Source organism: Eubacterium sp. MSJ-33, assembly GCF_022174665.1.
Taxonomy (GTDB): Bacteria; Bacillota; Clostridia; order Lachnospirales; family Lachnospiraceae; genus Coprococcus_C.
In genome coordinates, this window is record NZ_CP076562.1 from 1,740,343 (window position 1) to 1,855,685 (window position 115,343).

Below are 115,343 nucleotides of genomic sequence, written 5' to 3' on the forward strand. Positions count from 1 at the left end.
AGCTTCAATATTCAAATATTTCGTTTCACCCTGCAGCTTAATCCAAATGAATATATTTTCACCCATGTTGGAAATATTTACAGAATATTGCCCTAAGTCAAATCCCGCAGGCGGCTCCAATTTTATAGCTGCCCTGCCGGTTCGAGCGTCTGCAATCAAATCATTTTCTGTCTTATTACAGGTATAATATACTTCACCATTTGCTTTTTTTACTACAACATTTATATTAAATGTCGTTGCATTTTCCAAGAATATCTCCATATAATCCACTCTACATCTCTGGATTACAAACGGATACTCCTTTACTTCATTTGCCTGTATCTCCTCGATTGTCCCATTTGTATCAAACGTATGAATGGACACTCTTTTATTAACACGTCCTATCAGATCAAATGACACTATAATCATAATTAATATTATAATTATTGATGGTATGATTATTTTACTTGGTTTTATATTTTGCTTTTTCTGTTCCGTGTTCAATAGTTTTTTCTCCATTTACTAAAACAACAATGGTGTAGTGACTTCCATCGCTAACATAGATGACCAAACCGCAATACAAAACATAAGTACAACCAAATATGTCACTATCACCTTCACATTATCTTTTTTTATATTTCCCCTAAATTTCTTCCAATCGGTATTAAAACAAATATTAAACAATATATAAAAATATATTCCAAGAGAAAATCTATATTCAACTGCTCCTGGGATTATTAATAAGGACGGAACAAAAACTGGTATCAATAGCCATAAATATTTAGCATTTTTGTAGCTCCTGGAGATTATTAAATATACTCCCAAGAACAGAATTGAAACTCCCAATATTCCAAATGGCCATTTTAATGAATCCAAATTTTGTACATACACTTGTGGCCAACATGGGAAAATAAAATTCACCAAATGTCTGACATATATTGCAATAACATCAAATGGATAATGAATAAATTATTTAATATAATCTCCCCATGTTGAAAATGAACTCAACCCTAATTTATTTAAGAAAAGCAATGCTGCACATACACAAGCCAATGCCATAAAGTCTGATAAAGGAAACGCAATTGTCCCTGCAAACAATATTCCAATCATTACCACCATTACAATGACTTTAATATTGAATTCCTTATCATTTTTATATTCTACATTTAATCCTTTTAACAAAGAGAGCAAAATCACACTCATAATTGCAGGATTGACAATATACCATGCCAATCTTCCACCTATACTATTTAATTTAAATCCTCCATTCGAAAGAGTGCATCCTCTTAACCAATAATCTGCGACATCGTACATCCATGGAATAGATCTAAACATCATCTCTATCAAAACGAAATAGAAATAACAAAACAAAAACAATAAGAACCCGCAAGCTACCGATGAATGTCTCTTTATCTCATCATTCTCCTCTCTTCTGTCTATACGCCCAAAATTTATTCAAACAAAAGTTCATCGGAATCGTAAATATCATATTAATAAATGGCGCAATTGAAACTGCCAGACTCTCTCTGCTCATTGTTAATCCTATATTGGATAGCCAATGAACCGCCGTTCCCAGATACTGCTCTATATGAATTACATTCAACCACAAAATCAACAACAGTTCTGTAACTACTAAGCCTGAAAACATGTATGTCACATATGTTTTTATCAATACTTTCCACCACACACGATGTTCCCCATCCGCAGATTCTTTAAAAACAAATTTACTCTGTAGCAAATAAGCAACAAACACACTTATCACAAATCCCCATACATTCGAAAAATGATAATTCATGTGCAGTACATGATAACATAACGAATATACCGTATAACTGACAATCGTATTACAAAGTCCTACCATAGCAAACTTCACAAACTGCCAAAATGTTTTTTTCTTTTTTGTCTCACTCATTACACAATCCTAAAATCCATTCATTGCTTCTATTACATAATCCTGTTCTTCCAGAGTCATTCCGTTATACAACGGAATTGACAACACTTCGTTTGCATATTGCTCTGTGATCGGGAAATCTCCAGTTTTGAACCCCAGATATGCATATGCCTCTGACAGATGTGGCGGAATCGGATAATGTATAATCGTGCCGATTTCCTTTTCATTCAAATAATCTATCAGCTTCTGTCTTTCCTTACAGTGGATCACAAACTGATGCCAGACTGTAGTTGCTCCTTCCCTTACAACCGGAAGAACAAATTTATCGTTCTTTAATTTATCCAGATACCTGTCACATAACTGTTGACGCTCATCCGTCAACTCCTGCAGATGAGATAATCTCACACGTAAAAGCCCTGCCTGCATCTCATCTAATCTGGAATTTGCGCCGACCACTTTATTATAATACCGTTTCTCGCTACCATAATTCCGATACATCCGCATATCTGCTGCTATCTGCGCATCATCTGTGACGATAGCTCCAGCGTCCCCAAATGCTCCCAGATTCTTAGATGGATAGAACGAAAAGCATCCGATATCGCCAAAGGTACCTGTCATCTTACCATCAAAGCATGCACCATGCGACTGCGCACAATCTTCTACTAATCGAAGATTATACTTCTTTACAATCTCCATAACCTGTACCATATTAGATGCCTGTCCATACAGATGTACAACCAGGATTGCCTTTGTTTTATCCGTGATTTTCTCTTCAATCTTAGATGCATCAATATTGTTATACTCATCCGGTTCTACAAAGACCGGTGTTGCACCATTGATTGTAATACCCATAACGCTGGCAATATATGTATTTCCCTGTACAATAACTTCATCGCCCTTCCCGATTCCAAGCACGCGAAACGCGAGCCACAAAGCATCTAATCCACTGGCTAATCCAACACAGTACTTTGCCCCTGTGTATGCAGCAAACTCTTCTTCGAACGATTTCACTTCATTTCCAAGTACATACCAGCCAGAGCGCAAAACCTCCAGCGCTTTCTGCTCAAATTCCTGCTGATACATAAAAAAACCTTTATCCAACCTATTCGGCATAATCTTCATCACAAGCACCTCTTTTTGCTATAGTTTCACTTCTCTTAGATCTCCATGCATCTGAAAGAACTGTTCCTTACCCATTTCCATTTCTATTTCAAAACCTCCATTTACAAATGGATGTTTTCCCTTCGCCCGGAATCCGACTCTCGAATAACTTATTTTCGCCGAAATATTATCTTCATGAACATCTAATAAATACTTTTCAATACCTAACTTTTCAAATCCAATATACATCGCAAGCAAGAAAGAATGATACCCTATTTTTCTTCCCCTTGCATCCTTATCGCCCACTATGATTCGCCCGATTTCTGCTTGATCCTGTTCAATGTTATAGATTCCAAGCGATCCAACTAACCGGTTTAATTCCCCGATTTCTTCTATCGCGAGCGTAACCGAATCGAGCGATGCACATTCCGTAGCATACCATTTTTTCTGCATATCCGATGTGATTTCCCCGATAGGGCGGAGAAATTTTCCTAATGCCGCATCATTTCTCCATCCACGTAAATATTCCAGATCTTCTTCTTCGATTGGTCTAATCCTTACATTTTTATACTCCGCAACTACATTCAATCTCATTTTTCTTTTTTATTTTCCTCTTCAACTATATATGGTGGACGGTTTCTGGATGCGTCAAATGCACGCCACAGATATTCTCCCAGAATACCTAACGTAAGCATGATAACTCCAAAACTGAACAGATTAAAGATAAATAACATCGTCCATCCGGACACAGTTATTGCACCACACAGCTTGCAGATCAAAACCACAATTGCCCATATCAAAGATCCTATAAAAGATATCACGCCAATTGATTCCACCATCGCCACAGGAACGGTAGAGAAGCTGAACAATGTATCCATCACCAAGCGGATTTTCTTCTTCAAAGTCCATTTGCTCGTGCCAATCTCCCTTGCCAACCGTGTATAATATACCACATCCGTTTTAAATCCACTCCACAGAATCTGTCCGGTAAGCGCGCTGTTTCTCTCATCCAACGCCAGTAACACTTCAATTACCTTCCGATCTAACAAATATACATCAAATCCACCCTTTGGCATCGTCGGCAAGGCAGTTTTTCGAACCATCCAATAATACAGATTTGCAAACGCTGTCTGCTTTTTACTTTCTTCCCGTCCTTCTCGCACAGCCAACACAACATTATTTCCCTGCTTCCAGCGATCCACCATCTGCAGAATCAGCTCGGTTGGCTCCTGCAGATCTGCAGCCTTCACCACCGCACAATCTCCACTACATTTTTCAAGCCCACATAAAATTGCCGCATGCGATCCGAAATTCCGTGACAAACTCACGATCTTAATATTATCATCCTTTTCTGCCAACTGTTTCATAACATCGTAGCTTCCATCTTTGGAACCATCATTTACCATAACAATCTCATAATCATAATCGATCACATCAATTATCTTTTTCCTGATATCCTCGTATAGTGGGATCAGGTTGTCTTCATTATAATAAACTGGTATTACGATTGATACTTTCATGCCCTTCCTCCGGATTTATCCATTAACTTCCTTCACATATTCGTCGTAATTACGAATATATTCCGCCGCATCATAATGTTCACTCGCAAGACAAAGCAGAACGGAATCTTCACTAAAATCATACATTTCCTTCCACACCATACTTGGAAGATAGATACCTGTATGTGGACGATTCAAAGAAAAAACAGCCTCATTTCCCTTTCCATCCAGCACTTTTACTTTACTTTTTCCCGACACATTAATCAATACAAACTGTGTTTTACGATTTGCATGTTGTCCTCGTACTACATCTAAATCAGAACCGTAAATATAGAATATCCGTTTGATTTCAAACGGAACATCCTGCATTCCCTCTACGACTACCAAATGACCTCTTTCATCCCCGCGCTGCGGAAACTCCAGCATTGTAACTTCATCTTTTTTCATTTTTTCGCCACTATCCCTTCCTGTAGCATTCTTCTGCATACTTTTTCAAATCAATAAAACCTTGTACCAACCAGATACATCAAATTCAAAAATGCACATACAATCAATCCATAGAAAATATACTTCTCTGCCTGCACTGCACATTCACTGTTATTCACGGTATGATTCTTCGAATATATATGAACTGCCAATACACACATACTGAAGATTAAACATGTATATGTTCTCTCATTCGATGCATATACCGTCGGAGAAAATCCCATCATGGCTCTCGATGCAACCGCCAGAATTGCCAAAGTAAAATCAACAATCATGCCTTGTACATCATCATTCAGCAGGAACAGCTCCACACAGATACAAACCACGATTGCCAAGAACACAAAAAAGGAAGTCATCCCTTTCCCTAACTGTGCAACATCCGCAGTAAATGATCCATAATAATTCGTATCTTCTGTTATAAAAAACAAATATGGAAATACTGACTTCAACGCACCTGAGAATGGTCCAAACAGCAACACTGCCCCTGTTGGGATAAGCGAAATAAACCTGTAAATCGGCTCTTTATATTTCTTCCATACAAAATATGTCATCATGCCGCAAATCACAATGATGAATATCTTACCACTCGCAAACATCCATTTTAATGTTGTTGTGATGCCAATATCGGCCTTATCTACCATATCCAACATACCATATGTCGGGAACCATCTAGCCTGTTCTTCCACATCTCTCGTCCAATTTCCCGGGCATGTCATAATATAAATCATACTGGCAATCGTTAATCCTGTTAAAATTCCAATCCGCCAGTCATACTTTTTGTTTTTTATAATCATGTATACACTTGCAACCACGTAGCAGCCAAGCAGCACAACACACATCTGCTCTGCGTTTGCTCCGTACAGCAGACACAGACAATATAATATAAACTGCCATGGTTTTATCTGCTCCCCGTCTAAAACCTTCTTAATCGGGAGCAATGCCATAACTCCAAATGCCTGAGGTCCAAAATAAGAAGCTGTTGTTGCAATCCATCCGGCTGTTGGCAACGTATCAAAAGGCATCAGCATCATCATCGCAACCGCGAATAATTCAACACGCTTATTCTTCTCTCCAAAGAGCAGCTTCAATGCCTTCAACATGACGAACATACAAACCGCCATATATACAATCAGCGCAATCCGTCCACATTTAACAACTCCCGCCCAGACAAAATCGACTAACTGTCTCGATGACCATGTATAATACTGATCAACTACCCATTTCACTACTCCTTTTACTCCGGGTTCCAGCCATCCAAACATACGGATATCATCGCTTCCGGTCTTTCCCATTGCAATAATAATTCCAAAAAGAATACTGATTAGTGATATCTGAAAATCCGGGTGTGATGTAATTTTTTTGATTGAATATTTCTTCTTTTCCATATACTAATTCTCCCCTAGTTTAGATATTGATTCGTATTGATAATCACTTCTTCTCCATCAATATCGTATAAGAGAAGTATCTGATATTTTTCACCGTTTCTTTTAATTTTGTGTGCCATGATATGCACCGAGAAGCCAGAATTGTCATAATTATTCCCATCATCCAATACAGATGTCGCTTCCGTCCGTGTAGTCATAGTGGTTGGCAGCTTGTAAACTTTTTGTGATGATGTATCCTTTAATAACACTCTTATCGCTGCAACATCCGTAGGTTTGCCTGAGATTGCACACCATCCATCCATCTGTATCTCAAAATAATTCAGATAGTTCATCTGGCAGGATATATTATCAATCTGATAGCGAACTCCCTGTTCCTCTGTTAATGTTTTGATCCCCTGTATATCAATTTCCTTCACCGAGGTTTCATGTATATATAAAAATCCACAAATCAGAATTATAACTCCCATTGCAATACTTACAAATCGAATTATAAATCGTTTTGAATGAAACAAATTATCATCCTGTGGCTTGTCCTGTACTAATTTTTCGTCTGCCATCCTATACCTCCAAAAGAACATATTATTTTATAATCTTAACATTCTGTAAGTATAATTGCAAGAATTAGAATAACTGAAAATAGGCTGTCGCACTAAGTAATTGGTGCAACAGCCCTCTATAACTTCATCAGGTCAGAATTTTCTTACTTTCCTATTCTTCCTTCTCTCTTACCATAATTCATATAATGCAGATAGTATGACTTCAAATTATCCCCATAAGCTCTGCGCAAGTCCGCATAACGTGCCTTATAATTCTTGACATTAAAGGATTCTATTGCCTGGCGGCCTTCCTTCATTCCAAAGTATATAAAATGACGTAACATTGCGGTATCATCCAATCCAAATGCATTTCTCAGATCTGCGTTATGGCTGCTATAATAAGTTCCATTATACACCGCGCTGTAATCCACGCCATTATACACAGTTGTACATCCCTGCATAGATGTCGTACCGGTTGCAACTCTGCCTTCTCTTGCGCCATAGCTTATATAATGCATATAATATGCCTTTAAGTCATTCTTATATACGCTTCTCAGGTCTCCATACTTATAAGCATAAGAATACACATTGAAAGAGCTCTTCGCCTGACGTCCTTCGTTCATTCCATAGTTTATAAAATGACGTAACATTGCGGTATCGTCAAGTCCAAACGCCTGCTTGATATCCTTATATTTACTACAGTAATAAGCCCCATCATATACAGCACTGTAATTAACACCGTTATACACGGTTGTATAATTCTGCATGCTCATCGTGCCTGTTGCAGCTCTGCCTTCCTTGCTGCCATAATTAATATAATGCAGGTAATACTTTTTCAAGTCATTCCCGTACACATGTCTCAAATCCGCATATTTATAAGCATAAGAATATACATCAAAGGAGCTCTTTGCCTGACGGCCTTCTTTCATTCCATAATTCACAAAATGCCTAAGCACAGCTGCTTTGTCTGAACCAAAAGCTGCCTTAACATCCGGATAACGTGTAACATAGTAATCATAATTATAAACAGCGGCATAGTCCACGCCATTGTATATCGTATCTGACACCGGTGTTGATGGCTTCGCTATCTCTACCGCCTGAGCCCCTCCAAACAACTGAACCCAGTACAACGTACCATTATAGTTATAACAGCCTATACCGATACTCTTATATCCTGCTTGAAGTATATTCTGTCTGTGTCCGGATGAATTCATCCATGCTGTCATAACCGCTGTCGTAGATCTATATCCTGCCGCTATATTCTCTCCATATGCCTTATTCGAAACAGTAAAACATGGCGTTCCATCCGGTCTTGTATGAGAAAATGACACCTGAATCTCTGCCGCACGAATCTTCGCAGCATTGAATAAATCTGCATCCATAGCCAATGCATTCAACCCCTGTTTTGCACGTTCCCGGTTCACCATAGCCAGGACTTCATACGCTTTCGCATCATCATACGCTGCAGTCACTGTCATAAGTTCACCAGTCGAGGACTGTTGTGCATCCGTCACTGCATCTCCTTCTGTTGCAACCTCTTCCTGCTCACTCACACTTTCCTGTGCATGCGATGTAACCGGAACAGAATCAAACATCGAAAACACAATCATACATGCAAGCAGAATACCCAATGTCAACTTTAAGCTTCTTCTCTTCATAATACCTCATCCTTTCTTTTGTGCTTCACCTTACTTTAACTTTATCATATTTAGTAACTTTTCTATCAGAAGACAAATCATGTTCAAAACATCCATACATCCACAAATTCCATACTACATGGCAAAGTGTTACATAACGATCATTCGGTGGCGCACCGTCCCCAAGAGAAAACCATGCGCAAATCAACGCACTCATTGCAATATATGAAACTAGTTTTTTCGCATATAAAACAAATCCCGCATCATGTAACGAACTATTTTTCGAAGTCATTAACTTCAAAATTGATAGCACAATTGTAATTGAAAAAATAACAATCCCAAAAAAGAAAATGTAATAATGGTAATATACATCAGTAAATTTTGCTGTCTTTGTTGCCCAGCAATGCAAATTCCAGCCATTATTTGTCTCTGTTTTACCATGATAAGACAAATATGCATTTGTGTGTGGAAAGAAAAATCCAAAGAAACATTTCGCAGTGTCACGCATAACTTTTCCTGCTTCATTCTTCCACACTGTTGCCGCCATCTCACGATACATCATAGATGCGCGCTCTGTTCCAACACGTTCCTCCAGCATCGGTGCCAGATAATACATCACATTGTTATTATGCTCATCGAACTTCATTGCCTCTTCCATAGAAATTGAGTTCTTTATATCTTCACTAAAATCATCATAATTTGCTACCATATTAGACCAAACAACTCGATCAAGCAACACAAAATCAAAATTGGTAGAAACACGTCCATATAATCCCGGCGTCTGCGTTCCCCGATTTATGCCAATTGCCATACATGCAGTAAGAACTACCGTGACTATCACAATTACAAACCGTCTCCAATTCACTTTTTTAATCAGACAAATCACGCTATATACTAACAAATACAGTGTACACGAATAAATTCGGTCTGCACGTACAAGTGTTTCCAATAAAAATGCTGCTGCAAGCAATCCAATATCCACTGCATGAAGTTTCTCACACTTCCATACTTTTCCAATCTGCACAAGAATTACCAGCATAAAAGAAAGTGCCAGGGAATCTGTAAGAAGCGTTAAGTTCAAAAAATTCACAACGGGTATCGTCATAATTCCCAGAGAATAAAATAAGCATTTTCTCCAATCTGCAGGTTTATCTTCACATGAAAGCAAATTCCAGCACACATAGTAAATACTTCCAACGCTTAAGAGAATCTGCCCCATATACACCAGAACCTGAAAAGGCACATGCATTCGATTCCCTATTGCAATCGCCCCCCGCAAAATAAGCGGATACAAAATTGTACGGTACTCGTCAAGTTGCAGAGATTGACTTAGGTTGATATATTCTGTACTATCTCCAAAACATGGAATTGCAGTTATATTCTGAATTAACCATCCAATCCCCATGCCAATCTGAATTGCAATAAACGCATATATAATATATTGAATTCCTCTTTTAATCTTTTGCATCGTATAAGCCTCCACCCATCCCGCTAATATCCAACCTCTTTATTTATCTTGTGAGCATAAAATAGAGTCAATTATCTCAACCGCATATTCCATCTGGTCTTTCAACCACTTAATATTTAAATAAATGTCTATAATTTCCGCAAGTTTTTGATCTGCCTCATCCAATTGATCAATTTTCAGAGTATTACTTGGATATATATCAGATATACCAATACGAATTTCTTCCCAAAAATCATCCTTGTATTTCTGACGCAACTGATTATAAAAAAGTTCAACATAATAATCCTTACAATTGTATGGAGCATTGATGTACCGAACACTATGAATTGTATTACTCATACACTTCAAATAATCTAACCGAGTATTCAAAATTTCATTCCATACGCAACCATTTATAGAATTAATTTGACTGATCCATTTTTCTATTTTGTTTCTTCCACAATAAATGATTCTTATATATTCTTGCTCATCAACACTTGCTAACTCATCCTCATTACGATTCGAAATAAGTAATTCTAATTTTTCCAATTTGAGTTTTTTTATTTCCGTCTCTATCTCGTCCATTATTTTTTTGTTCTTATCTATTAAATAACTCAAATTTATCCCACGCTCTCTTTCATCTCCGCAAGCTTCTTCTCCGCGTCTGCAAGACTCTTCTCATTTACACCAAAATAATATTTGATCTTTGGCTCTGTTCCAGATGGGCGAACCGCCATCCATGCATTATTCTCAAGCTCATAGTAAAGTACATTTGACTTCGGAAGTCCTGTTCCTGTAACCTCACCTGTTGCAAGCTCTGTCCGTGTATCTACAGAATAATCGCGCACGGCTACAACCGGAATTCCCGCGACCTCTGTTAAAGGATTTGCACGGAGATTATCCATAATTGCCTGAATCTGCTTTGCTCCATCTACGCCCTTTAACGTAACGGACTTCGCATCCTCAAAATAGTATCCATACTTCTGATACATCTCGATCATCGCATCGCACAATGTCTCACCACGATCCCGGTAATACGCTGCCACTTCACAGAGCATAACAACCGCACCACATGCATCTTTATCTCTTGTATAATCGCCAACCAGACATCCGAAACTCTCCTCCATGCCATACACATATTTATAAGTATGTTGCTCTTCGAAGAATTTAATCTGCTCTCCAATATACTTGAAACCTGTTAATGTCTCGATAAACTTCAGGTTATATGCATCCGCAATCGCCTTCGGCAAATTCGACGTTACGATCGTGCTGCAGATCGCACCATTCTCAGGCAATGTACCACACGCCTTTCTCTCCCGGCATACATATTCACCCATCAATGCTCCCGTCATATTCGCATTGAAACGTACATATGGATAATCCAGTGTATCCGCTAACTTCGATCCTGCAAATGCCTTATTCGCATCCTTCACATAGATTCCAAGGCGGTCTGCATCCGGATCTGTCGCAAGCACGATATCCGCATCTACCTTCTTGGCGAGTGCCAGAGCCATCGCAAATCCATCCGGATTCTCCGGATTTGGAGACTTAACAGTTGGGAAATCACCATCCGGCTTTTCCTGTTCCGGAACCACATAAACATGTGTAAATCCAAGTCGTTTTAACACCTCCTGTACCGGTACATTTCCTGTACCATGTAAAGGTGTATAGACAATCTTCATTGCATCCGCAACCTTCGGGATTACATCCGAATGAATTACCTGATTAACAAGTTCTACATAATAATCCTCATCCACAAATGCAGGAACCATGTTATAAAGTCCTGCTACAACAGCCGCATCATAATCCATTGAAAGCACCTGATCATAGCCCTCTACCTTCGCCACATGTGCCAGAATATTCTTGTCATGTGGCGGTGTAATCTGCGCGCCATCCTCCCAATACACCTTATATCCGTTGTATTCCGGTGGATTGTGGCTGGCTGTAATTACAACACCTGCCACGCAGCCAAGCTTTCTTACCGCATAGGAAAGCTCCGGTGTCGGGCGAAGCGAATCAAAGATATAGGTTTTGATTCCATTCGCGTTCAGACAAAGTGCAGTTGCTCTGGAAAATTCCGGTGACATCCGTCTCGAATCAAATGCAATTACCACGCCCTGATTCTTTGCCTTTTCCCCAAGTTCACTGATATAATTCGCAAGACCCTGTGTTGCTTTCGTTACCGTATAGATATTCATACGATTTGTACCTGCACCAATTACGCCACGCAATCCTCCGGTTCCAAACTTCAGATCTCTGTAAAACCGATCCTCGATTTCCTTCTCATCACCAGCAATCGCGCGAAGCTCTTCCTTCGTCTTCTCATCAAAATATGGGGCATCAAGCCAAAACTGATATTTTTCCTGATATGTCATGTTCATCCTCCTTACACCTGCTCTATGCAAACATTGCCTTAATTGTGGCACCTAATGCTTTTGTCTTCTCAATTGAATCCTCTACACTCGTTCCCTTCACACCAAGATAAAACTTGATCTTCGGCTCCGTACCGGATGGACGAACAAGGAACCACGTATCATCCTCTAATTCATAATAGATCATATTCGACTTCGGCAGATCTCCTGCGAGCTGCTCTCCTGTTTCTGTATTCCACACCGTATTCAGCTTATAATCACGAATCGTCTTCACTTTATACCTGCCAATCTCATCCAACGGGTTATCACGCAGACTCTGAATCATCGCCTGAATCTTCTCTGCTCCGGATTTGCCTTCTAATGTCATTGTCTCAATATTCTCACGGTAATATCCATACTTTTCAAACAGAACCTTCATCTGATCCCAAAGTGTCATACCCTTGTTTTTGTAATAAGCTGCCGCTTCCGCAAGCAGCATAACCGTTCCTACCGCATCCTTATCCCGCGCATAGGTTCCAGGCAGACAGCCATAGCTTTCCTCAAGCCCAAATACATAGGTGTGTGCCCCCGTCTGTTCATAATCACGGATTTTCCCCGCGATATACTTAAATCCAATCAGGTTATTATCATCACAGAACACGCCATATTCCTTACAGATATTCCGGATCATTGAAGTTATAACAACCGTCGACGTCACTGCCGCATTCTCCGGCAATGTTCCCTTCTCCTGTAACTGACTGAGTACATACTCACAAAGCAATGCACCAGACATATTTCCTGTGAATTCTTTGTATTCTCCTGACTCCGAATCAAGTGCATAGATTCCCAGACGATCGCCATCCGGATCCGTTGCCATCACAAGTTCCGCGCCAACCTTCTTCGCCAATGCAAGACCAAGTGCAAACGCTTCCTTCGCTTCGGGATTCGGAGCCTTCACTGTTGGAAAATTGCCATCCGCCTTCTCCTGTTCCGGAACCACATAGACATTCTTAAATCCAAGCTCTGACAACACACGCGTCACAGGAACAAGCCCTGTACCATGCAGCGGTGTATATACAATCTTCAGATCACTCGCTTTATCAATCAGATCCTGTCTCATAACAAGCTTATGAAGTTCTGCAATATATGCATCATCAACTTCCTTATCAATCAGATGCAGCAAGCCTTTCGCTATGGCATCCTCTTTCGACATCTTCTTCACTTCTGACAGATCCGCAATCGCATTTACTTTTGCAATGATCTCCTTATCAACCGGAGATACGATCTGCGCGCCATCCTCCCAATACACTTTGTATCCATTATACTTCGCCGGGTTATGACTTGCTGTTATATTAATGCCTGAAATACATTTCAAATACCGAACCGCATACGAAAGCTCCGGTGTCGGTCTAAGAGATGTGAAAAGATACGCCGGAATACCATTTGCACACAGGCACAATGCTGTCGCCATCGCAAATTCCGGAGACATATTTCGGCTATCATAAGAAATAACAACTCCACGATCCGCAAAACCCTTCTCACATATATAATTCGCAAGCCCCTGTGTTACCATTGTAACGGTATAAATATTCATACGGTTTGTGCCTGCGCCAATTACGCCTCGCAAACCACCTGTACCGAACTCTAAGCTTCTATAGAAACGATCCTCAATCTCTGCCTCATCCCCTGCGATTGCATGCAACTCTGCTTTCGTCGCATCATCAATCACCGGCGAATCAAGCCACCGATCATACAAATTCTGAATTGTTTTATCCATTTTCGCGTTCCTCCTGTAATGTGTCTTTTGAAAGTAAACATTATCTATGTGATTTTACCATTTTCCATCCGTTTATGCAATAAATAAGGGATGGATATGTACGAATATCCATCCCATTTTTCTCATATCGGGGTCAACGCTCCAATGATTCCCTGCTCACCATGCAATCCTGCCGGCACTATGTAATTCTCCGGATCTTGGCGCCTAAAAATTCCAAGGTAAATATTCTGCCGTATACACACAGAGACCGTTATCCAATGTCCTCACATATGTATAGGCCGCTTTATATTCTTCCTCCAATTGCTCATACGCTTCCGCATTTGCAATCATTAAATTCGCCTGTACATCATCCGCTTTGCCATATGATATATAAAAATCCCCCAGATCTGCTACATACACATCACCGGACTTATAGATATCAAGGCAATACTTATCCATGTCAAGTGCTCGTATCTGATGTGCTTCATTGATCTGATCGAGCAGATAAATACTTTCATATCCCATCTCATCTGCTACATCCAGAATTTCTTCTGCCGTTGACGTTGTCGCCGGGGTCCGCAAAATCCCTATGGTTCCATCCACATTAAACAACAATAAAAGGGTAGCCAACAACATCATTCCACATCTGCCAAATGGCATATCCCTATATATATCGCATACCTCACCAAGACTCGCAAACAACATGACAATCCATAAAATATGATAGCGATATTCAAAGATTGGCCCCCCCCCCTGTGTATTCATCACACAAAGTGCGCCAAAATTCACCAGAAATACAAGTATCGCAATCCATGTCAATTCCCGTTTTCCCTGTTTCTTTACCAGGCGGTACAGAAGAAACGCAAACATCGCTAACATCAACAAAAACTTACAGACCGTAATCACACCGGTCTTAGAGAAAATCGCAATGGAATCCGAATACTTCAAGCCTCCCATAATCAGAAAAGCTCCGGTTACTGCATTATGCAGATTCTCCGTAAAAGAATACGCAGAAATCAGCATCTTGTTATTATTAAACGACTGCCCGACACACGCATTATGTACGAACCAGCCGGCAGCATTGACTGCAATCACCGTGGCAAGCACGATCAATTCTCTGATGTCAAAACGAAAACCATCCTTTTTTATTCCCTTTGCCGCAAATACTATCACGCACGGCAGACATACCATAAGCAACAGATAATTCCCACACGAAAGTGCTGTCCAGAAATTCACAACCAGAGATACCGCCAAAACCAAGTTTCGCTTCCACGCACGCGCCTCATGCTGTGCATTTTCATAGGCATCCAAAACCAATAACATCGACAACACACGAAATTCATATTGTCCTGCTGCAAAAAACATCATATTCGTCCAATCCAGCTGGCGGAACGTATATGGTGTAAAAATCAAAATCTGCGTCAAAAACGCGCTATTGATTCCGCTTTCCATCGTTCGAAACAAATCAACCAGCACAAATGCAAACGCGAAATACAAAAGTGCATGACAAATCGAAAGCGCAACTCCCATATCTCCAACAAGGAAATATAATGGAATTGCAAAAAATGCCGCACTATCCGTCTCCAGTGTAGAAAAATAATTAAAATCACGCAGGAATATCGTTCTCTGTTTCCACATTTCCACACAGTGACGAATCGCCAGTGAAGAATCATAATCGAGCCATTGATTCACGCGAAGATTCATTGCGATTGTACTTCCCAATTGAAATACCATAATCGCCAGAAAAAGATATCGGATTATGGTATCTAGTTTTGCGTAAGAAATATTAAATTTGATTGTTTTGGTTTCTTTCATTGGTATTTTCTAAAACACAATCTTTGTCCCATTGCTACATTTTCAAGCCGACTTTCTGCACTTAATATCTCATCAATATTCTCCATCAGCTCCATTAAATCTTTTGATACTTTCTCTTGCTTAGCAGATGGTTCACCTGCATAAAATGAATTTTTATTGAAAGCAAAACTATCTAGATGTGGAACAACAATACAATCTTTTAAAAAGAATTCTATACTTTTCCCTAATCCTGGTGCAATTTTTTCCATATCTGTTCCGCTTTCTTCCCGCGAACCAGCCAATAAACGGGACAACTTATTTTCATCTATCCCAGTAACCCTACTTAAATAAGTCTGCTTGATTTTCATCTCAGACAAATATTAGTTTACATTTCTTATAAATTTTGTCATGGTCCCCCTCTCCTTTTCTAAAATATATTTTAATGTGTCGCACTTTTCGTGTCCACTAATTTATACTAACATCATACTGCCTCCACCGCAGATGTATCAAAAAAGTTTCTCTGACTGTCATAATTTGTTGGTGCAGCAATAATTACAAAATCTGCATCCCGATATGCGCTTTCACCATCTAATGTCGCAAAAAGGTGTAATTCCTTTTCAGCCAAATATTTCTCAATATATTCGTCCTGGATTGGTGAAATCCTGTTATTTATCTTTTCCACTTTTTCAGGTATAACATCCACTGCGACAACCTCATGATGTTGTGCAAGCAATGTTGCCAGAGAGAGTCCTACATAACCGGTACCTGCAACTGCTATTTTTATTTCTTTAAATGTTCTCATTGCTCTATATTATCCTCACTGTTTTTCACATTTTTAAACACATGCTTTTTCCCAATCACGTAATTTATCACAATCACAAACACCGTAATAAATATTTTACTTGGTACCTTAGGTAAATTAATAAGATCAACCATTATAATCAATCCAAAATAATCAATTAACATTGTAGCGCCCCTAGCAATAATAAATCTTCCAATCTCTTTTAGAAGCTCTATCATGTTTGCACATTTGCTCTTAAATACAATATTTTTATTGCATATATACGCTGTAATCTTTACTACAATCAATGTAATAAGATTCGCAATCTTATATGAGAGCCTTGTCATTAACAGTAATTTAAACATTACAACATTCAACACAGAAGTTAACACGCCAAAAACTGCATACAATATAGTCTCTCTATTAACAAATTTCTGCCTTATTTTTCTTATGAATTCTTTCATATACGTTATTTTTCCTTCTGATTTTTGTCACCATAATCCAGTTTTCTCACATGGTATTGGACATCTTCCAGAATCCTCCGATTCTTTGCTATAATATCAGCTTGTAATCCAATGATCATCGTCATAAATCCCATCAATATTAATATACTGGCAAGAATCAAAGACTGAACATGCCCACCTGCTGCACCCATACACATATATACAATATATCTAATTCCCAAAGCCGTACCTATCAGAAAAGGAATTAACCCTACTGTTGTAAAGAATTTCAGTGGCTTGTACATAATAAACGCTCTTACAATCGTTACCATAGATTTTTTTACATATCCAAACATGCTGCTAAACAAACGTGAGGGGCGCAACTCAGCATTTGTACGAATCGGAACAGATTCCTGCGCAATCTTTTCTCTTCCTGCCTGTACAATTGTCTCCAACGTATAGGTGTATTCATTTGTAACATTCAAATGCAATGCCGCCTCTCTGCTATATGCGCGAAATCCACTTGGTGCATCTGGAATATCTGAATTAGAAGCTTTTCGAACAACCCAACTTCCAAAATGTTGTAGCTTCTTTTTTAATGGAGAAAAATGAGCTGTTTGGTCTATCGGTCTTTCTCCAATCACAATATCTGTTTTTCCTTCTAATATTGGTCGCACAAGTTTTTCAATATCCTCACCGCAATACTGATTGTCTGCATCAGTATTGACAATAATATCTGCGCCATTTCGAAGACACGCATCCAACCCTGCCATAAATCCTTTTGCCAGACCTTTATTACGACGGAAATTAACAACATAATTTACGCCCCATTTCTTGGCTACTTCAACTGTATTATCTTTGCTTCCATCATTGATAATGAGGTATTCTATCTCATCAATCCCATCAATATGTTTGGGCAAATCATTTAATGCTACTTCCAATGTTTCTGCTTCATTGTAACATGGTATTTGAATGATTAGTTTCATATATTGCGTTTCCCTTTATTTTTATCAAAATATGTTTATTTAATTTCTATATTCTATACTTAATTCTGTTAAAGCTATTCCTAATTGTCTGTCATCTTCTGAAACGCCAAGTTCCTTGGGTGACACCGCATCTGGGATCAATAATGTTATTTCTACATTACCATCCTTATCTGGTTCAAAGTCCACACCTAAGCTCATATCTTCAGAAGTTATTGTCCTTTTACAAGTAAACTGTCCATTTACAAAAACTTGAACAGTCTGTTTTGTATTAAATACATTACTTATTCCAAAATCCATATGTAATTTTTTTCCAATATAACCACTATTAACGCGAAAATGTATTGTCACTTCATTCTCTTTTGTCCATGCATAACTTCCTTCGCTTGCAGACATTCCTGATACTACATATGACTCTATATTTCCATTATCAGAAGAGAAGTTTATACTATCCTCGAATTTATTATACCCTACTTTATATAATATAACATTTTCGTTATTTTGAATCATCTTGATAGGAAATAAGCCATATATATATCTTTTATTCCCTGAAGATGTATTTATATCTTGATATACCGTTTGAATGACATGCTGCTCCCCATATTTTTCACCAGTATATTGATTTTCGCAAAGTATGTATACATTGTCATAATATTGCAACAATAAAGACATTTGCTCATCTATATCTTCAAAATCCGGAAATACAGCTGAACAAGTTATAGATCTAATGTATGATCCATATGTTTTTTGAACTTTCTTTCCACATAATATTAACGCTGAATCGTCTTCAATAACCAAATCTAAATCTTCAACGGTCTCCCATTCCAACACGGTATCATCCTTTCCCTTGATGATAGCTTGATCAAAAAGGAGCATACTGCATAAAGACAAGGAAAATACAGGTATTAATATTTTTTTACTATAATTATTTATATAAGGAACGACCGCTATCAAAATAACAGGAATATAATAAGCCAAATATCTGCTATAATAGAAAAAATATGGAATATCTACTCTTATTACTGCCGATTGCAGTACCACAATATACAAAAACATAACTGTAACCACAAAGGACTTATGATTTTCAACTGCCTTATTTGGATTGAACATCATTCCAATATACAAAATCGGCAAAATAATAAACCCGGTTGCCATAGCACAGGCATATATAGCTAAATGCGAAAATGCAATAAAACCTCTTCCATAATATTGATATATATATGCTCTTGGTGCATCTTCAATTGTTGAAAAATAGCCCACCTTGACCGCATGCCAAACAATATAAATCATGCATAATCCTAAAAACACAGAAATAATCCATCTATATTTTTTTATATATCGGATTATATTCTCAAGTTTGACAGGTCTCATTCGTAATAACAGGATAGAAATTATACAACTAATTATTACTAATATTCCTATCCAACTTAACAAATTTTTTGAAGTTATAATATCTGAGATATATAATCTACTACAATTTACATAAAAGTAATTCATTGCTATATGTGCCATCATATAATCCCCTACAAATAACCCCAAGGAGCTAACTATGTTAACATATATATACTGTTTATTTTTCTCAGTTAAATACAATATCGTATTAACAATCCAAAAGCACGGCCATAAAATCAAAAACGAAATATGTACAAACGAAAAGGCAATCAATGGCATTGCTATGATCCATTTATTTTTACAATTCTCCTCAAGTAAATATAAATAATACGATACCAACATTGTCAAAAACATCTCTGTATATGAAGCTTTTGATAACCATAATAAAAGAGGGGACATTGCAAAAAGTAGCGATAAGAAAAATTGCATTTTATAGGCAACCCGCATTTCTATTAATGTATAACACATAAGAACAATACTGCATAAATAAAAAATTGTTTGTACATGAATCATGTTTCTCATGCCATAAAGCCGTGCCATCAGTGCTAACATGGCCGGAAACGTCTGTACTCCATGATATACGCCTGACACCTCACTTTTAGGAGCTTTTGTTGGTGTATATTCACTTGCACTAGTAATATAATAGCCAGCCCACTCTTTATCCAACATCTCCTTATATGCCTCTTTGTCTTTATCATTTTGCAAAATACTATATTCTTCAAAATCATGCTCGACCTCATAATTTCCCATATATAGTGCTAATGCTTCTGCTTGATAAAGTCCTTGATCTTGTCCCATATTATACAAATCAAATTTTGTATATGATAGCAAAAATGCAACAAAAGCAATCAAAAGGACAAGCCCATCTCTTTTTTTTAAAGATACAAATTGTATAGCTCTTCTGTTCACCTTAACACATAAACAAATTGTAATCCCCCCAACAACAATAAGCTGGTTAACAAGTACAGCAATAAAACTGAATTTGTCAATCAGGAACCATAGACCAGCCAAAATTGCATACTCCATCCAAAACAACACTACCGCCATCGTAAACGTTTTTATAATCTCTATTTTTTCATAATAATAAGTAAGTGCCAGAAAATTCAGACTAATTATAACAATAAATAATATCCATAATAATATATTCGCCATTTTGTTCCAGTTAATGATTAATATTTAAACAATCATCGTTTCCTCTCTATTTTTTTAGTGCACTTTCAACAAAAAACCTTGATTTTGCTTGGTTTGTTAAATGGTTTACGAATTACATATATTCACAAACTAGAGTTCTCTGGATATGAAGTAGCTTCAATGAACTCATTTCTGATGGTTTTGAGAACAACAAATTAATCGTCTTTATTTATCTTTATGAATGCTTTATCGTTTTCCAAAAATCCTCTACAATAACTAACCTCTCATGTCTACCAAAATCGCCAGCCACTACGAGATCCTAAATTCCTTCGTTCTGCTTATCCATAGTTGAGTGCTACTTATGCTCCTACTACGACTTCTTTTTCGTCAGTTGATTTCCAATCCATTGTCATCCATCATCTGGTGCCCTGCTAATTTAAGTACACGCTCTGCAATAAAATCCTTACGTGTACGATTTCCCTCGACAATCGCAGACATCATATTCTCTGAAACATGTTCATAGTTTTCAAGTAGCTACTTTGTATCATTTGGCAAACAATAGCCAACATATCCATCAGAGTTATCTATGTCGCCAGAGGTCCTAACTCCTTTGATCAATTTTTATTTTCCCTACCAACTTCATAACTTTTAGATAAAAAAATCTGATATTTCTTTTGTATAACTTCCTTTATAAAATTATTTCTAACAAAAATATATCCATTTTTTCCCATAATATCACTTATTTCTCTATTATCTAGCATATAATCTAAACATGCCTCAAATAAGTTATACGAATTAAAATACAAGCCACCATTAGACTCCCTACAAAAATTTGCAGTAACCTCACATTGTTCAGATACTAATACCGGTCGTTTTGCGAGCCAGCTTTCCATAATAACTATTGAAAAGCTTTCAAAAAAGGATGGGTTGCATAATACGAAGGCCGCCGCAAATGCGTTATGCTTATCCTCAACACTTACAAATCCCAAATCCAGAACATCATTCTTGTGTTCATTTGGAATATCAATTTTCCCGCCTCCTACAAAAACTAATTTTAAATTTCTATCCGGTTTTTTTTCAATATATTTACAGAAATAATCCAATAATACATCTGTTTTCTTCCCAGGTTCTTTACGACCAGCACATAGGATGAAATCCGTATAAATATTATATTTTTCGCGAAAACTTTCTGGCTGTACACTCGATTCCCATCCAGACTCTACATAAGCACCTAATACTTCCGTTTGAACATTGGATAAATCATATATTTCATGCGCCAAATCACTTTCTGGTTTCGACAAGAATGCCATTTTCTTAAATTTACTCATTCGCGCCTTCATCAAACTCATATATGCATATCCCTCATTATGAAGACAAGGAATAATAATTGCGTTATCCGGGCATTCCATTGATCCATAATATGTTGGTGGATACAGATAAGGAATAAAGATAAACCATTCATAGTTATCTTTATTCTCATTTATATATTCATACATTTTAGGGCTGTTTATGTCTTCTTCCAAGTAAGCACGTTCATCCTCCAACGTAACCACTTCATTTCGAAACAATTTTAAATTTGCAGGATTATACCTCGCTACATTCCTCTCTTTGACAGGAAATCTTCTAACCACAATTCCCGATTCATCACTAATACCTTCTGTAAGTGTGTTTATACCTCTATCATCTGACGCCTCTTTTACACAAGTTGCAAGAACCTCAATTTGCATACCGGCATCTTTTAAGCAATGTGCAAGTTGATTACATTCTGACTCTGCACCACCACGTATAGTGTCCCCATACCAAGGAATAACAAATGCAATAGGTTTCATCATTACCTCCTTTTTTCTACTCTTTAACAATCCACTTATAATACATCCTCGCAATTCTATCCGGAGCCAAAACCTCATCTGCATAATTTTGAGCATTTTCTTCCAAAGCATTCTTAATGCACGGATTTTCAATCAAATATTTAATGTACGCTGTCAAAAGCTTCGTTTCACTTCCTCCCACCGGAAGCTTCCAACATACATCATCCGGATATTCCCTACATTGATTTAAGTCGCTAACTATCGTCGCTTTTCCATATTTTAGTGCTTCACAAAGTGTTCCTGACGATTCTCCCATCGACGGATACCTCAAATTAACTACTATATCTGTCATTTGCAATGCTATCTCATAAGTTTCTTTATCCATATATCCTGCACAATATACATGATCCCCTATGTTATATTTCTTAATGATTTCCTTTAATTTATTAGATTCACATTTTCCCCAAAAACAAAGTTTTACTTTTTTCCCATCTTTCAATATGTCATTTATAGCCTCAAGGATAACCTGAGGTCGTTTATTATCATTAATCCAACCTAAACATCCTATTATAACCTCTCCATCATACTTCATTTTTTTCTTTAAATCTTCTTGCATTCTATCTAAACTCGCTTGATTTATTACCTCCTTATCAAAGCATGCATGTGGTATGACAGCCACATTTTTTTGATCAATCTGTTGCTTTGACCAATGATTATGAAAAATTGCTTTACTTGCTTTACGAACAACAGCTTCACTCATTGGATATTTTTGTTCATTCGGATGATTCTTTATCCTCACCGTTTCTGCATATATATCTTCAGCACCATCACCGTATGCTCTATAAAGCAACCCCTTATACAACTCCTTTTGATTTTTAAAGTAAGCATGAAAGAAAAAAGGTGTTAGCATAAAATCATGTATATCAGCTATACCAGAATACTCCTCAAATACATCATAGATTCTCTTATGAAATTGCACATTGTTACCAATTTCGTATAATGTGTACTCGTAATTATTATTTTTATATTCTTCTAATTGATATATTGATACCGGATTTTGCTCATAATTCATCAAATTTTCCTTGTTGTCAACATATATGTCTATTTCAAAATATTTTTGCAAATATGGAACTAGTTTATATATGTAATTTGCTATTCCAGTTTGCATATTAGGCCATGGTGTCATAATGGCCAGTTTTTTTCTTTCTAATGATATTTTATTTATATTTTCAAATATGTCTAATATCTGCTTTGCTGTCTTTTCCCACGAAAATTGCAAAGCATATTTCTGCCTTTTCTCCGCTTCTTCTTTTGATTCCTCTCTCATCTTTACATATGCTGTATGCAAAGCATCCCCCATCTGCTGCACATCTTCCGCTTTACACAATTCCGCAAACCCTCCACAAACTTCAGGCAAAGAAGAATTATCCGCACTTAATACAAATGTACCACTCAACATAGCTTCAAGAATAGGAAGCCCAAATCCTTCATATTGAGAAGGAAAGAAAAACAAATTAGCTTTCTTATATAACTCGGCGAGCCGATCATCCGACACAAATCCTGTTAAAACCACATTGTCAATAATATCCAATTGTTTTAATTTGTTTTCATATTTTAACTTTGTTTCTTCGTTATACGCACCTACAATTACCAGCTTATATCTTGCAAATTCTTCATCTGTACGATACTTTTTCATGGCATAAGCATACGCCTCTATTGCTCCATCTATATTTTTTCTGTAATCATATCCTCCTGTAAAAAGAATATATGGTTCTCCTTCGTTTTTTTGTATTTCTGAATAAAAAAGGCTTATATCAGCCGCCAATGGCGTCACATACGCTTCGCTCACTTCTTCCAAATGTGTGATAAAATCTTTCCTCGAAGATTCAGATATAAAAATCAGTCCCTTATTTTTCTCCCGCAAAAAGCCTAATCTTCGATTATATTCTGTTTTTATAGATTCTGCCCACGTTTTATCAGGGAAAATAACCGGAATAATATCATACACAGTAAAATACATCTTACACGATAAATCTCTCTGCGGAAATAAAACATTTACCATTAGCGGATTTGGATTCCAATAAATATCAATATCATTTTTTTGGATAATTGATTCTAATTCATTTGTATAATCTTGATTTTTCTCATAATCTGTACAGGGAGTAAACGCTTCATTGCAAATTATATGCAGTTTAGATTGTGCATATGGTATTAATTCATCCAAATTCTTCGAATTACTAATTGCAATATACCATTCGTTCTCATAGTTTATCCTTAACAAATTATTAATTACACTCTTTACATATACACCTATTCCTCTATGAATCTCGGGCGTATTGAATGTTTGACCATCTATTAATATATTCATAATTTTCTCATCCTATATTCATCAATTTTTCTATTTTCTGTTCCAATAATTCTATTTTTTTCTCATTTTGAAGTATCTCGTTTTTCAACCGTTTATTGTCCGTTTCCAACCTTCGAAATTCGTTATTCATTATCTCCATAATACAATCTTCTCGCTTCACTATCGTATCCACGCACACATCTATATTCCGATTCACTATCTTCTGATCATAAATTATAAATTTGTTTAATTTTCTTACAATCTTCCCGACAAATCTCGCTATTCCCTTTGCAAATTTTGGAAGTTTTGATCCAGCAGGAAGACGATCTCCTATATCCATTATCGGGTAATATACCATCCGAGCATTATATATATCATCCTTAAATTCGCCCTCTTTTTTCCACAAATCCACTTTTTGTTCTTCTTCCGGCTGAACACGTGCCTTGATTTCATACATAATTTTTGAAACATCTATTTGCTGATTTATCATCGTATCTCCTCCATTTAATTTTCTATACCTTGTAAAAACATTTTTCGGATGCGCTACAAATAATTTTTATTTTATGGATTCCATTATTCGCAACAACTTCAGAGTTAATTAACAAAATCCCTTCCTGACTCAAATCATATTCCACTTTATCATTATCATCAATTTGAACCTCCAATTGTTTTTTCCCTTCTTGTTCAAAGAAATAAAATAACTTAAGAGGGATGCTGGAGCTATAAATTACTGCTTCTCTGTCAATTTTATAATGTCCAATATATTTTTTCCCGTTTATCAGAACGATTTTTTTCTCTGTCCACCCTTGAACAAATAATACTCCCCCCTCTCTTAAAACTGCATCTTGAATTGCCTCCGTATTCACATCTTCTTCATCTGCAATTGATATATTTTGAATCAACCTTGCTGGAATACCTCCATAAACAGAATTTGGTGGAATAACCGTTCCTGGTATTACAACTGCACCCGATGCAATAACTGCATTATCACCTATTTGAGCCGGTCCCAATATAGTACAATTTGACCCCAGCCAAACACCATGCCCTACAGAAATGTCACAACCTTCTTTCATTTCCACGTCGCGTCGCAATAATCCCTTTAACCTCTTGTCGTGGCTTCCTGCTAATATACTTACTCCAGATCCAGCAAACGTATATGAACCAATCGATATTTCCCCCGAATTTGTATTAAATGTACATGAATCTACAGCTGCAAGCTTGGATATATGAAGCCTATCTTTATTACCCCATATCGTTGGATGTGTACTCAACAGCCGATTCAAGTTTTCCAAATATTCATCGTCCATTTGAAGTTGTTCGAAATCAACTATGCGATTAGCAACATCCCGAATATCATCCATTCGATCCAAATTCCATAATTCCAAATTTGCTATTTTATCTTTCATGTTATCTTGCTGTTGTTCTACTTCTCCCTGAATCCCCCTGATGATTTCAAGCTTGTTTCCTATTTCACCTAGATCTTTATAACGAGTTATCTCCAGTTTCTTTTGCTGCGTTTTAACAATATCTATTTCTTTCTGTTTCAAATCTAATTCGTGCAACAATCGTCCCTGCTCACTATACAAATAATTTAAATGTTTTGGTAATTTTGCTATCCCAACAAACAACCGTATCAAATATCCAATTATAGGAATCTTCTTTAACTTTTCCACTGACACTCACCTTCTACATTATTTCCCATTCATGTGGCAAACTGATAATACCCACCTCATTCTTTACATTCTGTATGTTCACCGTACATGCTTCTCTCCAAAAGTCGTAATTGAACCCATCCGGTCTATGGAACGCCAAATCAATGGTATAGGTTCCCGCATTTACTGGCATTCGATCAATCTTCAAATCTATATATCCTTCGCCTTCTAACACATTAGACGATGAATAATCAATTAATGTATTAGAACCATAGATATATACCTGATCACTTCGATAGATTGCTATACCGAACACAACATCATCCAGCCGTTTTTCTGCTTTATAATTGATTCGTACTACGAACGGTTCATCATTCTGAAAATCTGTACATTCTTCTCCGTCTCTATCCAGAACCGTAACCTTGTCCATGTAGACCTCGCGGCTTCCCCAGCGTTTTTCATCTTCTTGTTTTGTTTCTTCTGCTACAATCTCTTGCTGAGCCGTTTCCTCTTTTACCTCATTTTTTTGTTCTTCCTGCACAGAAGTATCCTGTAGTTTTGCCTTTTCTGAGTCTTCCTGTTTTATCTCATCTTTCGCTTTCTGTTCTTCCGCCTTCTTCGCCTCAAGCTTCTTCTTGCGTTCCGATTCTTTTCGGCTCATATATGCCATATACTTTGGATCAACAATTCTAGGGGCTCCTTCTTCCCGTATCTCTCCATCATGAATCCAGATACTTCTCTCACAGATCTGTTCAATCTGAGACAGAGAATGGGACACAATCACGATCGTGGTTCCTGCTTTTTTGATCTCTCGTAGCCGGTTAAAGCACTTCGCCTGAAATGCCACATCTCCAACCGCCAGAATCTCGTCGATTAACAGAATATCCGCATCCACATTAATAGCAACCGAGAACGCCAATCGCATATACATGCCGGAAGAATATGTTCTTACCGGATTATCGATGTAATCTTCCAGCTCAGAGAATGCTATGATATCATCCAATCTCCGATCTATCTCTTTCTTGGATAGTCCGAAGATAGATGCATTGATATAGATATTCTCACGTCCGCTCATGTCCGGATGGAATCCGGCGCCAAGCTCTATCAGACTGGACACTCGCCCAGCCATCTCAATCGTTCCACTGTCCGGATACATGATCCGTGTAAGCAATTTCAGTGTTGTACTCTTACCACAGCCATTATGTCCGATCAGTCCGATTGCCTCACCCTTTTTCACTTCAAAGCTGATATCTTTTAACACCTGACGTTCTTCATATCGTCTGCGATTCCGGAACAGCACCTTCTCCTTGATTGTACTTCCCTTGTCCAGATAAACTTTGAAGCTTTTGGTGATATGATTAACTTCTATTGCATTTTCCGGTTTCATCTACATTTCCTCCGCGAAGTGTTTCTTCATGTGCCCGAACAGCAACCATCCTACCACGAGCAATACAAGACTAAATATAAATCCATGCAACAATGTGAACAGCTCCGGTGCTCTCTTATAATATAAGATATCCCTGTATGCTACAATGATTGGTGTCATCGGATTCAGATAGAAAATCTTCCGCATATTCTCCGGCACCATATCGATACTATACATAACCGGAGACAGGAACTGCCATGCCATTGTAATAATCGCGATAATATGTTCCAGATCCCGTAGGAACACCGTAAGCGCCGATACAATCATCGTAATACTGATGGCAAGCAGATATTCTGCCAGAATAATAACCGGCAGATATACAAGTGCCCGGAACGATACACCTTTTCCAGATATAATCAGCACAGCAAATACAACGACAAAGCTCAGTAACATATTCACCAGCTGACACGTCACATGTGCAATTGGAAGGATTTCACGCGGGAAATAAATCTTACTGACCAGATCTTTCTGGCTGATAATACACATCGCACCTGCTTGTATTGACGCACTGAAGAATATCCAGGGAATCAAAGCCACAAACAGGAACAGATAATAATCCTCAATTCCTGCCCGCATGATTGTCGAGAATACAACTGTGTACACCGCAAGCTGCAATAACGGATTCAGGAACGTCCATGCAAATCCAAGTACTGACCCCTTATATCTACCTCGTAAATCACGTTTGATCAAGCTGCTGATCATCGTCCGATATTCATATATTTCTTTGATTGTCTTCATCTTATATGCCCTCTAATATTTCTTTTATTGCATTCTTGACGCAAGTCCATGAGTAATTTGTCTCTACATACGTCTGTGCCGCTTTACCCATCTGATTACGAAGCTGACTATCATTTATAAGTACATCTATAGCTTCCGTGCATTGCCTTTCATCTTCATATGCAAAACCGCCATTACTCTTCTTGCAATGTCCCTTCAACACTTCGCATTTGCCATTTACCAGCACTGGTACAGCAAGCGTCATCGCCTCTAATACAGAGATAGACAGACTCTCGAATTGGGACGGCAGCCATAACGCTGTAGCGCCGGCTATCCCATCGAACTTTTCCTGTTCCGAGACAAATCCTAGATACCGTATCACCGGAGATTCTGGAATCTCCATGAATTTCTGCCCCATGATCACGAGTGTGACGTCCGGATGCAACTGACTGTAACGCTCGAAATATTCAATCATCTGCTCACAACCCTTGCTTATATCTACCCTTCCAACATAGATCAGATATTTTCCCGAAATTCCATATTGTTCCCGGAACCTTCTGTTATCTACATCTTCCGGCACATCAACGCCTACACCAGTTACAACGGATGGTATCGCCTCGTTATGGAACAACCGATTGACAAACTTCTTCTCTTCATCTGTCAGATAGACAAACGCCCTGGGACTTTCAAACAATTCTCTGTATGTTCGAAAGTATATATATGGTTCATCATGTGCCGTTGGAATCAGCACTGCCTTATCCTTCACCTCCGGTAATCCCATAACTGCCGGATAATATAAGTATGTTACAAAGACAAATACATCATACCGATCTTCGTGTTCCCGTATATATCGAATTAATTCCGGGGAGTAAGGTCCCTGTGCCTTCACCCACTTATCACCTAACCACTTATAATTCATGTGGAGGGTTCGGATGAGCTTCGAAAGCACTTTCATCCAGAATGTCCTACGCCTACACGCAACCGGAAATCTTCTTACATGGACATGATGGATATCTTCTTCGTCCTTCTCATAGTAGTTGCTCCAATCCTCATAAGAAACCGCCTTAGTCGTCAGCACCTCGACCTCATACTCGTCTGATAACTGTTCCGCAATCAATCGGGTATAATATTCGGAGCCCCCATTTACCTCTAAGCCATATCTCTGATTTATAAATGCAATCTTCTTCATAATCGAGTCTATCGAATTCCCTTTGTATTCTTATTATAACCATATGCCCTAAGCAGATAGTCTGTTGTATTGGCGATTCCAAGTTGACACCTGATCTTTGCCTGTGCTTTCCGTGAAATCACATTTCTGTAATCGATATTATCATGTAGAAGACGTATATATCTTCTTGCATGATCTACATTTGGTTCTGCCCATTCGCTGCCTTTATCATATGGGCCAATCTTCTCAGTAAGCTTAACAAGATCATACTTCACCAGGCAGGCGGAATCGACATCCATAAACTCTGTCGTTGCCGACCAATCTGTCGCAATCACCGGTTTTCCAAGATACATTGCTTCCGCCGCAGGAAGCCCAAAGCCCTCACTCCGATGCAGTGAGATATACACATCCGCACACGATTCTAACGATTCTACCTCACTTCTGTCAAGGTTTTGTGTTATATATTGTATATATTGGTAATTCTGCAGCCGTAACCGTAATTCCTGTAACTGTGTCTCATCAATATGATTGATCTTGATAATCAGACCAATTTTACGCTTATTCGCTTCCTGCGCTGGGAAAGTAACTTCGAACGCACGCAACATGCCCTCCGGATTCTTTCTCGCACTAATACTCTTAAAATCATACATGAACAGATAGTAGAAGACTTCTTCTTCTAGTCCAAAGTATGTTCGATCATACACAACCGGTTCCTGTATATGAATATAGTATGGGATTTTCGCTACCGGTTTTTCCGTGTATTTCCGCATACAGTTACATATGAACTCCGATGGTGCCCATATCGCATCCACTGTATCAATACACGGAAGCCATTGCTTAGGAAGTGTCTGTAATTCCCATAACCAGAACGAAATATTTCTCCGATAATCAAGTACTGTTTTTGCAATCTCACAGTACTTAAGCGGCCATTCGTTCATATTGATATGAATGAGGTTTGTATCATATCGTGGTTCTTCTGTAATATACGAATCCCAGCTGTTCTCATTATGATCCAGTTGACCAGTCTGATTTACCTGAATAATCGTAAAAGGAATTCCACTCTGCTTCAGCATTTCTGCCAGAATTCTCGCACTCTGTCCAAGCCCGGTCTCAGCTTTGATATCGCAGATCAAGTTGATGCCCTGTGGATATTTTCCTTTTTTGTAAGGCAGAACCCGGCGATGTTTCATCAACATCCTCTTCGTATATATTGCATATCGCATATCTATTAATTGCTCTTTCAGCCATGGCGGACAGAGCCTTTTTAATTTACTGATATTCATGGTGTTTACCTACCACATATTTTTTGCCAACTCATAATTTCCACATAAATCTATTAAAATTATATTTTTTTCTTCCAGATAGTGAATACATTCAGCAATATATGCATCTGAAAACTTCTTGGCCTTATATTCTGACCATTCATCAAACGCTTGTATCAAGTCTTCCTGGTTTTTAGGTTCCCCAACTTCAACCAAATACGCAACCGTTGCAATACCTTCCAGTTTTTTATCATCTTCTATCTCATTTACAAATGCAACAGCTTTTTTAACAGCCTGATGAAGCTTATTGTATTTACGATTGGTCTTATCACTGCAAATCACCTGATAGATATGATTAAATGTATCTTCTGCATTTTCCAGGTCGTAATAGTCCTGATATTCTCCAAGATTCTTTGCAACTATATCTACAGAATGGGAGTACGGTCCATATTTATACTTATCAAACTTGAAATAATTCTCATTGTAAAAGTAATTTGTAAAATAACACGCTTTCTGTAACCGAAGTTTACTCAACTTTTTCAGTTGCATACGAATATCCAATATTACAAGCGCAGATACATTTACCTTTGGCGGTTGCTTTGGTTTTACCTGATAATTCTGCGAAGGCTCATATATTATAAATTCATATTGTCCTGACAAGCCCTGCAATTTTTGTTCAATTATTGTTTTTACGCCGTCCCACAATAGCCCTCCATTTCCACAACCAAGCGGTGGAATTGCTATTTTCTTCACATTTAATCGAGGGAGTATTTTTACGAGCGCATCCATGCCATCTTCGATATATTCTATCTTGGAATCTGCGCGCCATTTATCTTTCGTCGGGAAATTAACGATAGTAATACCATCTTCCACATAATAATGAACTGTTCCAACTGTCAACTTATTACTCTTACATGCTTTTTCATATGATTTAAAATTCTCGGGGAATCTCAGTTTGAACTGATATGCTATGCCCTTCCCCATGAATCCTTCACAATTCACAGTATTAACCATGCAATCAGCACCACTATCAAACATATTTCCCTTGGTATATTCAATCATAAATATCCCTCTTTCAAAACCACTTTTCCTGAATTGCGACATACGGAGGTTGTTCTGTTATTCCATAATTTCGAAGTAACATTTCTACATGTTTTTTTACTGCTTCAGTTGGCACATACACACATTGAAATAATTCTGCCGGAATTCCAAATTCCGCAAGGCATTCTGCCATTTTTACGTTCTTACAATACTCATCTTCCGTTCCGAGCGTTTCCATTGCATCCCAGTCAATTACTTCCAACCCCTGCTGATAATCATATAGAACACACTCCTGCAATGACAGAGGATGCTTTGGAAGTATCTTAAAATTGTTATACTCCGCAAACGCCCGCTTTATACAAATATATACAAATCCCTTATTTCCATAAGTTCCCTTTACCGCGTAATCAAACGCCGTATATGGGTGAAAATGAAATGGTATATACCGATCTAAATTCCACTGTTGCCTCTTCGTAATAATTTCCGAATCCGCAACATCTATAACCTTCATTTGATTTGCAATCACATATCGCCTTGATTGCAAGCCATATCGTATAATTGACTCCAAATTATCAAGTTTCGTCAAATGATACAATAGCTTTTTATTTCTTACCCCTTCTAATCCACCCATATTATTCTCCTTCTTCTTTTAGTATTTCAAGCAACTTCCCTGCTTCCTCTCCCCAATCATACTGTCGTATCGTGTCATAGCTCCGTTTGTGTTTGCTCTCGAGCATCTGTTGCAGTTTTTCCATCAGATCCTGCATATTTCCACTTTGAAAATACTCCGCCGCCCCACCAAGCACTTCCGGCATAGATGCTGCATCCGATGAGAGCACCGAAGTTCCACATGTCAGTGCTTCGACCGGTGGCATCCCAAAGCCTTCATAGATTGATGTAAATACAAATATATCCGCATCGTGATATACATACGGAAGTTCATCATCTCCGACAAATCCTGTCAGATGAATATGCTGCTTGACATCATCCGGGATGTCATCTAATAATGTATCTACCATCCAGCCTTTTCTACCAACCAACACTAATTCACGATTAACTTTTTTATTATACCTCATTTTCGCATATGCTTCAATTAGAAACCGCATATTCTTGCGCGGTTCAAGCGTCGACAGACACAGGATGTAATGCTCCGGCAGTTCCAGTCTCTCACGCACTTGAATATCCATAGCTTCCTCATAAGCAAACTTTGTAAAGCACTCCGATACCCCATCATAAATCACTGCCACTCGTTCCGGTTTCACATGCAGACGTTCCACGATTCTTCCCTTGGAAAATTCCGATACCGTTATGATTCGCTTGCCACACATAGCAACCTTCCGGTACAGAATACGAAAATACACAATCATACTCCGCTTATTTGTCTCCGGACAGTCCCAGCATCCCACATCATGGATTGCACTGACTGCTTTCTTTGAGAAGAAAAGGAATGGTGCCGGGAACGCAGGAAATAAATAACAGTCTGCCCTCACCCGCCACAGCTTCCCCGGAAAAGTGAGCTGAGCGAATATCAACTTATTTCTCCCACGAATCACCATCCGCCTTACATTCGGAAGCTTCCTTTGAAATGCCGGATGAATCTCATTCTTGAATGCAAGAATATATGTATGCTCCGCATGCTTCACAAGCTCCTGTGTAATTGAGAGTGCAAACCGCTCGATGCCGGAAAAGTTATCGGCTAACGAGGTTAGATCAACGAATATCTTCATAATGCCCCTTATTCCTATATTTAAAAAGTATTGGCAAGATGCCCACAGCGTCCTTTATATAACGTCCTGCCAGACGTTTCGGTTCCTGCAGTGTCCGATACAGCCATTCCAAACCGTGATTCGACATCCAACGTGGGGCACGCTTACGGTTACCTGCGATGAAGTCAAAACTGGCTCCAAGTCCCAGAGATACCGGTACTCCCATCTGTTTATAATGCCGATACAGGAATTTCTCCTGTTTCGGTGTTCCAAGTCCAACTACTAAAATATCAGGTTTTGCTGTCTTCACCCGATTAATAATTTGTAAGACTGCCTCTCTATCATGTTCAAATCCCATCGGTGGAGCATAACATCCTATCACCATAAGACTGGGATATTTCTTTTTTAACTCTTCTGCCGCCTTTTGAGCGACACCTTCTCCTGCTCCAAGAAAGAACATCGTATATCCCTTGTTCGCCGCATGCTGCGCAATTCGTGGAAATAGATCGGACCCCGATATTTTCTCCCGGATTGGCGTCTTCTTGGCCTTCGCAATCCACAGAAGCGGTTTGCCATCTGCCAGAATCAGATCCGCATGTGCATACGCTTCCCTAAAGTACGCATCTCGCTCGATTGTGACAATATGATCTAAATTCGGTGTTACAACGTAGGATGGTTTTTTTTCCTGCGCCATAGTATCAATCCGATCAAGTGCCTCTTCCATCGATATATTATCTATCTCTGTATTCAGTAATCGAATTCTACCCATAATCTTCCTAATGCTCTACATAATACTGATACATCTCTTTGACAGCATCCCAAATCGTATATTTCGGTTGCCAGCCAAGCTCCGCCTGTATCAAACGGTTATCACAACAGATTCGTGGAGTATCCACCGGACGCACACGCGCTGGATCAACTTCCACTGTCACCTTCTCTGAACATAACGATATAATATAATCAAGCATCTCACGGATGCTGTATGCCTGTCCGGAACCAACATTATAGATACGGTCACACCGGTCACTTTCTACGATCATCCGGTATGCACGTACAATGTCCTTCACATGGCTGAAATCACGGATTGCAGTCAGATTTCCTACCTGGATGCTTCCCTTTTTCCCGCTCTTCTTAATTTCTGCCACCTGTTTGCAAAAACTCGGCAGTACGAATGTATCCTTCTGACCAATCCCGGTGTGATTGAACGGACGTACACAATAGATCTGCATTCCATATCGTTCTCGGTATAGCTTCGCAAAATTCTCCTGTGTCATCTTCGAGATTCCGTATGGATTGTTCGCATTGAGCGGTATACTCTCATCGATATCTGCCTCTGTTGTCTCGTATTCCTCACTGCTGCCCACAAATAAGATACGTGGACTCTGTGGAAGCGTTCTTGCTGCCTCCATGATATTGAGTGCTCCTACAACGTTTACTTCAATCGTCTTCTGCGGCATTCCCCATGACATCCCGACACTGCTGATTGCCGCTAGATTCACAATAACATCCGGACCGATATCCTCGATTACCTGCTTCACATTCCCAGCATCCAACAGATCCGCTCGGCAATAGTCTACCCTAGTATCCAGATTTACACACTCCACGATATCGCCTCCATACACCCGATAATCATGTGCAAGGAACTCCCGTGCAAGATAATTCCCAACAAATCCACCGATGCCAAATATAATTACTTTCTTCATAACCTCTTCCATTCTAATATACGGAAAGAAGGGAGCTAGATTCGTAGCTCCCATCTATACGCTATATTCCTTACTGCAGACCTGCTTCCTTCTTCGCAAGTACAAGGTCATGTTCCGCCATAATCGCACACAACTCTTCGTAACTTGTCTTCTGTGGATTCCAGCCAAGCACAGTCTTTGCCTTTGTCGGATCTCCCCACAGATTTACTACATCTGTCGGACGGAACCACTGCGGATTAACACATACAAGCATCTTACCTGTCTTCTTGTCATAGCCCTTCTCATCCATGCCTTCGCCCTTCCACTCAAGCTCGATGCCATCATGTGCGAATGCAAGTGTCGTGAACTCACGAACTGTATGCTGTACACCGGTTGCAATAACGAAATCATCCGGTATATCCTGTTGCAGAATCAGCCACATACATTCTACATAATCCTTTGCATAACCCCAGTCTCGCAGTGAATCCAGATTACCAAGTTCCAGATGATCCTGTAAACCACATGCGATACGTCCAGCTGCTAGCGTGATTTTTCTCGTTACAAAATTCTCACCACGTCTCTCAGATTCATGGTTGAACAGGATACCATTGCACGCGAACATACCATATGCTTCGCGGTATTCCTTCATCATCCAGAAACCATACTGCTTTGCCACTGCGTATGGGCTGTAAGGATGGAACGGGGTCTTTTCGTTCTGTGGACACTCCTCCACCTTTCCGTATAACTCAGAAGTTGATGCCTGGTAGATACGACAAGTTTTATCGAGCCCCAGCATGTGTACTGCTTCAAGGATACGAAGAACGCCAAGTGCATCTACATCTCCTGTATACTCTGCAGCATCAAAACTGACACCCACATGGCTCTGTGCGGCCAGATTATAGATTTCATCTGGACGAACCTCATTTACAATACGAATAATGCTTGAAGAGTCTGATAGATCTCCATCATGCAAAGTGATTGAATTTGTCGCAATCAGGTGATCGATACGCTCTGTCGTCGATACGGAAGAACGACGTACAATACCATGTACCTCGTAACTCTTCTCAAGCAGAAACTCTGCAAGGTAAGAACCATCCTGTCCTGTAATGCCTGTAATAAGTGCTCTCTTCATCTTCGTTTAATCTCCTTATTTTTTATTCCTATAGTATTTATGCTTGTGAATACTTATATTCTTGTTCGCTTCTCTGGTGTTTCCCTTCTAACAACGAATCTTCAATACTTCCGTATTTCCCTGAATCCTGCATCTTCCACTTCCTGCAAGCAGGAACAGACAATCGCCTTTCACGAAAGACTCCTGATTACCGTTGCTATCGCGTAACGTACCGTGTCCTTCCAGACACAGAATAACCTGAAACGATGCATCGTTTACCTCAAACCCGCAGATTGGCTGCACATGGATGCGTTCCGTCTCAAAATATTTGCACATACACAGAATCTCCCTGGCGCATCCCGGTTCGTACTGTATCATACGGGACGGTTCGTTTTTCTCGGTCAGTGCCTCCATATTCATGACACGAACCGCCTTGTCAAAATGTAGTTCCCGCTTCTTTCCATTCTTATCCACGCGGTTATAATCATATACTCTGTATGTGACATTCGAGCTCTCCTGAATCTCCGCAACCAGAATCCCAGCGCCGATTCCATGTACGGTTCCTGCCGGCACGAACACAACATCGCCTTTCTCCACATACTGCTTATGCAGATGCTTATCAAGTGTTCCTTTTTCCACTGCCTGACGCAGGATCTCTTCTGTTACCGGATGTTCGAATCCGTATATAAGATGTGCTCCCGGTTCTGCATCGAGCACATACCACATCTCTGTCTTGCCATTCTGATGTTCATACTCCCGTGCATAGGCATCATCCGGATGTACTTGCACAGAGAGATCCTTCTTCGCATCAATAAACTTCACCAGAATCGGGAATTCCTGTCCTTGCGGGATCTTCGTTCCCATATATTCCGGATGTTCATCCAGAACATCGGCCAAAGTTTTTCCATCGTACTCGCCACCGACAACAACACTTGGACCGTCCGGATGCACAGAACACTCCCATGTCTCCGCAAGAGGAGATAATGGAATATTCTTCTTATATTCTGTATTCAGCCGGTTTCCTCCCCACAGGTAATCCTTACCGACCGGTCTCAACTTCAGGATTCCCATACTATTCTACCTCGTATTTCTTCTTATCACTGACACTGATCTCTTCACCGAGCTGTACCTCAATCATACTAATATCAGTCTTCGCAGTTACCATATGCTTACAGCCAGCTGCAATCGTCACAACATCTCCAGCCTTAAGATCCTGTTCCATCCCTTCCACATAGGCGGTACCAGTACCTCTAACAACTGTCCATACTTCGTTTCTGTAATCATGGCTATGATAACTCATACTCTCGCCCGCACGAATTGTTACCTTCACTGTCATTGATCCTGTCTGGACATCCATAACCTCATATGTGCCCCATGATTTTTCTTCAAACATTGGTACATTATCCAATTTTTCAACGTATGGTTTCATATGTCCGCTGCGTTCTTTATCAGATACCAGAATTCCATCTCCGCTTGCAGCAATCACCATATTCTTACAGCCCATACATATAATCGGAATTGAAAGCTCATTGACAACCTGTGTATTCTCACAGGTTTCATCCATAATCACATTTCCCTTGGTCGGCTCTGCCATAACCTCTGCCATCATATTCCATGTTCCGACATCTTTCCAATCTCCATTATATCGGAGTACCTGAATACTATTCTCTTTCTCTACGACTGCATAATCAAAGCTGATTTTTGTCAAAGTGTCATATTTTGCATATAAATCTCTATAATCCACAAAGTCAATCATGCTATGTGCTTTATCAAGCAAATACCCCAGTCGAAATGCGAACACGCCTCCATTCCACAAAGCACTTTGGTCTATATACTTCTTCGCAGTCTCTGTATCCGGTTTTTCTTTAAATTCCTTCACACCACTTACATCATCCCCACTTTGAGGAATAATGTAACCGTATTTTTCACTTGGATAAGTGGGCTCTATTCCCATCAATGTCAGATTTGCAGCTCCGGTTTCAACAAGTTCACCCATCTTTTGCACAGCCTCATAATAGCTGTTCTCTACATATGGATCCACCGGACAGACTGCTACGCTCTCCTCTCGTGACACATGCAGTTCATCGTACAAATATGTTGCTGCAAGCGCAATCGCAGGAAATGTATCACGTCTGCAAGGTTCCACACATATTGATGCTTTCTCCCCAAGCTGATTCTTAATAGCACTTGCCTGTGATTTACTTGTTGCGATCGTTACCTTTGCCTTCGCATCCACGGTTGTAATCTGACGATACACACGCTGTACCATTGATTCATAATTCCCATTATCATCTTTAAACAGTTTTACAAACTGTTTGCTTCGCACATCATTGGATAGTGGCCACAAACGTTTTCCACTTCCTCCAGATAATAAAATAATATTCATTTGATCCTCCTTCGTTTAATCTAATATCTTATTTCTTAAACATCTTTACATTTACTGTTGTTGATATATATAATACCCGTGCATAGAGCATACCATACTATACCCATAATTATCAAGCATACCCAAACCACTATCTGTAGGAAGTATAATATAGTTTGCCCCCATCTGCCTAGCCAATTCCGTAAATCTCTGCGGATCTCCAATTCCGGTTCTCGCCATCTGAATAAGTTCCAACATCTCTGCATCCACAATTGGCAATATATATGTATCTGCATCTCTGCCATAAAGCATTTTTATACGTCCATCATATTGCCTGATATAACAATACAATTCTTCTGGTGCAAGAATCGTCGAATCCTCATCGCGTTCTGAAATCCAATGTGTTATATCAACCGCTGCCTGCGGCAGTTTATGCGCATTTTCTGCTTTTACATATACCCCTTCCTGACGATATATATTATCTCCACTAAACATAATCAAGCCTGCACACGCCAAAACAATGGCACATTTTAGCCATTGTTGCTTTACCACGCATGCTAAATCAACAACAGCAACTCCAATTACTAGAATCACCGGTATCATCCAAAGCATTCTCCAGAAAGCATACTTGATCAATTTGAGCCACACATGTCCATACAACCATGGATTGAGAATCACAAGCATCAACAGAACAGATGGATACACAAGCATCTGTCTCAATTTTCCCCCTCTGAAGCACAAATATATTATTCCAACAAAATACATATAGATGATAGGGCTATGATTAAAATATTGCTGTATATAATTATATATCTCTGTAATCCATATACTCATAATTGTTCCTTACTTAATAAACATATAAGATAATCCATAAACAATTGTCGGGAGGCAGCTTAATGCAAGATATGGTATTTTTTTCCATCTTCTTTTTATAACAGTGAACCACAATCCCATTACGCCAATCATAATTCCCGAGAAAAATATACCCATTCCTGACATCAAACACATAGCCATGCCCGTCAGCATCAAACCTATGTATTCCCGCACATATCCCTCATCCTTATATAGCTTTATCAATAGATAAGTTAGAAATGGAATGAGCATGCCTGCTACCACAGCCTTTCCCTGCCAAATTCTTACTATCGTAAAATATGACTGATTGTATACACTCTGCCCAAAAGACATGTTTAATACGGCTATAATAATTACCAACATAATTGATTTAATTTTTTCGCCAAATAATAATTGTCCAATAAGATAATACGACGCATATCCCATGGCAAGGAGAAGCGGCGGATACACGGTGTGTGCAAGAACGGTAGGATATATTCCTATCAATTTGCTTATCATTGCCAAATATATTGACCATGGGGAACTTACATCCTTTGTTAACTCTCCTACCCAAGCGCCCATATAATTACCATTTGCCGGATTGGTAAGAAACATGGTTCCATATTCATATGCATCAACTGCGTTCACCACAAATCTGGAATCATCGTTATCTATATGCATACAGAATATATATTTATAACATTGATATCCTACGATTGCCAATGCAACCAACATCATTATCACAAAGCAAATTGTATCTTGTTTGTTTGCATGTCTCATTACCCGCGCATTTAAAAATCGACGTTCCGATTTTTTTTTACGCAAATACATATACCCTGCCACCAACGCAATAACTATTAAAGATATCCATAATATAGTCACTACAATCAATCGACTTTTGGCTATTATAAGCGGAACAGCAACTAGTTGAAAAGCTGCCCACATAACCACTTGCCCACAAATAAAAATATAACATATATCTGACAATACATCATTCTTATTTAATTTAAATTGGTATGATTCAAATATTACATATCCTAAAGCCAATGGCATAGCAACCATAATGATTATAATTTTGATAAATTCAATTAATATCATATCGATACCCTTATCTTCCGCCCTCTTTAAAAACTGTAATCACCGTTTTAAAAAGAATCTTTATATCTAAAGTCAAACTCCAGTTATCTATATACTGCAAATCCATCTTAACAACATCTTCAAAATCTGTCACGGTATTTCTTCCATACGCCTGCCACATTCCGGTTATTCCCGGTTTCATGGTCAGTCTTCTCCTGTGATGTCCAGCATATTGTTTGAATTCATCAATCGTTGGAGGCCTGGTTCCAACCAGACTCATATCTCCTTTCAGCACATTGATAAACTGTGGCAGTTCATCAATACTCGTCTTTCGCAAAAAGCTTCCAACTCTTGTAATACGCTGATCATTTGTGATTTTAAACATAGGCCCCTGCATTTCATTTTCTGCTTTCAGATCTTTCTTTCGATCTTCTGCATCCATATACATAGAACGGAATTTATAAATGTTGAAATATCTGCCACCTTTACCAACTCGGCGCTGTTTGAAAAATACCGGTCCCGGGGAATCAATCTTTATCGCAATAGCAACAAATGGCAGGCAAATCAGCATAATGCAAAGGCCAACCAATCCACCTACGATATCTGCTGCACGTTTTACAAACAATTTTTTATATGCAAACAGACGATGCGCAAATGTAGCAACAGTACTTCCACCCAACGTACCAAGAGCTACGTCAAAGTCAGAGAACGTGTCAAGCAAATCAATTCTGATATGTACGGTTATTCCCATATCCTCTAATTCCATGATTAAAGGGCGCAGGCTTTCGACCTTTTCATAATCAATATCAATATATACTTCGTCTGCGACACCCAATCTGATGTATTCCATCATCGTTTCAGCCGAAGCAACAACCGGTACACCATCTATATTCTGGCCTACCATATTTTGATCTATAATTATAAATGCATCCAGACGGCGCATCCAATCAGACTCGTCTTTTTTCAGTGCCAAATCTCGCTCTGCCCTGTCACTTCTTGTGATGACCAGCATTCGGATTGCATTTGCACTTTTGTTGTGATTAATCAGCATTCTCTTTATCACAATTCTGGTAACATATATTGTGATAATGGCAAATACAAAGGTAATAACATATACACCTCGCGGAAACAGCTCATCTTTTCTACGAAGCAGCTCGTAGATTGCAATAATACACGCATAGAAGATTTCTTTTTTTACCACGGACTTCAGTTCGAGCAGATATCCGCGTCCCGTGAAATCATCTGAATCTGTATCTATAATTGCAAGCAGAATATATGACACAAATATAGTCAGTGTATTATCCCGCATCTGATTCATGGCAAATGCACCATCAAAACCTTTATAACACCATAGCCATATATATCCTGCAACATAGAAAGATACAACTGTACATATCAGATCTGAAAAAAACAATATGAAATTCTGTATTCTTTCCTTTGTCTGAACCATTAATTTAGCCTCTTGTATTTTACCCTATTTTTTTCAAAAAACATAGAATAACTCATTAATTTATAAATTCTTCTATTTGCTTCTTCATACAAGCAGAAACATCCCCACCATGCATATATTCTTCCGACCATTCTACAATCTTTTCCATAGTTTCTTGCATATGCCAGGTTGGTTTCCAATTAAATACTGATTTTATCTTTGAGCAATCCAGTTTCAAAAAGTTAGCCTCATGTGGGCCACCATCATACTGATTTATCCATTCTGCTGTATATGTACCATCTGTATTATTTTCATTCCATGTTTTACAGAACAGGTCCACCAAATCACCCGTTGTCCAACAATCCTCATCATCCGGTCCAACATTGTAGCTTCCTGCCAGGGAAATATCTTTATATTGTTCCTGCGCAATCATCAGATATGTTACAACCGGTTCCAATACATGCTGATATGGCCTGGTAGAAAATGGATTTCGGACAATGATTTTTTTCTCAGCAGCTACCGCTCTAATGCAATCCGGTATGATTCTATCCTTTGCAAAATCACCTCCGCCTATAACATTTCCTGCCCGGCAGGTTGTTATGGCGATTTCACGTCCATCTTCCATTTTACCGGTTTCTCCACCAAAAAAGGAATTTTTATAGCTGCTTGTAACCAATTCCGAACAGGATTTTGAGTTTGAATATGGATCATATCCATTTAATTCTTCATTTTCGCGATATCCCCACTGCCATTCTCTGTTCAAATACACCTTGTCTGTTGTTACATTCACAAACGACCGAACAGAAGGAGTCTTTCTGATACATTCTAAGACATTCACCGTTCCCATCACATTCGTCTCATAAGTATATACCGGATTCTTATAAGATTCCCTGACGATTGGCTGCGCTGCCATATGAATTACAATCTCCGGCTGCGTTTCTTCAAACACTTCCATCAGATGATCCAGATCCCGAATATCTCCCTCTACAGAATTCATCCCATCACCAACTTTACAAAGTTCAAATAAGCTTGGTTCTGTTGGTGCGGGCAGTGCATACCCTGTCACTTCTGCCCCCATCATGATAAGCAGCTTACACATCCACGTTCCTTTAAATCCTGTATGTCCTGTAACAAGTACCTTTTTCCCTCTATAAAATGTTTGATCAAGCATTTTTTTCTCCTTCACTTTCTTCATCAAAATTCAATCGTTCTTCCTCTATGACTAACGGTCTATGCATCATACGTTTATTGATACTAAGCACATACTCTCCCATTAAGCCTATGAAAAACAACTGTACCGATCCCAACACACATACTGCCAGCAATATCGGTGCTGTACCAGCAGAAAAACTATCCCAGTTGACCAGTTTCAATATCAAATACACAAGAGCAACCACCAGACTTAACCCCGACATAACAAATCCCATAATTGTGGCAATTCGCAATCCGGCTTTCGTATAAGATGTGAAACTAAGCATCGCCGCATCATACAAAGTCGCCCAGTTGTTATGTGTCTTTCCGGCCTTTCGTTTCTGTTGTTCATATGGTATGTCCACCCGTTTATATCCGAGTTCCGCTACAATTCCACGCAGAAAAGGGGTCGAATCATCTAAATTCTTCAAGACATCTATAAAACTCTTGTCATACAGTCCAAAGCCTGTAAAATGCTCAATCTGCTCCACATCAGAAAGCTTTTTAATCATTTTATAATAACAGGTTCTTAGGAATCGCATGATTTTATTTTCTTTACTGGTTGTCTTAATCGCACAGACAATTTTCGCACCATTCTCCCATTCCTTGACAAGTTGGGGAATCATTTCAACCGGATCCTGAAAATCACAACACAGGCAGATCGTACAATCTCCGGTTGTATGGCACATACCATAATAAGGAGAGTTGAACTGTCCAAAATTTTTGGCATTAAAAATTGCACGCACTTTTTTATTTTTTTGACACATCTCCCGCAAATATATTCGCGTCTTGTCTTTAGAATCATTATCTATAAACAAAATTTCATAATCATATCCCGGCAAAGACTTTGTTATTTCGTCAATCACCGCTTTACAGATTTCTCTTACATTGTCTTCCTCATTATAACAAGGAATCATAACACTAAGCTTCTTCATAGGATAACCCCTTTTTCATCCATTCTATTGTTTTACCAATTCCCTCTTCAAAAGAGGTCTTGGGTTGAAATTTTGTATCTTTATATAATCTGTCTATATCTGCGCATAGATACATGACCTGCTTATCTGCATATGGTATTTCTCCGAATCCAAGTTCCTGATTTGGATCTACCTGATCCCGCATCGTCTCAACATATTGTCGAAGCGGTTGTGCCTTACCACCTCCAAGGCAATAAACCCCAATTGCTTTCTCGCTAACTCCAACTAGATATAATGCTTCAGCAGCATCCTTAGAATATAGATAATCCCACTGTTGTTCACCAGCCGTGAGTGCCGGTCTGTGACCCTGAAGCAAGCTTTTTATGGTTGATGATATCATGGAATTCTCATTATCATATGGCCCATATACGCTCAACACTCGAACCCACACCGGCCTCATCGCAAGCTGTTCACACAAAATCCGACTCATCTGCCCGGCACATAACTTTGCTATTCCATATCCATTCTCCGGAAATACAGGTGTTTGTTCATTTAACTTTCCTTCATACCGTCCATACTCCGCCTGTGATCCAACTCCCACGAACATGTTGCATCCCAACCGATGAGCCAGTTTAACCGCATCCAGTGTATATTGAACATTTTTTAACTGCATCTGCATATCATTCCTGCCTGCGCCCATCGTAGCTGCCCAGCCCAGATGATAGAAGACATCACACGCCTGTATGTTATCAGTATTTATATCACCCAATTCACTCAAATCACAATCGATCAGATGCACGAGCTCATGCTTTGGAATCCGATTATTTCTCTTGGAATTCTTATGCACGAACGCAAGAACTTCTACATTTTCCTCTATGCATTTTTCTATTAATGCAATACCGATTGCCCCTGTGACTCCTGTTACTGCCACTCGTTTCATATGTTATCACCTATCTTTGTACTCTTCCTGACGCATCTCCACCCACCAGCTTCTCAACTTCCGCAACCGTCACACGATTAAAATCGCCTTCGATTGAATGCTTTAGTGCGGAAGCTGCTACGGCAAATTCAATTACATCCTGCATAGCCTTTCCGTTTAACAACGAATAGATTAAACCTGCGCCGAAACTATCTCCTCCACCAACACGATCAACAATATGCAGATGATACTCTTTTGAGAAGTACGCCTGCGCTCCGTCATATAACATAGCTGCCCAATTATTGTCACTTGCGGATAATGAAGTACGAAGCGTGATTGCAACCTTGTCAAAACAAAACCGTTCTTTCAACTGTTTTGCAACCGACACATAACCTTCTTTATTTAATCTGCCCCGTGTAATATCTGAGCCATCTGCGCATATTCCGAATACATCTTTTGCATCTTCTTCATTTGCAATACACACATCTACATACTGGCACAGATCTTCCATTACGGTTCCTGCCATCTCACGGCTCCATAACTTTCCACGATAATTTAGATCACAGGATATCTTAATCCCCTTCTTTTTTGCAGCAATACATGCCTGCTTGCAGATTTCTATCAGGTTTCCTCCTAACGCCGGTGTGATCCCCGTAAAATGGAACCAGTCAGCACCTTCAAAGATTACATCCCAGTCAAAATCCCCCGGCTCCGCCTCCGCAATCGATGAACCTGCCCGGTCATAGATGCATACACTGCCTCTCTGGCTTGCACCTTTTTCCAGGTAATAAATCCCGATTCGATTACCACCGCGTACAATTCTTGACGTATCCACACCGAAAGACCGCAGCTCATTCACTGCAGCCTGTCCAATCGCATGTTCCGGCAGCTTCGTCACATACACAGACTCTTCGCCAAAGTTTGCAAGAGAAACCGCAACATTCGCCTCACCTCCGCCGAACGTTGCCTGCATCTGATCCTGCTGAAAAAATCTGTAATAACCGTTTGGTGCCAGGCGCAGCATGATCTCTCCAAATGTTACAACTTTTCCCATTCTCTAATCCTCCATCATTTTCTCGTAAATCGATGGTGTCAAAAACTGTATTTTCATCACTTTGTTTATCGCGCACAGTTCCTTGGCGATCAAATGATTTCTCTTGTCTGCCACGCTCGAAAAATCATATTCCAGATTACTGTCATAATAGTTGACACTTTGGTGTCTGGAATATCCATCCATGCCTGCAATTGCAACATGCTTCGCGCCCAGATCAATAAGCAGTTTCAAAAGCATAACTCCGGAATTATCTATGATTTCAATATCCTTGGATGCATAACTTGAAAAATTCACTATATAATCCGCTTCACTATACTCCTTCATGTTGGAAGTAATAATGCACTTAGCAGATGTTTTTCCCTGAATCTTCGCATATCTTCGCATATTGCTGCTAAAGATATAATCCGGATTCAGATTTCCCCCATCAAAATTCAATGCAATAACAATTGGTTTCTTCTCTTTTACATACTCATCGATCTGTCCCTTGTTATCCATCAAACTCCTGCCGGGGCCAAGAATTAATATCTCTTTTCCGGTAAGCTCCAATGCCAGCTTCGACAAAGTAACCCTGTCATCAATAAAGTTCTCCTGATATTCACGATAATATCTCTCTGCCTTTTCCTTCGAGAACTTCGCCTTATCCGCAATCGGAATTCCATTTAACAATTCGTTGAACGCCTTTACAGATAACGTATCTTTCTCCGCAAGATAGATTGCATAATTCGGATGACACCCCGCACTTGCAGACAAATACAGTGGAAGTGAATATCCCCAGAATCGTTTCTGGTATATATCATTCAGATACTCATCCATGATCTCCAGCATTGGTTCAATCCGGTATTTTGTATCATAATTCTCATTCATATACTCCGCAAACAACTCGAGATTCAGGTTTCCCGCACCTCGTCCCATACCAAATACACAGGCGTCGATGCACAAATCCCGCTTCAGATTCATCTCAACCAATGCCTCTGCATTTCCAAATGCCTGTTGCAGATTATTATGCGCATGGTAGCCAAGTGTAACGTCCGGTGCCATATTATTATCTGCCAGATAAACCAGACGCAGAAAATGTTTCCGCTTAATGAGCCCAAAACTATCCACTATCGCCATCGCAAAAGGATCAAGTGTATTAAACTTCTGAATTCCTTCCACAAATTCCACATCGGAATACATATCCGTCCCTACAAAATTCACTGAGATTTTATATCCCAGATTCTGTACATACCGGCAATAATCATAGGCCTGCTCTATCTTATCTTTCTTGAATATAATCCGGATAATATCCAGGCAGCTTCCGTCACATTTTGGTATCCGTTCCTTCGGAAGCGGAGCACTCATATCCAACATACCGACATACTGCATTTTCTTATCTTTGGGACTGATCATCTTTTTCAATGATTCAAAGTCCGGAAACACAGCGCGGTCTTCATCAAAGGTGTCTCCTTTCAGGAATCCAACCTCAAACATCTCAACACCTGTCTTTGCAAGTTTATGACCGAATCCTTTGATGGTGTCTCTTCCGAACCGCCAGTCATTCACATATCCGCCATCACGTAATGTACAATCCAATAAATAAACGTGTCCCATGCTTCTCTCCTACCTGATTGCGATTATTCTTCATCCACCAAAGGAATAAACATCTGTTTCTTGAGTTCCTCCCTTGGTAAAAATGGGGCCAGATCTTCAAGCGGCGGGCTGACCAAAGTACCATCTTCAAGTCGTTTTGTACTGCTCTTTGGTTCCCAAACCTGCTTTGTATCTGTAAATATCTCACAAAATACCGGTCCATCCGTCTTTAAAACTGTATCAACCGCCTGCTTCATCTCCGCATTGCTATGCGCACTATAATATGGATAGCCAAATGCTTCCGCTATCTTCTCGAAATCCGGGAACGACAAATCTCCGGACTCCTCCCCAATACCAACCTTGCAATGGTCATGGAATAAATTATTCTGTGTCAGCCGGATAGAATGATATCCACTGTTATTAATCAAAAACAATTTAATTGGAAGTTTATTCGTAAGAACAGTCTGTAATTCCTGAAGATTCATCATAATACTTCCATCCCCTTCCAAGCAGATCGTTGTCCTGCGTCCACCACCAATACAGGTTCCGATTGCTGCGGGAAGTCCATATCCCATACTGGCGATTGCACTGTTGTTCGCCATACGGCTCCCCTTCTGAATTACATATGCCTGATTTCCGACTACACAGCAGGCGCCATTTGATACAGCTGTCAGGCTGTTCTCAGGAAGCTGACTACTCAGATACCGTACAAAAGCATATACATTCGCGGTCTCACCATTTTCTTCCCACTGTCTTGGCAGAACTGCCGGATATTCTTTCTTCCACCGTTCACATGTTTCATTCCAATCATCTGTCTTACGAAGCTTCGATGGGAGTTCTGCATCCAGCTTCGTAAGGAAATCCTTCGCATCTGCCCATATCGGCATCTCAACATGAAGTGTTGGCTTTTTCAGCTCCGCCTGATCAACATCTACCATGATAACTTCTGCTTCACGTGCCCATGTCTTCCAGTTATAGCCTACCTGTCGAATAGAAATTCTCGTTCCTATTGCTAAAATCAGATCGGCATTCTGGATTGCCCAGTTTCCCGGACGATCTCCCATATTTCCGGCTCGTCCACAATACAGCGGATTATCATCTTCTATCAGATCTACCGCATTCCAATATGTTACGATTGGAATATTCAATTTTTCTGCGACTTCGCGGAATTTCTCATAACCGCCAGACAAGCGAATTCCATACCCTGCATGGAACACTGGTCTCTTGGCATTCTTGATTTTCTCTATTACTGTCTGTATTGTATCCTCATCCACTGCTGGCGGAAGATTTGCATCATCCTCCTGCGGATCATAACCGGTCAGTTCGTCGGTCTCGATATATCCACCCTGATAATTTACCGGAATATCAATCCATACAGGTCCCGGTCTTCCGGTTGTAGCCAGATGCCACGCTTTCTCCAAAGCGTATCGAATCTGCTTTGGATCTTCTATCATCACTGCATATTTTGTCATATGCTCTACAGATTTCACAATATCATACTCCTGGTCACCCATTGCACGAAGCGGAGTTTCTGTATACTGCAATGCATATCTTGCGGTTGTATCATAACGCACCTGTCCGCTGATGATGAACATCGGAATAGAATCCAGCCATCCTCCTACAACACCTGTCAAAGCGTTCGTACCTCCGGGTCCTGTTGTCACACATACCGCTGCTATACGATTATCCAGACGCGCATATGCCTCTGCCGCAATCGCACAAGCCTGCTCATGATGGTTGTAAGTAACCTTTAACCCTTCTTTGTGCCCAAGGGCATCATTTAAGTGCATGGCTCCACCACCTACAACGCTGAAACAATCCGTTACACCATGTGCCACCAAAAAATCTGCAACATAATCTGCTAATCTCTGCTTCATGATGACTCCTCCTACATGCCAACCGACTCACGAATAATCTGAGCCATATAATCAATCATCTCATCTGTCATACCCGGATATACACCAACCCAGAACGTATCATTCATAATACGGTCTGTGTTCTTCAAGTCGCCTACGATTCGATACCCTTGTCCGGACGCACGCATCTGGTCAAAACAAGGATGCTTTGTCAGGTTTCCTGCAAATAACATTCTTGTCTGAATGCCATGTCCCTCAATATAGGATACAACATCTTTTCTATCAATTCCTTCTTTACAAGTAATCAAAAATCCAAACCAGCTCGGTTTTGAATTCTCACATGGCTCAGGTAGAATCAGCTTATCTTCACATCCTGCAAGCGCATTCTTTAATCGGTCAAAATTATGTCTTCTCTTCTCTACAAAACCGGGGAATTTTACAATCTGCGCACATCCAATAGATGCCTGCATATCTGTTGCTTTCAGATTATATCCAAAATGTGAATATACATATTTATGATCATACCCAAGTGGAAGTTCACCATACTGACGATCAAAACGATGTCCGCACAGATTATCCTGTCCGGATGCACAGATACAATCTCTTCCCCAGTCACGGAAAGAACGAATACACTTATGAAGCAATGGATTATTCGTATATACAGCTCCACCTTCACCCATCGTCATATGATGCGGCGGATAAAATGAAGACGTTCCAATGTCGCCGATTGTACCTGAGAATTTATCTTCTCCATCTAAAGTATATATAGTTCCAAGTGCATCGCAGTTATCCTCAATCAACCACAAATTATGTTTATCACAAAATTCCTTCACTGCCTTTAAATCAAACGGGTTTCCAAGTGTATGCGCCGCCATAACAACTTTTGTCTTCGGTGATAAAGCTGCCTCTAGCTGTGCTACATCCATATTATACTGTGGAATTGTGACATCAATAAATACAGGTACAACACCATACTGAATCGCAGGTGTTACGGTTGTAGGGAAACCTGCTGCAACTGTAATCATCTCATCCCCGGGTCTTACCTGTCTTTCTCCTAAAAGCGGGGATGTAAGCGCCATAAACGCATTCAGATTGGCAGATGATCCAGAATTCACAAGGGAGCAATACTTCACTCCCAAATAATCTGCAAATTTCTTTTCAAATTCTGCTGTATAACGACCGGATGTAAGCCAAAATTCCAACGCAGAATCCACCAGGTTGCACATCTCCTTATGGTCATACACACGTGACGCATAGGTGATACGATCTCCCGGCTTGAACGGCTTTTTCTGATTGTGAAATGTATCACAATACTCTGCTACCATACTTAAAATTTCTTTCTTTGCCTGTTCTTCAGTCTTGTTTTCGAACATGATTAGTCCTCCCATTTTTTCCACGGCGCTTTATCTTTTGCCAATAATTGTTCCAATATATCTTTTTCCCGCTTTGTATCCATACACTGCCAAAAACCGGTATGCGAATACGACATCAGTTGTCCTTCTGCTGCAAGTCTCTCCAGAGGTGTTTTCTCAAACACGGTATCATCCCCTTCGATATAATCGAAGATCTCCGGATTCAATACCATGTACCCGGCATTGATTGGCGCACCATCTGTAGCGCTCTTCTCGCGGAAAGAATGTACTGCATTGTCTCCGCCAATATCCAATACACCCTTCGCCTGTTCCAGCAAAACCGATGTAAGTGTTGCGGTCTTCCCATGCTGCTTGTGAAATTCAACCAACTTATTGATATCCACATCACATACACCATCACCATAAGTCATCATAAATGGTTCATTGCCTATATACGGCTGAACCCGCTTAATTCTACCTCCGGTCATAGTATTCAAACCCGTATCCACAACTGTCACTTTCCACGGTTCTGAATGCTGATTATGAACAATCATTTTATTCCCCTGTGTAAAATCAAATGTAATATCCGATGTATGCAGAAAATAATCAGCAAACCATTCTTTAATAATGTGCTGCTTGTACCCGGCACAAATCACAAATTCATTGTATCCATAATACGAATATTCCTTCATAATATGCCACAAAATAGGTTTGCCCCCTATTTCAATCATCGGCTTTGGTTTGTATTCAGACTCTTCAGAGATACGTGTACCGAATCCTCCTGCTAAAATTACAACTTTCACCTTATCCCTCCATCGTGTTCTACTCTATTTCATTTCTTAGTGTAATAATAAAACTGAATATAATCTGTTTGATATATTAACATACCATCATAGCTATTATAGAAATCTCCCATAATTTCCGGATTTGATTGAATCACTTTATCCAAGCTTTCTTGTTCTACAAATAGCGTCTCTTGATTTGCCATTTTTTCTGCAACTTCTTTTTGTTTATCCACAGTCAATGCATCAAAATCAGAAAAATCAATTGGATATATTCTTGTATCCCATCCCATACAGCTATATATCTCTGGTACTCCCATGCCTACGCCCATTGTACCATTGGGAACATTTTGTTTAACTGCAGAAATCATTTCGCCAATTGTTGTTTTATCTCTATTTGGATTCCTTTGTTCTTCTAATATATAATACCGACTAACACTTATACATCCAATTATCACCAAAATTGTTGCCATAGCAACAGCTACTACTCCCCTACACGCATTGGAAATATTATCTTTAAACCGCTCTTCCTCTCGTAAAAAGTATTCTACCATAAATGCTATTAAAATAGTTATAATAGGTAATGTAATTGCTAAATTCCCATATGCTGTTCGATTTATATAATATGTGGTCTGGATAATGACCGTAATCGCCGCTCCTGCAATAATGCCCAGTTTTTTTTCTTTCTTTTTATAAATTAAAGCATTAATAATAACCGCAATTACTATAAATAATATTATACATACAATCATCCATAAACTTGGGAACATTTCCAGTTTCGTATTGATAGCATCCATATATTGATTAGCACCAATAAACGGAAATAAAAAAGTTTTAAATGTTAAAACATTCCCACCAACCAACGCATTGTAAATATTTACAACACCAAAAGCTCCAAAAACACATATAGGCAGCATCAAAAATTCTCCGATTATTGTTTTTATCCATGTATGTCCATCAATTTCAATATGATTTATTATCTCAAATCCTATATATCCGAGTGTACACGCTATTCCTGTTTCAAAATTCCAAACAATAGATAAAATGCATATTATCCATCCATATTTTCTTATCTTTTTCTTTTTTTGAGTTAGGCACATAAATCCTAATAAAATTCCGGGAAATATATGTCTGTGCGGAAAATGCTGATAATATATTCCACCTTGCAAAGCAATGTATCCAAAAGATATTCCAAAACAACATAATATTCTTAACAGCGAACTTTCCACCACTGTATGAACAGTATAAAAGAAACATCCTATCGAAAAAAATGTCAATATTGAAAGCGCAATAACAAACGAAAAATACGTTCCGCCCAGAAGCTTTACGAATGGTGCCAATATGATTCCATAAAATCCATATATACCAAGATTTATATCACTATATGCACCTCCCTGAACAACCCTATATACACTATTAAAATATGCATGTATATGATGTGTATTATATAGGCTACTTAGGAAATTAGGTGTATATATCGCATATGCACAAGCCAGAGCAAAACCAACATATATTAATATTATTCCCTTTGTTGATTGTTGTATCAATACTTTTTTTCTATTGAAATATATAAATATCCCTAATATTACTACAAATCCACAAAAAATAACTTCCTCGCTATGGTTACTATGCCACGGCATATAATACGTGCCAGCATCAAACATCTTTTTTTCAAAAAAGAAAAAAACAATGAATGTTATAATTACCCCAAGCGCACATACACAAACCCATATATTTCGTTTTTTTGTCTTGTTTGTATATAATGTTCGCTTCGTCAAACATACTAACATCAAATAAGTTCCTGAAAAAACTAAAAATATACTTACATAATACGCCAAGTTACCTATTGGTCCTTGTAATCGTCCTATTATAATCTTTTGGTATAATACAGTCCATAATATAACCATCACTAAAGATGCTATATAGGGAATGATACCAGCCGAATCTTTTTTCATCTTATCCATATATCAATAACCGCCTTCTATCATTCTAACAGCTTCCTCATAATAGTCATTTCGCACATATACACCACCTACATCAGGCAACTGTGTGTAATTAGCTTTCAGATATTCGATTGCATCAGGTGCATAATCAGCTTGCAAATATCCCCATAACTCAAAGCCATCGTTATAATAAGCAACTCTTGGGGGATTGTCTTTTAAAGCATCAAATTGCGTCTTTCCATATCCTTCCCATGTCCAAGGAGTCGTCACTGTTGCACCAACTGCAGTTCTGTCTGACATCATAATAATATCATTACAGAACACAAACGACCAGATACTCTCATCATGCTCCGTAATTTCTTTAATAACTTCAGATGTTGCATTTGTTGGTTCCGTAAAATCAACCATTGTCAATTTAGTTATCCCCTTAAAATAACCACTCACCAAAACGGCCGTGACAGATATAAGGATTATTTGTTTTAATGATCCTATATGGCTGAATTTTTCTTTACTTTTATATCCAAATACACATAATACATATGCAATTATCAATGCTCCAACTTCCACAAATTGTGTTGCATGAAAATTGAAAACACCTCTTTCTGCCAGCGAACTAACATAGATATAAATGGTTAAAGCAACCAATATACCTTTCTCTTCATATATCTTATATATGAAAAAGAATACGCATATTAAAAAGATTATTTGCACCCATAACGCATATAACATCCCCTGACTGTTTAATAAGTTAAAGATAGTTTCAAATAACACTTGCACCGGCTGTACCAGAGAAGTTAACACACTTCCTCCAAAACCGCTAATATATTTCGGATATATCCCCCGGTTAATTGTATACGCACCATATATAAATTCACCTATAGTATGTGTAATTATTAACTGTATAAGCAATAAAATCCAAGGTATTGCAACTATCAAAAATAACTTGATATATCTTTTCAGCATTGTCTGCAGCCATTCTTTTATGGGCTTTTTTTCTTCCATTTCCCATTTGATTTCTATTAACAACACTCCTAATGCAATAAAGAAAACAGGGAAGATGGCAACAAAGATAGTACCAAATGTTAAAACAACAGCCAAAGATATCATCACACAACTTCTGGTCTTTAATTGCCTTGTATTAATAAATTCCAGATATTCCAATATTAATATCACAGCACCAATACCAGCTAAATGCTCAGATAATATCTGTGTTCCAAAATCATACGTCTGAATTAACGAACAATGTATAATCGGATATATGAACAAAACATACTTGTTCATGTGTTCTGAATATATATATGCTATAACAGTCCACATAATTGCAAAAAAGATGTAAAATGCTATCCGCTGCTGTATTACTGTATTGGCCCCAAGCAAATTAAAAAACGCACTTAAGTAATAAGAAAATGGCATATGCTGTGAAAAAGCATCCTTATACAAACGCAATCCCCGAACTATATCACGGCCTATTACCATTATGTCTAGTTCATCGGTATCAAACCACACATCATTTAAGAAACTCAGTTGCATAATGAAATAAACTACGCACACACATACCCAAAAAAATATTTGTTTTATTTTATTTTTTACTTCTATGCTTTTCATAGGTTTATTCCTTCCTGTAGTTTGTTTTCGCTCTACACCCTTATCTGTGTTCCCGAAAACCATTTTTGATTATTCCACACGAAATATACATTGTACATACCTTTGTTGATGTGTTCCTTTTTTATATTGCACACAAATCCACAAAAGTCAACATCCGGTCTTTCGGACATAGCATCCCCTACATCATTTCTATACTCCGGTGTAGTCGAAATAACATATGCACCTGTATTATTTTCAAGGATCAGTCTACGCGTTGCTTCATTGTTTTTATTACTGTCCGAATTAATAAACCATCCTTTTAGCATAATATATTCTCCCGCTATAACATCATCAATATTTCCTATAATTGATCCGGACAATTTATATTCCTTCATACTTTTTTTGACTTCATTACACAACACTTCGCTATTGGACCTGTTTAAAGAAAAATCTATTGCATTCTGTGTAAGATTGATATTATAAAACGGATCATATTTTGCTAATTTTTTGTGTTTTTCATACAGTCTCGCCTGTTCCCGCATGAGCCGTTCCATCTTCTCTTTATTCGCGGTATCGTCTCCTCTACTCAAAGATTCATGATGATACAAAATAACATCATTTCTAACAGTGTTGTAATATCCGGCTTCTACCAGTTTAAAACATAGATCAACATCATTATAAGCTACTCGTAAATCCTCATCAAATCCACCAATCTGATTAAATTTATCTGCACGAATCAGAAGACACGCCGCCGTAACAGCTACATAATTATAAGTAAGTCTATTTCTTCCAAAATAATATATATTTTTATCATCATACCCTAGAAATGCATGACAAGGACCGTTCTCAATATTAATAATGCCATCATGCTGAATTTTCGTTGAGTTTGGATATAAAAGCTTTGCACCGACTGCACCGGAATGTGGCAGCATCGCTTGTCCAAGCATTCTTTCAAGCCATTCATTACTAATTATTTCTATGTCATCATTCAGGAATAAATAGTACTCTCCCGAAGCATTTTCTACACCCCGATTGCACATCTTAGAAAAATTAAATTCCATTTTTTCATAGATGTATTTTGCACTATTCTTTTTGCACAATTCTGCATATTTACCTTTGTTTTCATCATTACTTCCATTATCAACAATTATAATCTCATAATTCTGATAAGATGTTAAATCTACTAATGTTTTAACACATCGTTCCAATATTTTATAATTGTCCTTAGAAGGAATAATAATGCTTATTTTAGGATTCGTTGTACATTTATAATTAACAAGAAATTGATGCATTATATCTACATACTCAAGTTCTGCTACAAGCCCCCTTCTTTCAAGAGCTTCCTCCTTACTCTTTCTTGCCGCTTCGATCACATACGGTTTAGCATCAGCGTTTCCTGATGTTGATTCTGCTCGTTCTCTCCAATGATATAAAATCTTGGCGATATGCGCTATTTTTTTTGTCTTTTCGGTAAATCTAAGTACAAAATCATAATCCTGCGCACCTTCGAATCCTTGTCTCAGTCCGCCTATTTCATCCGCAATAGATTTTCTGTACAACCCGAAATGGCATGTGTACATGTGAGACATCATTGTATCCGGAGACCAATCCGGTTTAAAATGTGGCATATGTCTCGTACCGCCATCATCATATATTTTATCTTCATCACTATATATGAAGTCCAGATTCGGATCCTTATTTAAGACCTTCACCATCTCGTATAATGCATTTGGTCGTAATACATCATCACAGTCCAAAAAGGCAATATACTCTCCCGTCGCGACCTCTAATGCGGAGTTTGAACACAAAGAAATATGTCCGTTTTCCTTTCTATATACAATTTTTATTTTCTCATTGTTTTCATATCTATGTAAGGTCTCCCTTACACTATCCCATGTTGAACAATCATCTGCCAGGCACAACTCCCAATTCGTATATTTCTGTCCAACAACTGATTCGATGCATGGAATAAGGTGCTTGTCCAATACATTATAAACCGGAACGATAACAGAAATCTTTGGATTATAATCGAATTTTTCATCATAGCTTTCCTGTGATTCCCGTTTTTTTATCAACATATCATAATCATCATTCGGCGCTTCTATAACAGACTTGTATTTTTCCTTATATTCCGCACGTATCTTCTCATTTTGCACGTGTTTACCGGTCTTGTCTTCCACTCTTTCCTTTATCTTATTCCCTGCAACATATGCTGCATATAAAGGGTTTTTGATCATCCGATGTAACTTGCCTATATGCCTGTCCTTTATTTCAATATCGTAATTGCAACGTTCGACAATCGTTTTTAATTGTGAATTTTGTTCTTCAATATTAGTTATATGATTTTCCTTTAACTCTATCTCTTTCGTTAATTCGGTTATTTTCTTTTCCAAATTAACTATATGATTCTCCTTTAATCCTATCTCCTTTGTTAATTCTACTGTCTCTCTTTCTTTGTTTAAAAGATATTCAAACGAATCCATTCTTTTGAGATAATTTTTTGTATATATATATCTTCTCTTTTCACCATGCACATACTCTTGAAAACATGTTTCCATTTTTTCATACAATTCCAAATCTCCGATTTCAAAGCCGGAAAGAAAATCATTTAATTCAATTTTCTTTTTCAACTCATCAATATGCTCCATATACAGATAAAACAGGCATCGATATACTATATATTTTACAGGAATATCAAAGTCAAATATCCATTCATAATCTATACACCATATAGCATCATCTGTTCGGATAAAATTGCTCAAAGTAGAATCTACATTAGCACGGCTATAAGCTTTTTCTTCTTTGGGATTGCATCCCGGAAATATGCTTTTAAATTCACTTGTAATTTCAAAGTTCTTTTCATAAATCTGATTTATATTTAATATTTCTTTTAAGTCATTTGCTATTTTTTCTTTTATAATATTAATATCATCGTTTTCAAAGTCAATATCAGACATAAATGTCTTCCCTTCAACAAAAGGGAACGCAATTCCTTCTTCGCAAGCTTCATACGGAACAGGCTTTATGTCCTTATAGTAATCTTTTAACCGATTATAATTCACACCAATATTATCCAGATGTTTTTGAGCTTTCTTATTCAACGGACTTTTAACGACATATCTGCCATCATCTCCATCAACAATACTGGTCTTTAATTGAAACTCTGTTTTTCTTGTAGAATTAAATTTGGTATATATTACTTTACTCATATTCGTCTCCAATCACTGACTAACTGTTAAAAAGGAATTTGCGAATTGACTAAACAATCCATCTTCACACAACGAATCATATACAAGCGGTTCATCAAACAGTACATAACGATCCCTGTCATACGCCGGCGTAACGTCGTGTATAGATCCCTTTGTGGGCAAATACTTATCTGAATATATCTCCAGCGGCATCTTATAATCAGGCACCGGATAATATATTTCATTATTCTTAAATCCAGCTATGTTTAACAATTCTAAAAGCTTATCTTTAGAAAATGTTCTTACTCTTTTCGTGTCTCCATATCCCTGTATTCCATCAAAGAATCCTCCTGTGTGATCCTCCGTTGCTCCTGCCCAATACTTTAAACCGTATTTGTTTTCAATCGCAATAAACAGTTTTCCATCATCCTTGAGCATCGATTTAACCTTTTTTAACATATCTACAAACGGATTTAGGGAATCAATATAATATAACGAATATTCTAAAACTCCAATAAGCGAAATATAATCAAATTTCTCAGATATTTTAATATCTTCAAAATTGCCCACAATAATTTCAAGATTATCATATTCTTTGTTTCGATATGCATTTATTGTGGAACGTTTTTTTGACAGATCAACCGCAACTACCCGGTCAACCTTTTCACAAAATAATCCGGTTATCGCCCCACATCCGGCACCTATTTCCAACAAAGATGCTTTTTTTTCAAATTTATACCAATCAAGAATATTATGCCGTATCTTTGAAAAATGATATAAATATGTCCATTCGCTTTCATTAACAAGAAACTCTTCTAAATCTTCCTCGTCTTTAATGTTTTTTACAATTTCCAACAGCTTGTCTTCAATATCTCCATCGGAATATTCGTCTTTTCCGCTATAAAAATCATAGTTTAATTTTACTTTATTTATATATTCTTCCATAGACACCTCATTATTGAACATCTACGACAGAATTCATGTCATAAAATCCTACCGTATCCTTATCTGATATAACCGATATGCTGCAAACATTATACAATCTGTGATACACTTGAAATGTTTCACCTTCATATCTTGTGCATCCCAAAGACAATAGGTATTGTCCACCTTGAAGATTATTATTCTGTGAAAAGGTGATAATCTTTTCATCTCCGGCTTCCATGGGACCTATATCTGTATTCTCATACATGGTGTTCGTTCCTGTTATATCCGTTCCCTTTATATCCTTTATAGTAAACGCCACTATTGGTTCATTAATTCTTTCATTTGCTCTTATCTTTATCTTTATCTGAAATAAAGTGTTTTTTATAATAGTACTTGTATATACATTATCATCATCCACGATTGCAAAATCAACTATATCAACCTTTCTGTCCCCATATTCCTGATATGCCGGATTTATGACATAATTTTCCTTCCATGTTGATGTTTCCTGTTTTATTTCAGAGCCTTTTTGTCCGCTTTTATTATTTGAATCCAGTTGCCCCACCAACACCTTCTTATACAAATCAATTATCTTATCGGGACTGTCTTCAGCTAATTTTCTACCTTTATTAAGTAATATAGCTCTGTCACAATATTTATTGATACTGCTTAAATCATGACTTACGAACAGAATGGTTTTCCCCATTTTTTTAAATTCTTCGAATTTCTTAAAACACTTTGACTGAAAAAACACATCTCCAACCGACAAAGCTTCATCCACGATTAAAATCTCCGGATCAATATTGATTGCTACAGCAAACGCAAGCCTGACAAACATACCACTCGAGTATGTTTTAACCGGCTGATGCACAAAATCTCCAATATCTGCAAAATCAAGTATATCATCAAGTTTTTCATCTATTTCTTCTTTGGTAAATCCAATCATTGTTCCATTTAGATATACATTTTCAATTCCTGTATACTCCATATTAAAGCCGGCTCCGAGTTCCAGCAGTGCTGAAACTCGACCATTCACTTCCACTTCGCCGGCTGTTGGGTTCAGTACACCTGTTATAATCTTGAGCATAGTAGATTTTCCGGATCCGTTCGTGCCAATAATTCCTACCGTCTCACCAGTCTTAACATTGAAACTCACATCATTCAATGCATAATGTTCCTTGTAACACTTTTTTTTCGTAAAACCCATGGCTTCCTTGAATCGATCTGACGGTTTATCATACAATTTATACATTTTTTCTACATGTTTTACACTAATTGCATAATCCAACATTGTATTCTCCATTCTACTATAACTCATTATTATAATTGTTCCAGATGAAATACATCTTTCTTTTATTATTTTGCGTTTCTATGTTCATTTTTACCATATCTTATATAATGCATATAATACGCTTTAAGATCATTACCAAACGCTTTCTGCAAATCTACATACCTACTCTTATAGTTCCTAACATTAAAGTTTTCTTTTGCCTGACGGCCTTCTTTCATTCCATATGTAATAAAGTGTCTCAAAACAGCCATATCATCCACACTAAACGTTCTCTTTATATCCGGATTATGGCTCACGTAGTAATTATAATCATATACCGCACTGTAATCAACGCCATTATATACCGTCTTATAGCCGTACATTGCAGTGGCAGGAGCTGCATTTCTTCCCTCCCGCTTTCCATAGTTTATATAATGCATATAGTATGATCTGAGATTCGAGCCAAAAGCATTTCGCAGATCCGCATAACGATACGCATACCCCTGCACATTAAAGTTTGCGCATCCCTGACGTCCTTCTCGCATACCATACATAACAAAATGACTTAACACAGCCATCTTATTATTTCCAAACGCGTTTTTAACATCCGGATTATTCGATATATAATAATTATAATCATATACGCTTGCATAGTTAACACCATTATAAACAGTTGGCGCAGTATTATTGTTACTATTATTACCGCTGCTATTACTGTTTCCGGTTCCCTGTCCACCGGTATTTGTATTCGTTATGTTAAGCTTTGAATCGGAACCTGTTGCGGTTCTATTCTCCCTCTTCCCAAATTGAATATAATGCATATAATAGCTCTTCAAGACTGTGCCAAATGCATTTTGAAGATCCCCATAACGATTTGCATACGCATATACATTGAAATTCTCGCTTGCACGGCGTCCCTCTTTCATGCCGTAATTTATAAAATGCTGCAACACAGCTCTGGAATTATTCCCGAACGCTGCCTTCACATCCGCATTATGTGCTATATAATATTCATAATCATAAACAGCACTATAATCTACGCCATTATATACTGTTGCTGGTTTCTGCCATGCAGTTGCTGTACCTTCAACATAATAATCTGCATCTACGTATTGTGTATCTGTCTCGTTCGTATGTCCACTGTACAAAGCTGCCGCTGCCGCAACCAGGGTTGCATTATAGTCAATTGCAACTTCATTGCACACATAATCACTTGCCGAATCTGTATAGCTTCCATTCAGTTTTGGTCCGCCAACCAGGGCACCTGTAAGAACATGCGCCTGTGTCGTTGTTCCCTGCGGTCCTCCCGTGTAGCCGGATGCTGCTCTGTGATGCGGATATTTAGCACTTTTATCATTATAACCAACCACGAAGCATTTGTTCATAGAGTTGTTGCCAAGCAGGTAATTCATCTGTCCTTCTGCCCAGCCCCTGTACTTCTGTGATGAAGTCATCTTATCAAATAACAACCCTGTATATTGCATAGACGTGTTATACCGTGCGGAACCCCAGTCATCCACACATCGATAACCATTGTTGCTGTTACCATTTGATATTCCCATGACAGTCGATAATGCGGATGAATTTCCATTGTAATATGCTACTGCCGGTCCTACGTTATCCCAGCCAAGCGGCCAGTATGGTTTCTGTGCATTTCCATTTGATGCATACTTATTAAACTCTGTAAGGTACTGTCCGTCGCCAGTTACCTTGTAGAGCATGATTGCTGCAAGACAATAATCATCCTCCCAGGAAGAAGAGCTGTAAAAACCATTTGCTGTCGTATTAACAGCCTTATTGTTATTTTTTGCGTATGCAAAAAGTTTCTTTGCTGTATCAAGATAATTCGCTCCACCAAAATTCTTATACTGCATCGCAAGCGCCGCTGCACTCAGACTGACAATATCTGTAGATGGTGCCCCTGCACTTGTAAAATAAATCGGCCTGTTATTATTGGGCTGTGCCTCTGGAGCGCCCCAGTATCCATGGTCGTATCCGCCACCGCCTTGTCCAACCTGACAGCAAAACGCTTCAACTCTGCTGCCATCACGACTTAATACCGCACACTTCACCAGATAATCCGCAAAATGTGTTGTTATATTCTTCAGATGTCCAGTCTGTCCTGTCGCTGTATATGCACCCTTGTCTGTGTCATAACTCATGCCAAGTACAAATGCCGCATATGCTTCCGGTAATCCAAACTTCACATGATCGCCAGCATCATGAAAACCGCCAGTCAGATCAACTGTAACAACACTTCCATCACTTCTGGTGTAGTTTGCCCGGTCATATGTGTGACAATTATTTCTCCAATTCAGAAGACTTGTACCTGTCACATCTCCACCACACATATTAGCATCATAAAAGTACAATGAATACTGTAAAAGTTTGGCATAATTATATTCATTGTCTGCTGCCTTTGATACAATTCCCGGCACTGTAACACAGGACATTATCATAACCAGTGTCACCAGAACAGCCGTTACCCTACTCCACATCTTTTTCATACATGTAACCTCCCCTGTAATCTTTACTTCCCGTTTCTATGTTCCTTTACTCCATAGTTAATGTAATGCATATAATAGTTCTTTAACTTACTTCCATATGCATTTCGCAAATCCGCATATCGGTTCTTATAATTCGTCACATTGAATGCTTCGCTACCCTGTCTTCCTTCTGACATTCCATAATATATGAAATGCCGTAATGCAGCCTCCTCGTCATATCCAAAAGCACGTTTAATATCCGGGTTATGTGATACATAATATCCATAATTATATACCGCAGAATAATTAACTCCATTATAGGTTGTCATTCCCCCTATAATATTTTTTGTTCCGGTGGCCACTCTACCTTCCCTTTTTCCATAGTTCATATAATGCTTATAATATGCAACCATGTCATTCTTGTACACATGTCTAAGATCCGCATACCGCATCGCATACGCATCCACATTGAAGCTCGCACATCCCTGTCTCTTCTCCCGCATACCGTATGTAACAAAATGCCGCAATGCGCCTACTTCATCATATTGATATAATCTTTTTATATCAATATTGTGATTGATATAGTAGTCAAAATCATATACCGCACTGTAATCTACACCGTTATACACAGTTGTCGCCCCAATAATATGACTTGTTCCGACTCCCTTTCTTCCTTCTTTGCGACCGTACTTCATATAATGTGCATAATAAGCCGGATAATTGTTTCCATATGCTTTTCTAAGATCCGAATACTGATAAATATAAGACTTTACATCAAAGGATGCTTTACCCTGACGTGCCTCATTCATACCACACGAAACAAAATGTCTAAGTGCCGCTACATCATCCGTCTTAAACGCTGACCACAGATCAGGGTATTTCATAACATAGTAATTATAATCATATACCGCACTGTAATCCACACCATTATATACAGTGGTTGGATTTGCTTTGGCAAGAATATTAAATGTAACTGTTTTCGTACCACTGTATTTTCCAATACCGGTTATCGTTATTGTAGCAGTGCCCGGATTCATGTTGCTCGCATAGGTCACTGTGTAATCCTGATTTAAAGCAAGCGAAGCACCATTATATGTAAGTTTCACAGCCGGTGTAATCGCTTTTCCTGTATAATATTGTGTGCCTACCGTGTTGATATCACATGCATTTATTGCAACCGCAGGAATCACCGGCTCAATCGGCTTGACAGGATCAACCGGATTGGTTGTAGATACATTGTCTGTAAATACTTTCACCCTTGCACACATCGGATACTTTCCACTTCCCAAGTCTACAAAATAATTCAATCCATATCCTGTTTCACAGAAGGACTGCCCCTGTTCCGTATGGCAATCATATAATATTACATCATCGCTAAGCTGTGCACTTGTCGTCTGCTCCAGAAAATAACTTACATCTTTATCGTCCTGATCTACAAGTGTATATACAACCGAATACTTATCTCCTTTATCCACACATAACCCGGAAGGAAGCTTGATTGTGTAATATCCGGCATAAGTTGTCTGACCGGTCACCGGAGTTGCAAGCATCGCTTCGCCTGATTCCGGATTATCAGCATCCGGATTCTTATAAATCTGAATACTATATCTTACATTATCACTCTTCAGGGAAATTGCTGTTGCCTTAATCTCTTCCTTGGTTGATGCCTTCGCAACATATACATTTGCAATTTTCCCACCATTATTGATTGTTCCGTAGTAAGGTGAAAATGTTCCATCGAACTGATAGTTGTTGTCATAATTATCAGCCGGCTCCATCACGAACGCGATTGCATCCTGATTCGATATGGATAGATCTTCATAAGATACCCACAGGTAAGGGATATTACCCTCTCCCCAGCTGTTTTTCACCAGCCACGCTCCCGGTTTTGATGGCTTCTTCGTTCCTGAAAAATTATCCACCGCATAATTATCATCCCATCCTACAATGGCAATTGCATGATTCGATGATGTATTGTCATAGTTATAGTAACCTTTTGTTTTATAATTATAATATCTTACATCCATGTTAAATCCACTGGCTACAGCCCCATAGTCCATAATCAGTTTCTTAACATCAGCTGCATTTTTTATCGATACAACGCGTGCATTCTGAAGATGCGCAACATCTTTGTATGCCAGGCTTGCATCTAAGGTTGACGATGGAGAAGCATTCCCATAAGGTGCTACACTCTCTGACGCAGCTCCACGCCAGGACGACAGGGCGAACATTGTCAGATAATTGTTACCTCCGACAGACAGGTAGTTATTCCCATATGAAGAATTCAGATACGTTCTGTCCCCATCCAGATTTCCCAGTGGATCTGTCTGGCAATTGTAGAAGAAATATGCGAGATGATACTCAGACAAATCAATATCATTCACGTATCCGGCCGATATCATCGATGATTCCCCCGCTGCAAGCGCTGCAAATGTCCAACACGTTCCATATGGGTGCTGGTTTTTTACCGATGTTACTCGTCCATAATTTCTGGAATCATAACTTGCAGGAATACTGTTGCTGTACAACATAGCACCCTTGACCGGTGTATAATAATCGATTCGGTCTCCCGTATCAATGTAACTGTTCATGTATACAGTTTCGTCCGGGATTGTATCCTCCGTTTGTACCTCTACCGTAGGCGCATCCGTATCTGTAGCCACCGCCTCTGATGAATATGATTGTCCCGCTGCACGCACATCTATCCCCGGTGTTCCTAACAAGGCAAATGCCATAAAAAATGCAAGAATTCTTTTTCTCATATAGTAGCCTCCTCTTTTATCTTCTTCCCAATACCCTCATGTATTTCTATAAAACATCCGCAAAATGAACCCTCAGCCTCTTAAACACCGAAACACCAATACTAAATACAATTATTACAAACAACCAGAAATACACGGTCCACATCGGTTTTTCCCAGAATCCTACTCCTGCGAGTAAACTATCCCGAAATCCGTCAACTATATAATATACCGGATTCAGCTTGAAAATCTTCAGCAGCTTAGGGGACAGCATATGCTCTGCGTCCCACATTATAGGAGTAATCCACATACCTACCTGTAATAAAATATTGATAATCTGTGTAAGATCCCGGAAGAACACAACGATTGCCGCTGTAAAATAAGATAATCCCAAAACCAGCAAAAAATTACAAATCAGATAATAAATTATCTGAATCGTATACAAACTTGGTGTGTACCCATAGCAGCTGCACAAAACTAAAGTGAACAAAATAAAGAATGCATTTACAAACACTGCTGACATCACTTTCACAATCGGAAGAATGCTTATCTTAAATACAACTTTTTTTACAAGATAACTGTATTCTATAAGTGCGTTTGTACCACCATTTAATGCTTCCGAAAAGAAAAACCATGGAACAAGTCCCGCAACCAGCCATACTACAAACGGATATTCATTCGTTCTACCTGCCTTTAGTCCTACCTGAAACACAAACCAATACACCAAAACAGTGACTACCGGCTGCACAAACGCCCATACAATACCGAGATAGGAACCTGCAAATCTGGTTTTAAAATCATTCTTCGATAAGCTCCATATCAGTTTTCTATTCTCTATTAATTTCTGTGGTATACCATGTCTATTCATAAATGCTCCTAGATTGACTTCTTGTAATCCTTAATTCCGCTCCACTTGTGATCCTTGTCAGATATGATTAGATCCTTACTTGTCATACCTTCCGGCATAGGCCACTCTACTCCTATTTCAGGATCAGACCACAGAAGTCCGCCCTCATCATTTGGATGATAGAAGTCCGTACATTTGTAACAAAACTCTGCACTTTCTGATAAAACAATAAATCCATGTGCAAAGTTCTTCGGGATAAAGAACTGCTTTTTATTCTCTGCCGAAAGTCTAACACCATACCATTTACCATATGTCTTTGATCCTTCTCGTAAATCAACCGCGACATCAAAGACTTCTCCGCTTACAACACGGACAAGTTTATCCTGTGGATAATTAATCTGAAAATGCAATCCCCGAAGCACGCCCTTCTTGGAGCTGGACTGATTATCCTGTACGAATTTGCAATCTATACCTGCTGCTGCAAAGTCATTATAATTATAAGTCTCCATAAAATATCCCCGCTCATCGCCAAATACGGAAGGCGTGATAACACGAAGACCCTCTATCTCTATTCCGTCTACTTCACATGTATCGACAGTTATCTTTCCATATTTCTGTGTCATTCTATACGCATCCTTTCTACAATCAATATACAATTTTATACCAAGGTTCGGTATTACATATATATTATTAATTTTATCATAATGACACATATACATCAAGCGAAAGCATAAAAAAGGAGAGCTACATCTGAAGCTCTCCCTAAAATACTAATTAATATTGTAATAATTTTGCTATATAATCATTTACGATACTATAACCATAATTTGTTGCTGTTGCCCAGCCTTTTTTATCTGGATTCTCACTGATTCCAAGCCACTCGACATACTGTGCACATCCGCGTGTCACATACTGGAATCTTGAATCTACACATGTATTCTTCAATGCATCTTTTGAGGCATATGCCTTAAGATGTTGTATTTGTGCCCGGATACCTGTACGTACACTGTCATAACGATCTCCCGGAAATCCAGGTCCTGTTGCACCAAGTCCTGCAAAGTTATACTGATCAATCTGCACCAGACCGCCAAACTTTAAGAATCCGGTTTCTTTCATTGCCTGTGCAAACGCAACCTCTGCACGCACACCTTCTGCATTACATTCTTCTATATAAATCCTGCAGAAGTCATTTATCGTAGGAGCATCTGAGTTTGCATAAAAAGCAGGATACGTTGCCCTTGAATTGTAGTATGCAACCATCTGATTTACATTTGTCGATGATGCTCCCATAATGGAATACAGCGGTCCCACCGGTTCTGCAGATTCAGATCCCCGTCGTTGCTCCTTAATACCATATGTCATATAATGCGAATAGTAGCTTTGTAAATTATCTCCAAAAGCTGCATTTAAATCACCATTATTTCTTCTGTAATAATTCACATCAAAGGAATCCTTTGCCTGCTGTCCTTCCTTCATTCCATATGTTACAAAATACTGTAAGATCAGAAGGTCATCCCCACTATATTTCTTCAAAATATCCGGATGATGTTCTATATAATATGTATAATCATATACCGCACTGTAATTGGTTCCATTGTAAACAGTTGTCGGGCTTTGCGCTTTCGTTACGCCAGTTGCCTTTCTACCCTCTTTCTGACCGTATTTCATGTAGTGCAGGTAATAGCTCTTAAGATCAGTTCCGTACGCATTTCGTAAATCTACATATGCATTCTTATAGGATCTTACATCAAAATCTGCTTTACCCTGACGGCCTTCCTTCATTCCATAATTCACAAAATGCTGCAACGTCTTGTTCTCATCTCCGCCAAATGCATTATACACATCGCCATTATGCTGAATATAATATGTATAATCATATACGGCGCTATAATTTACGCCATTATAAACTGTTGTCGCATTTTGTAATGTTGCCACACCGGTTGCTTTTCTGTGTTCATTCTTACCATAACTAATGTAATGTAAGTAATAGTTCTTCAGATTACTTCCATATGCACTACGAAGATCTCGATAAGCATTTCTATAGGAGTTTACATCAAAATCCGCACTACCTTGCTGTCCCTGACTCATACCTACATTCACAAAATATTGGAGTACCTGTAAGTCATCTCCAATGTATGACTTCAATTCATTTTTATAATGTTCTGTATAATAAGCATAGTCATAAACTGCACTATAATTTACTCCATTATAAACAGTTGTAGGATTCTGAAGCGTTACTACACCTGTCGCCTTTCGGCCTTCACGCTTACCATAATTAATATAATGCAGATAATAACCTTGAAGATTTGTTCCAAATGCCCTTCTTAGGTCAGCATACTGATTCCTGTAAGAATTCACATCAAAATCTTCACTTGCCCGGCGGCCTTCCTTCATTCCAAAATTCACGAAATGCTGTAAAACCGCTCTTGTATTCGTACCAAATGCAGCTTTTACATCTGCATTATGCTCTACATAATAATCATAGTCATATACTGCACTATAATCAACACCATTCAAAACTGTAACCGGTTTTACCGTTCCATCCCCTGTACTCAGTCCATAATACTGCGCAATCGCGGTTGCATCTGCCACGCCAAGTTTCTGCAGCATTGTGTCAGATGTCAAATACTTTGCAGCTTCGTCCGGATTACTCAGGAACGCATGCTCAATAATGATTCCCGGGAATCCTGCAAGCTTGCTTCGTCTGCAGACTGAATAATAGTCTGCCAGAGATCCATCCGGATACAAAGTATTATCTTTTGAACCCTGGATAAGATTTCCACGGTTATGCAGACCAAGCTCGCTTAACTTAGAAAGAATGACCTTGCCAAGTTCACCACCGATCTGTCCAAGATCCGGTCTATAATTTGAGTTTGGGACAATAACAAGTGCACCTCTTGCTGTTGGACCTGCCGAATTAATATGCAGGCTTACCATTACATCTGCACCAACCTTGGAAGCCAGCTCTACACTCTGTGCACTGGACCATTCCGTACGATTGTCTGTACGTGCCATATATACAGTTATGCCACTATACTTATCCAGTTCCTCTTTGCAGTAATATGCGATCTTCAGGTTGATATCTCTTTCATAATAAGTAACACCATTGATCGTATTATATGTACCACAATCGCTTCCTCCATGTCCCGGGTCTAATACTACAACGAGATTACCATTCGATGCGCTCTTAAGCAATGAGCCATCGTTCATCTGCAATTCAGAAATCGCTTCTGCAACATCCGCTCCACTTATCGTCTCACCACTGGAGACATCTGTCACAGTAATTCCTGCTTCGTCAGCGCTCTGGGTTGCTACAGTTTCATCTACAATCCATGCATCCGGCTGAGAATCAGCAGTCACATTTACACCGAACACATCGCTGGCGCCTGCTGCTTCCAGATCAATATACTGTTCCTGCTCGTCAACCGTATATTTGATTCCTTTCAACTTATATACGCCTGTGCTTGTCTCATTCTCAAAGCTCAGATTGAACAGGAGCGCTGAGTCTGATATCACATCGACGCTCTTTTCATATGTACTGCCTGTTGACTGATTGGTATATACCAGTTCAGCCGAACCGATCGTGCCTGTTGCAGATATATCCGCAAGGACATATTGTGTATCTGGCGTCTGTACATAATCGCTTTCTACAACGATATAATTAAGTAATCCTGTTTCTACAGGTGTTCCCACCAGATCATTTGCTTCCTGTACTGCAATCGCGTCAGTATCTGTGTTTGTTTCCTGCGATACTTCGCTTTCCACTTCCGGCGTGTCTGCTTCCTGCGTGTCCACCTGCACATCCTGCTGCGTCGTTGGCTCTTCTGCAGCAAATGCAATTGGAACATGAGATGTCGCAATCAGACAACCGGTTAAGATTCCAGCAATCATCTTCTTAAGCCGTCTCATTTTTTTATCTCCTTTACCCATTAATATGTATATTGTAATATTTTTTTCATACTTTTGCAATAATTTGTATATAATAATCTGTTGCCAACAATTTCCAACAAAATTCTTATGCCATAATCCTTATCAGATTTATCACGTTTTCCATATTTCTCAGTTGCTATCTGTGATACATATGGTGTATGATTGTCAAGAAAAAGAATTCACTATTATATCGACAACATACAACAGATATATAATATAAGGAGATCAAAAATGCAATCAGCTAATATAACACCGCAAAGCACACAGGGTACTACCATTCGACAGTCAAACTTTGAATTACTGCGTATATTTGCTATGTTGATGATTGTTGCACACCATTTTTTCTGTTCATAGTGGATTTGATTTTAATAGCAGCGATTTTCTGTTGATCAACAAATTATGGATCATATTTATTCAGATTGGTGGAAAGATTGGCGTGGATGTATTTTTTTGCTGTTCTGGATTTTCACACTCACAGGACTTCAACCATATAGCACAAGAGAATTAATCTACCACTGTTTCCCTATTATTTTCGGTAAATGGTGGTTTGCAAGTTCTTATTTTATTCTCTACCTTGTGGCACCTTATTTGAATAAAATGCTGAATAGTCTCGACAAGGATAGCTATAAGAAAATGCTATTGCTTTTCGGTATTCTCTGGTGTGTAGTCCCAACGCTCACTGGCTGGACAGTTGAAAGCAATAACCTGTTATGGTTTATATTCCTCTATTCGTTAGCCGGTTATATCCGAATCTACGGAGTGAATATAAAGGCATCTGGTTTTATGTGTATCCTGTTGTCTTTCTGCGTGACGATTTTTACATTCCTTGCAGTTGCTGCATGTAGCCATTACAGTAACAGGATTCCTTTTCTACGAGACTATACAACTTGGTTTTATGATATGAACAGTTTATTTATATTGCTGATTTCCGCTTTGCTTTTCATAGGTTTTTCCAAGTTGAATATCAAGGCTAACCGAATTATCAACATCATTGCTTCCGCTACATTTGGTGTTTATCTTATTCATGACAACCGTTATGTACGTGCAATCCTATGGTCACGTATCTTCCATACAACCGCATACAGCAATCGTTTAATGTTAATCCCTTATTCTATTTTTGTGATCTGTGCTATATTTGGTATATGTACAATCATAGAATTAGTACGAATTTATGTATTTGAAAAACACTATATGAAAATGATCAACACACGCGAAAACAAATCTTTGCCTTAAACCAAAATAAGAGGAGCGCCCATAAGCGCTCCTCTTATTACCATCTGCACATTTTCTGGGATTCGATTATCTATAACTACAAATTCGCTTCCTTCAAATACCGTCTCACCGCATCTGTCCATACCGGCAGTGGCTCAAACCCATTCTCCACAAGCTTGCTCTTATCCAGTCGGCTGTTAAACGGTCTCGCTGCCTTGCTAAGTCCGTATTCAGCAGTTGTCACCGGAGTCACTTTTGTCGAAAGGCCATACTGGCGATAAATCTCCACGCAGAAATCATACCATGAAATATATCCTGTCTTTGCTCCATTAGCTTCGGCGTCTTCCGGCAATTCAGCATTTGTCGCATGGTAATATCCATATTTCTCTGACTCACACATATCGACAAGCAATCTCGCAAGATCGTAAGTATACGTCGGCGTACCAATCTGATCACAGACTACACGCACCTCATCATGTGTCTTACCAACATTGACCATCGTCTTAATGAAATTTTTGCCATTCAATCCAAATACCCAAGCGATACGCACAATAAAATATTTGTCAAGTATCGATGATACCGCAAGTTCTCCATCAAGCTTTGACTGCCCATAGACATTCAGTGGCTTGTAGTTCTTGCAATCCGGCTGCCAAGGTTCCGTTCCCTGTCCATCAAATACATAATCTGTCGAGAGATACAACATCTTGCAGTCGATTTCCTTACATGCCTGCGCAATATTCTTCGTACCATCTACATTTACTTTCTTTACAGTTGCCTGCTTATCTTCATCTTCTGCAGCATCCACCGCTGTCCATGCTGCACAGTGAATGACCGCATCTGGCTTAACATCTGTGATTGCCTGCATCACTGCATCTTTATCTGTAATATCAAGCCCTACATAATCCATCATTGTCACAGCTGAACCATCTGCTACACCTGCATAGGATTCACTCAGATCCGACCCAACACCTTCATGTCCCCGCTTCGCCAACTCATTCATCACATCATGTCCAAGCTGTCCATTTACACCTGTCACAAAAAATTTCATGATTTAATATATCCTTTCCATTCCGATTTTTATTCTAATATATCTGTTAAAATTATCACTTTTCCAATTCATTTTATCAACCATCTATCTGAGCGTCAAGCAGCAAAAAAATCACTTTTTTCATTAATTTCACCCCAAAAAGTAAAAAGTGTGCCGTTTAAACGACCAACTATGCCAAATGCCTTGTTTTTTTATCTGCATATGCTAGGATGAACTTGTTCGAAGCGATCGCTTTTGAACAAGGGAGGAATCGAAGTTATTGATGTGCGGATGCAATAACTTCAAAATGTGTGTTTACATAAAAACCGGGCGGAATGGGGAGCCGCCCGGTTTTGCATTTACCAATATTTCTCAATAAGTTTCTTTGCCGTATCCTCCGACTTACAGATTACTGCAATTTCCGATATTGCAGACTCTTTCGTGCATCCATCCTTCTTCCACTGCTCAATCAATGCCTGATACAACTTCTGACTTTCTGTCTGTAAATTCTCGATTTCCGCCTGCTGATTCTCGATTTCCGCCTGTTGTTTTTCAACCTTTGCCTGATACTGATCCGCCATATAGTGATACATATTATCATCCATCATTTTGAGTGCCTCTGAGAACATCCCTACCACCTCCTCAGGATTATGGACGTATTCCGAAATCTCCTCGAAGATTTCCTCCATCCATGGATATTTCTGACATAGAAGTTCTGCATCTTCATATGTATTCGTTGCAAGTAATGACAGCCACGCCGTAAGCTCGTTATCATCTTTAGCATATCCAACTTCCCGAAATACGTCAAGAGATATAAGATAGAAGTCCTGTAAAAATTCTAATTCCAAACCAGTGTTAAAAATTGTTGTTCCATGATGCAGATATTGATTCCCAATCTTATCCGCATGAAACGCCTGGTACACTGGCGCATCCGTTGTTTGTGGATCTGTATTCTCAAAGATAACAATCGTATACACCTTCTTCAATGCAGAATAATTAAAATTATCTCTTAGCCGATTTTTAACCTGTTCATATTGCCGAAGCAGCAGATCTGCTGAATAACAGGACATCCGCTCTGCGGGAAAAGCAGCCGAAATCTTCTGAATTTCCACCGTTGTTATGGATCCATCTGCCAGACGAACTATAATATCCATTATCAACAGAGAATTGCCTTTGAGCAACGTGTCCTCATTCGTCAAAGTTTCAGTCACTGTCACCTCCTGCCCAAGTATCGCAGATATCAGCCGGGATAACCGATCCGGATGAATGTCAGTATTGAAGATTCTCTTAAAGAACGGATCATAGGTAAGTGGAAGTGTTCGCTTGCTTAAAAAATAATCTTGCACCAGCGTCTTCCATCGCGGACGAAACGAATTATACAGTGCGTTTGCACCCGGATAGTTAGAAATATAGCTTTCAACATCCGCTACATCCTTAAATAATTTTGATTGAAACATAGAAAGTCCTCCTTGGGTAAAAATGAATTTGCTCACCAGAGCAATTAATGGATGATAAATAATTAGAATATTAAGATATAAAATAATAAATAGACTGTTACCAAACTACGCCAGAACAACGATTCTTGACAACACAATTACCATAACAGTATTCTCTCTGACTGTAAATATCTTCCAATGAAAAATCACATACTTTTCACAAAAATACAGCCACAACCATTTGCAACATTGCATCCCCCGCGCATCTCGATTATAATATCTTTATATCACTTCGGAAGAAAGCGGGGAGCTACAATAATGAAGATCATATTTTGCAAATGGGGAAGCATCTGCGAAAAAGGAATTGCCAATGCAATGCAACGGTTGGGCATTACAATTATTACCATGGATCGCAAATTTGAAAGTGTCGATTACGACAAAGGTTATCTGGAAGCACTTGCCTGCATGATTCAGGAAAATCCGGATGTCTCCTGCGTGTTCTCCGTGAATTTTCAACCAATTGTAGCGCGATGTTGCAAGGTATTTAAACTACCGTATTTGTCCTGGACGGTGGATTGCCCAAGTTTCCAGCTTTATTCCGAGACGATCGCATATCCAACCAACCGAATTTTCGTCTTAGATCGTATGCAATGGGAGAAATTCTCACCCGCGAATCCAGACTGTATCTTCCATCTGCCAATGGGTGCAGATGTTGCAACGTGGGACGCTGTAAAGGTAACTAAGGAAAATCATCAAAATTACGACTGTGACATCTCTTTCGTCGGTTCACTATACTCTGAAAAGACCCGCTATAATTCGATTGAGAAAGATCTGCCAGACGAGATGCGTGGCTATGTCAACGGACTGATCAACGCCCAGCTCAATGTATACGGTTACAATTTGTTAGAAGATTCCATCACCGACGAATGGGCGCAGGAATTCAAGAAATATGCAGACTGGCTGCCACTTGGGGAAGATTACTCCGAAGATGTGAAAGGCATCGTTGCTGACACCTATCTCGGCTACAAATGCACCGAACAGGAACGCATCCGCACCTGTAATGCAATCGGAGCACGTTTTGAAGAGTTACGAAAACAGGGGAAGAATTATCGTTTTGATCTCTGGACATTGAGTGACACAACACCATTACAACATGTCCATTGCCGTGGCGGTGCAGATTCCAACACAATGATGCCGCAGATTATCAAGTGCAGCAAAATCAATCTGAACATGACGAACCGCCCGATCAAAACCGGACTGCCACTCCGTATCTTCGACCTGATGGCGTGTGGCGGCTTCGTGCTATCAAATTATCAGGTTGAAATCCCGGAGATTTTCGTCCCGGACGAGGACATCGTATTATACGACAGCATCCCAGATATGCTTGCCAAAATCGAATATTATCTGGCACATGATGATGAACGGGAGCAGATTGCGAAAAATGGATACGAAAAAGTAAAAGAATATCATAGTTACGATGAAAGAATTGTGACAATGTTAAAAGCAGCTGGGATTATTTAATCCCGGCTTTGATGGCCGATTTATAAATCAAACATCAGCATATAGAACGGAATTGTAATCCTTTTGTCACTTACCCCAACATTTTGAGACGCTAACTTGTAGCCATATTTACAAATACCTGATTCCAAAACACGGTTCAGGGAATTCGCTCTCTTCTTTCCCGCCTTCACCTCAATCGGAATCACGCCATCCTCATTTGTAATCGGAAACTCCAACTCCATTGTAGACTTTACATCCTTATAGAAATACAGTTTCTTAATATCTTTTTTGATCAGGAAATCTGCGACAAGCGCCTCGTACAAGCCTCCCTTTGCCGTACCCAGCATAATATTTGTGCTTTTGTCCTCGACATTACCGTCTTCCAGCAATGCTTTTTTCAATCCAAAATCAAATCCAGCCATAAGCAATCCGATATCTGTCAGATACATGCGGATACGAGCTTTCCTGCCGATAATTCATCCCCAGACCGGAGCCTGTTGCGATCACATCATATCTATGATCCTGTGTCCAGAATTTCAGGGATGTCATTGCCTCCGGGCACTCCTGCACTTCGTCCAATAAAATCAGGGTTTTGCCTGCAGCAAATCTGGCTTCCGGCATATATATTGACAAGTTCAACAGCAATGTATCTACCGAAATATATTTGCATAAATATAAATATCTATCGAAAAATATTTGTTTTGGAGTGTTTTTCTATAGAATTTATACAAAAAACTTATGTGAGCAGGCACAAGATTTAATAGAAAAAAAATTGGTAATTTCTTGTAAAAAATGAAAAAGAGTGCCGTTTAAACGACCAAGTATGCCAGATGGGTTGTTTTATATAAGAAATCCCGTATGAATTTTGTAATCCATACGGGATTTCTTATTTATCGGCATTTATATTTTACATATTCTCTTAACACGCTGAGCAATCTGTATGGCAGTCAATCCGCATTGTTCCAGCTGATATGTGTAAGTTCCTGGTGGAATAAACCGATCTTCTATACCTATAATTTCAATTGGTGCATGTTGTTTCATTTTACACAAGCATTCGGCGACTGCCGATCCAAGTCCACCATAAATACTATGTTCTTCTACAGTCACAATATGTTTACTTTTTGCAGCATACTTTTTTATGGTATCTGCATCCAATGGTTTAATTGTATGCATATTTATGACCGTCGAAGAAATCCCATCTGCCTGCAAAAATTCTGCTGCTTTAAGAGTCTGTGCTACCATTGAACCCGTAGCAACAAAACAAATATCGTCACCTTCTCTCAGGCAAACCGCCTTACCTATCTCAAACTCATAATCCCCATTATATACAATTGGAGTATTTACCGGACCTGTTAATCGTATATACGTCGGCTCCTTTGTTTCTGCCGCCGCCAGAAAGCACTTCACCATTTCCATGCAATCAGCCGGTGATACAACCACTATATTAGGAAGTGCGCGCATAAACGCAACATCCTCAACGCTCATATGTGTAGCCCCCAAAATTCCGGCGCCAAATCCCGCTGTCAATCCTATCAGCTTTACAGGAAGCTTCATATATGCCATATTCACTCGCACTTGATCTGCACATCTAGAAGTTGCAAAGCTGGCATATGTATTAACAAATGGGATAAATCCTTCCTTTGCAAATCCACCCGCTGCACCCACCATATTCTGCTCTGCAATACCAAAATTATACAAACGATCAGGGAATTGTCGATGGAATCTCTCCAATCCCGAGAAAAAACAAAGATCCGCAGTCAACATCAATACCTTTTCATTTGTGTTTCCCAATTCTATTGCAGCTTCGCCCAAAGCACCGCTCGGACCAAGTCGCGACCAAATCCTTGCATTTCTTGATGTCATCTCAATCATAAACCTTTTCCAACCTCTTCCATTGCCTGTTGATACTGCTGTTGTGATAACCTTGCATTATGGAATCTCCAATTATTCTCCATAAAGGAAACTCCTTTTCCCTTTATTGTCTCTGCTAAAATCACAAATGGCTTTTTGGGCTTTTTGTTATACGCTTGGAGCAAAGCGGTTATATCATGTCCATCTACTTTCATCACATCCCAACCAAAGCTCTTCCATTTTTCCTCCATCGGACACATATTCATAATATCATCTGTATAACCATCATACTGGATCCGATTTATATCGACAATTGCCACTACATTATCAAGCATAAAATGTGCCGCACTCGCCGCTGCCTCCCACACAGCTCCCTCATCGCATTCTCCATCGCCTAAAAACACAAAAACACGTGACTCATTGTTCCTCTTCCTTTTTAATGCCAATGCCGTCCCAACGCCAAGCGATAATCCCTGTCCTAAACTCCCACTTGCATATTCAATACCCGGCAATCCATTTAAAGAAGGATGTCCGGATAATTTAGATCCATTTTTCTTGAATTCCTTTAGACAATCTTCCGAAATAATCCCTGCCTCAACCAACGCAGGATAAAGTGCCAAAGCTGCATGTCCTTTACTCAATATCACGCGGTCTCTGCCTTCCCATTCCGGGTTTGCGGGATCATAACGAAGAACACCACAATATAATGCTGCCAGCATTTCTGCCATCGACAGACTCCCGCCTAGATGCGCGCCTATATTTCCAGTCTCATAAGTCATCTGAATTATATTTTTCCTGATATTCATTGCCGCTTTCCGACATCTCTCTATCATAGCTTAAATTCCCCCGTCTACACGAATGATCTGCCCTGTCATATAGCTTGAAAGATCGCTTCCAAGAAATGCAATAACATTTGCGATTTCCTCCGGTTTTCCCGCTCTTTTCATAATCGTATTTTCCAAAACGCGTTCCTTCAGCGATTTCTCTATTTGATCTCCCATATCTGTATCGCAGACTCCCGGAGCTATTGCATTTACGCGAATACCATACTGCCACAGTTCATGTGCAAGTTGTCTTACTCCACCTAAGATAGCTGCCTTACTCGCCGCATATTCATACTGTGCCGGTACTCCATCCAACGCAGCCACCGATGCAATTTGAATAATGCTTCCACTATGATTTCTGCTCATCAACCTTGAAATATACTGGGTCATTAACGTTGTCCCCCAAAAATTCACATCAAATACATGCTTCATCTTTTCTATAGAAGACATCTGAAAACTAGTGCTGGCGTCTGCAACCCCTGCAAGATTAACCAAAATATCAATCTGTTTGCTCTGTTTGCGAATTAATTTAATTCCTTCTTTAATCGTAGCTTCGTCAACTACATCAAAATAAACCGGAAATATTCGAACATCGTTTTCCTGTGCCAATATCTCCAGCTCCTGTTCAAAGCCTTCATCCTGTGTCCTTGCACAAGCGAAAATGTCTGCACCGTTTTTTGCAAATATTTCTACTGTCTTTTTCCCTATTCCTCGTCTAGCTCCTGTTATTACCGCCGTTTTTCCTTGTAACATATCAACTGACTCCTCTATATCCCAACTCTTATGGTTCTTGTCAAGCACTCCATAATATTATAACCATCCCATATTAATTCAAAATCCATTGTCTTTCCAATCGGAACTATTCGATCCACACCCTTAATTCCAGACAGAAGCAGTTTAGTAAGATTTTTCCGGTCACCCAAATAGCCGATTGTCTGGCAATGTGTATTATCACACAAATTTCGAATCTCCATAATATCGTCGCAATCATACTCAAAGAAAAATCCCGAATGGCTCTTCCACTGCATCAGCGAAGCATCCACATTATTTACATGCATCCGCGTAATATAATTGTCTCCCATGTCTATGAGTTCTGCCTTTTCTAGTCCGATTGCTGCCAGGTAACTGTTTGTCAGCTTATTAATACCCATAATCGGCTGAAATTGATATTTTTCCTTCACAAGCTTGTGCTCATACTCCCAAAACAGCTGTTTAGCCTCTTCCTTTTTAGTACCAAGCCAAATCAAAACACTTGGGCTTGTACACGCATTTTGGTCAGAAAGATAGGTGTCATTATAAAAATCCTGTGCAAACGCTTTTTTCTTTTCCAGATTCATATAAACATCACTATCAATCACTGCCAATGAATATCTGTCAGCAAATGTGATTTCCACCGTTCTCGGTCTGATTGGTGATTGACGAATCTCCGAGATTGTAGCATCCCCGCCCCAAATTACTCGTACATCTGCTATTTGAGAAAACCAATCATTTACAGCCTTGTCATGTCCGTACTGTACAAGGCATACATATGGTTTTACATCCTCAAATGTCCGCAGACACGCATTCAATACATCATTTATTATCCTAACTTGTGGAAATTCCTTTGAAGGGACCCGGACAATACAAGCATTTCCGGTAAGCAGACCTGCTACCATAGAATACGCATAATTAACCGCAACATTCGATGGCGCAATATGAAAGGTTATCCCACGGCCTACATGAATATCGCCATCTTTATCCACAAACTTTCTCTTCAGCTCTGTTAAATGTGCCTTTCGAATCCAAAATGCAAACGTCACAATATCAGGATATGCTTTTGCCTCTGATGAGGCGAGCAAAGACTTAGATACCATATTCAAATAATCTACAACCAAGTCCGAAAAAGGCTCTAAAACAGGAATCCGTGTCATTCTCTTAACTAACAGTGCATCTCCAACCAAAAATTGTACGCTGTCCAATACAGATATATCATTTTCACTTACTAAATTCTGCTGCATAGGTATCACTACACCCCCGTATTTCAGCATTTTTCAGCCGTCCGAATACTTTAAAATATTTTCCTTTTCTCCCACACGGGCAATCATCCTCCCCCAATAGCATCCCCTCATCCTCCGTAATCAAGGAATGGCCCGGATAAGACTCGGGAATCGTTGATATAACCTGAATAATCCCCCTCTCTCCTATTTCACAAAGAGAAAAGTCTTCCGGTCTGCGAACCAACACATCCGAAAAAATACTTGCGTGCAAATGCCCACATTCACACTGCATATAAATACATCCGGTCTGTTCTACCATACCATAATAATCATGCACATCTGACAAGCCACACACTTCCCCCAACCGCTCTCGAAATTGCTCAGGTCTAACCGCTTCATGAATCAGCTTCTTCCAACCGCCTCCATGAATCAACACAGCATTCGATAGATCAAACAAAATACCCTGCTCCTTCAAGCGTAACAGTTCCTTATAAAAATACTGCCATATCATAAATGTGAATCCAAAAAGCAGAATTTTTTGACCTGCATATTTCTCTAAAAAAGCGCGAAGCCCTTCGACATCCAACTCCATATTGTCATTCAGGGCATAGATTATCTTTGACCCAAACATAGAAAAGCCTAAAATACCAGCCCCTCTCGCAGAAAACATAGTTCGATTTTTCAATACAGATGGACAATCCAGAATAATCATCGGCATCCTGCCGGAACCTGTAAATTCATTTACAATCTTCACCATCGTCTTTTGCTGATTCGAAGCAGTTGTACGATCCAAATATATCCGGGAAACGGCCTGTCCGGTCGTGCCGGATGACGTCATAGTCTTTACAATCAATTCATCCGATACACTCTTTAGACTAAGTTCCTTGAATAATCGAACAGGAAGAAAAGGAAGCTGCTCATATGTCTCAACTCGGCAGGCATCAAATTGTAAGCTCTGCAGGATTTTTGCATATTCTGCACAATTCTTTTTATGAAATTCTGTAAGCTCTGTTAATCTTTGTGTTAAAAGCTTCTGCTTTTGTGATTTTTCCAAAGAAAACGGAGATATATTCAACAACTCTTTATAGTCCATTTTTATTCGGCTCCCACTATCAAACTGATTAACTGTAATATTTTGTCAACTCATTATATAAAGTTTTTCCGGCATCATTTTTCGGTATCGCACCTATCACGATCGTCTTAAAGGCTGCCGGATTTAGTTTTGTCATATCTGCTATAAATGCCCGAACCGGATCTGCATATGCTGCATCGGTTACGAATAAATACATATGATCATCCACCCCTGCGCTTGCACATTCTATACCAAAGTGCCCTTTAATCAATCGATCAATCTCGTCGAGATTGACCCGATTTCCATAAATCTTAAGAAATCGTTTTTTTCTGCCAACAATATAATAATACCCGTCTTCATCCATCCGAGCCATATCGCCGGTCTGCAGAATACCGTTGCGTTCATCCCCCTTCGCCAAATCATCAACACACTCTGCGTATCCAAGTGTAACATTTGGCCCCTCATAAACAAGTTCTCCTGTGACTTGCGGTATAGTCACATCATTTCCTTTTACATCAATCAAACGAAAACGCCCACCCGGAATTGCAATTCCCATAGAACCACACTTTTCCAAAGCTTTATCGGCCGGCAGATATCCCATACGTGCTGTTGCCTCACACTGACCATACATAATAACAAGCTTCTTATGCATTGTTTCTGCATATTCTGCGAATTTCTTATGCAGCTTCGGAATCAATTTTCCTCCCGCTTGCGTCATATATCGTAAAGATGGCAGCTCCATACGATAAAACCGCAGCCGGTCAAGCATTTCATAAGTGTACGGCACCCCTCCAAAAGAGGTTGCTTCATATTCCCTAAAAAACGACCAGAATTCCTTTTGCATCAATCCTTTTTCTGTTACCAGTAAAGTCGCTCCGACCATAAAATGACTATTTATAATTGACAATCCATAGGTATAATTCATAGGCAAAGTTGTGATTGGTCTCTCTGTCTCTGAAAGTTCCAGATACTCCACGATTGCTTTCGCATTTGACTGAACATTCTCATAGCTTTGTCTTACAAACTTTGGGCTTCCGGTCGACCCTGACGTTGTCAAAAGCAAACATAACTCGTCATACAGTGTATGTTCCAGCTTATATGGGGTTCGAAGCAATACATAATCGTATAATATTATTTCTTCCTGCATCCCATCCAGACTTGGTGCCATACCCACAGGAGCCCAGATAAACTCCGGCTGATATCTCTGCAACAGTTCCAATAACAAAGTATTTTCCATATTCGCATTCAACAAAACAGGGACACTGCCATGTTGAATAAATGAAGCATATCCCACAATTGAACCAATTGAATTCCGACATAGACAAAAAATCAGACTTCTTCTGCCAACAGCTGCCGCCAATTGATTTCCGGCCTGTATTAGCTCTCCATAAGTTACCATCGAACCATATTCATCTATGATTGCATTATTACTTTCGTATCGATCAAATCTCCACATCATATTTCTTTAATATTTCAATCCCTTTCTCAAACGAACTAAAATCAATAATATCATCCGTATCCATCATAATATCAAATTCATCTTCAATCGCTGCAACCAATCCCATATGCCCAACAGAATCCCACTGCTGGATTGCCTGATATTCCAATCCCGGCAAAATATCCTCACTAATTCCAAACGTCTCCACAAATGCATTTACATATTTTTCCTTATTTGTCATAATCCGTTCTCCTTAATTATGTTTGATAAATGTATGTATAATACTCTCTGGTATATAACCATTCATTGTCAATGCGCGAAGCTGAAAAATGTTATTCGTCGATACACTCGCCCGAACCTTTTTCCCGCCTCGTTCCTTCACCGCCTGCGGAACCTTTACGACTGTTCCCAAACCGCCTTTCTGATATTCCTTATACATTCCGCCGAGGAAAGAATCATATTCTTTGTTCTCTGCCTCCCTCAACGCAAAAAATCCAATCACTTTATCCTTATATAGATACTTTACAAATTCTGTTCCCCGCGCATACTCATCCTGTACCCAGTTTACATATCGTTTTTTAGCCATCTCCCATGTAAAATAAGGATCCAGAAAAATACGGTCACTGTCAAACATTCCCTTCCGGATTTCCCCACACAGAACATCCACATCTGCCTTGTCCATGGTTGCTGTATCGACTGCATCCCGAAGCCTTTTCTGAATCGGCGAATAACTTACTTCATGCAGATCATGATACAACGTTACCATATCTTCTATATATGCATATCCCAAATCCTGAAGCTGAAAGATCAAATCCGTCCTTGAGACCGGAAGCTTCACTACCATATATCCCGCACTCTGATCCTGCAATATATGGCTTACCCGATCCGCTGTGTCATGTTCCTCGATTGTAATCTCTATTGTATTGGTTTCAAGATTTCTCTTTTCCCATATTGCATCGACAATCTTCATTGCTTTCTACACATCTCCGTTCTCTTAGCTGCAATAAAAATCATTTATCTTATTTACGATATATTCCCGATCCTCCGGCAACAATCCATAATATAATGGTAACCGTACCAATCGTTCACTCTCTACGGTCGTATAAGCATCAACGCCGGAAAATCTTCCAAACCGCATCCCTGCCTCCGCAGAGTGAAGCGGAATGTAATGAAACACAGCAGTTATACCATTCTCTTTCAAATATGCAATCATTGAAGATCGCTGCTCAATATTTCTTGTCTTTATGTAAAACATATGAGCATTATGTTCACATACTTCCGGGATTTTAGGCAGTTCCAACAAGCCTTGTTCTTCTAAAGGTTTTAACTGTTTATTATAAAATCTCCATGAATCCATACGGTTCATATTAATCTCATCTGCAAGCTCTAACTGTGCATACAAATATGCCGCATTTAAATCACTTGGCAAATAGCTGCTGCCAAAATCCACCCATGTATATTTATCTACCTGGCCTCTGAAGAATTTTGATCGATTTGTCCCTTTTTCTCTCAAAATTTCCGCTTTCTCTATATACTTAGAATCGTTGATTACCAGCGCTCCACCTTCTCCCATCGAATAGTTCTTTGTCTCATGAAAGGAAAAACACCCAAAATCTCCGATTGTTCCAAGATATCTGCCTTTATATGTACTCATAATACCCTGGGCAGCATCCTCAATCACCTTGAGACGATATCGCCTTGCAATATCCATGATTGTATCCATCTCACAGGCAACGCCTGCATAATGAACAACCATGATTGCCTTCGTCTTATCTGTAATCGCAGCTTCTATTTTCGTTTCATCGATATTCATTGTATCCGGTCTAATATCTACAAAAACAGGCGTAGCCCCTGTCAATACAATCGCAGTCGCGGTACTTGAAAACGTATAGCTTGGAAGTATCACTTCATCTCCCATATGAAGATCACATAAAATCGCAGCCATTTCCAATGCACTTGTCCCACTTGTTGTCAACAGCACCTTCTGCACGCCAAAACGGTCTTCCATCCATGCGGAGCATTTTTTTGTAAATTCCCCATCTCCGCATATCTTCTTATTTTCAACTGCCTGTTTGATATATTCTAATTCTTTCCCCGTATAGGGCGGTACATTAAAGCTTATCATTCATTCCCCACTCTTTCTGTTCTATGCTGATCAATTTTTACTGCATTATCTCTTTTATTATCTTGTTTATATTGTCCTGCATACCCTGATACATATTATCTTCTGTCATTGATTCAGCACATTTTTCTGCTTGTTTCTGTTGTAGTGCTCTATACATCGAATCCTCTGCATATCTCAAAATTTTCTGCTGCATCTCGTTGTAATCGGAAACCAGAAAATCAGAGCCCGCATGAAGTGATACATCTCCATGATCAAGCGCAATTACCGGCAGACTCGACGCAAGCGCCATTGCTGCACTATACCCGCCACCGTTTCGGTCTGGATTTACATACAAGTCCATAATCCTATATATTCCCAACAGGTCTGTGCAATAATCTACAAAGTACAATTGTTCCTGCGATATAGCCTCTTGCAAGAGCTTCTTTTTTTCTTCCAAACCACCAATAAATACAAATGCCACTTCATGATTTTGCCTCGTTATACTCTGCACCAGGTGGATGAATGCTTCATCTAGTTCCTGTTCCAACCGGTTTCCCACGACGACACAGACAAACTGACCGTCTTTGATTCCATACATCTCTCTTGTATGAACCATCTTTGGTTCCCCAAAATAATGTGAAACCTTCGAAAACCGCACAAATTTCTGCGGAAGCTGCGCGAGTAATGCATCATTTTCTCCCAGATCAATAAGGATCTGCGCCTCAGACACCGGCAATACTGTAGACATGCTTTGCGCAACAACTGTCGTATATTTCGACAGCACATCTGCCACCGGATTTATAGTTCCCATACTAAATACAAATAACGGATTCCATTCAAGAATATAGGACAATATCATAGAATAATCCCGGACATTCCCTACTTCCATGCTGACTTGATATCCAAAAAATTCTTCTCCTTTATAGCTCCTCCTAATTGGAGCAGTCTCATAACTATCGTCCGCATTCATCGCACACGATTTATACCAAAGATCGTATGTCTCTCCAGCATTACATGGAAGCACTACAAGCAAAACCTCATACCCCATGACATGCTTCAAAAGATACGCCATTTCCAAAACTGCTTTTGTTGGTGCGTGCAGCTCAGATATCAACTGTTCTGTCACAATCACGATCCTATTTTGATTTCGATCTGCAACCTCTCTATACGTCTGCATAATCGGGATTTCTTTCTCCCACTTCCGAACAGTATTGACATGAAACGCTCTGGCTTCTAAATACCGTGTATGACTCACCGCATTCACTTGTACCTCTAACATACTACGTATCACAGAATCAAAATCTAATGCCTCTGCGACTTGCAATGCCAACGGCATCCACACATCTGCCGCCCCATTTTGTATCAATATCGAAAGCACAAACAACAGGTCACTCTTTTCAAGCTGGCTCAGCAGTATATCCTTGATCTTTTGCTGTTCCTGCACTGAAAGCTGTGCGTATTCATGATGTATATCCGGGAAAATCATTTGCGCATCTTCCGCAGTATAATCGTCCATATGCGCACATATTCGCAATATTTTCTGTATCCATGTTATCGTTTTATCCATCTTATTTCTCCCCCATTCTCATCTACGATAATTCCCCACGACCTTGGTCACGGCCTGTATCACATCCTGCACATCCTTGTCTGTCATCTTCGGATATAAAGGAATGCTCATGATGCCTTTGTAAATCTCCTCTGCAACCGGACATATGCCTTTCTCATAGCCAAGCTTCTGATAATATGGAAACCAATATACCGGCACATAATGAATCTGACACTGCACGTTTTCCGCACTCATCGCATCAAAAAACTCACGTCTGGTACATGACAATTTCTCCAGATCCAATCGAATAATATACAGATGTCTGCACGTGTCTGATTCCGGGATTTCCTTTTGCACAATTATTTCCGGCAGCTTCGCAAATGCTTCATCATACATCTGCACAATCTGCTTTCTTCTCACTTTGAATGCATCCAGCTTTTTTAACTGGCTGCATAAAAGTGCTGCCTGAATATCCGTGATTCGGTAATTATAGCCAAGCATGATTTGTTCGTAATACCAAGGGCCTTCATGTACCGGTTCCTCCATAAGTGCTGGGGCGTGTGTGATTCCGTGTGTATGCACAAGATTGATTTTCTGATATAGCGCATCGCTGTTCGTCAAGACGGCACCGCCTTCTCCTCCGGTAATCGTCTTAACCGGATGAAAGCTGAATGTCGTAATATCTGCCAGATTTCCAACCTGCACACCATCATACGTCGTTGCTATCGCATGCGCCGCATCCTCTATAAAGATTAAATGATGTCTGTCACAGATTTCCCGGATTTCCTTATGCTTAACTGCCTGTCCGGTAAAATCAACTGCCACAACGGCCTTCGTCCTGTCCGTAATCTTTGCCTCTATGCTTTTCGGATCTATGTTGTATGTATCCATTTCAACATCTGCGAACACCGGTCTCGCGCCACAATAAAGTGCACAGTTAGCACTTGCCGCAAATGTAAGAGGGGTCGTGATAACTTCGTCCCCTTCTCCGATTCCTGCTGCCATACAGGCACAGTGCAACGCCGCCGTTCCATTGCTGACTGCTACCGCATGCTTCGCCCCTGTATACTGCTCTAATGCTCGCTCAAGTTCCTGCGTCCTCGGGCCACAGGTTACATAATCACTCCGCAAAGTATCTGCAACCGCCTGAATATCCTGCTCGTCAATCCACTGCTTTCCGTAGTATATCTTTGTATCCCGCACCGGTGTTCCACCATTTATCGCTAGTTTTTCCATGTCTGTTACCTCGCATTTCTATTAACCCACAGCAACTCATACAGTCTATATATCAAATCTATCCCCCACAAAATAGGACAAATAATAAAGATTCCTTTACGTATTGGAAGTAACAAAAGGATCGATGTAATCAGCGTTTCCATAATCGCATCCATTCCGAAAATAATCCCTCTATCGAAGAAAAACTGCTTTACTTTCGTATGTTTAAAATTCTCTATTCTCCGCAATCTCGGAACAATGAAAAATGTGGCTATAATTCCATATATCTGCTGTACTCCTATAAATACTACTATCCATCCCCAGTGAACCTTCATCCCCATTCCAACAAATGCATATCCTACGGTATAAAAAATTGTATCCGCAAGAATATCCAATTTCCTTCCAAGTTCAGATTTCATATTCTTATTTCTGGCAAGATTTCCGTCCACAATATCCAAGCAAGCATAAATCTGAATCAGGATAGCAAGAAGATAATATATCCGGAAATAGGCAACTACACATATAACCGGCAACACAACCAACATATTGAACAACGTAACCATATTAGGAGTAATCGGAGAATCAACCAGTCGAATAATCAACGGCTTCTGAAGTTTCACCAATGTCTGTTCCCACCAATAATTATCTTTTCGTTTCATTATAAACTCAGATTTATTTACTTTCTTTTTCTTCTGCATTATACATTTTCTCCTGTCAGGTCATCCTGCTGCCGCTTCCATACATATCCCTCAAACAAATCCAAATCCTCTTTGGTTGTTATTTTAATATTCGTCTGATTACTATACGATTGATATATCGGCAGATGAAGTGCTCCCATTAAGCTAGTTGTATGCGGGTCGGTTTTCTTCAACAAATCTTTTTTTTCTGCCTGTTCATATATATCCAGAAGGTATTCGAAGCGAAAGCTCTGTGGGCATGCAATCTGGATAAACTTATCCCGATCCACCCAATTTTCACTGATTCCAGCTCCGTCATTCGTCGCCATTAACTGATAACACGGTGTACATGCAGCCGCCATCCCATGCTGTCTACAAATACGAAGATTATCGGATACAATCTCCCCGCTTGTAAACGGAGCAGCACCATATTGAATCATTACAATATCCTCCAAGGATATCCGCTCTTTCAAAAAATGCATACCATTCATCACGGATGTCTGAAAACTGTCGCCACCATCTACAATCCACTGCACCTTCGACAGATTGTATTTGTCAATCTGCTCTGCGAGATATTCCCGCCAGTCCGGATGACAGACAATCTCAATTGCATCTACCGCTGCATGCGTTTGAAATATTTCAATTGTATAAACGAGAACCGGTTTCCCGAGAATCTCCACAAACTGCTTCGGGCGATCTGCGCCCAGGCGCGTTCCGGATCCGCCAGCCAGAATCATTGCTATATTCATCATTTATTCCTCGTATTCCTTCAATGCCTGCTTTGTATACCGGCGGCAGCTTCTGTATGCCGGCAGGAAGAAAAAGCCATCATCATCGTTAACTGCCCCTTTGTACAGTCCCCAGCAAAACCAGTAGAACGAGCACAGCGCAATACAAGCGATATAATGCCTATGTTCTTCCTTTGTCAAGGATCTACCGACATACTCCTCCAGATATTGCTCCACCTCTGCATCCGTATAATCCCCCCGACAAAGAATACACGCTATATCATTTGCCACATCATTGATACCTGCGTACTCCCAATCAATCAAATACAGTTGTTTATCCTGCGTAAATAGATAATTCGGACTATATACGTCATTGTGACATACTGCATATCTTGCAAGTCCATCGTTCTGCACATATTGATGCAGTTTTTTGTTGTTCGTTACAAAATCCGAAAATTCTTCAAATAGATTTCCTTTTGATACCGTTGCAAACTGCATCAATTTTATGGCTTCTTCATACGTATCGAATCGCTTCATCCCGTCTATATCTACAACCTTATGTAGCTTATCCAGATATTGCATAGCTTTCTGTCGGACATCTGCATCCCTTAAATCACACTCTATAAGTTGTTCCACATAATATGATAATTTCCAGCCACTGACATCCATATAGATAAATGACGCATCCAGCTCTAACTCATAGGCCTTCTTTTGTGCCAAAAGTTCAGACTTCCGATCGACCAGATTTACCGCTGTTCCTCCTGGATGACGGTATACATATGTTTTTCCGCCTACGCTAAATTTAAATGATACATTTGTCAATCCCTTTTGTATGACCTCAATATTTAATATGTCATGTGGGTTGCAGTGTAACACGGATACAATATTTCGAATAATGGAGGAATCAATATTATCTAAGAAATCCTGATCAAACTGCCGCAGATCATCCACACTTTCAAATTCCTGCAATATTTCCTCCGGGTATATTTTTGCATACAAGGTAAGACTATCCCTGTGTCTGCCATAAAACTCTTCCCAGAACATATTCCCTACACCGAAATCATCAATCTCCTTCTCCATAAGCTGTACATACTTTTGAGAATATGATTCTGAGAAATATGCAGGTCCCACCATCGCATAGGAATCAGATCCTCCGACAGAAAAACAAGTTATCGCCGATACATCTGAAATAGAAACTGCAAATTCATCGAACTTCCCATGCTTCCACACACAGGCTCTATAAGACTTATCATCATCGTTCAGAAAAGGATTTTCCAGAAAATAATGATCTGCACAGCAAATATATGTATTCCCCAGATATGCTCTCGCCACATAAAGAGAATATAGATTTCCCTTTGTTGCAAACGAATTATTGACAACTAAAATAACACCATACTTTTCTTCCAAATAGAAAAAGCGTTCCTTCATAAATCCAACAACAACTACGATTTGCTGAACTCCAGCCGCCCGCAGCTGTTCTATCTGCCGATCAATCAATACTTCTCCGCGAACCTTAAATAACCCCTTTGGCTTTTCATACGTAAAAGGAGCGAAACGATTTGATTTTCCTGCAGCTAATATAATTGCATTTTTCATATCATTCCTCCTTTGGCTCATTCTCTATCTAACATCGCCGCAACGATTCTCTTCGCGCCATTCGCATCTGAAAACCCGCGCATTTTCTCTTTCATGTCCTGCCGCCTCACTTGATCCAATATCGTCAATGGGAATTGCTTTTCAAACTGTATCAAAGATTCTTCTTTCTCTGTCGCAAAATTCCCACAATACAACATCATCTGATCTTTCGAAAAACACTCTGCATCGTAAATCTGATCATCCGCAACAACAAAAAATATCGTAGGAACCAACATAGCACAACACTCATAAAGCACCGTGCTTGCAGCCGTTACACACAGATCACTCCGGCTCATCACCTCTGCCATATTAGATATATTTTCCATCACAGAAATATTTTCATGCATATCTGCAAACGCGGTAAGTTCATCCTTACTTGGATAATAGCTTCCGATCACAACATTCCAATTACATCTGGAAAACGTCGATTCTTCGTGTTGATATAGGTCTTGCAACACACCCAGAATCATATTGTACCGATCGCCTCCTCCGCACATCAGAAGGACTTCCATCCCTGCGCAATCACGCACTCGTTCCTGCTTTTCTGTCTCCCGAAACTGTTCACGTAATGGAACATATTTTTCTCCCAATAACAATTTGCAATTGGAATCTCTATATCTCTCTGCATAATCAAACTGCCGGTAAAACGCATTATAATTGATCAGAATGTCTGCATCTTTTTTCTCAGAAAATAAATCATCAAACACTACGATTTTGAATATCGACTTCATCCGCTTCAGATATTCGTTCGTAATATAATATGAATCGACAAGTAAAATATCCTGCTTGCCTGCACGTTTACATAGTTCGAAAAACTCTCGGTCTATATCCGGAGATTTCCAATCATCCTGCATAACTAAGGCAGGATATGCTCTCTGCCTGATAAGTGGTAACGATGCTTCGTCTGAAACCACAAAGCAAACGTCTCTATTTTCCCGTTTTAATTCTTCGGCGATTGTCAGACAGCGCATCACATGTCCGGTTGCAATCTCATGATTCGCATCAGTACGAATATAAATCATGTTATTATACCTCGCTATGTACCAATCGGTATTTCATCTCTGCCATCTTCCAGTCATCCAACGTGTCTATATCCTGCACACACATTTCCGGAAGTATGATTGGTTTAAAATCATCTTCAATGATACCATTATGCGCAAACAGCTTTTCCACATGATAAATATAAAACTGTCCTGCATCATGATATTGCTTCTCCAAATCCTGCGAGCGGGTCTTTACATATTCCGGATATTTAAACCTTGCATACCCATTTTCATCAATGACAAAACAACGCTGTGGAGGATATGAAAATTGCACAACCGGTATTACGACTGCAGGATTTTCCTGCACCATAATTTTCACTGCTTCCTTCAGGATTGAACTGGTTATAAACGGTGTTGTCGGGTATAAGCAGCATACATATGCATACGCTTTTCCCCGCTCCTTATACTGATTTACAACCTCCATAATCACATCTTCCGTCGTTGCATAATCGTCCGCATTTTTCTCACTGCGCATGAATGGCACAACGGCACCATAGTCTCGTGCGATCTTTGCAATTTCTTCGCTGTCCGTAGATACCATAACCTCATCAAATATGTTGCTTGCAATCGCTGCCTGAATCGCATATGCTATGATCGGTTTCCCGCAAAACTCTTTTATATTTTTCTTCGGGATTCTTTTACTTCCCCCACGAGCAGTTATGACTGCCACTGTATTTTTCATATGAGCACCTGCCTATAGATCTTTATTTATCTCACTAAACTGGTAATTCGAATCTTTCATCAGTATCTCTTTTGTTTTTTCTGTTCCACAGTTCATAAGCATATCCAGAATTGTAAGTCCATCCTCAAATCCCGGAAACTGCTGCTTGTATGGTTCTCCCACATAATTAATATACCGATGATTTAATCCCTGCGTTGTAAAGCAGGATATATCCACATATGCAGAACTCCCGAGATTGGATAGATAGGTATCGCATCTGGTCTTCCTGCACATATCTACCAGCATATCCGTCTTTTTCCCTTCAAACTCATAATCCCGGTCATATAAAATTTCCGTCTGAACATCCAGCAGTCGAAACAAATATTCCATAATATAGATATCAATGTCCATTAACCGATCCCAATTTCTGGAATACAGATCCTCCAGAAAATCTTTATATTCTTTCCAATATGGCGATTTTCCATATAGAAGAGAAATCGTTTTATAATTTTTTTCTTTCCAATCTTCCGTATTGTTGAGCATGACATCACAGATATTCTGCTCCATCTTTCCCTTTGTGATTGTAGGAATCTGTATATATGTCCAACCTTCTTTGGTTCGGACGCGATTTCGCTTCTGCCAGCTCTTCTTCTCAAACTGAACTTTTGTTACAAACATAAACTTGTCTGATTTCATTATCTTGCCGATCAGGCCGGGATATGGCCAGTAATTCGGCTGATGTCCGGAAAGCACCATCATTCCATCTCTCCTTTACTTCTCTGCTGTCAATATATAATTACAGTCACAGAATTTCTGATTATCATGCGTCTCTTTGATATAATCAATTTCCAAATGTTCAAACTTATCGAACAATCCACGCAGTTCCTGTTCATCGAAGAAATGCATCAACATACCATTTTCACTATGTGCACATTTATTATCATCTTCCTCATGCACAATAATCGTATGTGGTTCTCCTTCCAATGCCCATTCCGTTTTATATCGATAGTCCTCTATAGAACGCACAACCAGGAACAACTTCCCGCCTTTTTTTAAGACACGCCGCATCTCTGTTACAGCCTGTCCTATCGATTTCCAATCCAGATAATACAAACTTCCATAACATACAATCCCATCAAAAAACTCATCTTCATATGGCAGCTCCGTCAAAGTTCCAACCTGCACATTCTCCGCATACTGCTCCATTCCCTGTGCAATCAGCATCTCCTTCGTATAACGAATCCCTTCATCCGAGAAATCGAGTCCATACGGAATAATATTCTCTTTTCCCATAAAAAATATATGTCTTCCTGCACCACATCCAAGATCCAGCACTTTCGTCTTTCCATCACGGACAAAATTGCGGAAGACAAACTGTACAACCGTCTCTGATGGATACTTGGGTCTGTATCGGTTATTCTGATGCATTGTCGTCCATTGCTTTCTGCTATCCTGCATATTCTTCCTCCATAATCCGGTTGATCGAGGCAATGTCCTCCCGAATCTTTTTTACTCCATGCGAGGCATCCACCCACAAGTTCACAACCCGCTTCTCCAATTCATCCGAATTCTTTAAATGCTCACCTTTATAGATTCCCGCCAGAGACACATACCAGCTGCTGATATCAATATCTCTTTCCCGCGTGCGTTTCAAAAGTTCATCACGATTTCCCTTATACAAAAACGTATACCGCCAGCAGAAAAGATCATCTTTCTTCGCCTGAATCACATATGGTTTCTGCAGCTCATTTTCATAGATAAGTGCCTTTTGTCGTCGATTCTCAACCGTCTCCTCCATCACTTTCAATTCTTTAATAATAGCCGGATTATCCTGCAGATCATATATAAAATACTGTCGGCTATCAAGCTGCAATTCTCTCAGTCGTTTGTTGTGTTCTTCCCAGGTCAATCCTGCTTTCGTAATAGCGTAATACCGTTCTCGATATTCATCAAATAATGTATCCGGCAGACTTTGTTTATCTTCTAATTTCATACGCCCCCCGGCTATCTTTTCCGCCAGATGTGCATCCGCTGTCAAAATCACGCCTCCACCAAGCGGTGTATCACATACCTTCGTATGTCCAAAACTCATCACTGACAAATCTGCTGATTCACTCACATAAAAAGATTGTGCTGCATCTTCAAACAACACTGCTTGATATTCCCTGCACAAATCCCGGACTTTCTCTTCATCATATCGATGTCCATAAATATGTGTAGGCACCACAATTCCATACTGTCCTGTCCGAAGCAATCGCTCTAATTCATCTGTATCAATAGTATAATCTTTCAGATTGATATCGCAAAAATCGACCTCGTATCCCGCAAAAATAGCAGCATTTACCGGGTTCGTACACGAAATCCCCGGGAACAAAACTTTCTTCGCTTGAAGCTCCAATGCCTGAAATGCCAGATACATCGCGGTTGTTCCATTTCCCGTAAAAACTGCATAGGGTCTATGAAATTTCTCACTGATTGCCTGCTCCAGTTCCGTCATATCCTACTCCACATATTTCCAATCCATCGGTGTCCCTTTTTCAATATCGCATCGCGCGTGTTTTCCCAGAATTTCATCCCAATGCTTTGTATGCATGCCAATCCCCGGGCGAATCGACCGGACATTTTCCGGAGTGAATACTTCCCCTTGCTTGATATCCTTCACGACAAACAGGGATCGGGAATATATCCGGCTGTCTATCTGCGCATCATTCAGTGCATATGTTACAGTCCCTAACGCTTTCTCCACGTTTCGAATCTGCTGTACCATGCTCTTAAATTCCTGTGGTTCCATGGAAAACTGTGAATCCTCTCCGCCATCTGCTCTGCATAAGGTAAAATGCTTCTCAATTACTTTCGCTCCCAGCGCAACTGCGGCAACTGCAATTTCGGTTCCCATCGAATGATCTGACAGACCGCATATGCAGTCAAATGTATCCTTCATATTCGGAATTACATTCAAGTTCATATTCTCGTAAGGTGCCGGATAAGAAGATATGCATTTTAACAGAATCACCTGATCATTTCCCTCTTCCAAACATGTCCGAACCGCAAGATCAATATCCTCCAGATACGCAATTCCTGTGGACATAATAATCGGTTTCCCGGTCTTTGCAATCTTTCTTATAAATGGAATATCATTAATCTCAAAGGATGCCACCTTATACGCCGGTACATGCAGATTTTCCAAGAAATCAACCGCTGTCAAATCAAACGGAGAAGAAAAGAAATCAATCCCGCACGCATGCGCATAGGTCTGCAGCTCCTCCTGCCATTCCCACGGTGTATATGCCTTTCCGTACAATTCATATAATGTCCGTCCTTCCCAGATTCCTTTTGTTCGAAAGGCTGGTTTATCACTCTCGATCGTAATTGTATCTGGTGTATATGTCTGAATCTTGATTGCATCTGCACCAGCCTGCGCCGCTGCCTTTATAATTGCCTTCGCGCGTTCAAAATCCATATTATGATTTGCTGACATCTCCGCTACAATATAGGTTGGATGCCCCTGTCCGATGTAATTTTTACCGATCTGCATTGATTTTTTCACTTTTTATCCCTTCATCTTCTTCAGCCGTTCTTTCAATGCCTCTACATCCAGCCATTCGGTATTTTTGCCCGAACTATATTCAAATCCCTGTTCTACTTTCGTTCCTGTTACATTTCCACGATCTTTCCACCAATCGAAATGCGGATAAATGATATAGTGCTTATCATACTCATATGTCGTCATGGAATCTTCCCTTGTTACCATAACCTCATGCAGTTTTTCGCCTTCCCGGATTCCAACCTCCGGCATCTCACAGCCCGGCAGCATCGCCTGTGCCAGATCCGTAATCTTGAAGGATGGGATCTTCGATATGAAAGTCTCACCACCTCTTGCCTCAGACAAAGCCTTAATAACAAGCTCTACACCCTGCTCCAGATCGATCCAGAACCGTGTCATACGATAATCTGTGATCGGAAGTGCACGTTCTCCCTTATCAATCAGGTTCTGGAAGAACGGAATTACCGAGCCTCTGCTGCCTGCTACGTTTCCGTAACGCACAACCGAGAAATTCAAATCCCGATTTCCCACATATGCATTTGCTGCGATAAATAACTTATCGGATACCAGCTTTGTTCCTCCATACAGATTGATTGGATTGACCGCCTTGTCTGTAGAGAGTGCCACCACCCGCTTCACGGATGGAGAATCCAATACCGCATCCACGATATTCATAGCTCCATTGATATTCGTCTTAACCGCCTCAATCGGGTTATATTCACACGCCGGCACCTGCTTCATCGCCGCTGCATGAATCACGTAATCCACGTCATTTAACGCACGCGTAAACCGCGCCTTATCCCGCACATCTCCGATAAAGAATCGAAGCACATCCTTATGCTCCTTATATTTGTTCGCCATGATGAACTGCTTGTATTCATCGCGGGAATATATGATAATTTTATTTGGCTTATAATGCTCCAACACATAATCGACAAAATGATTGCCAAAAGATCCGGTTCCTCCGGTAATCAAGATATTTTTTCCATTCAGCATATCTATATTTCCTCCCATTTAGTTATTCTGCAAATAATCTTTCAATGTTATGATTTCCAGCCCTTTGATAATCGAACCACCCTCGGTTGCGTCAAATACAGGGACGGAAGCTTTGGAAACCCGTTTCTCAATCCACTGCCGATACATATCGAACAAATGTGAGGATGCAACCTGCATGTGTTTTATATTATCCACATCTACAAGCTCATATCCATCGACCAGTTTCATATCAGTCGTATCAATGTTTTCTACCCCTGTCGTTCCAGCCGCATGTCTTCGGCTTTCCGTATACGCCAGATCCAATCCTATATAGGCAACCGATTTACAACCCAATCGCAGACAGACATCAAGTGCCGTCGTGGATACCGAACCGCCAGTCTCATAGGTATTGCATCGTTTGACGCGTGCAGCATCCTCCGACAACGGATAGTCCTTTTGATAGATGATATATTTTTCTCCGGCATATTCCGTCGCCACACACTTGCTGGCTGTAGACAAGACCAGAAGCGGTATTTTTCTATCAAAATCCCGGCAAAACTGATCTCGAATCGTCGGCTGTGCATCGGATACGATCACGTAATCGACACCTATACCATATTGCATCAGCTTATGGAAAACGGTTCCCGCGCTGATTATCAATATATCCGACGGTTTTTGCTTTAACGCATCTATATTTTGATCAAGGGATGGTCCCGCCGCTACAATCACCGCTCGCTTCCCTTGAAATTGTTCTTGCAATTCATCTACATTATGTATACAACGCAATTCGTTTTCACGAAAATTCGACACCATCAGATTATGCTGATTTCGAATCCCGCTATCGCGGATAAACATATATTCCATCCGTTCGCGAATATTTTTCTGTCCGATATGGCGTAAAGACGGGTAATGAACCACAACAACCGGATTCGTCTCTAAGTTTTTTGCAAATTCCTTCCATTCCGGATCGTACATTATCTCAATATGCGAATTCGTTAATATCTTATTTTGTAGTCTGCTTCGCAGGAAATAATAGATTACTTTGATATCCTGTTCAAAAACCCGGATTGTAATCGATTCATCCATATCCAAAAGGGCTTCCACGTGATATCCAAGTCCCAGACCATATACCACGTATTCCCTTTTTTCCGGTGTATAGTACCAATCTGCAAATAGCCGTGCCTCATAATATGGATCAACATTACTATGAAAATAATACACGCCCCTCGCATCCTTCGCAGCAAGCGTCTTAGCTCCCGTATTTGTCTGCTCCGTCCAGATCTCTCGTCCCAGCGCATCGGACTGCCGTTTGCAGACCTCTTGAATCCGGACAGCCGTATCTACCAGATTCGTATCTTTATTTATCCATGCAATATTCTTCACCCAGATTTCAGATTCATCATCAAACACAGCCAATTGATCCCGCAAGTTATTCTGAATCATATCCAGATCGGTCAGGAGCTGCATCTCTATAATATCTGCAAGCAATATATAATCCTCGTTTTCCTGTGCCTGCATCACCGCCTGTAGTGTCTGCACAAGCGACAACTGCATATTCTCTCCCAGAATATCAGGATCCTGAATCGCACAGCTGACAAACTGTTCCAGATCTGTTCGAATGTTTTTCAGATATTGCATCCCTGTATAATAGTTCTGGCATCTTAATACATCCACCACACACCGGCACCGGTATTGCAACCGCTGATTTAATTGATACAGTTGACCTTTGTCCATATAGACTTCTCCTACTTCAGATCATACATCCTCTTCCATCGTGCAATCGCCTGATCGACCATAACCAGTGCCTTGGAAATTCCTTCGGCGATACTCTGGTAATACTTCGAAGACTTTTCATACATCCGGATAGCCTCCTGAATATGGTCATCCTCGACAACGTAAAACGCATCCTCAAACTCATAATAGCCCATCGGTTCACATTTCAATACATAAACGCTTTCATCAAACTCCGCATACTGGGCATCTACGTCCTCAAGAATTGCATTCACTGCCTTTAGCTTCTGTATATCATATTGCTTATGTTCCAGCAAGCTGCGTCCCTGCTCGCAGGCATCAATCCCACGTTCCAAAGATTCCTTCATACTGGATAAATGTTCTTTCATCTCGTACAGTTTCTGCAGTGGCAGTTCCTTTTGCGATCCTACAAACAGGCGGCGATTATCATTTACCAAACCATCAATATCATACGCTTTCGTGCAATATGTATCGATTGCCTCCTGCAGCGTCATGATCTCTGTATTCTCTATAAGTGCACCGCCTTCGGTTGCATCTATAAATCTCACATCAAAACGTCCGGCAACCTTCGCTATCTCCCGAATATAAATATTGAAATCTGCAGTCGTATAACCATCATTTCCATATATATCTTTTACTTTTACTACTCTGTATGGCAGGTCTGACATGTCCTTTATCTCGCCTTCACCGGCATGGAATTTATTGTCCGTCAGCATCAGATCCTGTCCTACCATGATAATTGTCTGAAATCCCCATTCAACCAGATTCGCCATCGCATCGATTGCAACCGTTCCTCCCGCATAGATCTGTCGGATCTCGCTGCCCACTTCTTTAAACAGCTTACCCCACACCGGTGTATCTGCCGAATAAAAGATAAGCTTTTCCGGCTGCAGGAACTCCAAAACCTCCGTATTCATAGCCATTTCCGCTAAGAAAGGAACCTTTGCCAATCCTGCAACCTCAAAATGTCGAACTGGTTTATGATTATCAATGGATATTACCATATCCGGAATGATTCCATGACGCATCACCGTCTTTACCGCTGTATCAACGGCAATAATCAAAGCATGTCCCTTTGCTTTTTTTAACAGCTCCACATTTTTTTCCAGAGAAGGTCCTGCCGCAACGACAATTCCCGGCAGTTCCTTCGGAAACTTTCCTATGTATTCCGCACTGCTATAGCACCCCGGCAGGTAACATAGATTTTGAATCCCATTATATGCTGCCTGTTCTCCATAGACGCGTATCGTATTTTTCTCAACCTCGATATCTTCGTATCTATTTTTTAAGATTTCCAGAAACTGATTACATGGTTCCGAAAATAACTGTCGATATTTGGGCAGGGAAATATGCTTGTTGGTCTTCTGGTTTTCCGAATAAATATATATATCCGCATAGATTCCAGCCATCTCATCATTTATCTCATTCACCACGATATGGACTCTCTTATCTTCTAATATATCTGTTATGTCAATATCATGCAGGACGCGCATGAATATATCCCTGCTCGGTTCAAATACGATACAATTCGTGTCATCCCTCGTTGATTTTGACATAAATTCTCGAATATGTGCACCATTTCCAAATCCCATCAACACCAGCGTCGCTTTTTCCGGCAAATCAACGCTGTCTTCCATATATTTTTCTGCTTCTCTCGTCGGATTATAACGAGAGCTCAGATATTCCTTCGAACCATCATCCGAAATATATATAAGCACCGGTTCCCCATTTTTTGCATATTCCATCTGCGCCCGTTCTTCATCCCAAGTAAAATCCGGTTCGCTTATTTTCTCATATATATCGTAGTGCGCGGACTCTAATTGCCTTAAATTCTGTTCATATATCATAATCACTTAATCCTCAAGAGACTGCAATAGTTCAAGCAGTTCATACGTTATTACATCCGCAAGCAATATACCATCCCGGGCTTCCATCGCCTGTAGGATTGGTGTCAGCGCATCCTGTACCAATTTCACTTTAACCGCTTCATCCTGTATTAAGTCACAGATTATCGTCAGATCCGGAATGATCGTTCCCATATCTGCGATTCCCTTCACTGTATTACCCTGATATAAGGTATCTGCAATTTCTGTCAATTTGTCACATGTTTCCCCGATTCTCTGGTCCATAGTTATCCCTCTCTTTTATCTTATAACAAAATAAGCTGACCCGCAAGCGAGCCAGCTATATCTTGTCAATAATTTGCAATTACTGAAGTAATGAAAGTACACCCTGTGTAGACTGATTTGCCTGAGCCAACATAGACTGAGCTGCCTGCTGAAGAATGTTATTCTTCGTGTAGTTTGTCATCTCAGTAGCCATATCTGTATCACGGATCTGTGACTCTGCAGATGTCAGGTTCTCTGAGTAGTTCTCAAGGTTGTTGATCGTGTAGTTAAGTCTGTTCTGCTTAGCTCCAAGCTCTGAACGAGCTGCTGATACAGTCTTGATTGCTGATGAAATCTGTGACATTGCATGTGATGCCAACGCATGTGAAGATACACTAACATCTCCTTTGCTCAATTTTAAGGCCGTTGTGTTCATGGTCTTAATTGCAATTTCCATGTTTTCTTTTGCATTTGCACCAACCTGAAGGAACTTGCTCTTGAAATCACCTGTCAAAAGCTTTGTGCCGTTGAATGCTGCCTTAGAAGAGATAGAATCGATCTCATTTCTAAGCTCAGTCATCTCATCTGCGATTGCTTTACGATCTTCTGTAGCGTTAACATCGTTGGCTGCCTTTGTAGCAAGCTCACCCATACGCTGAAGGATGCTGTGGATCTCGTTCATATTACCTTCTGCTGTCTGGATCAGAGATACACCATCCTCAGAGTTCTTAACAGCCTGGTTAATACCTCTAATCTGATTTCTCATCTTCTCACTGATGGAAAGACCTGCTGCATCATCAGCGGCTCTGTTAACCTGATATCCGGAAGACAACTTCTCAGTTGACTTAGATACCGCCTTAACATTCTGACCTAACATTCTGTTTGTGTTTGCTGCCTGCAAATTGTGCTGTACTACCATAATAATTCCTCCTTGAATTTATTCCCGCGTCCTTGCGAGAAGTACTGGGGCTTGTGCCCCGTGAATAGTATGTATGTTAGAACCCACTCGGGTAATAACCTTGTTTATTGGAACTTGTTTTGTTCTTTACACCTTATATATCGGTCCCGGATAGATATCCTTAACCCCTTTTTTCAATTTTTTTAATTATTTTTATTTCTTTTTATCATAGAGCAAAGAGTCATTTACCATGCCGTTTGCCATCGACTTATAGTACTTATTTGCAACAGTTTTGGACTGCTTCATCTGACGCACGCCTTGGAATTTCGTAGCGAATACTTGTTCCATCGCCGCACGGTTTCGTTCCTCCACTGCTTCGATCTGCATCCCCAGATCCACGCAGGTGCGGATCAACTCCTGTATCGCCTTCAGATCTGTCCGGTAGGAACCCGGATCTGCCTGTATCTCCGTCCGCACACGGTCGTAGACTGCGGAGAAACCCTTGTCGATCTCGTTGATATTGTCAATCAAGATATCCTTCTTATCAACGATTTCAGAGAATCGGGCATCGTCAAACTTCTCTGCTGCCGCAATCATCGACTGTTCATTTGTAAGCTGCAACAGCTCTGTCAGATATCTCTGCTTTCGCTCCAATGATTCACGCAGAATCTTCACATAGGTTCCGGTCTGTTCCATATCCGCCTCCTAGCTGAGTGATAACTGAGGACCTTTGGCCTTCTTCATAACCTCTTTCCACACATCACGCATCCCACGAAGCTCCTCGAGTGCGCGATTCAGAAGCTCCATGTCCTTCTTCATATTCGCCTCTACAAGAAGTGCGAATATATAATCATACATCCGCTTGAAGTCCTCTGCGACAGGATACTTCATATTCAATGTGGATGTGAGTTCCACTATGATATTCCGACACTTCTGGATATTCGCATTCGTTTTCTCATAGTCCTTCTTCTCGAGCGCCACGATTGCGATGTTGCAAAACTTCACCGCGCCTTCATAGAGCATCAAGGTAAGCTCTGCCGGTGTCGCTGTCTCAATTCGGTTATTTCCATATGCTTTTGCCGCTGTATTATATGCCATTTCATACCCCTCCAATAGCTGTTATACCACACACGTTTTCCGTGCTGTTATAACAGGTAATTCTTATCTGATGCTGTATCTATATTCTGATACATCAACCGCCGAACAGGGATGTCAGATACGACTGCTGGCTCTGCAGCTTCGCCATTGCAGACTCCATCTTGGAGAATTGGTTATAATACTTGTCCTCTAAATCCTGTAGCTTCTCTTCCCATTTGTCGATTTCGTCTTCGTAATCGTCAATCTCGCTGTCCATCGTTTTATCATTGTAGAAGGTCTGTGTACTACGCACACCTTCAATACGTGTCATGGATTTTCTGAGATAATCATACAACTGCGTACCGACACCCTTGTTCTCAGATGTTCCACCAATGATCTGGCTTACCAGATCATCATTTCCTTCCAATGCTGCCCGCAGTTTATTCTCCTGGGAAGCATATTCCTCGTCATCTTCATCACCCAAGATATGAAGCTTACCATTTTCAGAATAATCACCGGTTACAATGCCGATGGATGCCAGTGTCATAGTTCTTGTACTACCATCTGCCAATGTCACTGTTACACCTTTGTTCAATGTAGAACGCATATTGGTAAGAAGTGTCTGCAACGTATCATCACGGCGGAGCAGACCCTGCTTCGCCTTTTCTTCCCACTTCTCGATCTGTGTATCGGACAGCTTACTCTTCTCATCATCCGTCAGAGCATCGTATCCGGCATCCTTCTCGTTGTAGTATTTATTCATCTCATCGATCAGCTCATTGTAAGCCTTCACGAACTTCTTTACGTTGTCATACGCAGCATCCGTATCGGCTGCCACTTCAATATTGACCGCCGTATCTGTCTTTGCCTTTGCTGTGATCGTCATGCCATTGATTGTCATCGTATTGCTGTCGCTGGTATATTTTACATTGTTATAATAGATGATCGCATCCCGTGCATCCACCTTGGTTGCCTCGCTGCCAAGTCCAAGGATATCGAGTGCATTGCTGTCGCTCGATGTCACATTGAAATCATTCGCTGCACCGGTCTTGGATGCATTGATATAGAATCTGCCCTGTGCTGCATCGAAGCTGGCAGAGACACCCATCTTGGAAAGTGCTGTCGTAAAATCATCAATGGTCGACTTATCATCCACCACGAAATCCTGTCCATTTACAGAGAATGTCGTTCCAACCTTGATACCCAGATCGGCAAGCTTCGTTGAAGTTGAGATATCTGCACTTGTAAAGTCCTGCTTTACCTTTGCTGTGAAGTCGACACTCTTTGTATTCCCACCATCTGCATCTTTATTATAGCTAATCACGCCAGACAATCCAAATGCATCTGCATTCACAAAAAATGTTGTTCCGACCAGGTCTCCACTATCGTTTGTCTTGGCTGTTGCATTTCCAAAAGTCAGCTTCCCATCCTTAATGCTTGCAGAAAGCCCCTTGAAATTCTCATTTGCAGCCAGCTTTTCGTTCAATTCAGAAAGTGAAGCAACGCCATTTTCACCTTCGCCACCAAGTACAAATTCGATCGTTTCCGTTCCTTCGGAGAACGAAATCGTCTGTCCTTTCAGATTCAGACTATTTCCATCCGCGTCTACCATATCCTCAAATTTTGTAGACAGTCCGGCATCATTATACGTGGTATACGTTTTCCCGTACTTCTTGATATTATCACCGGTCAGATAGGCTGACGATGCAGTCTGCTCGACAGATACCGAATGAGTACCGTTTGTCGCACCGGAACCTGCTTTGACGGATACCTTTGTCTCATCACTGACCGTTGCTTTCTTCGTCTTATAGTTGCTGACCGTCTTAAATGCAGAAAGCTGCGTCTTGTAGAAGTTGTAGATCTTCGTATTTAATCCGCTCCAGATCTCCTTCTTCCACTCGGCATCCTGCTTTTTCTGCTTGATCTTATTTACTTTTTCAGAATTGGCACTAACCAACTCTTTAACCATGCTCTCTGTATCCATACCGGATATGAGGCCTGTCATTCTCATTGCCATAATGGATACCTCCTATCTTCTCTCATCTACCAGAAGACCTGCCATCTCCCATGCCTTTGCCAGCATGTCGAGCGTTTTCTCCGGCGGAATCTCTCGGATTACTTCGTCTGTATCGCTGTCTGTAACCGTGATGGAAATACGGTTTGTATCCTCATGGTACTTAAAGCTTAACTGCGTGTGGTGCAATGGACTTGCCTGCTTTACGGTCTTGTTCAGATCATCAACCGCTGCCTTGATCTTGTCCGGTGCAACCTCTTTATCGGTCTGTACCGCGCCGCGATCCTGACCATTCTGCTGGCTGTTATTGTTGCTGTTCGCCTTGCCGCCGACCGGTGGTAAGCTTGCTACCTGCACCTGTTGATTTGCAGTGCTTCCTGTATTCACGTCAACGGTCTCAGCCTGTGGACGCGTCACACGTGTCTGTGAACTTACATTTAAGGCTCCTACGCCTCCGATTCCATCCATTCCCATAATTTATACGCCTCCTTGCGTGTACTTGTATGCCTTCCATCCATGAACGGCACACACCTATAGCAACATTTTCCTAATAGTTGTATCGTCAACTAATTACTCATACTTTACCACTTTATAAGAGTTTTTTCAAACTTTCTACATCAAGGTTTGCCACGGCTTCGCGGTTTTCCTCCTGAATCTGTGCGTAAATTTCCTTTCGATAGACAGGTACGCTCTTCGGTGCAGAAATACCGATCTTTACCTGATCGCCCTTTGCCTCGAGCACAGTGATCTCAATGTTATTGCCTATCACGATGGATTCGCCTTGTTTTCTGGATAGTGCTAACATATTACTCACCTGCCTTTTCTTTCATTTTCTGGATTGCCTCATAGGCATTAAATTTTACTTTGTAATCTTCATTTTCCACAATCACCTGGATGGCTTTTCTGCCCTCCGTGTTGATGATAATCGGTGCTTTCAGATTGGCTGTCATTTTCGTCAGATCCGAAGGAATCGACAGCGTCACAAACATCAGAATATCCGCATCTGCCGGATCGCCAATGTTCTTCATCAGTTCATCCTCCACGATTGGACCATAATCGTCGATCAATTCCGATGGATGAATGATTGGAAGCGCCAGTGCCGGCTCCTCCATCGACTGTAACCAACTGATCTTCGAACGTACCTCCCGCTCGCTATCAAATATAATTGCAAATTTCTTCAAATTCTCAAAGCCGATCAATCCCATTGGAAATTCAATGATCTTATCCTCTGCGATATCGACCGTGCCAAATAATCTCGTTTCTGCTACCATGTTTTATCCCTCATTTCTAAAATACCTTTTCTACAGATAATCAATCAACGACGCTCTGACCAGATTGCTTGTAGCCGCGAGCGCTGCCTCGTATACAACATTAGCTTCCTTGAAATTCAGTGCCGCTTCCTCACTGGACACATCCTCATTTTCGGACTTTAATTCCTTGAATGTACTGTACTGCTCTGTCACACGCGTCTTAATCATATCTAGCTTCGTCATACGGCTTCCGACATCAGACTGGATTGCAGATACCTGATCCATATATCCCTGGAAGTTCGTAATATTCTTCGCAAACGTCTTCTGCATCGTCTCTTTTTTTATAGCGATCTCAACATTGATATCATCCAGCATTGCATTGATCTGCTTGACTGCATCATCGTTAGACGCATACTGGTTATCAGAAAGCATATTTTTGAGTTTTGTCTGCATCTTCTCTGCTGCATCCAGTTCCTGTAACGTATAGATCAGATCATTGATATTATTGCTCATATCATCATTGATAATATTTTTGCCTTCCGTATTGACCTGAATACTCTGGCTGAAATTCACTTCGTAATAAATCGACTGTGTCCGGTCATATGTATCATAATCTACAGTCTTGATACTGCCATCTGACTGTTCGGTGTACTGTGTACAGTCAAAATAATGTTCCGGCCGAAGATCGCCTGCTTCAAATTTATTTTTCGCATAGTCAACCACGATATCATCCGCCTGCTTGAGTGTATTATACACATTCTCACCAAAGATGATCTCTCCGGTCTCTTCAATGATGTTGATATCGTTTGGTCCAACCTTGTAATAAGTGTCCGCATCTGCAGTTGTCTTCACTGTCTGAGTAAATCCACTCAGATCGATCGCGTTGCCATTTGCATCCAATGCTTTCAGCGAAAGCGCTGCATTGCCCTGACTGTCCGTATCAGAAATGCCTTCATATGCCAGATTCAGACGATATACCTGTTGCTTATCCGGCTTCACATACGCACTTGTCCCTGCCAGAATCCCATCCACATCTTCACTATTCACACCATTTAACACGACTGTCTTCATATCGAGATCATCTGCATTCAGATGCTGTGTGATCTTATAAGAATATTTCTTGATGTCCTCTGTCTCGTTGAATGCCAAGGAACGATCCGTCTTATAGCCAGAGAAGATATACCGACCTGCATAAGTTGAATTTCCCTCGCTGTTGATCATATCCTGCATCTCTTTTAATACATCGATGATCGCACTTCGATCGGAGGTATTAAACGAATCCGTCGAGCCCTGTGTACAGTAGCTCTGGATATCTTCAAGCCGCGAAGTGATGTTATCGAGAGAAGTTGTCGTGATCTTCAACCATGACTCCGCATCACCGATGTTCTTATCCTTGTACTGCTCCAACTGTGTTACCATCGTACGAAGCTTCAGCGCACGTACGGCAACAACCGGATCTTCGGATGCCTTTGTAATTTTCTTTCCTGTCTCCATCTGCGTTGTGCGGTTGTCCACATTTGCCATCGTCTTCTGCATGTTCCGCAGAGAGTTATTGGAGATCATCTGATTCGTAATTCTCATATGCTGCTGCCTCCTTCAAGGTTAAGGCTTTTATACCCCAGTTTCATTAATTAACTTATCATACACTTCATTTAATACAGATATTACTCGGGATGCCAGCCGGTACAGTTCCTGGAACTTCGTCAGGTTCGAACCTTCCTCGTTCTTATCGACTCCGGAAATGGATGCTCTCTGGTTATCGATCGTATATCGGATATCATCCTGATTTGCCGCAAATACTTCATTCTTCTTTGTATCAACCGCCATGTTCGTCGTGATTGCCTGCAGGAAATGTGAAACATTACCCTGCTGGAACATGGAAGAATCCGTCAGTCCAGCCATCATCTTTTCCAGAATGCCTCTTGCCTCTATGTCGCCCTGATCAATATCTTCCTTGTAAGATACAACGATCTTCTTCGGGTCAGTCTTCCACTGCTGGTTCAGTTCCCAGTTCAGTCCGTTCAGACGATAATAGCTGTCGTCGCTGGAAGAGATCGTTCCGGTTCCCTGCATGCTGCCCTTCAATACAAAATCATGTCCATCCGGTGCCTGCGCAGTAAATGCATCGAGTCCCGGATTTCCATCTGCATCGGCACCCGCGCTTGTCAGATCGTTCATGTACTTGGAGAACACACGAACCAGCTCGTTTAACTTTGCCTGATAATACGGAATACCTTTTGTCATATTTTTGACGCCAATCTGTGCCTGACGTCCATCAATGCCTGCCGGGAATACTGCGGTTACTTCCGCATTCTTCTCGTTGATCATCGTCATATTTTTAAATGTAAAGTTGTTCAGCTTTCCGTCCGCATCGTACTCGGCGGTCCAGCCATCATACAGGTAGTCTCTGCCATTTAAAGTGATCGTTCCTTCGGTTGGAATGTTCAGATCCTTCATAGCAATGCTCTCTGCAAGCGATACGGTCACTTCCGGTGGATTGTCAGATACGGCAGTTGTTGTACCCGAGAACACCTCGCCGTTGTTGCCGTCGCGGATGTTAAACAGGCCTGCAATTCTTCCGGTTGTATTCGCGGTATTGAAGAATTCACCTGCCGTATCATCTGCGTTCTTCCAGTAGATATCAACCAGACCATCCTGATCGTTCTGATTTACCTTCTGCTCCCGTGGAACCACAGTCAGCTCATTGTAACCAAGCTCATCAACCAGTATTTCACCATTGATACGGATTGTCAGGGTTTTGGCATTTGCTTCGACCTGATCATTCCCCACACCATACATGATGCTTCGCTCGTCCACATCAACGTTTACATATTCAGATAATGTGTCAATACATACACCTCGCTTATCACGCAGGTCGTTTGCATTTCCACCCTTTAATTCGACTGTAATAATCTCCTGTGTCAGCTCGTAGATCTGCTTTGAGAGGGAGTTCACTTCACTGACTGCAAGCTCAACTTCATCATTGATCGTCTTCTGTGTCGACTGGAAGTTGCTCGCAAGCTCATTTACCATGTCTGTGAAAGAATCTGCGGTCAATGCAAAAGAGATTCTTGTTGTATAGTCTGCCGGTTTTGTCGAGAGATCCTGCATGGCATCGGACATCTCTGCCATCCATTTTGTATAGCCTGCTTCGGAAGTCATCTCGTTCATATACGTCTGTAACTGTTCGAGATTGGCATGCTGTGAATTGTACTGGCTGTACTTGGAATTCGCTGACCAGTATTTTGTGTCGTAATAAGCATTTCTCTGACGTTCTACGGCTGAGGCGGTAATACCGGTTCCCATCATACCGTACGTCTTGTTCAGTCGTAAGGCATCCGATGCGGAAGCCTGCACGTTCTGTCTGGAATATCCTTTTGTATCCGCATTGGATATATTGTGTGCGGTCGTATTAAGCGCCGTCTGGAAATATGTCAGTCCCGAAAGACCTGTATTGAGTCCTAAAAATGTAGATGGCATCGCTTCCACTCCTTCTTTGTCTATTGCGAATTAGCGTTTCATTTATGCACCCAGCTTCTCGATCAGATATGCGATCATCTCGGATACGGTGTTGATGTATCGGGAGGACGCATTGTAAGCATGCTGGAATTTGATCATGCTGGAAAGTTCTTCATCGGAGGATACACCAAGCAACTGCTGTCTCGTATTCTCGGCGTCGGACACTGCCTGCTGTCCGGTTTCCATCATGGATTTGTATGTGTAACCACGGTCTGACAGATCGTCCATCATACCGCTGTAATAATCTTTGTAATTGCACTGCACCAGAGAATTCGGGCTGACCGTTGCGAACTTGTCGTTCCACCGTGCCAGCAGCTCATCTGCAATCGTCTGTGCCTCCTCGCCCGATACACGAGAGAGTGGAAGCAGGGACGGATTCTGCAGCAGCTTCTCGTTTACCTTCAGATTTCCGATTGTATAGAGTGAATAGAAATCATCCGGATTCTCTTCGTTATATACCTTGAATGTCTGTGTCGTTCCATCTGCCAGTGTCAATGTCTGTTCTGTGTAACGATCTACGCTGTTTCGCACGAACAGTTCCGTACCCGGATACTCGTTGCCATTCCCCATACCGATACCAGCAGCGTCTTCGTCCAGCACCTTTACGGTGGAACCGTCTGCCAGTGTCACGGTTTTATTCGGACACAACGTATCGTTGATCTGTGTCACCATCGCATGGATCAGCACATCAAACTGTGCCTCCAAATTCGTGATCGTATATGGTTCTACGTAGGTATTAAAATATTCCAAGTCATCGACATAATCCTTGACGTCCTGCTCATATTGTGCCATTGCAGTCTGATAATCTGCAGGATCTGCAAAATCTTTCTCCAAAGGCTTTGTCGGTTTTGTTGGAACATCCGTGTAATTGCTGATGAAATAGCCTCGTGACATCATGAGACCATTCAGGGAACCGATATCGCTGTTACTGTCTGCGGTCGGCACCCGGTTTATATTAAACAAAGGATCGCCATCCTGCTCCCATACAGGCATCAGGAAGTCTGTCGAAGAACCTGTGAATCCATAATTCTGCTGATACTTCTCATTCTCGCACACTTTCTGTGTCGTCAGTGTGTAGGTTCTTCCAAGCGTAACCAGTGTATGTCCTTCCAGATACACCTCTACCGTGCCATCCTCGTTGTTCACGACCTCGGTATTCACAATAGATGAAAGCTTATCAAGTGCCTGGTTCCGCTTGTCCTTTAAGTCGTTTGCCTTTTCAATATTTCCTGCCTCAACCGCACGGATCTGCTGGTTGAGTTCATAAATGGTAGATGCAAGGTCATTCACTGTCTTGACCTGATCTTTGATCTCCGTGTTCAGATTCCGCTGATACTCGATCAGACTGGAACGAATCGTCTGGACACGATCTATCAGGGTGAGTGCATTTGAGATAAAGGAGCTTCGCGTTACGATACTGTTTGACTCCTTCTGCAGCTCCTGCATTGATGTCCACATGTCATTTAACGTCGTGTTAAAATCCTTACCCTCTAACTCACCAAAATAATTCTCTATCTCCGAAACGGTTTCATACTGCGCCTTGTAGTAGTTCATACGACCACTCTCTGTGCGGTAAGTTTCATCCGCAAACTGGTCGCGCACCTGTCGGATCTGTGCCGTCACAACACCCATGCCGACGGTGTTAATGTAATACGAATCCGTTGCGACTCTGTTATATGACTGGTCTGTCAGGAGTACCTGCTGACGGGTATAGCCCTCAGTCTGTGTATTTATTAAATTGTGTGCGGTTGCATTTAACGCATATTGACTTGTCTGAAGTCCTGTTACGCCAACGGACAACCGTCCCATCGTTCCTGCCATACGTCTACTCCCTTATTCCTGTTAATTCTGTACATCAAATCTGCCTGGTGCATCGGCACCACCTGCATATGCGGCATTTCCTTTGAACATATCTTTCGAATATTCTGCCGTCTCCGGCGCCCGATTCAGATTCTGCATCAGATTGATGTTATACTCGATCATTTCAAGTGCATCCTGAATCAGATTCTGATTGTGTCCATTTACTTCCCGGACTTTCCGTGCAAGCTTTGCCAGCTTCTCGTTGATCGCAAGCAGCGGATCATGGAATTCCGGCTGTCCTTCCAGAAATGTAACAACATCCATCACTTTGACATCATCTGGTCGTTTACCTAAGATATTCGCTACATTTGTCATTGTCTCACGCCGTCTGTGCTCCACGCTTGCGAGTGCATCTGCCAGACGCTGCTCCTTCTCGGTTGTCTCAGACAGACGATCAAGGTTGTTCGATACGATCGCGCCCGTCTTCTCCATAGACACCTGAAGAAGCTGCTCATACAAGGCATATTCATCATTTAATTCTGTAATCAGGTTTTCAATTATACTTGCCATGTCGCATCCTCATTTACATATTTGCTTTGCTGTAGCTGTCTAATAATTTCTGTGCAAAATCATCCACACTCACATCGTATGTGCCATTATCAATTCTTCTCTTCAAATCCTGAATCTTCGATTCTCTGACATCTGGTGTGTTACCAAGTGCAGTTTTCGCTGTCTGCATATCTTTTCCCATGCTTGAGAAAGATACCTGATCTAAAAAGCTTCCTGACGATGTTGTTCCTGCAGATTTGGTCTTCTTGGTTCCAGTATTTCCATAAATCTGACTGAGCATATTATAGGTTCCTATTCTCATATCGCTCCCTCCTTTTTCCTGTACTTCGTCAACAGCAGTTGCCTGCTATTGCGATTCTTCAATAAGATTATCGGAAGTTTTCCACGTATCATAACCCTTTTCATGTAAAAAAAGACATATGCACCTTCATTTGTGCATATGTCCCTAACATAAAATGTACTTTTTGAAAGATAAATTTCTTTTGCCTGTTCCACCTGATATTAATCCAGGAAACGCATCTTTCCGGCTGCGCTTTTCCGTACTGCCTGCTGTCGCTCCCGCTTATATGCATTGTTCATAGCATCTGCAAGTCCACCCGCACAGTCCTTACAGAATCTGCCACTATGGATCATCTTTCCGCAGCGCTCACACTCCAGCCCTACCAAAGAATCATCAGTAAAGGACAGACGTTCCTCACGTACCCAATACTTGATCTGCTTGATCGTGACATCGCATGCTTCTGCCACCTGATTGATGTTCTCACGTGGATTCTCCTCAATGTATTTCTTTACTTCCTGAAACTTCTCTTCCAGTTTCTCCTTACACGCAGGGCACAACTTCTCTCCTGCGATATAATTAAAAAGCTTTTTACAATTTCTACAGTTCATCAGTTCCATCTATCTATGCCGCCTTTCTTTTCATCTCATAATCCAGTGCATATGCAAATAACCTTCTGTCTCCAGCTCTCTGCACTATCTCCCCGTGCCGATCGCCGCACTTGCATAATATATATCCGGGATGCCTGACGCATGCAGTTTCTTCGTACATGCCTCGATTGTCGCACCAGTCGTATATATATCATCGATCAACAGCACTCTTTTATAGCTTACACTTTTTTCGGTGCATTGGAAAGCCTTTTTTAGATTTTCTTCCCTCTGCTTTGGATTCAGGTCTTTCTGCGGTTCTGTATTGACAACCCGCATCAGGAAATCCCGTTCCACCGGGATATCCAACATCGTTCCAAGTGCATCCGCAAGCAGTTCCGCCTGATTGTATCCACGCTTCGTCATCTTCCGTTTGTGAATCGGAATCGGAATGACCGCATCGAGTGAGAGACTCATCAGTGCCTGTCCGTGTCTTTTTACGATCTGTCCTGCATAAAATTCTGCATATTCTTTCTGATTGTGATACTTAAACCGTGCCAGACTTTCATCAAGCGGATACTGATATTTCATCGCCGGAAAACCCTGTATATAAGACTTTGCATGCCGCGTACAATCCTCGCACAATTCCTGTTCCATATCTGCGATCTCACAGCCGCACTTCAGACATACCGGCTGTTCCGGATATGCGATCATCGGCCTGCATGTATCACACACCTGACCGGTCTGCCCACCTGTCACTTCGCCACACAATGGACAGGTTGGTGGATATATCCAATTTAAAAATTTATTCCATGCCTTCATTCAATTCCTCTATCCGAAGCGCCAGTGATGTATATCGTTTTTGTTCTTCTGAATTATCGATCATCTGATTTACCAGATTTACATCACCAACGATAATAACCAACTGCCGCGCACGTGTAATCGCCGTATAGATCAGATTCCGGTTCATCAGTTTCCGGTTTCCTCCGAGCAATGGAATGATTACCGCCGGATATTCACTTCCCTGCGATTTGTGTATCGTCACCGCGAACGCATGCTCCAACTGATCCAGTTCTTTGTAGTTGTACACACTTTCGCGCCCATCATCAAACAGAATCGTAAGTTCCTCGTCATAATCACTGATCTCCGTAATCACTCCCATATCACCATTGAATACGCCGACACCTTCATCAATTACATATCCCTTGCCATTTCCGGTCTTAGAGACACCATAGATCTTCCATTCCTGCTGGTAATTATTCTTGATCTGCATCACCTTATCTCCCTTACGGAAGACGACATCACCACGCACATGCTCCGGTTTGTTCGGAGCCTTCGGATTCAGCCGGCTTTGCAGCTTCTGATTCATATTCTCCACACCGACCTCATATTTACGCATCGGACACAGGATCTGAATCTCCTGTGGAGATAATCCATAATAATTCGGCAGGTTCTTCATCGTCAGCGTCTGCACTTCTTCAACGATCTGCGCCGCTGTCCGCTGTGGGATAAAGAAGAAATCCTGGCTCTTGTTCGTCAGTATCAGATGTTCCCCACGTTGGATCTTGTGTGCATTAAACACGATATCGCTGCCATCTTCCTGCCGGAATATCTTGTTCAGCGTTGTCACCGGAAAACATCCGGAATTAATAATATCCTTCAGCACATTTCCCGCACCAACGGACGGAAGCTGATTCACATCACCGACAAAAATCAGTCTCGTTCCATATGGCACCGCCTGCACCAGAGAGTAAAATATATATGCATCAACCATTGACATCTCATCGACAATAATTGCATCACATTCCAATGGATTGTCTGCATTTCTTGAAAAATGCATTCCATGATTGTCCTGATTTCTGCCATCCTCTTCCATCGCACCGTTGATCTCCAACAGCCGGTGTATCGTCTGTGCCGGCCATCCGGTTGACTCCGTCATACGCTTCGCCGCTCGTCCCGTTGGAGCACACAGCTTGATCTCCATACCATGTCTGGAGAAATATTTGATAATCACGTTGATGATCGTTGTCTTACCAGTACCCGGACCACCTGTGATCACCGCCACGCCTGCTTCAATCGCAGACTTCACCGCAGTTGTCTGCAATTCATCAAGCGTCAGTTCCTCTTCTTTCTCAATCGCCTGAATCTCCCGATCCAGTTCTGCCGGATCCATCTCATAACGAAGCTGCAGATCTGTCAGCAATCTGGCAGAATTCAGTTCCACATAATAATTCGATGCAAGGTAGATCACATCTTCTTC

102 protein-coding genes and 1 pseudogene (2 of these 103 only partly in view) are annotated in these 115,343 nt (G+C 40.2%); 2 read left to right on the forward strand and 101 right to left on the reverse strand.

Annotated features, from left to right (window positions below; all coding sequences use genetic code 11):
* From KP625_RS08225 to KP625_RS08510, 57 genes and pseudogenes are all read right to left on the reverse strand, one after another.
* Window positions 1-408: the beginning of a DUF2142 domain-containing protein gene (locus tag KP625_RS08225; protein WP_238297185.1), read on the reverse strand. It extends 1,461 nt beyond the left edge of the window; 408 of the gene's 1,869 nt are visible here — the first part of the coding sequence; the start codon lies at window positions 406-408; its stop codon lies beyond the left edge, outside the window.
* Between the two features lie 540 nt (window positions 409-948).
* Window positions 949-1,293: a hypothetical protein gene (locus tag KP625_RS08230; protein ID WP_238297187.1), complete on the reverse strand. Its 345-nt coding sequence runs from the start codon at window positions 1,291-1,293 to the stop codon at window positions 949-951.
* Window positions 1,294-1,396: 103 nt separating this feature from the next.
* Window positions 1,397-1,891, reverse strand: coding sequence for a GtrA family protein (locus KP625_RS08235; RefSeq protein WP_238297189.1), 495 nt, complete (start codon window positions 1,889-1,891; stop codon window positions 1,397-1,399).
* Between the two features lie 9 nt (window positions 1,892-1,900).
* Window positions 1,901-2,983, reverse strand: coding sequence for a DegT/DnrJ/EryC1/StrS family aminotransferase (locus KP625_RS08240; RefSeq protein WP_370641342.1), 1,083 nt, complete (start codon window positions 2,981-2,983; stop codon window positions 1,901-1,903).
* Window positions 2,984-3,010: 27 nt separating this feature from the next.
* Window positions 3,011-3,565: a GNAT family N-acetyltransferase gene (locus tag KP625_RS08245; RefSeq protein ID WP_238297191.1), complete on the reverse strand. Its 555-nt coding sequence runs from the start codon at window positions 3,563-3,565 to the stop codon at window positions 3,011-3,013.
* Window positions 3,562-4,491: a glycosyltransferase family 2 protein gene (locus tag KP625_RS08250; protein ID WP_238297193.1), complete on the reverse strand. Its 930-nt coding sequence runs from the start codon at window positions 4,489-4,491 to the stop codon at window positions 3,562-3,564. Before KP625_RS08250 ends, KP625_RS08245 begins: the two co-directional genes overlap by 4 nt.
* Window positions 4,492-4,506: 15 nt before the next feature.
* On the reverse strand, window positions 4,507-4,956 hold the full coding sequence (locus tag KP625_RS08255) for a sugar 3,4-ketoisomerase (protein WP_370641344.1): 450 nt from the start codon (window positions 4,954-4,956) through the stop codon (window positions 4,507-4,509).
* Between the two features lie 11 nt (window positions 4,957-4,967).
* Window positions 4,968-6,341: a hypothetical protein gene (locus KP625_RS08260; protein ID WP_238297194.1), complete on the reverse strand. Its 1,374-nt coding sequence runs from the start codon at window positions 6,339-6,341 to the stop codon at window positions 4,968-4,970.
* Window positions 6,342-6,355: 14 nt separating this feature from the next.
* On the reverse strand, window positions 6,356-6,898 hold the full coding sequence (locus KP625_RS08265) for a hypothetical protein (RefSeq protein ID WP_238297196.1): 543 nt from the start codon (window positions 6,896-6,898) through the stop codon (window positions 6,356-6,358).
* A 143-nt stretch (window positions 6,899-7,041) separates the two neighbouring features.
* A complete protein-coding gene (locus KP625_RS08270; protein ID WP_238297198.1) occupies window positions 7,042-8,535 on the reverse strand; it encodes a CAP domain-containing protein in 1,494 nt (497 codons plus the stop codon).
* 25 nt (window positions 8,536-8,560) lie between these two features.
* Complete coding sequence (locus tag KP625_RS08275) at window positions 8,561-9,982, reverse strand: hypothetical protein (protein WP_238297200.1); 1,422 nt, start codon at window positions 9,980-9,982, stop codon at window positions 8,561-8,563.
* 39 nt (window positions 9,983-10,021) lie between these two features.
* On the reverse strand, window positions 10,022-10,546 hold the full coding sequence (locus tag KP625_RS08280) for a hypothetical protein (protein WP_238297201.1): 525 nt from the start codon (window positions 10,544-10,546) through the stop codon (window positions 10,022-10,024).
* Between the two features lie 35 nt (window positions 10,547-10,581).
* Entirely contained in the window at window positions 10,582-12,336 is a 1,755-nt protein-coding gene (locus KP625_RS08285; RefSeq protein WP_238297202.1) for a phospho-sugar mutase, read from the reverse strand.
* Window positions 12,337-12,358: 22 nt separating this feature from the next.
* Window positions 12,359-14,089, reverse strand: a complete 1,731-nt coding sequence (locus KP625_RS08290; protein ID WP_238297203.1) for a phospho-sugar mutase — start codon at window positions 14,087-14,089, stop codon at window positions 12,359-12,361.
* Window positions 14,090-14,293: 204 nt separating this feature from the next.
* Window positions 14,294-15,883: a hypothetical protein gene (locus KP625_RS08295; protein ID WP_238297204.1), complete on the reverse strand. Its 1,590-nt coding sequence runs from the start codon at window positions 15,881-15,883 to the stop codon at window positions 14,294-14,296.
* Complete coding sequence (locus tag KP625_RS08300) at window positions 15,880-16,230, reverse strand: helix-turn-helix domain-containing protein (protein ID WP_238297205.1); 351 nt, start codon at window positions 16,228-16,230, stop codon at window positions 15,880-15,882. Before KP625_RS08300 ends, KP625_RS08295 begins: the two co-directional genes overlap by 4 nt.
* Before the next feature lie 116 nt (window positions 16,231-16,346).
* A pseudogene (locus KP625_RS08305) lies at window positions 16,347-16,646 on the reverse strand (3-hydroxyacyl-CoA dehydrogenase NAD-binding domain-containing protein); the annotation flags it as partial.
* Between the two features lie 14 nt (window positions 16,647-16,660).
* Window positions 16,661-17,107 carry a GtrA family protein gene (locus tag KP625_RS08310; RefSeq protein WP_238297206.1) on the reverse strand — a complete coding sequence of 149 codons (447 nt, stop codon included), beginning with the start codon at window positions 17,105-17,107 and terminating at the stop codon, window positions 16,661-16,663.
* Window positions 17,108-17,112: 5 nt separating this feature from the next.
* On the reverse strand, window positions 17,113-18,072 hold the full coding sequence (locus KP625_RS08315) for a glycosyltransferase family 2 protein (protein WP_238297208.1): 960 nt from the start codon (window positions 18,070-18,072) through the stop codon (window positions 17,113-17,115).
* A 39-nt stretch (window positions 18,073-18,111) separates the two neighbouring features.
* Window positions 18,112-20,613 (reverse strand): hypothetical protein, encoded by a 2,502-nt coding sequence (locus tag KP625_RS08320; RefSeq protein WP_238297210.1) that lies wholly within the window; start codon window positions 20,611-20,613, stop codon window positions 18,112-18,114.
* 593 nt (window positions 20,614-21,206) lie between these two features.
* Window positions 21,207-22,421 (reverse strand): glycosyltransferase family 4 protein, encoded by a 1,215-nt coding sequence (locus KP625_RS08330; protein WP_238297212.1) that lies wholly within the window; start codon window positions 22,419-22,421, stop codon window positions 21,207-21,209.
* 16 nt (window positions 22,422-22,437) lie between these two features.
* Window positions 22,438-24,768 (reverse strand): glycosyltransferase, encoded by a 2,331-nt coding sequence (locus tag KP625_RS08335; RefSeq protein ID WP_238297214.1) that lies wholly within the window; start codon window positions 24,766-24,768, stop codon window positions 22,438-22,440.
* A gap of 7 nt (window positions 24,769-24,775) precedes the next feature.
* The gene (locus tag KP625_RS08340) at window positions 24,776-25,237 is read right to left on the reverse strand and encodes a hypothetical protein (protein ID WP_238297216.1); all 462 of its coding nucleotides are present in this window, start codon (window positions 25,235-25,237) and stop codon (window positions 24,776-24,778) included.
* Between the two features lie 22 nt (window positions 25,238-25,259).
* Window positions 25,260-26,420 carry an acyltransferase gene (locus KP625_RS13610; protein ID WP_305000008.1) on the reverse strand — a complete coding sequence of 387 codons (1,161 nt, stop codon included), beginning with the start codon at window positions 26,418-26,420 and terminating at the stop codon, window positions 25,260-25,262.
* Window positions 26,421-26,433: 13 nt separating this feature from the next.
* On the reverse strand, window positions 26,434-27,786 hold the full coding sequence (locus KP625_RS08350) for an ABC transporter ATP-binding protein (protein ID WP_238297218.1): 1,353 nt from the start codon (window positions 27,784-27,786) through the stop codon (window positions 26,434-26,436).
* The gene (locus tag KP625_RS08355) at window positions 27,787-28,563 is read right to left on the reverse strand and encodes an ABC transporter permease (RefSeq protein WP_238297220.1); all 777 of its coding nucleotides are present in this window, start codon (window positions 28,561-28,563) and stop codon (window positions 27,787-27,789) included.
* A 1-nt stretch (window position 28,564) separates the two neighbouring features.
* Entirely contained in the window at window positions 28,565-29,731 is a 1,167-nt protein-coding gene (locus KP625_RS08360; RefSeq protein ID WP_238297222.1) for a glycosyltransferase family 4 protein, read from the reverse strand.
* An 8-nt stretch (window positions 29,732-29,739) separates the two neighbouring features.
* Window positions 29,740-30,933: a glycosyltransferase family 4 protein gene (locus tag KP625_RS08365; protein WP_238297223.1), complete on the reverse strand. Its 1,194-nt coding sequence runs from the start codon at window positions 30,931-30,933 to the stop codon at window positions 29,740-29,742.
* 69 nt (window positions 30,934-31,002) lie between these two features.
* Window positions 31,003-32,034 (reverse strand): type II toxin-antitoxin system antitoxin DNA ADP-ribosyl glycohydrolase DarG, encoded by a 1,032-nt coding sequence (gene darG / locus KP625_RS08370; RefSeq protein ID WP_238297224.1) that lies wholly within the window; start codon window positions 32,032-32,034, stop codon window positions 31,003-31,005.
* A 13-nt stretch (window positions 32,035-32,047) separates the two neighbouring features.
* The gene (locus tag KP625_RS08375) at window positions 32,048-32,644 is read right to left on the reverse strand and encodes a DarT ssDNA thymidine ADP-ribosyltransferase family protein (RefSeq protein WP_238297225.1); all 597 of its coding nucleotides are present in this window, start codon (window positions 32,642-32,644) and stop codon (window positions 32,048-32,050) included.
* 1 nt (window position 32,645) lies between these two features.
* Window positions 32,646-33,740 carry a glycosyltransferase family 4 protein gene (locus tag KP625_RS08380; RefSeq protein WP_238297226.1) on the reverse strand — a complete coding sequence of 365 codons (1,095 nt, stop codon included), beginning with the start codon at window positions 33,738-33,740 and terminating at the stop codon, window positions 32,646-32,648.
* Entirely contained in the window at window positions 33,724-34,488 is a 765-nt protein-coding gene (locus KP625_RS08385) for a WecB/TagA/CpsF family glycosyltransferase (RefSeq protein WP_238297227.1), read from the reverse strand. Before KP625_RS08385 ends, KP625_RS08380 begins: the two co-directional genes overlap by 17 nt.
* Window positions 34,489-34,495: 7 nt before the next feature.
* Window positions 34,496-35,422 carry a GDP-mannose 4,6-dehydratase gene (locus tag KP625_RS08390; protein WP_238297228.1) on the reverse strand — a complete coding sequence of 309 codons (927 nt, stop codon included), beginning with the start codon at window positions 35,420-35,422 and terminating at the stop codon, window positions 34,496-34,498.
* A 70-nt stretch (window positions 35,423-35,492) separates the two neighbouring features.
* Complete coding sequence (gene gmd / locus KP625_RS08395) at window positions 35,493-36,533, reverse strand: GDP-mannose 4,6-dehydratase (RefSeq protein ID WP_238297230.1); 1,041 nt, start codon at window positions 36,531-36,533, stop codon at window positions 35,493-35,495.
* An 87-nt stretch (window positions 36,534-36,620) separates the two neighbouring features.
* On the reverse strand, window positions 36,621-37,583 hold the full coding sequence (locus KP625_RS08400) for a type I phosphomannose isomerase catalytic subunit (RefSeq protein WP_238297231.1): 963 nt from the start codon (window positions 37,581-37,583) through the stop codon (window positions 36,621-36,623).
* Window position 37,584: 1 nt separating this feature from the next.
* Window positions 37,585-38,898 carry a sugar phosphate nucleotidyltransferase gene (locus tag KP625_RS08405; protein WP_238297232.1) on the reverse strand — a complete coding sequence of 438 codons (1,314 nt, stop codon included), beginning with the start codon at window positions 38,896-38,898 and terminating at the stop codon, window positions 37,585-37,587.
* A 51-nt stretch (window positions 38,899-38,949) separates the two neighbouring features.
* On the reverse strand, window positions 38,950-39,597 hold the full coding sequence (locus KP625_RS08410; protein WP_238297233.1) for a hypothetical protein: 648 nt from the start codon (window positions 39,595-39,597) through the stop codon (window positions 38,950-38,952).
* 123 nt (window positions 39,598-39,720) lie between these two features.
* The gene (locus KP625_RS08415; RefSeq protein ID WP_238297234.1) at window positions 39,721-40,806 is read right to left on the reverse strand and encodes a DUF6077 domain-containing protein; all 1,086 of its coding nucleotides are present in this window, start codon (window positions 40,804-40,806) and stop codon (window positions 39,721-39,723) included.
* Between the two features lie 10 nt (window positions 40,807-40,816).
* Entirely contained in the window at window positions 40,817-42,235 is a 1,419-nt protein-coding gene (locus tag KP625_RS08420; protein WP_238297235.1) for a sugar transferase, read from the reverse strand.
* A 55-nt stretch (window positions 42,236-42,290) separates the two neighbouring features.
* Entirely contained in the window at window positions 42,291-43,385 is a 1,095-nt protein-coding gene (rfbG, locus tag KP625_RS08425; protein ID WP_238297236.1) for a CDP-glucose 4,6-dehydratase, read from the reverse strand.
* Window positions 43,378-44,340, reverse strand: a complete 963-nt coding sequence (locus KP625_RS08430) for a glycosyltransferase family 2 protein (RefSeq protein ID WP_238297237.1) — start codon at window positions 44,338-44,340, stop codon at window positions 43,378-43,380. Before KP625_RS08430 ends, rfbG begins: the two co-directional genes overlap by 8 nt.
* Complete coding sequence (locus KP625_RS08435) at window positions 44,327-45,259, reverse strand: NAD-dependent epimerase/dehydratase family protein (protein WP_238297239.1); 933 nt, start codon at window positions 45,257-45,259, stop codon at window positions 44,327-44,329. The genes KP625_RS08430 and KP625_RS08435 overlap by 14 nt, the downstream gene beginning before the upstream one ends.
* A gap of 10 nt (window positions 45,260-45,269) precedes the next feature.
* Window positions 45,270-46,292, reverse strand: coding sequence for a sugar kinase (locus KP625_RS08440; protein WP_238297241.1), 1,023 nt, complete (start codon window positions 46,290-46,292; stop codon window positions 45,270-45,272).
* A gap of 3 nt (window positions 46,293-46,295) precedes the next feature.
* Window positions 46,296-47,882 (reverse strand): aldolase catalytic domain-containing protein, encoded by a 1,587-nt coding sequence (locus KP625_RS08445; RefSeq protein ID WP_238297243.1) that lies wholly within the window; start codon window positions 47,880-47,882, stop codon window positions 46,296-46,298.
* A gap of 23 nt (window positions 47,883-47,905) precedes the next feature.
* A complete protein-coding gene (locus KP625_RS08450; protein ID WP_238297244.1) occupies window positions 47,906-49,738 on the reverse strand; it encodes a thiamine pyrophosphate-binding protein in 1,833 nt (610 codons plus the stop codon).
* Window positions 49,739-49,749: 11 nt separating this feature from the next.
* The gene (rfbH, locus tag KP625_RS08455; RefSeq protein WP_238297245.1) at window positions 49,750-51,090 is read right to left on the reverse strand and encodes a lipopolysaccharide biosynthesis protein RfbH; all 1,341 of its coding nucleotides are present in this window, start codon (window positions 51,088-51,090) and stop codon (window positions 49,750-49,752) included.
* Between the two features lie 2 nt (window positions 51,091-51,092).
* Entirely contained in the window at window positions 51,093-51,872 is a 780-nt protein-coding gene (gene rfbF, locus KP625_RS08460) for a glucose-1-phosphate cytidylyltransferase (protein WP_238297246.1), read from the reverse strand.
* 29 nt (window positions 51,873-51,901) lie between these two features.
* Window positions 51,902-53,815 (reverse strand): hypothetical protein, encoded by a 1,914-nt coding sequence (locus tag KP625_RS08465; RefSeq protein WP_238297247.1) that lies wholly within the window; start codon window positions 53,813-53,815, stop codon window positions 51,902-51,904.
* Between the two features lie 3 nt (window positions 53,816-53,818).
* A complete protein-coding gene (locus KP625_RS08470; protein WP_238297248.1) occupies window positions 53,819-55,399 on the reverse strand; it encodes a hypothetical protein in 1,581 nt (526 codons plus the stop codon).
* Window positions 55,400-55,431: 32 nt separating this feature from the next.
* Window positions 55,432-58,587, reverse strand: coding sequence for a glycosyltransferase family 2 protein (locus KP625_RS08475; RefSeq protein WP_238297249.1), 3,156 nt, complete (start codon window positions 58,585-58,587; stop codon window positions 55,432-55,434).
* A 12-nt stretch (window positions 58,588-58,599) separates the two neighbouring features.
* Window positions 58,600-59,511 carry a class I SAM-dependent methyltransferase gene (locus tag KP625_RS08480; protein WP_238297251.1) on the reverse strand — a complete coding sequence of 304 codons (912 nt, stop codon included), beginning with the start codon at window positions 59,509-59,511 and terminating at the stop codon, window positions 58,600-58,602.
* Between the two features lie 10 nt (window positions 59,512-59,521).
* A complete protein-coding gene (locus tag KP625_RS08485) occupies window positions 59,522-60,811 on the reverse strand; it encodes an ABC transporter ATP-binding protein (protein WP_370641345.1) in 1,290 nt (429 codons plus the stop codon).
* Window positions 60,812-60,849: 38 nt separating this feature from the next.
* Window positions 60,850-63,270, reverse strand: coding sequence for a glycoside hydrolase family 9 protein (locus KP625_RS08490; protein ID WP_238297253.1), 2,421 nt, complete (start codon window positions 63,268-63,270; stop codon window positions 60,850-60,852).
* A 23-nt stretch (window positions 63,271-63,293) separates the two neighbouring features.
* Window positions 63,294-66,011 (reverse strand): C1 family peptidase, encoded by a 2,718-nt coding sequence (locus KP625_RS08495; protein ID WP_238297254.1) that lies wholly within the window; start codon window positions 66,009-66,011, stop codon window positions 63,294-63,296.
* Window positions 66,012-66,057: 46 nt separating this feature from the next.
* The gene (locus KP625_RS08500; protein WP_238297256.1) at window positions 66,058-66,858 is read right to left on the reverse strand and encodes an ABC transporter permease; all 801 of its coding nucleotides are present in this window, start codon (window positions 66,856-66,858) and stop codon (window positions 66,058-66,060) included.
* An 8-nt stretch (window positions 66,859-66,866) separates the two neighbouring features.
* Window positions 66,867-67,460 carry a dTDP-4-dehydrorhamnose 3,5-epimerase gene (rfbC, locus tag KP625_RS08505; protein WP_238297258.1) on the reverse strand — a complete coding sequence of 198 codons (594 nt, stop codon included), beginning with the start codon at window positions 67,458-67,460 and terminating at the stop codon, window positions 66,867-66,869.
* A 151-nt stretch (window positions 67,461-67,611) separates the two neighbouring features.
* The gene (locus KP625_RS08510; RefSeq protein WP_238297259.1) at window positions 67,612-70,746 is read right to left on the reverse strand and encodes an N-acetylmuramoyl-L-alanine amidase; all 3,135 of its coding nucleotides are present in this window, start codon (window positions 70,744-70,746) and stop codon (window positions 67,612-67,614) included.
* A 420-nt stretch (window positions 70,747-71,166) separates the two neighbouring features.
* On the opposite strand from KP625_RS08510, the gene KP625_RS08515 reads away from it, so the two are divergent.
* Window positions 71,167-72,000 carry an acyltransferase gene (locus tag KP625_RS08515; protein ID WP_238297260.1) on the forward strand — a complete coding sequence of 278 codons (834 nt, stop codon included), beginning with the start codon at window positions 71,167-71,169 and terminating at the stop codon, window positions 71,998-72,000.
* A 76-nt stretch (window positions 72,001-72,076) separates the two neighbouring features.
* Here the strand turns inward: KP625_RS08515 and rfbD are convergent, their stop codons facing one another.
* Window positions 72,077-73,027, reverse strand: coding sequence for a dTDP-4-dehydrorhamnose reductase (gene rfbD, locus KP625_RS08520; RefSeq protein WP_238297261.1), 951 nt, complete (start codon window positions 73,025-73,027; stop codon window positions 72,077-72,079).
* 338 nt (window positions 73,028-73,365) lie between these two features.
* On the reverse strand, window positions 73,366-74,463 hold the full coding sequence (locus KP625_RS08525; RefSeq protein ID WP_238297262.1) for an Rpn family recombination-promoting nuclease/putative transposase: 1,098 nt from the start codon (window positions 74,461-74,463) through the stop codon (window positions 73,366-73,368).
* A 297-nt stretch (window positions 74,464-74,760) separates the two neighbouring features.
* Here KP625_RS08525 and KP625_RS08530 point away from each other — a divergent pair, with 297 nt between their 5' ends.
* Window positions 74,761-75,963, forward strand: a complete 1,203-nt coding sequence (locus tag KP625_RS08530) for a CgeB family protein (protein WP_238297263.1) — start codon at window positions 74,761-74,763, stop codon at window positions 75,961-75,963.
* 20 nt (window positions 75,964-75,983) lie between these two features.
* Here KP625_RS08530 and KP625_RS08535 read toward each other — a convergent pair whose 3' ends face one another.
* The 42 genes from KP625_RS08535 to recD2 form a co-directional block, all read right to left on the reverse strand.
* Window positions 75,984-76,391 (reverse strand): DUF4143 domain-containing protein, encoded by a 408-nt coding sequence (locus tag KP625_RS08535; protein WP_238297264.1) that lies wholly within the window; start codon window positions 76,389-76,391, stop codon window positions 75,984-75,986.
* Entirely contained in the window at window positions 76,351-76,563 is a 213-nt protein-coding gene (locus tag KP625_RS08540; RefSeq protein WP_238297265.1) for an AAA family ATPase, read from the reverse strand. The genes KP625_RS08535 and KP625_RS08540 overlap by 41 nt, the downstream gene beginning before the upstream one ends.
* 279 nt (window positions 76,564-76,842) lie before the next feature.
* Entirely contained in the window at window positions 76,843-77,814 is a 972-nt protein-coding gene (locus tag KP625_RS08545) for a transketolase family protein (protein WP_238297267.1), read from the reverse strand.
* Window positions 77,811-78,626 carry a transketolase gene (locus tag KP625_RS08550; protein WP_238297269.1) on the reverse strand — a complete coding sequence of 272 codons (816 nt, stop codon included), beginning with the start codon at window positions 78,624-78,626 and terminating at the stop codon, window positions 77,811-77,813. Before KP625_RS08550 ends, KP625_RS08545 begins: the two co-directional genes overlap by 4 nt.
* A gap of 3 nt (window positions 78,627-78,629) precedes the next feature.
* Entirely contained in the window at window positions 78,630-79,370 is a 741-nt protein-coding gene (locus tag KP625_RS08555; protein ID WP_238297270.1) for an SDR family NAD(P)-dependent oxidoreductase, read from the reverse strand.
* 14 nt (window positions 79,371-79,384) lie between these two features.
* Window positions 79,385-80,614 carry an acyl-CoA reductase gene (locus KP625_RS08560; protein ID WP_238297272.1) on the reverse strand — a complete coding sequence of 410 codons (1,230 nt, stop codon included), beginning with the start codon at window positions 80,612-80,614 and terminating at the stop codon, window positions 79,385-79,387.
* Window positions 80,592-81,686, reverse strand: coding sequence for a LuxE/PaaK family acyltransferase (locus KP625_RS08565; RefSeq protein ID WP_238297273.1), 1,095 nt, complete (start codon window positions 81,684-81,686; stop codon window positions 80,592-80,594). Before KP625_RS08565 ends, KP625_RS08560 begins: the two co-directional genes overlap by 23 nt.
* A gap of 28 nt (window positions 81,687-81,714) precedes the next feature.
* Window positions 81,715-83,124, reverse strand: coding sequence for an AMP-binding protein (locus tag KP625_RS08570; RefSeq protein WP_238297274.1), 1,410 nt, complete (start codon window positions 83,122-83,124; stop codon window positions 81,715-81,717).
* Entirely contained in the window at window positions 83,108-83,344 is a 237-nt protein-coding gene (locus KP625_RS08575) for an acyl carrier protein (protein ID WP_238297275.1), read from the reverse strand. The genes KP625_RS08570 and KP625_RS08575 overlap by 17 nt, the downstream gene beginning before the upstream one ends.
* A 12-nt stretch (window positions 83,345-83,356) precedes the next feature.
* Entirely contained in the window at window positions 83,357-84,073 is a 717-nt protein-coding gene (locus KP625_RS08580; protein ID WP_238297276.1) for a hypothetical protein, read from the reverse strand.
* A gap of 24 nt (window positions 84,074-84,097) precedes the next feature.
* On the reverse strand, window positions 84,098-85,228 hold the full coding sequence (gene rffA / locus KP625_RS08585) for a dTDP-4-amino-4,6-dideoxygalactose transaminase (protein ID WP_238297277.1): 1,131 nt from the start codon (window positions 85,226-85,228) through the stop codon (window positions 84,098-84,100).
* 37 nt (window positions 85,229-85,265) lie between these two features.
* Window positions 85,266-86,774 (reverse strand): glycosyltransferase, encoded by a 1,509-nt coding sequence (locus KP625_RS08590; protein WP_238297278.1) that lies wholly within the window; start codon window positions 86,772-86,774, stop codon window positions 85,266-85,268.
* 18 nt (window positions 86,775-86,792) lie between these two features.
* Window positions 86,793-87,989, reverse strand: a complete 1,197-nt coding sequence (pseC, locus tag KP625_RS08595; RefSeq protein WP_238297280.1) for a UDP-4-amino-4,6-dideoxy-N-acetyl-beta-L-altrosamine transaminase — start codon at window positions 87,987-87,989, stop codon at window positions 86,793-86,795.
* A gap of 5 nt (window positions 87,990-87,994) precedes the next feature.
* Entirely contained in the window at window positions 87,995-88,666 is a 672-nt protein-coding gene (locus KP625_RS08600) for a CDP-alcohol phosphatidyltransferase family protein (protein WP_238297281.1), read from the reverse strand.
* A complete protein-coding gene (locus tag KP625_RS08605) occupies window positions 88,666-89,397 on the reverse strand; it encodes an IspD/TarI family cytidylyltransferase (RefSeq protein ID WP_238297282.1) in 732 nt (243 codons plus the stop codon). Before KP625_RS08605 ends, KP625_RS08600 begins: the two co-directional genes overlap by 1 nt.
* A complete protein-coding gene (locus KP625_RS08610; protein WP_238297283.1) occupies window positions 89,398-90,969 on the reverse strand; it encodes an NTP transferase domain-containing protein in 1,572 nt (523 codons plus the stop codon).
* Window positions 90,970-90,986: 17 nt separating this feature from the next.
* Window positions 90,987-92,030, reverse strand: coding sequence for a UDP-2,4-diacetamido-2,4,6-trideoxy-beta-L-altropyranose hydrolase (pseG, locus tag KP625_RS08615; RefSeq protein ID WP_238297284.1), 1,044 nt, complete (start codon window positions 92,028-92,030; stop codon window positions 90,987-90,989).
* 4 nt (window positions 92,031-92,034) lie between these two features.
* On the reverse strand, window positions 92,035-92,733 hold the full coding sequence (gene pseF, locus KP625_RS08620) for a pseudaminic acid cytidylyltransferase (protein ID WP_216507782.1): 699 nt from the start codon (window positions 92,731-92,733) through the stop codon (window positions 92,035-92,037).
* A gap of 12 nt (window positions 92,734-92,745) precedes the next feature.
* Entirely contained in the window at window positions 92,746-93,471 is a 726-nt protein-coding gene (locus KP625_RS08625) for a WbqC family protein (RefSeq protein ID WP_238297285.1), read from the reverse strand.
* 12 nt (window positions 93,472-93,483) lie between these two features.
* Window positions 93,484-94,170, reverse strand: coding sequence for a class I SAM-dependent methyltransferase (locus KP625_RS08630; protein WP_238297286.1), 687 nt, complete (start codon window positions 94,168-94,170; stop codon window positions 93,484-93,486).
* Window positions 94,160-95,209, reverse strand: a complete 1,050-nt coding sequence (locus KP625_RS08635) for a DegT/DnrJ/EryC1/StrS family aminotransferase (RefSeq protein ID WP_238297287.1) — start codon at window positions 95,207-95,209, stop codon at window positions 94,160-94,162. The genes KP625_RS08630 and KP625_RS08635 overlap by 11 nt, the downstream gene beginning before the upstream one ends.
* Before the next feature lie 3 nt (window positions 95,210-95,212).
* On the reverse strand, window positions 95,213-96,259 hold the full coding sequence (gene pseI, locus KP625_RS08640) for a pseudaminic acid synthase (protein ID WP_370641346.1): 1,047 nt from the start codon (window positions 96,257-96,259) through the stop codon (window positions 95,213-95,215).
* A gap of 3 nt (window positions 96,260-96,262) precedes the next feature.
* Window positions 96,263-97,252: a UDP-N-acetylglucosamine 4,6-dehydratase (inverting) gene (gene pseB, locus KP625_RS08645; protein ID WP_238297290.1), complete on the reverse strand. Its 990-nt coding sequence runs from the start codon at window positions 97,250-97,252 to the stop codon at window positions 96,263-96,265.
* Window positions 97,253-97,270: 18 nt separating this feature from the next.
* Window positions 97,271-98,965 (reverse strand): motility associated factor glycosyltransferase family protein, encoded by a 1,695-nt coding sequence (locus tag KP625_RS08650; RefSeq protein ID WP_238297292.1) that lies wholly within the window; start codon window positions 98,963-98,965, stop codon window positions 97,271-97,273.
* 11 nt (window positions 98,966-98,976) lie between these two features.
* Entirely contained in the window at window positions 98,977-100,830 is a 1,854-nt protein-coding gene (locus tag KP625_RS08655) for a motility associated factor glycosyltransferase family protein (protein WP_238297294.1), read from the reverse strand.
* 6 nt (window positions 100,831-100,836) lie between these two features.
* Complete coding sequence (locus KP625_RS08660; RefSeq protein ID WP_238297296.1) at window positions 100,837-101,112, reverse strand: hypothetical protein; 276 nt, start codon at window positions 101,110-101,112, stop codon at window positions 100,837-100,839.
* 79 nt (window positions 101,113-101,191) lie between these two features.
* Complete coding sequence (locus tag KP625_RS08665) at window positions 101,192-102,010, reverse strand: flagellin N-terminal helical domain-containing protein (RefSeq protein ID WP_216507773.1); 819 nt, start codon at window positions 102,008-102,010, stop codon at window positions 101,192-101,194.
* Between the two features lie 192 nt (window positions 102,011-102,202).
* The gene (gene flgN / locus KP625_RS08670; RefSeq protein WP_238297298.1) at window positions 102,203-102,685 is read right to left on the reverse strand and encodes a flagellar export chaperone FlgN; all 483 of its coding nucleotides are present in this window, start codon (window positions 102,683-102,685) and stop codon (window positions 102,203-102,205) included.
* Window positions 102,686-102,694: 9 nt separating this feature from the next.
* Window positions 102,695-103,087 (reverse strand): flagellar export chaperone FliS, encoded by a 393-nt coding sequence (gene fliS, locus KP625_RS08675; protein ID WP_238297300.1) that lies wholly within the window; start codon window positions 103,085-103,087, stop codon window positions 102,695-102,697.
* A 94-nt stretch (window positions 103,088-103,181) separates the two neighbouring features.
* Window positions 103,182-105,083 carry a flagellar filament capping protein FliD gene (gene fliD / locus KP625_RS08680; RefSeq protein WP_238297302.1) on the reverse strand — a complete coding sequence of 634 codons (1,902 nt, stop codon included), beginning with the start codon at window positions 105,081-105,083 and terminating at the stop codon, window positions 103,182-103,184.
* A gap of 12 nt (window positions 105,084-105,095) precedes the next feature.
* A complete protein-coding gene (locus tag KP625_RS08685; RefSeq protein WP_238297304.1) occupies window positions 105,096-105,554 on the reverse strand; it encodes a flagellar protein FlaG in 459 nt (152 codons plus the stop codon).
* A 115-nt stretch (window positions 105,555-105,669) separates the two neighbouring features.
* On the reverse strand, window positions 105,670-105,885 hold the full coding sequence (gene csrA / locus KP625_RS08690) for a carbon storage regulator CsrA (protein ID WP_021984862.1): 216 nt from the start codon (window positions 105,883-105,885) through the stop codon (window positions 105,670-105,672).
* A gap of 1 nt (window position 105,886) precedes the next feature.
* Window positions 105,887-106,351 (reverse strand): flagellar assembly protein FliW, encoded by a 465-nt coding sequence (gene fliW / locus KP625_RS08695; RefSeq protein ID WP_238297306.1) that lies wholly within the window; start codon window positions 106,349-106,351, stop codon window positions 105,887-105,889.
* 30 nt (window positions 106,352-106,381) lie between these two features.
* Window positions 106,382-107,911: a flagellin N-terminal helical domain-containing protein gene (locus KP625_RS08700; RefSeq protein ID WP_238297308.1), complete on the reverse strand. Its 1,530-nt coding sequence runs from the start codon at window positions 107,909-107,911 to the stop codon at window positions 106,382-106,384.
* Window positions 107,912-107,941: 30 nt separating this feature from the next.
* Window positions 107,942-109,810 carry a flagellar hook-associated protein FlgK gene (gene flgK, locus KP625_RS08705; protein WP_238297310.1) on the reverse strand — a complete coding sequence of 623 codons (1,869 nt, stop codon included), beginning with the start codon at window positions 109,808-109,810 and terminating at the stop codon, window positions 107,942-107,944.
* 42 nt (window positions 109,811-109,852) lie between these two features.
* On the reverse strand, window positions 109,853-111,670 hold the full coding sequence (gene flgK / locus KP625_RS08710; RefSeq protein WP_238297311.1) for a flagellar hook-associated protein FlgK: 1,818 nt from the start codon (window positions 111,668-111,670) through the stop codon (window positions 109,853-109,855).
* A 21-nt stretch (window positions 111,671-111,691) separates the two neighbouring features.
* Complete coding sequence (locus KP625_RS08715) at window positions 111,692-112,219, reverse strand: flagellar protein FlgN (protein WP_238297312.1); 528 nt, start codon at window positions 112,217-112,219, stop codon at window positions 111,692-111,694.
* 13 nt (window positions 112,220-112,232) lie between these two features.
* Window positions 112,233-112,520, reverse strand: coding sequence for a flagellar biosynthesis anti-sigma factor FlgM (gene flgM / locus KP625_RS08720; protein ID WP_238297314.1), 288 nt, complete (start codon window positions 112,518-112,520; stop codon window positions 112,233-112,235).
* Window positions 112,517-112,714 carry a hypothetical protein gene (locus KP625_RS08725; RefSeq protein ID WP_238297316.1) on the reverse strand — a complete coding sequence of 66 codons (198 nt, stop codon included), beginning with the start codon at window positions 112,712-112,714 and terminating at the stop codon, window positions 112,517-112,519. The genes flgM and KP625_RS08725 overlap by 4 nt, the downstream gene beginning before the upstream one ends.
* Window positions 112,715-112,720: 6 nt before the next feature.
* Window positions 112,721-113,116 carry a flagellar protein gene (locus tag KP625_RS08730; protein WP_238297318.1) on the reverse strand — a complete coding sequence of 132 codons (396 nt, stop codon included), beginning with the start codon at window positions 113,114-113,116 and terminating at the stop codon, window positions 112,721-112,723.
* Window positions 113,117-113,191: 75 nt separating this feature from the next.
* Window positions 113,192-113,905 (reverse strand): ComF family protein, encoded by a 714-nt coding sequence (locus KP625_RS08735; RefSeq protein WP_238297319.1) that lies wholly within the window; start codon window positions 113,903-113,905, stop codon window positions 113,192-113,194.
* A protein-coding gene (gene recD2, locus KP625_RS08740; RefSeq protein WP_238297320.1) for an SF1B family DNA helicase RecD2 crosses the window boundary here: on the reverse strand, window positions 113,889-115,343 show its 3' portion. It continues 894 nt past the right edge of the window; 1,455 of the gene's 2,349 nt are visible here — the last part of the coding sequence; its start codon lies beyond the right edge, outside the window; it ends in the stop codon at window positions 113,889-113,891. The genes KP625_RS08735 and recD2 overlap by 17 nt, the downstream gene beginning before the upstream one ends.

Coding starts and splice junctions, on each gene's coding strand:
- KP625_RS08230 (WP_238297187.1), bottom strand. CDS start 1,293: ATGTACGATGTCGCAGATTATTGGTTAAGAGGATGCACTCTTTCGAAT.
- KP625_RS08235 (WP_238297189.1), bottom strand. CDS start 1,891: ATGAGTGAGACAAAAAAGAAAAAAACATTTTGGCAGTTTGTGAAGTTT.
- KP625_RS08240 (WP_370641342.1), bottom strand. CDS start 2,983: ATGCCGAATAGGTTGGATAAAGGTTTTTTTATGTATCAGCAGGAATTT.
- KP625_RS08245 (WP_238297191.1), bottom strand. CDS start 3,565: ATGAGATTGAATGTAGTTGCGGAGTATAAAAATGTAAGGATTAGACCA.
- KP625_RS08250 (WP_238297193.1), bottom strand. CDS start 4,491: ATGAAAGTATCAATCGTAATACCAGTTTATTATAATGAAGACAACCTG.
- KP625_RS08255 (WP_370641344.1), bottom strand. CDS start 4,956: ATGCAGAAGAATGCTACAGGAAGGGATAGTGGCGAAAAAATGAAAAAA.
- KP625_RS08260 (WP_238297194.1), bottom strand. CDS start 6,341: ATGGAAAAGAAGAAATATTCAATCAAAAAAATTACATCACACCCGGAT.
- KP625_RS08265 (WP_238297196.1), bottom strand. CDS start 6,898: ATGGCAGACGAAAAATTAGTACAGGACAAGCCACAGGATGATAATTTG.
- KP625_RS08270 (WP_238297198.1), bottom strand. CDS start 8,535: ATGAAGAGAAGAAGCTTAAAGTTGACATTGGGTATTCTGCTTGCATGT.
- KP625_RS08275 (WP_238297200.1), bottom strand. CDS start 9,982: ATGCAAAAGATTAAAAGAGGAATTCAATATATTATATATGCGTTTATT.
- KP625_RS08280 (WP_238297201.1), bottom strand. CDS start 10,546: ATGGACGAGATAGAGACGGAAATAAAAAAACTCAAATTGGAAAAATTA.
- KP625_RS08285 (WP_238297202.1), bottom strand. CDS start 12,336: ATGACATATCAGGAAAAATATCAGTTTTGGCTTGATGCCCCATATTTT.
- KP625_RS08290 (WP_238297203.1), bottom strand. CDS start 14,089: ATGGATAAAACAATTCAGAATTTGTATGATCGGTGGCTTGATTCGCCG.
- KP625_RS08295 (WP_238297204.1), bottom strand. CDS start 15,883: ATGAAAGAAACCAAAACAATCAAATTTAATATTTCTTACGCAAAACTA.
- KP625_RS08300 (WP_238297205.1), bottom strand. CDS start 16,230: ATGAAAATCAAGCAGACTTATTTAAGTAGGGTTACTGGGATAGATGAA.
- KP625_RS08310 (WP_238297206.1), bottom strand. CDS start 17,107: ATGAAAGAATTCATAAGAAAAATAAGGCAGAAATTTGTTAATAGAGAG.
- KP625_RS08315 (WP_238297208.1), bottom strand. CDS start 18,072: ATGAAACTAATCATTCAAATACCATGTTACAATGAAGCAGAAACATTG.
- KP625_RS08320 (WP_238297210.1), bottom strand. CDS start 20,613: ATGGCGAATATATTATTATGGATATTATTTATTGTTATAATTAGTCTG.
- KP625_RS08330 (WP_238297212.1), bottom strand. CDS start 22,421: ATGAAACCTATTGCATTTGTTATTCCTTGGTATGGGGACACTATACGT.
- KP625_RS08335 (WP_238297214.1), bottom strand. CDS start 24,768: ATGAATATATTAATAGATGGTCAAACATTCAATACGCCCGAGATTCAT.
- KP625_RS08340 (WP_238297216.1), bottom strand. CDS start 25,237: ATGATAAATCAGCAAATAGATGTTTCAAAAATTATGTATGAAATCAAG.
- KP625_RS08350 (WP_238297218.1), bottom strand. CDS start 27,786: ATGAAACCGGAAAATGCAATAGAAGTTAATCATATCACCAAAAGCTTC.
- KP625_RS08355 (WP_238297220.1), bottom strand. CDS start 28,563: ATGAAGACAATCAAAGAAATATATGAATATCGGACGATGATCAGCAGC.
- KP625_RS08360 (WP_238297222.1), bottom strand. CDS start 29,731: ATGAAGAAGATTGCATTTATAAATCAGAGATATGGCTTAGAGGTAAAT.
- KP625_RS08365 (WP_238297223.1), bottom strand. CDS start 30,933: ATGCGATATGCAATATATACGAAGAGGATGTTGATGAAACATCGCCGG.
- darG (WP_238297224.1), bottom strand. CDS start 32,034: ATGATTGAATATACCAAGGGAAATATGTTTGATAGTGGTGCTGATTGC.
- KP625_RS08375 (WP_238297225.1), bottom strand. CDS start 32,644: ATGGGTGGATTAGAAGGGGTAAGAAATAAAAAGCTATTGTATCATTTG.
- KP625_RS08380 (WP_238297226.1), bottom strand. CDS start 33,740: ATGAAGATATTCGTTGATCTAACCTCGTTAGCCGATAACTTTTCCGGC.
- KP625_RS08385 (WP_238297227.1), bottom strand. CDS start 34,488: ATGGGTAGAATTCGATTACTGAATACAGAGATAGATAATATATCGATG.
- KP625_RS08390 (WP_238297228.1), bottom strand. CDS start 35,422: ATGAAGAAAGTAATTATATTTGGCATCGGTGGATTTGTTGGGAATTAT.
- gmd (WP_238297230.1), bottom strand. CDS start 36,533: ATGAAGAGAGCACTTATTACAGGCATTACAGGACAGGATGGTTCTTAC.
- KP625_RS08400 (WP_238297231.1), bottom strand. CDS start 37,583: ATGGGAATCCTGAAGTTGAGACCGGTCGGTAAGGATTACCTGTGGGGA.
- KP625_RS08405 (WP_238297232.1), bottom strand. CDS start 38,898: ATGAATATTATTTTATTATCTGGAGGAAGTGGAAAACGTTTGTGGCCA.
- KP625_RS08415 (WP_238297234.1), bottom strand. CDS start 40,806: ATGATATTAATTGAATTTATCAAAATTATAATCATTATGGTTGCTATG.
- KP625_RS08420 (WP_238297235.1), bottom strand. CDS start 42,235: ATGGTTCAGACAAAGGAAAGAATACAGAATTTCATATTGTTTTTTTCA.
- rfbG (WP_238297236.1), bottom strand. CDS start 43,385: ATGCTTGATCAAACATTTTATAGAGGGAAAAAGGTACTTGTTACAGGA.
- KP625_RS08430 (WP_238297237.1), bottom strand. CDS start 44,340: ATGAAGAAGCTTAGTGTTATGATTCCTTGTTATAATGAGGAAGACAAT.
- KP625_RS08435 (WP_238297239.1), bottom strand. CDS start 45,259: ATGAAACGAGTGGCAGTAACAGGAGTCACAGGGGCAATCGGTATTGCA.
- KP625_RS08440 (WP_238297241.1), bottom strand. CDS start 46,292: ATGGGAAAAGTTGTAACATTTGGAGAGATCATGCTGCGCCTGGCACCA.
- KP625_RS08445 (WP_238297243.1), bottom strand. CDS start 47,882: ATGGGACACGTTTATTTATTGGATTGTACATTACGTGATGGCGGATAT.
- KP625_RS08450 (WP_238297244.1), bottom strand. CDS start 49,738: ATGAAGCAGAGATTAGCAGATTATGTTGCAGATTTTTTGGTGGCACAT.
- rfbH (WP_238297245.1), bottom strand. CDS start 51,090: ATGTTCGAAAACAAGACTGAAGAACAGGCAAAGAAAGAAATTTTAAGT.
- KP625_RS08465 (WP_238297247.1), bottom strand. CDS start 53,815: ATGGATAAGATGAAAAAAGATTCGGCTGGTATCATTCCCTATATAGCA.
- KP625_RS08470 (WP_238297248.1), bottom strand. CDS start 55,399: ATGAAAAGCATAGAAGTAAAAAATAAAATAAAACAAATATTTTTTTGG.
- KP625_RS08475 (WP_238297249.1), bottom strand. CDS start 58,587: ATGAGTAAAGTAATATATACCAAATTTAATTCTACAAGAAAAACAGAG.
- KP625_RS08480 (WP_238297251.1), bottom strand. CDS start 59,511: ATGGAAGAATATATAAATAAAGTAAAATTAAACTATGATTTTTATAGC.
- KP625_RS08485 (WP_370641345.1), bottom strand. CDS start 60,811: ATGAGTTATAGTAGAATGGAGAATACAATGTTGGATTATGCAATTAGT.
- KP625_RS08490 (WP_238297253.1), bottom strand. CDS start 63,270: ATGAAAAAGATGTGGAGTAGGGTAACGGCTGTTCTGGTGACACTGGTT.
- KP625_RS08495 (WP_238297254.1), bottom strand. CDS start 66,011: ATGAGAAAAAGAATTCTTGCATTTTTTATGGCATTTGCCTTGTTAGGA.
- KP625_RS08500 (WP_238297256.1), bottom strand. CDS start 66,858: ATGAATAGACATGGTATACCACAGAAATTAATAGAGAATAGAAAACTG.
- rfbC (WP_238297258.1), bottom strand. CDS start 67,460: ATGACACAGAAATATGGAAAGATAACTGTCGATACATGTGAAGTAGAC.
- KP625_RS08510 (WP_238297259.1), bottom strand. CDS start 70,746: ATGAGACGGCTTAAGAAGATGATTGCTGGAATCTTAACCGGTTGTCTG.
- KP625_RS08515 (WP_238297260.1), top strand. CDS start 71,167: ATGGATCATATTTATTCAGATTGGTGGAAAGATTGGCGTGGATGTATT.
- rfbD (WP_238297261.1), bottom strand. CDS start 73,027: ATGAAATTTTTTGTGACAGGTGTAAATGGACAGCTTGGACATGATGTG.
- KP625_RS08525 (WP_238297262.1), bottom strand. CDS start 74,463: ATGTTTCAATCAAAATTATTTAAGGATGTAGCGGATGTTGAAAGCTAT.
- KP625_RS08530 (WP_238297263.1), top strand. CDS start 74,761: ATGAAGATCATATTTTGCAAATGGGGAAGCATCTGCGAAAAAGGAATT.
- KP625_RS08535 (WP_238297264.1), bottom strand. CDS start 76,391: ATGTATCTGACAGATATCGGATTGCTTATGGCTGGATTTGATTTTGGA.
- KP625_RS08540 (WP_238297265.1), bottom strand. CDS start 76,563: ATGCCGGAAGCCAGATTTGCTGCAGGCAAAACCCTGATTTTATTGGAC.
- KP625_RS08545 (WP_238297267.1), bottom strand. CDS start 77,814: ATGATTGAGATGACATCAAGAAATGCAAGGATTTGGTCGCGACTTGGT.
- KP625_RS08550 (WP_238297269.1), bottom strand. CDS start 78,626: ATGATAGAGAGATGTCGGAAAGCGGCAATGAATATCAGGAAAAATATA.
- KP625_RS08555 (WP_238297270.1), bottom strand. CDS start 79,370: ATGTTACAAGGAAAAACGGCGGTAATAACAGGAGCTAGACGAGGAATA.
- KP625_RS08560 (WP_238297272.1), bottom strand. CDS start 80,614: ATGCAGCAGAATTTAGTAAGTGAAAATGATATATCTGTATTGGACAGC.
- KP625_RS08565 (WP_238297273.1), bottom strand. CDS start 81,686: ATGGACTATAAAGAGTTGTTGAATATATCTCCGTTTTCTTTGGAAAAA.
- KP625_RS08570 (WP_238297274.1), bottom strand. CDS start 83,124: ATGATGTGGAGATTTGATCGATACGAAAGTAATAATGCAATCATAGAT.
- KP625_RS08575 (WP_238297275.1), bottom strand. CDS start 83,344: ATGACAAATAAGGAAAAATATGTAAATGCATTTGTGGAGACGTTTGGA.
- KP625_RS08580 (WP_238297276.1), bottom strand. CDS start 84,073: ATGAAGATTGTCGATGCAATATGGGAAAAGAGAAATCTTGAAACCAAT.
- rffA (WP_238297277.1), bottom strand. CDS start 85,228: ATGATAAGCTTTAATGTACCGCCCTATACGGGGAAAGAATTAGAATAT.
- KP625_RS08590 (WP_238297278.1), bottom strand. CDS start 86,774: ATGGATAAAACGATAACATGGATACAGAAAATATTGCGAATATGTGCG.
- pseC (WP_238297280.1), bottom strand. CDS start 87,989: ATGGAAAAACTAGCGATAAATGGTGGAACACCGGTGCGGGATACAAAG.
- KP625_RS08600 (WP_238297281.1), bottom strand. CDS start 88,666: ATGCAGAAGAAAAAGAAAGTAAATAAATCTGAGTTTATAATGAAACGA.
- KP625_RS08605 (WP_238297282.1), bottom strand. CDS start 89,397: ATGATGAATATAGCAATGATTCTGGCTGGCGGATCCGGAACGCGCCTG.
- KP625_RS08610 (WP_238297283.1), bottom strand. CDS start 90,969: ATGAAAAATGCAATTATATTAGCTGCAGGAAAATCAAATCGTTTCGCT.
- pseG (WP_238297284.1), bottom strand. CDS start 92,030: ATGATTTATATTCGTACTGATGCGAATCATGAGATTGCAACCGGACAT.
- pseF (WP_216507782.1), bottom strand. CDS start 92,733: ATGAAAAATACAGTGGCAGTCATAACTGCTCGTGGGGGAAGTAAAAGA.
- KP625_RS08625 (WP_238297285.1), bottom strand. CDS start 93,471: ATGATGGTGCTTTCCGGACATCAGCCGAATTACTGGCCATATCCCGGC.
- KP625_RS08630 (WP_238297286.1), bottom strand. CDS start 94,170: ATGCAGGATAGCAGAAAGCAATGGACGACAATGCATCAGAATAACCGA.
- KP625_RS08635 (WP_238297287.1), bottom strand. CDS start 95,209: ATGACGGAACTGGAGCAGGCAATCAGTGAGAAATTTCATAGACCCTAT.
- pseB (WP_238297290.1), bottom strand. CDS start 97,252: ATGCTGAATGGAAAAAATATCTTGATTACCGGAGGAACCGGATCTTTT.
- KP625_RS08650 (WP_238297292.1), bottom strand. CDS start 98,965: ATGGACAAAGGTCAACTGTATCAATTAAATCAGCGGTTGCAATACCGG.
- KP625_RS08655 (WP_238297294.1), bottom strand. CDS start 100,830: ATGATATATGAACAGAATTTAAGGCAATTAGAGTCCGCGCACTACGAT.
- KP625_RS08660 (WP_238297296.1), bottom strand. CDS start 101,112: ATGGACCAGAGAATCGGGGAAACATGTGACAAATTGACAGAAATTGCA.
- KP625_RS08665 (WP_216507773.1), bottom strand. CDS start 102,010: ATGGTAGTACAGCACAATTTGCAGGCAGCAAACACAAACAGAATGTTA.
- flgN (WP_238297298.1), bottom strand. CDS start 102,685: ATGGAACAGACCGGAACCTATGTGAAGATTCTGCGTGAATCATTGGAG.
- fliS (WP_238297300.1), bottom strand. CDS start 103,087: ATGGCATATAATACAGCGGCAAAAGCATATGGAAATAACCGAATTGAG.
- fliD (WP_238297302.1), bottom strand. CDS start 105,083: ATGGCAATGAGAATGACAGGCCTCATATCCGGTATGGATACAGAGAGC.
- KP625_RS08685 (WP_238297304.1), bottom strand. CDS start 105,554: ATGGGAATGGATGGAATCGGAGGCGTAGGAGCCTTAAATGTAAGTTCA.
- csrA (WP_021984862.1), bottom strand. CDS start 105,885: ATGTTAGCACTATCCAGAAAACAAGGCGAATCCATCGTGATAGGCAAT.
- fliW (WP_238297306.1), bottom strand. CDS start 106,351: ATGGTAGCAGAAACGAGATTATTTGGCACGGTCGATATCGCAGAGGAT.
- KP625_RS08700 (WP_238297308.1), bottom strand. CDS start 107,911: ATGAGAATTACGAATCAGATGATCTCCAATAACTCTCTGCGGAACATG.
- flgK (WP_238297310.1), bottom strand. CDS start 109,810: ATGCCATCTACATTTTTAGGACTCAATACAGGTCTTTCGGGACTGACA.
- flgK (WP_238297311.1), bottom strand. CDS start 111,670: ATGGCAGGAACGATGGGACGGTTGTCCGTTGGCGTAACAGGACTTCAG.
- KP625_RS08715 (WP_238297312.1), bottom strand. CDS start 112,219: ATGGCAAGTATAATTGAAAACCTGATTACAGAATTAAATGATGAATAT.
- flgM (WP_238297314.1), bottom strand. CDS start 112,520: ATGAGAATAGGAACCTATAATATGCTCAGTCAGATTTATGGAAATACT.
- KP625_RS08730 (WP_238297318.1), bottom strand. CDS start 113,116: ATGGAACTGATGAACTGTAGAAATTGTAAAAAGCTTTTTAATTATATC.
- KP625_RS08735 (WP_238297319.1), bottom strand. CDS start 113,905: ATGAAGGCATGGAATAAATTTTTAAATTGGATATATCCACCAACCTGT.